This window comes from Paenibacillus sp. MAHUQ-45 (assembly GCF_058133325.1).
On sequence record NZ_JBYUPV010000012.1, the window covers coordinates 1 to 115,343 of the forward strand.

General features: G+C 46.0%; 97 protein-coding genes, 1 rRNA gene, 2 pseudogenes and 1 riboswitch (1 of these 101 running past the window's edge). Of the genes and pseudogenes, 69 read left to right on the top strand and 31 right to left on the bottom strand.

Going from position 1 to position 115,343, the window contains the following annotated elements; translation table 11 throughout:
• The 16 genes from rrf to purF all read left to right on the top strand — a co-directional run.
• Positions 1 to 95, top strand: a 5S ribosomal RNA gene (gene rrf / locus AC3Y23_RS22405); the annotation flags it as partial.
• A gap of 260 nt (positions 96 to 355) precedes the next feature.
• Complete coding sequence (locus tag AC3Y23_RS22410) at positions 356 to 1,102, top strand: acyl-[acyl-carrier-protein] thioesterase (protein WP_379203211.1); 747 nt, start codon at positions 356 to 358, stop codon at positions 1,100 to 1,102.
• Positions 1,103 to 1,270: 168 nt separating this feature from the next.
• Positions 1,271 to 3,409, top strand: a complete 2,139-nt coding sequence (locus AC3Y23_RS22415; protein WP_379203213.1) for a DNA topoisomerase III — start codon at positions 1,271 to 1,273, stop codon at positions 3,407 to 3,409.
• A gap of 625 nt (positions 3,410 to 4,034) precedes the next feature.
• Positions 4,035 to 4,454 carry a MerR family transcriptional regulator gene (locus AC3Y23_RS22420; protein WP_379203215.1) on the top strand — a complete coding sequence of 140 codons (420 nt, stop codon included), beginning with the start codon at positions 4,035 to 4,037 and terminating at the stop codon, positions 4,452 to 4,454.
• Between the two features lie 305 nt (positions 4,455 to 4,759).
• Positions 4,760 to 5,962: an MFS transporter gene (locus tag AC3Y23_RS22425; RefSeq protein WP_379203217.1), complete on the top strand. Its 1,203-nt coding sequence runs from the start codon at positions 4,760 to 4,762 to the stop codon at positions 5,960 to 5,962.
• 113 nt (positions 5,963 to 6,075) lie between these two features.
• Positions 6,076 to 7,323, top strand: a complete 1,248-nt coding sequence (locus AC3Y23_RS22430) for an MFS transporter (RefSeq protein ID WP_379203219.1) — start codon at positions 6,076 to 6,078, stop codon at positions 7,321 to 7,323.
• 163 nt (positions 7,324 to 7,486) lie between these two features.
• Positions 7,487 to 7,750: a DUF1294 domain-containing protein gene (locus AC3Y23_RS22435; protein WP_379203221.1), complete on the top strand. Its 264-nt coding sequence runs from the start codon at positions 7,487 to 7,489 to the stop codon at positions 7,748 to 7,750.
• A gap of 53 nt (positions 7,751 to 7,803) precedes the next feature.
• Positions 7,804 to 8,238, top strand: a complete 435-nt coding sequence (locus AC3Y23_RS22440) for a universal stress protein (protein ID WP_379203223.1) — start codon at positions 7,804 to 7,806, stop codon at positions 8,236 to 8,238.
• 227 nt (positions 8,239 to 8,465) lie between these two features.
• A riboswitch (purine riboswitch) is annotated at positions 8,466 to 8,567 on the top strand.
• A gap of 222 nt (positions 8,568 to 8,789) precedes the next feature.
• On the top strand, positions 8,790 to 9,275 hold the full coding sequence (gene purE, locus AC3Y23_RS22445; protein WP_379203225.1) for a 5-(carboxyamino)imidazole ribonucleotide mutase: 486 nt from the start codon (positions 8,790 to 8,792) through the stop codon (positions 9,273 to 9,275).
• A gap of 266 nt (positions 9,276 to 9,541) precedes the next feature.
• Positions 9,542 to 10,684: a 5-(carboxyamino)imidazole ribonucleotide synthase gene (gene purK, locus AC3Y23_RS22450; RefSeq protein WP_379203535.1), complete on the top strand. Its 1,143-nt coding sequence runs from the start codon at positions 9,542 to 9,544 to the stop codon at positions 10,682 to 10,684.
• 6 nt (positions 10,685 to 10,690) lie between these two features.
• On the top strand, positions 10,691 to 11,986 hold the full coding sequence (gene purB, locus AC3Y23_RS22455; RefSeq protein ID WP_379203227.1) for an adenylosuccinate lyase: 1,296 nt from the start codon (positions 10,691 to 10,693) through the stop codon (positions 11,984 to 11,986).
• 612 nt (positions 11,987 to 12,598) lie between these two features.
• Positions 12,599 to 13,489, top strand: coding sequence for a phosphoribosylaminoimidazolesuccinocarboxamide synthase (locus tag AC3Y23_RS22460; RefSeq protein WP_379203229.1), 891 nt, complete (start codon positions 12,599 to 12,601; stop codon positions 13,487 to 13,489).
• A gap of 46 nt (positions 13,490 to 13,535) precedes the next feature.
• Positions 13,536 to 13,781 (top strand): phosphoribosylformylglycinamidine synthase subunit PurS, encoded by a 246-nt coding sequence (purS, locus tag AC3Y23_RS22465; protein ID WP_066379412.1) that lies wholly within the window; start codon positions 13,536 to 13,538, stop codon positions 13,779 to 13,781.
• Between the two features lie 5 nt (positions 13,782 to 13,786).
• Entirely contained in the window at positions 13,787 to 14,476 is a 690-nt protein-coding gene (gene purQ, locus AC3Y23_RS22470) for a phosphoribosylformylglycinamidine synthase subunit PurQ (protein WP_379203231.1), read from the top strand.
• A complete protein-coding gene (gene purL, locus AC3Y23_RS22475) occupies positions 14,454 to 16,700 on the top strand; it encodes a phosphoribosylformylglycinamidine synthase subunit PurL (RefSeq protein WP_379203233.1) in 2,247 nt (748 codons plus the stop codon). The genes purQ and purL overlap by 23 nt, the downstream gene beginning before the upstream one ends.
• Positions 16,685 to 18,181: an amidophosphoribosyltransferase gene (gene purF / locus AC3Y23_RS22480; RefSeq protein ID WP_379203235.1), complete on the top strand. Its 1,497-nt coding sequence runs from the start codon at positions 16,685 to 16,687 to the stop codon at positions 18,179 to 18,181. Before purL ends, purF begins: the two co-directional genes overlap by 16 nt.
• A gap of 28 nt (positions 18,182 to 18,209) precedes the next feature.
• Here purF and AC3Y23_RS22485 read toward each other — a convergent pair whose 3' ends face one another.
• A complete protein-coding gene (locus AC3Y23_RS22485; protein WP_379203237.1) occupies positions 18,210 to 18,416 on the bottom strand; it encodes a hypothetical protein in 207 nt (68 codons plus the stop codon).
• A gap of 20 nt (positions 18,417 to 18,436) precedes the next feature.
• Positions 18,437 to 18,580: a hypothetical protein gene (locus AC3Y23_RS22490; RefSeq protein WP_379203239.1), complete on the bottom strand. Its 144-nt coding sequence runs from the start codon at positions 18,578 to 18,580 to the stop codon at positions 18,437 to 18,439.
• A 200-nt stretch (positions 18,581 to 18,780) separates the two neighbouring features.
• On the opposite strand from AC3Y23_RS22490, the gene purM reads away from it, so the two are divergent.
• From purM to ilvA, 6 genes are all read left to right on the top strand, one after another.
• Positions 18,781 to 19,821: a phosphoribosylformylglycinamidine cyclo-ligase gene (gene purM / locus AC3Y23_RS22495; RefSeq protein WP_379203241.1), complete on the top strand. Its 1,041-nt coding sequence runs from the start codon at positions 18,781 to 18,783 to the stop codon at positions 19,819 to 19,821.
• Entirely contained in the window at positions 19,821 to 20,438 is a 618-nt protein-coding gene (gene purN / locus AC3Y23_RS22500) for a phosphoribosylglycinamide formyltransferase (protein ID WP_379203243.1), read from the top strand. The genes purM and purN overlap by 1 nt, the downstream gene beginning before the upstream one ends.
• Before the next feature lie 661 nt (positions 20,439 to 21,099).
• Positions 21,100 to 22,647: a bifunctional phosphoribosylaminoimidazolecarboxamide formyltransferase/IMP cyclohydrolase gene (gene purH, locus AC3Y23_RS22505; protein ID WP_379203245.1), complete on the top strand. Its 1,548-nt coding sequence runs from the start codon at positions 21,100 to 21,102 to the stop codon at positions 22,645 to 22,647.
• A gap of 26 nt (positions 22,648 to 22,673) precedes the next feature.
• On the top strand, positions 22,674 to 23,939 hold the full coding sequence (gene purD / locus AC3Y23_RS22510; RefSeq protein ID WP_379203247.1) for a phosphoribosylamine--glycine ligase: 1,266 nt from the start codon (positions 22,674 to 22,676) through the stop codon (positions 23,937 to 23,939).
• A 323-nt stretch (positions 23,940 to 24,262) separates the two neighbouring features.
• Positions 24,263 to 25,579, top strand: coding sequence for an SEC-C metal-binding domain-containing protein (locus tag AC3Y23_RS22515; RefSeq protein ID WP_379203249.1), 1,317 nt, complete (start codon positions 24,263 to 24,265; stop codon positions 25,577 to 25,579).
• A gap of 202 nt (positions 25,580 to 25,781) precedes the next feature.
• Positions 25,782 to 27,044 carry a threonine ammonia-lyase IlvA gene (gene ilvA, locus AC3Y23_RS22520; protein WP_379203251.1) on the top strand — a complete coding sequence of 421 codons (1,263 nt, stop codon included), beginning with the start codon at positions 25,782 to 25,784 and terminating at the stop codon, positions 27,042 to 27,044.
• Between the two features lie 171 nt (positions 27,045 to 27,215).
• Here the strand turns inward: ilvA and AC3Y23_RS22525 are convergent, their stop codons facing one another.
• Positions 27,216 to 28,166, bottom strand: coding sequence for a hypothetical protein (locus AC3Y23_RS22525; protein ID WP_379203253.1), 951 nt, complete (start codon positions 28,164 to 28,166; stop codon positions 27,216 to 27,218).
• A gap of 39 nt (positions 28,167 to 28,205) precedes the next feature.
• Positions 28,206 to 28,868 (bottom strand): DUF1129 family protein, encoded by a 663-nt coding sequence (locus AC3Y23_RS22530; protein WP_379203255.1) that lies wholly within the window; start codon positions 28,866 to 28,868, stop codon positions 28,206 to 28,208.
• 182 nt (positions 28,869 to 29,050) lie between these two features.
• On the opposite strand from AC3Y23_RS22530, the gene AC3Y23_RS22535 reads away from it, so the two are divergent.
• The 7 genes from AC3Y23_RS22535 to corA all read left to right on the top strand — a co-directional run bounded on the left by AC3Y23_RS22535 (position 29,051) and on the right by corA (position 35,411).
• Positions 29,051 to 29,254 (top strand): hypothetical protein, encoded by a 204-nt coding sequence (locus AC3Y23_RS22535; RefSeq protein ID WP_379203257.1) that lies wholly within the window; start codon positions 29,051 to 29,053, stop codon positions 29,252 to 29,254.
• Between the two features lie 176 nt (positions 29,255 to 29,430).
• Positions 29,431 to 30,264, top strand: coding sequence for an alpha/beta hydrolase family protein (locus AC3Y23_RS22540; protein WP_379203259.1), 834 nt, complete (start codon positions 29,431 to 29,433; stop codon positions 30,262 to 30,264).
• An 85-nt stretch (positions 30,265 to 30,349) separates the two neighbouring features.
• Positions 30,350 to 31,126, top strand: a complete 777-nt coding sequence (locus AC3Y23_RS22545) for a DODA-type extradiol aromatic ring-opening family dioxygenase (protein ID WP_379203261.1) — start codon at positions 30,350 to 30,352, stop codon at positions 31,124 to 31,126.
• A 160-nt stretch (positions 31,127 to 31,286) separates the two neighbouring features.
• A complete protein-coding gene (locus tag AC3Y23_RS22550; RefSeq protein ID WP_379203263.1) occupies positions 31,287 to 32,381 on the top strand; it encodes a DUF3048 domain-containing protein in 1,095 nt (364 codons plus the stop codon).
• Between the two features lie 308 nt (positions 32,382 to 32,689).
• Positions 32,690 to 33,307 (top strand): DUF47 domain-containing protein, encoded by a 618-nt coding sequence (locus AC3Y23_RS22555; protein WP_379203265.1) that lies wholly within the window; start codon positions 32,690 to 32,692, stop codon positions 33,305 to 33,307.
• Positions 33,308 to 33,325: 18 nt separating this feature from the next.
• Positions 33,326 to 34,315: an inorganic phosphate transporter gene (locus tag AC3Y23_RS22560; protein ID WP_379203267.1), complete on the top strand. Its 990-nt coding sequence runs from the start codon at positions 33,326 to 33,328 to the stop codon at positions 34,313 to 34,315.
• 136 nt (positions 34,316 to 34,451) lie between these two features.
• Positions 34,452 to 35,411, top strand: a complete 960-nt coding sequence (gene corA, locus AC3Y23_RS22565; RefSeq protein WP_379203269.1) for a magnesium/cobalt transporter CorA — start codon at positions 34,452 to 34,454, stop codon at positions 35,409 to 35,411.
• A gap of 441 nt (positions 35,412 to 35,852) precedes the next feature.
• Here the strand turns inward: corA and AC3Y23_RS22570 are convergent, their stop codons facing one another.
• Complete coding sequence (locus AC3Y23_RS22570; protein WP_379203271.1) at positions 35,853 to 36,413, bottom strand: tyrosine protein kinase; 561 nt, start codon at positions 36,411 to 36,413, stop codon at positions 35,853 to 35,855.
• Between the two features lie 360 nt (positions 36,414 to 36,773).
• Between AC3Y23_RS22570 and AC3Y23_RS22575 the strand changes: the two genes are divergently transcribed.
• From AC3Y23_RS22575 to rlmD, 4 genes are all read left to right on the top strand, one after another.
• Entirely contained in the window at positions 36,774 to 37,064 is a 291-nt protein-coding gene (locus tag AC3Y23_RS22575) for a YerC/YecD family TrpR-related protein (protein WP_066379478.1), read from the top strand.
• Positions 37,065 to 37,085: 21 nt separating this feature from the next.
• The gene (locus AC3Y23_RS22580; RefSeq protein WP_379203537.1) at positions 37,086 to 37,853 is read left to right on the top strand and encodes a sirohydrochlorin chelatase; all 768 of its coding nucleotides are present in this window, start codon (positions 37,086 to 37,088) and stop codon (positions 37,851 to 37,853) included.
• Between the two features lie 543 nt (positions 37,854 to 38,396).
• Positions 38,397 to 39,287, top strand: a complete 891-nt coding sequence (locus AC3Y23_RS22585; RefSeq protein ID WP_379203274.1) for a diacylglycerol kinase — start codon at positions 38,397 to 38,399, stop codon at positions 39,285 to 39,287.
• 439 nt (positions 39,288 to 39,726) lie between these two features.
• Positions 39,727 to 41,274, top strand: a complete 1,548-nt coding sequence (gene rlmD / locus AC3Y23_RS22590; protein WP_379203276.1) for a 23S rRNA (uracil(1939)-C(5))-methyltransferase RlmD — start codon at positions 39,727 to 39,729, stop codon at positions 41,272 to 41,274.
• Between the two features lie 575 nt (positions 41,275 to 41,849).
• On the opposite strand, the gene AC3Y23_RS22595 is transcribed toward rlmD, so the two are convergent.
• On the bottom strand, positions 41,850 to 42,761 hold the full coding sequence (locus AC3Y23_RS22595) for a helix-turn-helix transcriptional regulator (RefSeq protein WP_379203278.1): 912 nt from the start codon (positions 42,759 to 42,761) through the stop codon (positions 41,850 to 41,852).
• A gap of 98 nt (positions 42,762 to 42,859) precedes the next feature.
• Here AC3Y23_RS22595 and AC3Y23_RS22600 point away from each other — a divergent pair, with 98 nt between their 5' ends.
• From AC3Y23_RS22600 to AC3Y23_RS22610, 3 genes are all read left to right on the top strand, one after another.
• Positions 42,860 to 43,801 carry an alpha/beta fold hydrolase gene (locus tag AC3Y23_RS22600; protein ID WP_379203280.1) on the top strand — a complete coding sequence of 314 codons (942 nt, stop codon included), beginning with the start codon at positions 42,860 to 42,862 and terminating at the stop codon, positions 43,799 to 43,801.
• A complete protein-coding gene (locus AC3Y23_RS22605; RefSeq protein WP_379203282.1) occupies positions 43,777 to 44,376 on the top strand; it encodes a YdeI/OmpD-associated family protein in 600 nt (199 codons plus the stop codon). The genes AC3Y23_RS22600 and AC3Y23_RS22605 overlap by 25 nt, the downstream gene beginning before the upstream one ends.
• 105 nt (positions 44,377 to 44,481) lie before the next feature.
• Positions 44,482 to 44,670 (top strand): alpha/beta fold hydrolase, encoded by a 189-nt coding sequence (locus AC3Y23_RS22610; RefSeq protein ID WP_379203284.1) that lies wholly within the window; start codon positions 44,482 to 44,484, stop codon positions 44,668 to 44,670.
• A 217-nt stretch (positions 44,671 to 44,887) separates the two neighbouring features.
• Here the strand turns inward: AC3Y23_RS22610 and AC3Y23_RS22615 are convergent.
• Positions 44,888 to 45,491 (bottom strand): annotated as a pseudogene (locus AC3Y23_RS22615) (IS110 family transposase); the annotation flags it as partial.
• Between the two features lie 469 nt (positions 45,492 to 45,960).
• Here AC3Y23_RS22615 and AC3Y23_RS22620 point away from each other — a divergent pair.
• Entirely contained in the window at positions 45,961 to 46,536 is a 576-nt protein-coding gene (locus AC3Y23_RS22620; protein WP_379203287.1) for a sce7726 family protein, read from the top strand.
• Here AC3Y23_RS22620 and AC3Y23_RS22625 read toward each other — a convergent pair.
• The gene (locus tag AC3Y23_RS22625) at positions 46,505 to 47,581 is read right to left on the bottom strand and encodes a beta family protein (protein ID WP_379203289.1); all 1,077 of its coding nucleotides are present in this window, start codon (positions 47,579 to 47,581) and stop codon (positions 46,505 to 46,507) included. The two genes, AC3Y23_RS22620 and AC3Y23_RS22625, sit on opposite strands and share 32 nt — an antisense overlap.
• Before the next feature lie 571 nt (positions 47,582 to 48,152).
• Between AC3Y23_RS22625 and AC3Y23_RS22630 the strand changes: the two genes are divergently transcribed.
• Together AC3Y23_RS22630 and AC3Y23_RS22635 are read left to right on the top strand one after the other, a co-directional pair.
• On the top strand, positions 48,153 to 49,916 hold the full coding sequence (locus tag AC3Y23_RS22630) for a hypothetical protein (RefSeq protein WP_379203290.1): 1,764 nt from the start codon (positions 48,153 to 48,155) through the stop codon (positions 49,914 to 49,916).
• 1,172 nt (positions 49,917 to 51,088) lie between these two features.
• The gene (locus AC3Y23_RS22635) at positions 51,089 to 53,176 is read left to right on the top strand and encodes a P-loop NTPase family protein (protein WP_379203293.1); all 2,088 of its coding nucleotides are present in this window, start codon (positions 51,089 to 51,091) and stop codon (positions 53,174 to 53,176) included.
• 1,097 nt (positions 53,177 to 54,273) lie between these two features.
• On the opposite strand, the gene AC3Y23_RS22640 is transcribed toward AC3Y23_RS22635, so the two are convergent.
• A complete protein-coding gene (locus tag AC3Y23_RS22640; RefSeq protein WP_379203295.1) occupies positions 54,274 to 54,648 on the bottom strand; it encodes a hypothetical protein in 375 nt (124 codons plus the stop codon).
• 693 nt (positions 54,649 to 55,341) lie between these two features.
• Between AC3Y23_RS22640 and AC3Y23_RS22645 the strand changes: the two genes are divergently transcribed.
• The 5 genes from AC3Y23_RS22645 (at position 55,342) to AC3Y23_RS22665 (ending at position 61,116) form a co-directional block, all read left to right on the top strand.
• Positions 55,342 to 56,982, top strand: coding sequence for a TQXA domain-containing protein (locus tag AC3Y23_RS22645; protein ID WP_379203297.1), 1,641 nt, complete (start codon positions 55,342 to 55,344; stop codon positions 56,980 to 56,982).
• Positions 56,983 to 57,715: 733 nt separating this feature from the next.
• Positions 57,716 to 58,432, top strand: a complete 717-nt coding sequence (locus AC3Y23_RS22650; protein WP_379203299.1) for an MBL fold metallo-hydrolase — start codon at positions 57,716 to 57,718, stop codon at positions 58,430 to 58,432.
• Between the two features lie 77 nt (positions 58,433 to 58,509).
• Positions 58,510 to 59,058: a hypothetical protein gene (locus AC3Y23_RS22655; RefSeq protein ID WP_379203301.1), complete on the top strand. Its 549-nt coding sequence runs from the start codon at positions 58,510 to 58,512 to the stop codon at positions 59,056 to 59,058.
• 370 nt (positions 59,059 to 59,428) lie between these two features.
• Positions 59,429 to 60,418: a tRNA dihydrouridine synthase gene (locus AC3Y23_RS22660; RefSeq protein WP_379203539.1), complete on the top strand. Its 990-nt coding sequence runs from the start codon at positions 59,429 to 59,431 to the stop codon at positions 60,416 to 60,418.
• A gap of 128 nt (positions 60,419 to 60,546) precedes the next feature.
• Positions 60,547 to 61,116, top strand: a complete 570-nt coding sequence (locus AC3Y23_RS22665; RefSeq protein WP_379203303.1) for an SF0329 family protein — start codon at positions 60,547 to 60,549, stop codon at positions 61,114 to 61,116.
• A gap of 240 nt (positions 61,117 to 61,356) precedes the next feature.
• Here the strand turns inward: AC3Y23_RS22665 and AC3Y23_RS22670 are convergent, their stop codons facing one another.
• A complete protein-coding gene (locus tag AC3Y23_RS22670) occupies positions 61,357 to 62,259 on the bottom strand; it encodes a DUF8370 family protein (RefSeq protein ID WP_379203306.1) in 903 nt (300 codons plus the stop codon).
• A gap of 153 nt (positions 62,260 to 62,412) precedes the next feature.
• Positions 62,413 to 62,757, bottom strand: a complete 345-nt coding sequence (locus AC3Y23_RS22675) for a helix-turn-helix domain-containing protein (RefSeq protein WP_379203308.1) — start codon at positions 62,755 to 62,757, stop codon at positions 62,413 to 62,415.
• A 986-nt stretch (positions 62,758 to 63,743) separates the two neighbouring features.
• Between AC3Y23_RS22675 and AC3Y23_RS22680 the strand changes: the two genes are divergently transcribed.
• The 5 genes from AC3Y23_RS22680 to AC3Y23_RS22700 all read left to right on the top strand — a co-directional run bounded on the left by AC3Y23_RS22680 (position 63,744) and on the right by AC3Y23_RS22700 (position 71,459).
• Entirely contained in the window at positions 63,744 to 64,076 is a 333-nt protein-coding gene (locus AC3Y23_RS22680; protein ID WP_379203310.1) for a nucleotide pyrophosphohydrolase, read from the top strand.
• A 10-nt stretch (positions 64,077 to 64,086) separates the two neighbouring features.
• The gene (locus AC3Y23_RS22685; protein ID WP_379203313.1) at positions 64,087 to 65,952 is read left to right on the top strand and encodes a DNA/RNA helicase domain-containing protein; all 1,866 of its coding nucleotides are present in this window, start codon (positions 64,087 to 64,089) and stop codon (positions 65,950 to 65,952) included.
• Between the two features lie 35 nt (positions 65,953 to 65,987).
• A complete protein-coding gene (locus AC3Y23_RS22690) occupies positions 65,988 to 66,704 on the top strand; it encodes a restriction endonuclease (protein WP_379203315.1) in 717 nt (238 codons plus the stop codon).
• Positions 66,705 to 66,832: 128 nt separating this feature from the next.
• Positions 66,833 to 69,073, top strand: a complete 2,241-nt coding sequence (locus tag AC3Y23_RS22695; protein WP_379203317.1) for an MrcB family domain-containing protein — start codon at positions 66,833 to 66,835, stop codon at positions 69,071 to 69,073.
• Positions 69,045 to 71,459 carry a DUF2357 domain-containing protein gene (locus AC3Y23_RS22700; RefSeq protein WP_379203321.1) on the top strand — a complete coding sequence of 805 codons (2,415 nt, stop codon included), beginning with the start codon at positions 69,045 to 69,047 and terminating at the stop codon, positions 71,457 to 71,459. The genes AC3Y23_RS22695 and AC3Y23_RS22700 overlap by 29 nt, the downstream gene beginning before the upstream one ends.
• A 331-nt stretch (positions 71,460 to 71,790) precedes the next feature.
• Here the strand turns inward: AC3Y23_RS22700 and AC3Y23_RS22705 are convergent.
• Positions 71,791 to 71,880 (bottom strand): annotated as a pseudogene (locus AC3Y23_RS22705) (IS3 family transposase); the annotation flags it as partial.
• A gap of 215 nt (positions 71,881 to 72,095) precedes the next feature.
• Positions 72,096 to 72,461, bottom strand: a complete 366-nt coding sequence (locus tag AC3Y23_RS22710; protein WP_379203324.1) for a hypothetical protein — start codon at positions 72,459 to 72,461, stop codon at positions 72,096 to 72,098.
• 171 nt (positions 72,462 to 72,632) lie between these two features.
• Between AC3Y23_RS22710 and AC3Y23_RS22715 the strand changes: the two genes are divergently transcribed.
• Positions 72,633 to 73,325 carry a helix-turn-helix domain-containing protein gene (locus tag AC3Y23_RS22715; protein WP_379203326.1) on the top strand — a complete coding sequence of 231 codons (693 nt, stop codon included), beginning with the start codon at positions 72,633 to 72,635 and terminating at the stop codon, positions 73,323 to 73,325.
• 375 nt (positions 73,326 to 73,700) lie between these two features.
• Here AC3Y23_RS22715 and AC3Y23_RS22720 read toward each other — a convergent pair whose 3' ends face one another.
• The gene (locus AC3Y23_RS22720) at positions 73,701 to 74,237 is read right to left on the bottom strand and encodes a TetR/AcrR family transcriptional regulator C-terminal domain-containing protein (protein ID WP_379203328.1); all 537 of its coding nucleotides are present in this window, start codon (positions 74,235 to 74,237) and stop codon (positions 73,701 to 73,703) included.
• 209 nt (positions 74,238 to 74,446) lie between these two features.
• On the opposite strand from AC3Y23_RS22720, the gene AC3Y23_RS22725 reads away from it, so the two are divergent.
• Positions 74,447 to 76,366 carry an oxidoreductase gene (locus AC3Y23_RS22725; RefSeq protein WP_379203330.1) on the top strand — a complete coding sequence of 640 codons (1,920 nt, stop codon included), beginning with the start codon at positions 74,447 to 74,449 and terminating at the stop codon, positions 76,364 to 76,366.
• A 305-nt stretch (positions 76,367 to 76,671) separates the two neighbouring features.
• Positions 76,672 to 77,004, top strand: coding sequence for a hypothetical protein (locus AC3Y23_RS22730; protein ID WP_379203332.1), 333 nt, complete (start codon positions 76,672 to 76,674; stop codon positions 77,002 to 77,004).
• Between the two features lie 211 nt (positions 77,005 to 77,215).
• Here the strand turns inward: AC3Y23_RS22730 and AC3Y23_RS22735 are convergent, their stop codons facing one another.
• Positions 77,216 to 78,628: a PQQ-dependent sugar dehydrogenase gene (locus AC3Y23_RS22735; protein WP_379203334.1), complete on the bottom strand. Its 1,413-nt coding sequence runs from the start codon at positions 78,626 to 78,628 to the stop codon at positions 77,216 to 77,218.
• A gap of 587 nt (positions 78,629 to 79,215) precedes the next feature.
• On the opposite strand from AC3Y23_RS22735, the gene flgL reads away from it, so the two are divergent.
• Positions 79,216 to 80,448: a flagellar hook-associated protein FlgL gene (gene flgL / locus AC3Y23_RS22740; RefSeq protein WP_379203336.1), complete on the top strand. Its 1,233-nt coding sequence runs from the start codon at positions 79,216 to 79,218 to the stop codon at positions 80,446 to 80,448.
• 1,086 nt (positions 80,449 to 81,534) lie between these two features.
• Positions 81,535 to 82,650: a slipin family protein gene (locus AC3Y23_RS22745; RefSeq protein WP_379203338.1), complete on the top strand. Its 1,116-nt coding sequence runs from the start codon at positions 81,535 to 81,537 to the stop codon at positions 82,648 to 82,650.
• A gap of 358 nt (positions 82,651 to 83,008) precedes the next feature.
• Here the strand turns inward: AC3Y23_RS22745 and AC3Y23_RS22750 are convergent, their stop codons facing one another.
• From AC3Y23_RS22750 to AC3Y23_RS22760, 3 genes are read right to left on the bottom strand one after another with little or no spacing between them, the layout of a single operon-like run.
• Positions 83,009 to 83,479 carry a hypothetical protein gene (locus AC3Y23_RS22750; protein ID WP_379203340.1) on the bottom strand — a complete coding sequence of 157 codons (471 nt, stop codon included), beginning with the start codon at positions 83,477 to 83,479 and terminating at the stop codon, positions 83,009 to 83,011.
• Between the two features lie 29 nt (positions 83,480 to 83,508).
• Positions 83,509 to 85,317, bottom strand: coding sequence for a DUF2201 family putative metallopeptidase (locus tag AC3Y23_RS22755; RefSeq protein ID WP_379203342.1), 1,809 nt, complete (start codon positions 85,315 to 85,317; stop codon positions 83,509 to 83,511).
• A 2-nt stretch (positions 85,318 to 85,319) separates the two neighbouring features.
• Complete coding sequence (locus tag AC3Y23_RS22760; protein ID WP_379203344.1) at positions 85,320 to 86,381, bottom strand: AAA family ATPase; 1,062 nt, start codon at positions 86,379 to 86,381, stop codon at positions 85,320 to 85,322.
• A 233-nt stretch (positions 86,382 to 86,614) separates the two neighbouring features.
• Here AC3Y23_RS22760 and AC3Y23_RS22765 point away from each other — a divergent pair, with 233 nt between their 5' ends.
• Positions 86,615 to 87,193, top strand: coding sequence for an RNA 2'-phosphotransferase (locus AC3Y23_RS22765; protein WP_379203346.1), 579 nt, complete (start codon positions 86,615 to 86,617; stop codon positions 87,191 to 87,193).
• Between the two features lie 129 nt (positions 87,194 to 87,322).
• Here AC3Y23_RS22765 and AC3Y23_RS22770 read toward each other — a convergent pair whose 3' ends face one another.
• The 4 genes from AC3Y23_RS22770 to AC3Y23_RS22785 form a co-directional block, all read right to left on the bottom strand.
• On the bottom strand, positions 87,323 to 88,507 hold the full coding sequence (locus AC3Y23_RS22770) for an MFS transporter (RefSeq protein WP_379203348.1): 1,185 nt from the start codon (positions 88,505 to 88,507) through the stop codon (positions 87,323 to 87,325).
• Between the two features lie 6 nt (positions 88,508 to 88,513).
• Entirely contained in the window at positions 88,514 to 89,410 is an 897-nt protein-coding gene (locus AC3Y23_RS22775) for an SDR family oxidoreductase (RefSeq protein WP_379203350.1), read from the bottom strand.
• 145 nt (positions 89,411 to 89,555) lie between these two features.
• A complete protein-coding gene (locus tag AC3Y23_RS22780; RefSeq protein ID WP_379203352.1) occupies positions 89,556 to 90,518 on the bottom strand; it encodes an AraC family transcriptional regulator in 963 nt (320 codons plus the stop codon).
• 204 nt (positions 90,519 to 90,722) lie between these two features.
• Entirely contained in the window at positions 90,723 to 91,187 is a 465-nt protein-coding gene (locus AC3Y23_RS22785; protein ID WP_379203354.1) for a nuclear transport factor 2 family protein, read from the bottom strand.
• Positions 91,188 to 91,456: 269 nt separating this feature from the next.
• On the opposite strand from AC3Y23_RS22785, the gene AC3Y23_RS22790 reads away from it, so the two are divergent.
• From AC3Y23_RS22790 to AC3Y23_RS22810, 5 genes are all read left to right on the top strand, one after another.
• The gene (locus AC3Y23_RS22790; RefSeq protein ID WP_379203356.1) at positions 91,457 to 92,353 is read left to right on the top strand and encodes a helix-turn-helix domain-containing protein; all 897 of its coding nucleotides are present in this window, start codon (positions 91,457 to 91,459) and stop codon (positions 92,351 to 92,353) included.
• Between the two features lie 289 nt (positions 92,354 to 92,642).
• Positions 92,643 to 93,425 (top strand): SDR family NAD(P)-dependent oxidoreductase, encoded by a 783-nt coding sequence (locus tag AC3Y23_RS22795; RefSeq protein ID WP_379203358.1) that lies wholly within the window; start codon positions 92,643 to 92,645, stop codon positions 93,423 to 93,425.
• Between the two features lie 40 nt (positions 93,426 to 93,465).
• Positions 93,466 to 94,326, top strand: coding sequence for an AraC family transcriptional regulator ligand-binding domain-containing protein (locus AC3Y23_RS22800; RefSeq protein WP_379203360.1), 861 nt, complete (start codon positions 93,466 to 93,468; stop codon positions 94,324 to 94,326).
• An 11-nt stretch (positions 94,327 to 94,337) separates the two neighbouring features.
• Entirely contained in the window at positions 94,338 to 94,448 is a 111-nt protein-coding gene (locus AC3Y23_RS22805) for a helix-turn-helix domain-containing protein (protein ID WP_379203541.1), read from the top strand.
• Between the two features lie 236 nt (positions 94,449 to 94,684).
• Positions 94,685 to 95,083: a hypothetical protein gene (locus tag AC3Y23_RS22810; RefSeq protein ID WP_379203362.1), complete on the top strand. Its 399-nt coding sequence runs from the start codon at positions 94,685 to 94,687 to the stop codon at positions 95,081 to 95,083.
• A 147-nt stretch (positions 95,084 to 95,230) separates the two neighbouring features.
• Here AC3Y23_RS22810 and AC3Y23_RS22815 read toward each other — a convergent pair whose 3' ends face one another.
• The gene (locus AC3Y23_RS22815) at positions 95,231 to 95,839 is read right to left on the bottom strand and encodes a nitroreductase family protein (RefSeq protein ID WP_379203364.1); all 609 of its coding nucleotides are present in this window, start codon (positions 95,837 to 95,839) and stop codon (positions 95,231 to 95,233) included.
• A 388-nt stretch (positions 95,840 to 96,227) separates the two neighbouring features.
• Between AC3Y23_RS22815 and AC3Y23_RS22820 the strand changes: the two genes are divergently transcribed.
• Positions 96,228 to 97,394: a DUF4317 domain-containing protein gene (locus AC3Y23_RS22820; protein WP_379203366.1), complete on the top strand. Its 1,167-nt coding sequence runs from the start codon at positions 96,228 to 96,230 to the stop codon at positions 97,392 to 97,394.
• A 164-nt stretch (positions 97,395 to 97,558) separates the two neighbouring features.
• Here AC3Y23_RS22820 and AC3Y23_RS22825 read toward each other — a convergent pair whose 3' ends face one another.
• The 6 genes from AC3Y23_RS22825 to AC3Y23_RS22850 form a co-directional block, all read right to left on the bottom strand.
• The gene (locus AC3Y23_RS22825; protein WP_379203368.1) at positions 97,559 to 99,070 is read right to left on the bottom strand and encodes a sodium:solute symporter family protein; all 1,512 of its coding nucleotides are present in this window, start codon (positions 99,068 to 99,070) and stop codon (positions 97,559 to 97,561) included.
• 44 nt (positions 99,071 to 99,114) lie between these two features.
• The gene (locus AC3Y23_RS22830) at positions 99,115 to 99,867 is read right to left on the bottom strand and encodes an SDR family NAD(P)-dependent oxidoreductase (protein WP_379203370.1); all 753 of its coding nucleotides are present in this window, start codon (positions 99,865 to 99,867) and stop codon (positions 99,115 to 99,117) included.
• A 26-nt stretch (positions 99,868 to 99,893) separates the two neighbouring features.
• Positions 99,894 to 101,621 carry a methyl-accepting chemotaxis protein gene (locus AC3Y23_RS22835; protein WP_379203373.1) on the bottom strand — a complete coding sequence of 576 codons (1,728 nt, stop codon included), beginning with the start codon at positions 101,619 to 101,621 and terminating at the stop codon, positions 99,894 to 99,896.
• Positions 101,622 to 102,033: 412 nt separating this feature from the next.
• Entirely contained in the window at positions 102,034 to 103,809 is a 1,776-nt protein-coding gene (locus tag AC3Y23_RS22840; RefSeq protein WP_379203375.1) for an ABC transporter ATP-binding protein, read from the bottom strand.
• On the bottom strand, positions 103,796 to 105,571 hold the full coding sequence (locus AC3Y23_RS22845; protein ID WP_379203378.1) for an ABC transporter ATP-binding protein: 1,776 nt from the start codon (positions 105,569 to 105,571) through the stop codon (positions 103,796 to 103,798). Before AC3Y23_RS22845 ends, AC3Y23_RS22840 begins: the two co-directional genes overlap by 14 nt.
• Positions 105,572 to 105,695: 124 nt before the next feature.
• Complete coding sequence (locus tag AC3Y23_RS22850; RefSeq protein WP_379203380.1) at positions 105,696 to 106,685, bottom strand: DUF4003 family protein; 990 nt, start codon at positions 106,683 to 106,685, stop codon at positions 105,696 to 105,698.
• Positions 106,686 to 106,915: 230 nt separating this feature from the next.
• Here AC3Y23_RS22850 and AC3Y23_RS22855 point away from each other — a divergent pair, with 230 nt between their 5' ends.
• Entirely contained in the window at positions 106,916 to 108,292 is a 1,377-nt protein-coding gene (locus AC3Y23_RS22855) for a hypothetical protein (RefSeq protein WP_379203382.1), read from the top strand.
• Between the two features lie 360 nt (positions 108,293 to 108,652).
• Here the strand turns inward: AC3Y23_RS22855 and AC3Y23_RS22860 are convergent, their stop codons facing one another.
• Positions 108,653 to 109,849, bottom strand: coding sequence for a DUF5780 domain-containing protein (locus tag AC3Y23_RS22860; protein WP_379203384.1), 1,197 nt, complete (start codon positions 109,847 to 109,849; stop codon positions 108,653 to 108,655).
• Positions 109,850 to 110,242: 393 nt separating this feature from the next.
• Here AC3Y23_RS22860 and AC3Y23_RS22865 point away from each other — a divergent pair, with 393 nt between their 5' ends.
• Together AC3Y23_RS22865 and bshB2 are read left to right on the top strand one after the other, a co-directional pair.
• Positions 110,243 to 110,587: a YojF family protein gene (locus tag AC3Y23_RS22865; RefSeq protein ID WP_379203386.1), complete on the top strand. Its 345-nt coding sequence runs from the start codon at positions 110,243 to 110,245 to the stop codon at positions 110,585 to 110,587.
• A 23-nt stretch (positions 110,588 to 110,610) separates the two neighbouring features.
• Positions 110,611 to 111,282, top strand: a complete 672-nt coding sequence (gene bshB2 / locus AC3Y23_RS22870; protein ID WP_379203543.1) for a bacillithiol biosynthesis deacetylase BshB2 — start codon at positions 110,611 to 110,613, stop codon at positions 111,280 to 111,282.
• Between the two features lie 96 nt (positions 111,283 to 111,378).
• Here bshB2 and AC3Y23_RS22875 read toward each other — a convergent pair whose 3' ends face one another.
• Positions 111,379 to 111,801: an Lrp/AsnC family transcriptional regulator gene (locus tag AC3Y23_RS22875; RefSeq protein WP_379203388.1), complete on the bottom strand. Its 423-nt coding sequence runs from the start codon at positions 111,799 to 111,801 to the stop codon at positions 111,379 to 111,381.
• Between the two features lie 215 nt (positions 111,802 to 112,016).
• On the opposite strand from AC3Y23_RS22875, the gene AC3Y23_RS22880 reads away from it, so the two are divergent.
• The 5 genes from AC3Y23_RS22880 to AC3Y23_RS22900 form a co-directional block, all read left to right on the top strand.
• Positions 112,017 to 112,649, top strand: coding sequence for an ABC transporter permease (locus tag AC3Y23_RS22880; protein ID WP_379203390.1), 633 nt, complete (start codon positions 112,017 to 112,019; stop codon positions 112,647 to 112,649).
• A gap of 20 nt (positions 112,650 to 112,669) precedes the next feature.
• Positions 112,670 to 113,578: a glycine betaine ABC transporter substrate-binding protein gene (locus tag AC3Y23_RS22885; RefSeq protein WP_379203392.1), complete on the top strand. Its 909-nt coding sequence runs from the start codon at positions 112,670 to 112,672 to the stop codon at positions 113,576 to 113,578.
• Positions 113,579 to 113,589: 11 nt separating this feature from the next.
• A complete protein-coding gene (locus AC3Y23_RS22890; RefSeq protein ID WP_379203394.1) occupies positions 113,590 to 114,552 on the top strand; it encodes an ABC transporter ATP-binding protein in 963 nt (320 codons plus the stop codon).
• Between the two features lie 24 nt (positions 114,553 to 114,576).
• On the top strand, positions 114,577 to 115,212 hold the full coding sequence (locus AC3Y23_RS22895; RefSeq protein WP_379203396.1) for an ABC transporter permease: 636 nt from the start codon (positions 114,577 to 114,579) through the stop codon (positions 115,210 to 115,212).
• A 73-nt stretch (positions 115,213 to 115,285) separates the two neighbouring features.
• Positions 115,286 to 115,343, top strand: the 5' portion of a protein-coding gene (locus AC3Y23_RS22900; RefSeq protein WP_379203398.1) for an LLM class flavin-dependent oxidoreductase. It continues 1,277 nt past the right edge of the window; only the first 58 of its 1,335 coding nucleotides appear in the window; it begins with the start codon at positions 115,286 to 115,288; the stop codon falls past the right edge of the window.

Genomic DNA, 115,343 nt, shown 5'->3' on the forward strand with positions numbered 1-115,343 from the left:
TTCCACGCGTACCCATCCCGAACACGACCGTTAAGCCCTCCAGCGCCGATGGTACTTGGACCGAAGGGTCCTGGGAGAGTAGGACGCCGCCAAGCACATGAGTCCTTGTTGAGTAATCAACAAGGACTTTTTTGTTGTCTAAAGTTTTAATTTACAGAAAAATTCACAGATGAGTTTGTGGGTAAATACAGGAAAAGTGTAAACTATTTAAAGTTACCCACATGTGGATAAGGGCTTTTAAGTGTTTTTAAGTACTTTTTAGGTGAGTACTCCCCAGATTATGTGGATAGGCAGTGGGATATGTGGATACCGCCTACAAAACTGATAGATATTTTTACATGAAAGAAGGATACCTATGGATAACTCTAATAAACTTGTGTGGATAGAGAAGCAGGTTGTACATGCTAGCGATACAGATTATCGTTCCAATGCTAAATTGTCCTTTATTCTGGATATGATGCAGCGTGCAGCGGATTCTGCGGTAGGTGGGCTAGGAGTTAGTCTGGAGAAATTGTTAGAGGTAGGAATGGCATGGATGCTAATTACTCTGGACATTGATTTTCAATCCACGCCACGGCCGAATGACACGCTATCTATTCGAACTTGGAGTAAGGGAACCAAAGGCGCTTTGTGGCAGCGGGATTACCGAATTTTTGATAGTAGTGACAATGAGATTGCGAGCGCGCGCTCTATTTGGGCTCTGGTTGATATCGAAAAACGTAAAATTCTCCGGCCTTCGGCACTACCAGTTCCAGTGCAGCACTATGTAGCCGACTCAGTAGGAGAGATGCCGAGCAAAGTGGAGATTCCTGAGGGGTTACTTATGCAGGAAGCTTATCGCTATCAAGTAAGATACAGCGGACTGGACAATAACGGGCACTTGAACAATGCCAAGTACGGTGATTTATGTTGTGATGCGCTGTCTTTGGATGAATGGGATGGAAAAAAGCTGAAACGGTTTAATATCACTTATTCACAAGAGGCGACCTTTGGACAGGAGATAACAATTTCCCGGTCTTCGTTGTCAACTGAAGGAGCGTATGTGCAGGGGATTTCCGGCGATACGATCTTATTCACTGCTTGTTTGATATTTGAAAGATAAGAAAATTGTATATAGTACTCTTTTTTATTAAACGGAGAGATCTAATCTGATATAGACAAGGTCCTTTGTTTTTAGGAAAGATGTATGCCCTTACAGTAAATCAGTCCTGACGTTATTTGCTGTCTTTCATTTAATGCTATAATAATTCCGTATGGAAAGGAGAGAGTTATGAAGGTACTCGTATTGGCGGAAAAGCCGTCTGTGGCGCGGGAGATTGCGCGGGTTATGGGATGTAAGGAGAAGCAGAAGAGTTATATTGAAGGACCTAAATATATAGTCACCTGGGCTTTGGGGCATTTGGTTGGCCTGGCGGAGCCTGAGGATTACAACAATAAATTTGCAACCTGGGCTTTGGAGGATCTGCCGATTCTGCCGGAGAAAGCGAAGCTGAAGGTGCTGCGGGAGACGAGCCAACAGTACAAGGCGGTACAGCATCTGATGAAACGGCAGGATGTCGGAGAGCTGATTGTGGCTACCGATGCTGCGCGTGAGGGTGAGCTGTTGGCGCGTTGGATCATGAACATGGCCGGTTGGAAAAAGCCGTTCCGGCGCCTTTGGATCTCTTCGCAGACAGATAAGGCGATCAAGGAGGGGTTTGCTGCACTGCGGCCGGGCAAGGATTTTGACCGGTTGTATGAATCAGCACGCTGCCGGGCAGAGGCCGACTGGATGATTGGGCTGAACGTAACGCGGGCATTGACCTGCAAGTTCGGCGCACCGCTATCGGCGGGCCGGGTGCAGACACCATCGCTGGGAATGATCATGGATCGGGAAAATGAAATTACCAGCTTCCGCTCGCAGGATTTTGAGACCTTGTCTGCTGATTTTGGGCATTTTCAGGCTAGCTGGCGGGCCAATGGTGGAGATGGACGGATTTTTGATAAAGAGAAGACAAAAACTTTAAGCGAGAAGCTGACCGGACGGAACGGACGGATTACGAAGGTACAAAAAAGTGAAAAGAGTGAGCCGCATCCACTCGCTTATGACCTGACGGAGCTGCAACGCGATGCTAACCGCAAGTTCGGCTTCTCTGCGAAGCAGACATCCAGTGTATTGCAGCGTCTTTATGAACAACATAAGCTGGTGACTTATCCGCGTACGGATAGCCGTTATTTGTCCTCTGATATGACGGGAACACTGAAGGAGCGTCTGGATAGTGTGGCTGTCGGGCCTTACGCGACGTTAGCCCGTCCTCTGCTGCGCAAACCGCTGCCGATCACGAAGCGGATTGTAGATGACAGCAAGGTGAGCGATCACCATGCGATCATTCCTACGGAGCAGACGGTGCTGCTGAATGGCTTAAGCACGGAGGAACGGAAGCTGTACGACCTGATCGTACGGCGCTTCATTAGCTTGTTCTATCCACCGGCTCGCTACGATGCTGTAGCGGTGACTGTACAGGTGGAGGGCGAGAGCTTCCACGTCAAAGGCACCACGGTAAAAGATGCCGGATGGCGTGAGGTTTACGGCGGCGATATGAGTAACGACGACGAGGATGAGCAAGCGGCGGATGAACCAGCCGCGAGCGGTGTAAAGCTCCCCGAGCTGCGCGAGGGCGAGACGGTTACGGTCCGGCGCTGCCTAGTCAAAGCCGGACGGACTCAGCCGCCGAAACGGTATACGGAGGCGTCGCTGCTGACGCAAATGGAGAAGCACGGGCTGGGCACCCCAGCCACACGCGCCGACATTATCGAGAAGCTGGTTAGCTCGGATACGATCGAGCGTCAAGGGAATTCGCTGCATCCGACGGGCAAAGGAAAGCAGCTTATCGGTCTGGTATCACCACAGCTGCGCACACCGGACCTCACTGCTCGCTGGGAAGCAGAGCTGGAGAAGATCGCTCGCGGTCAAGGCCGTCCTGAGCCATTCCTGCAGGGTATCCGCAGCATGGCACAGGAGCTTGTATCTGGCGTAAAGACCAGCTCGGCGGAATACAAGCCGCATAATGTTTCGAACAGTCATTGCCCGGAATGTGGAACAAGACTCTTGGAGAAGAAGAGCAAGCGGGGTAAGATGCTCATCTGCCCGGCAGATAGCTGTGGCTACACCCGTTCGGGAGAGAAGCGCTTATCCAACCGCCGCTGTCCACAGTGCCATAAGAAAATGGAACTGAAAGAAGGCAAGGCAGGACTGTACGTACAATGCCTCGGTTGCGGTATTACAGAGACGATGGATAAAGACCACAAGCATGTCAACAAGCGTGAGCAGCAGAAGCTCGTGCAGCAGTACAGTAAGCAGGAGAGCATCGGCTCCAACCTGGGTGAGCTGTTAAAGGCTGCAATGGAAGGCAAGAAAGGAAACGAGTAGCGAGTAGGGCCGCGTATCTTCAAAAAAAAGGAGCAACGGGGTCAGTAATAGTAGCAAGTAGGGAATTCGCTTGTTTAAAATCTCAGGAGTAGCTAAAGGCCTCACTATAGAGGGCGAGCTGAAGCTTCAGACGTTATAAATATAACGATATGGATCTAACCTTATGAATCGGTAAATCCCTGTTGGGGTATGGTATCAGTCGGTTGACGCTTATTAATTCTTAAGTTCAGCTTATAATAGAAAAAAAGACATTACGAACAAAGCTGATTAGATTAGATCAGAGCAGAAGGAAGAAGAGGCTGGCAATCACTACAAGTAAGAGCTCCTCGCCTCCAATCTTGAAGTACGTTGAAATTCACGCTATTAAGTAAATGTGTTGGGGTCAGAAACACAGCCTAATTTTCATCGAAAAGATAAGAGAAAGATTAGCTGGCTTGGCTCTAAAAATATGAAAGGACTCGGTGTTGGTTGCCGAGTCTTTTTTTGTATCGTGCCGCCATAAGGTACTTATAATAAGGATGAACAAGGCATAAATTTGACGTTAACGTTAACATTATATATAATATAAGAGTAGTCAAAAATAATCATAAAGTAATGACCTAATAGATTGGAGCAGGAGGCTGTTATGAGCTGGTTAAAGATTGAACAGGTCGCGCAGGAGACTGGGCTAACCAAACGAACCATCCGCTATTACGAAGAGATGGGGCTGCTGGCCTCACCGCAGCGGAGCGAAAAGGGAACGCGGCTATACACCGAGGAGGACATTGAGAGTCTCCGTAGGATTATGGATGCGAAGGAAGTACTGGGCATCTCACTGGTGGATTTGCAACAGTTTGTAGCTTTTCATGATTTGCTGGAAAGCTATCGCAGCCATTACAAAGGGAGAGACGAAGTGCCAGGACGGAAGGAAAAGCTGATTGAATTGGAGCAAAAGCTGGGTGAACAGTTAGAAGCTCTGGACCGGAAGCTGGAAAAAATGACATCATTCCGTGCAGAGCTGGAGGATATGAGGAAGCGATCCAGAGATGTTCTGGATCAACTGTAGTCACAGGAGAGTTGAGTCCATACTAGGACAAGATGACATCATTCCGAGCGGAGCTGGAGGATATGAGAAAGCGATCCAGGGATGTTTTGGAGCAACTGTAGTCACAGGAGAGTTGAGTCCATACTAGCTGGAAAAGATGACATCATTCCGAGCGGAGCTGGAGGATATGAGGAAACGATCCTGGGATGTTCTGGAGCAACTGTAGTCACAGGAGAGTTAAGTCCATACTAGCTGGAACAACGATCGATGAGGTCTGGGGATAGTTAGTCTGGACAGCTTGAGATCTAAATTTGGAGGGAAAGAAAATGGGAATAGACTCGGAAGGTTTGCAACGCAATGCCGGACGATTGACTCAGCCACGGGCGGTTTGGGCCGTGGCTTTTGCTTGCGTAATTTCTTTTATGGGACTTGGATTGGTGGACCCGATTTTGCCGGCTATCGGTAAGCAATTGCATGCTACGCCGAGTCAGGTATCACTGCTGTTCTCCAGTTATAATCTGGTGACTGGGATCGCGATGTTGGTTACAGGTTTCATTTCTAGCCGGATCGGGATGAAATGGACGATGATGACGGGAACGGCATTAATAGTCATATTCGCTCTGCTGGGCGGAATGTCGAGCAGCATTGGACAGCTTGTTGGTTTCAGAGCTGGCTGGGGTCTCGGCAATGCGCTGTTCATTGCCACAGCCCTCTCGGCGATTGTAGGCCTGTCGGTGCGCGGTTCAGCTAAGGCGGTTATTTTATATGAAGCGGCTCTGGGGCTAGGGATTTCGGTCGGACCGCTGCTAGGCGGTGAACTCGGTTCAATTTCGTGGCGCGGGCCGTTCTTCGGTGTAGGCGCACTGATGGCAATAGCTTTTATATCCATAGGGCTGCTAATGCCGAAGATTCCAAAACAGAAAAGCCGGGCTTCACTGGCTGATCCTTTTAAGGCGCTTAGACATCCGGGCTTGCTGGTGCTGGCCATTACCGCGTTCTTATACAACTTTGGATTCTTCACACTGATGGCGTACACGCCGTTTGTAATGAATCTGGATGAGCATGGTTTAGGTTATGTGTTCTTCGGCTGGGGCTTGCTGCTGGCCTTCACTTCTGTCTTTGTCGCCCCGCGTCTGCAAAAAAGGTTCGGGTCGATCCGCTCCATGTCTGCTGCTCTACTGCTCTTTGCCCTTACGCTACTGGTCATGGGAATCTGGACCTCTTCACAAATTACGATGATTCTGGCAGTAATCATTGCCGGAGCTTTCCTCGGAACCAATAACACGCTTATTACAACGGCTGTTATGGAGGCGGCACCTGTAGAGCGGTCCACGGCATCGGCTGCGTACAGTTTTGTACGCTTTATCGGCGGTGCATTGGCACCTTGGCTGGCCGGCAAGTTGGCGGAATGGTACAACCCGCATGTTCCTTTTTACATTGGTGCATTATTCGTTGTGGTTGCTATCGGCATAGTTTTGTTGGGACGCAAGTATCTGACACATGTGGATAAGGCTTCTGCCGGACACTGAGAGATTTGTTGTCGATAGAGGTTGACTCGCTCCATCATCTTCCAAACCCGTGAGGGATGTGTTTTACTTAAAGGGCCGAAGACGAACCCTGTGAAATACCAAGCCTTCGGACTATGAAGGATGGAGCAGGTGATGGTATGTCCGATCTGCGACAGGCAGATCAACTTGCATCGGCAGGAACCTCACATCGGGGTCGGAACAGCCGATTTTTCTTTTTGATCATTGTTTATTTCTATTGGTTCTCTTCTTATATCTATGTTCCAATACTTTCACCTTACGTAGAGCATTTGGGTGCTTCCTACATGATGGTTGGCATGGTGCTTGGTGTGTACGGGCTGATGCAGATTTTGTTCCGTCTACCAATGGGCATCGGTTCGGACTATATGAACCGCAGACGACCGTTTATTTATTTGGGACTTATTGCAACAGCGGTGAGCTGTTTGCTGTTCATGTGGGGTGCAGCGCCTGGTTGGGCGCTTGCAGCCCGGGCTGTGTCCGGCATTTCTGCATCGGCATGGGTTGTGTACACGGTGATGTTCACGGGATATTTTTCTAAGGATGAAGCCGGAAAAGCAATGGGCATGCTGCAGTTTACTACAGTGATCGCCCAGCTCACAAGCATGATGATCAGTGGCTATATTGTTGATCACTGGGGCTGGAGTACACCGTTTCTGATCGGTAGCATTGTTGCTATCTTGGCCCTGTTGTTGGCTCTCCGCTTGCCGGAGCAAAGGCTCGAGCGAAGCGAAGGGAGGATGCAGGTCAAGGATTTGGCACTCGTTATTAAGGAGCCGCTGCTAGTCAGGGTATCACTATTGTCGGCTTTGGCCCACTGCGTGCTGTTCATTACGATGTTTGGTTATACGCCGAATCAGGCGTTGAGTATCGGGGCGAGTAAAGAAAGTTTGGGTTGGCTGACACTGGCCTTCATGGTCCCGCATGCGGTAGCCACTCTCTATGGTTCTCGTATGTTCGGAAAGCTACTGGGTGACCGAGGGACATTGTTACTGGGTTTTGTCGGAACTGCTTTGTGTACCTTATTCATCCCATTCATGCCGACGCTTGCCGCCCTATGCATCACTCAAGTGGGCAATGGCTTTATGCAGGGCCTCATTTTTCCGCTGCTGCTAGGTAAGTCGGTCTCGGGTGTTGACCCGGCTAAACGGGCTACGGCTATGGGGTTTTACCAAGCGGTGTATGCTGCAGGAATGTCGGCTGGACCGTTCGTGGCTGGCTGGATGAGCTCGGCGTATGGTCTTGCGGGGGGATTTTGGCTAGGAGCAATTGCTGCTGCCTTGGCGGCGGTGTTGTCCCTGGTATGGATCGAGGGAAAAGTGCCTGCGAAGAAGGTTTTGCGCTGAGAGTGTCAGGCCGGTAGAATGTTAAGAATCTCGAATGCCCAGTTGAACAGTCAGAACAAGATAGCCCGGCCTCGCGGAACATCGGGGGACTATTATTGGTTTTTTGTGAAAAGGGTAATATAATAAGAAGTAGATAGGTTGCAAGGAGGAGGGGCCGGAAAGAATGGTCAAATTGGTCATGCTGTGGTTTGTGGCGATTAATATTATTGGGTACGTGGTCATGTCAGAGGACAAGAACAAAGCCCGGAAAAGACGGGATCGGGTACCTGAAAAGACCCTGTTTCTGCTGGCGGCCATGGGCGGAGCATTAGGTGTGCTGATCGCAATGTACCGCAAGCGCCACAAGACGCGACATATGTCCTTTAGGATCGGAATTCCGCTGCTGCTGCTTCTGAATGCCTTGCTCTACAGCTATTTTCTAAGATGATAGCATTATGAATTTCATGATGGCTATACAAAACAGAAAAAGAGGTGGCGTACATGTTATTCTCTAAAATTTTGCTCGCCTATGACGGTTCTAAGGCTTCCAATCAAGCGTTGGAGCGCGCAATTGAACTGGCCAAGGTCACACCAGGTTCATCCCTGCATGTCGTACACGCATTTGATTTCCCGCGCTTTTTCATCGGGGAAGCTCTTGCGCCTCTGCCAGCTTCGGTGAACAAGGAATATTATGATCTCGCGGTGCAGACGACAGAAGAAGTGAAGGGACGTCTTGAGGCGGAAGGGTTGAATGCAAAGGTAGAGCTGCTGCAGGGTTCGCCTGCGGAGGTCATTCTGAATTATGCCAAGGAGAACGGTGTGGATGTGATTGTCATCGGTAGCCGTGGGCTTGGTGGGATCCGTGAATTCGTTCTGGGAAGTGTCAGCCATAATGTCGTGCAAAGTGCACGCATTCCAGTGCTGGTTGTCAAATAAATCGATTATAGGGGAGGCCGCTAGCGGCATTCCCCTTTTTTGCGTACAAGTAGGTACAGGTTGTCAGGTCCCTAATCCTGAAGGTGGAAGCCTTTGTAAGAAAATAAATCTGTTTTGCAGAACATTAGCCCTTTATTACGAAAGAAAAGATACTCAAAAGCGAACGTTTAAACTTTTGTATTTTACAATGTTCGTGTTTAAGTTGACATGATGTGTAGGGCGTTGTTAAACTAAAGCTATGAACAGCTCGTATAAAGCCGGGGATATGGCCCGGAAGTTTCTACCCGGGAACCGTAAATTACCGGACTACGAGGAGATGTGATGAAGGATAGCCGCAGCAGCACCGGGCCCGTATAACTGGCCGAAGCTGTATGTGCTTTTCCCGCACCGGATGAAATGTCATTCAGGGACAGCGGGACCCGCCCTCATGTATTTCCTTGGCAGTCCGATCCTCCCGCAGCAAAATGCGTCTGGAAATCGGGCTTTTTTTTTCGGAATTATGGGAAACTAATGTGTATCCATCTTATTTTTACGGAAGGCAGGGTCAAATCATGTCTGTGCAAGTCGGTGTCATCATGGGCAGTACATCGGATTGGGAAACGATGGAGCACGCCTGTGCAGTGCTTGAGGAACTGGAAATATCCTATGAGAAAAAGGTAGTGTCCGCGCATCGTACGCCGGACCTGATGTTCCAATATGCTGAGGAAGCGGTGGGGCGTGGCCTCCGCGTCATTATTGCAGGCGCAGGCGGAGCAGCGCATCTGCCAGGGATGGTGGCAGCGAAAACGATACTGCCAGTCATTGGTGTGCCCGTACAATCCAAGGCCTTGAACGGCCTGGATTCGCTGCTCTCGATCGTGCAGATGCCAGGCGGGATTCCGGTGGCGACTGTAGCGATCGGCCGTGCTGGAGCCGTGAATGCGGGCCTCCTGGCCGCGCAAATCATCGGCGCATTCGATCCGCAGGTGCAGGATCGAGTGCAGCTCCGGCGGGATGCTATTACCGCCGGAGTGCTGGAAAGCAGCGACAGCTTATGAGGCCGGAGGCACAGAAGCTGTTGGCTGCGGATGTGGCAGGCGGCGCGGGTAATGGCGCCGCTGCTGCCCATGGGGCGCTGGATACGACAGCGGCCGGTGGGGCTGGTTCGGGGACGGACGGTGGAACAGGGCCGTCCGGATCGACAGCGGCCGGTAGAGATGGTTCGGTAACGGACGCCGGAACGGGGACGTCCGGGGCGGCAACGGCCCGGACACTGCTGCCGGGCTCGACCATCGGCGTGCTCGGCGGCGGCCAGCTTGGCCGCATGCTGGCGCTGGCTGGCAGCGCCATGGGCTACCGCTTTGTGGCGCTAGACCCTGCGCCGGATGCGCCCTGCGGGCAAGTAACGCCGCAGATTACGGCGGCGTACAACGACCGGGACGCGGCGCGTGAGCTGGCGCGCCGCTCCGATGTGATCACGTACGAGTTCGAGAACGTCGACGCAGGCGTAGCCGCGCTGCTGACGGAGGAATCGTACGTGCCACAGGGCAGTGCGCTGCTGTATACGACACAGCACCGACTGCGTGAAAAAGCTGCGATCGAGGCTGCCGGCGTGCCGGTCGCCCCGTACCGCAAGGTGGGCAGCCTGGCCGAGCTTGAGGCCGCGGCTGCCGCACTGGGCCTGCCCTGTGTGCTGAAGACAGCCACAGGGGGCTATGACGGCAAGGGGCAAGCCGTCATCCGCGAGGTGGCCGAGCTCGAAGCGGCGTTCCGGCAGGTAGCGCCGGGAGCCGCAGTGGCTGGAGCGCCCGCCGGTGAAGCGGGCAAATCAACCGAAGCAGCCGTGCCGGAGCTGGTCCTGGAGAAATTCGTTGCTTTTCAGTGCGAAATCTCCGTAGTTGCCGCCCGCAGCGCGTCTGGCGAGGTGAAAAGCTTCCCGCCTGCGGAGAATATCCACGTGAACAACATTCTGCATCTCTCTATTGTGCCTGCAAGGGTATCGGAAGAGATTCAGCGCAGAGCCTGCGAGCTGGCGGAGAGACTGATCACCGGATTGAACGCTGTCGGCCTGCTGGCCGTGGAAATGTTCGTTACGGAGGATGGTGAGCTGTTCGTCAATGAGCTGGCGCCAAGACCGCATAATTCTGGGCATTATACTATGGACGCTTGTGCGACCTCGCAGTTCGAGCAGCATGTGCGGGCGATTACCAATCTGCCGCTGGGAGACACGACGCTACTGACCCCGGTGGTGATGGTCAATGTGCTTGGACAGCACTTGGAAGGTGCGGTAAGTAAGGTTAGCGCTTATGATGAAATAGCCGGCAAGCTGGGGGTTATCCCTAAGCTTCATATATATGGCAAGACAGAGAGCAAAAATGGTCGTAAAATGGGCCATATCAACCTGCTCTGCAAGGACACCGGAGACGGGCTGTCCTGGGTAGAGCAATCTAACCTTTGGAGGAACTGAAAAAATATGATCGAACGTTACAGCAGACCGGAAATGCGGGCCATTTGGACCGAAGAGAATAAATTCGCAGCATGGCTGGAAGTAGAATTGTGCGCATGTGAAGCATGGGCCGAGCTTGGCGTAATCCCACATGAAGATGCGGCGAAGCTGCGTAAGGATGCCAAATTCGATATCGACCGCATTAATGAGATTGAGCTGGAAACCCGCCATGATGTGATTGCTTTTACCCGTGCCGTATCCGAGAGCCTTGGTGCGGAACGCAAATGGGTGCATTACGGCCTGACTTCTACGGATGTCGTTGATACTGCGCTGGGATATCTTTTGCGCCAGGCGAACGAGATACTGGAGAAGGACATTATTAACTTTATTGAAATTCTGAAAGACAAGGCGATTGCCTATAAAGATACACCGATGATGGGCCGTACACATGGTGTTCATGCTGAGCCGACTACTTTTGGTCTCAAAATGGCGCTTTGGTATGAAGAAATGAAACGGAACCTGGAGCGTTTCCGCCGTGCAGCTGATGGTGTGCAGTTTGGTAAAATCTCCGGTGCGGTTGGCACGTATGCCAACATCGACCCGTTTGTAGAAGAGTTCGTCTGTCGCAAGCTGGGCACTAGCCCGGCGCCAATCTCCACACAGACCCTGCAGCGTGATCGTCATGCAGAGTACATGGCTGCGTTGGCATTGGTTGCAACTTCACTCGACAAATTCGCTACTGAAATCCGCGCCCTGCAAAAGAGCGAAATCCGCGAGGTGGAAGAAGCTTTTGCCAAGGGACAAAAAGGCTCGTCGGCAATGCCGCACAAACGCAACCCAATCGGCTGCGAAAATATCTCCGGCCTGTCCCGCGTGATTCGTGGTCATATGGTTACTGCTTACGAGAACGTGCCGCTGTGGCATGAGCGAGATATCTCCCACTCTTCCGTAGAGCGGATCATCCTGCCGGATGCGACGATGTTGCTGAACTACATGCTGAATCGTTTCGGGAACATCGTGAAGAACCTGACTGTCTTCCCAGAAAACATGAAGCGCAACATGAACCGCACCTTTGGCGTACCGTTCTCCGGCCGCATTCTGACGAAGCTGATCGACAAAGGCCTCAGCCGCGAGCAAGCGTACGATACTGTACAACCGCGCGCGATGCAGGCTTGGGAAGAACAGACGCAGTTCCGCGATATCGTGGAAGCTACACCTGAGATCACCAGCGTGCTCAGCCCGGAAGAAATTGAAGATGCCTTCAACCCTTCGTGGCACCTGAAGCATGTAGACACCATTTTCCGCAAGCTGGAGCTGATTTAGTAGATAGAGTGCTACAAGCTTCCATAACGGAGTAGCGGCGGGATGGATGCAGGAATGCATGGTTTATCTGCCAAGTAGTGGTGGCACGGAGAAGTACTATATGGTTTTGCTTGCTAACTAGTGCTGAACAGACGTGGTGCTATATGGTTTTGTCTGCTAAGTAGTCGTAGGACGGCCACCGTGCTACGTGCTTTTAACGGCCACGTAGCACTGGAGCGGCCGCAGCGATTGTGAAGGACGTTAGTATTAGTGCGATTTGCAATTAACGGCAATATTGCACCTTATATCCTGTGTTTAAGGCTAAAAAGGGGAAATAAGAGCATTTTTGTACCTTATTTTTAGGGAAAAGGCCCCTTAGAGGGCAATTTGAAAGATTTAAGGTGCAATAATGCCTTTAATCTGAGGTTGCCCCGGGGTTGGCACTAATTAAGGTACAAAAATGCCGTTATTTACGCGTAGAACCTGCTTTGATTACCGATATGATATAGGCCGTAAATGGTGAATACCGTAAACACCGCTCTCAAGAAGCAACGTAGCAGGAGATACTCTTTTCGCAAAAGTTACAGGTTTCGCAAGTTATAGAAGATCATTCGTTCATAGGGAGGAAAGATCATGACATCACCGGCCATATCCACAGCTGTGGAACTCATTGATGCGCCGCTGCTCTATAAAGGGAAGGTTCGTGAGCTGTACGATTTGGGGGATAACGTATTGATCGTCGTCACAGATCGCATCTCCGCGTTCGACTATGTGCTCGATCCGGCGGTGCCGGAGAAAGGCAATGTGCTTAACCGGCTGAGTGCTTTCTGGTTCGGCCAGACGAAGAACTTGATCGAGAATCATGTGGTGCATATCGATGTGGATCAGCTTGGCGGGATCGTCAAGGATCGGGAAGCTTTGCGCAACCGTGTTATGGTGGCCCGCAAGGCGGAGCGTATCGACATCGAATGCGTCGTTCGGGGCTGCATCACCGGCGGTGGCTGGAGGCAGTATCAGGAGACCGGCAAGGTCAATGGTATTGAGCTTCCTACAGGCCTGCGCAAGAATGCGCTGCTGGCGGAGCCGATTTTTACCCCGGCGGCTAAAAACGATGTCGGTCACGACGAGGATATTCCCTTCGAGAAGATGCAAGAATTGATTGGAGCGGAGCTGGCGCTTGAGCTGAAGGAGAAAAGCCTGAAGCTGTTCGCTTTTGCCAGAGAATACTGCGCCGAACGGGGCATCATTCTCGCAGATTGCAAATTCGAGTTCGGTCTGCTGGACGGCAAGGTGATTCTGATCGACGAGATTTTCACACCGGATGCTTCACGCTTCTGGGCTAAGGACAATTACGCACTTGATATTGAGATTGATAGCATGGATAAGGAGCCGGTACGGTCGTACCTCGCTGCCTCTTCCTGGGATAAGAATAGCAAGCCTGATCCGCTTCCAAATGAAGTGGTGGAGGAAACCACCCGCCGTTATCTGGATATTTATCATCGTCTTACCGGCAAGTCTCTATAGATGCTCTACGGTATGCCCACAAACTTTTAGGAGGAACTACAAGCGTATGTTAAAAGCAACGGTCTATGTCACCATCAAGAAAAGTGTGCTCGATCCCCAAGGGGTAGCAGTTCAGGGTGCACTGCACTCAGTTGGCTTTCAGGAAGTAGAAAGTTTGCGTATCGGTAAATATATGGAGCTGACCTTGGATACGAATGACCGCGCTGAAGCGGAAGTACGCCTTAAAGATATGTGTGAAAAGCTGCTGGCCAACACGGTGATCGAGGATTACCGCTACGAATTGGAGGACTAAAAGTCATGAAATTTGCGGTACTTGTCTTTCCGGGCTCCAATTGTGATATCGACTGCTATAAAGCGGTAGAAGAAGGCCTCGGCGAACCAGTTGATTATGTGTGGCATACGGCGACAGACTTGTCGGCCTATGATTGTATTCTCGTTCCAGGCGGCTTCTCCTATGGAGATTATCTGCGCTGCGGCGCTATTTCCAGATTTGCTCCTGTAATGGCTGAAGTGGCCAAAGCAGCAGAGCAAGGCAAATTCGTCCTAGGTATCTGCAATGGATTCCAGATTCTTACTGAAGCTGGACTATTGCCGGGCGCACTGCTTCGCAACGAGTCGATGAAGTTCCGCTGTCATGATACGGTGCTTAAGGTGGTTAACAATGGGACACCATTTACCGTGGATTATGCCGAAGGCGAAGAGATCGTTGTTCCTATCGCGCATGGCGAAGGCAACTATTACTGTGACGAAGAGACACTTGAGCAATTGAAAGCTAATGATCAGATCGTATTCACATACAGCGACAATCCTAACGGTTCCGTGGCTGATATTGCAGGTGTTAGCAATATAGCAGGCAACGTGGTTGGCATGATGCCTCACCCTGAGCGTGCAGTCAACAGCCTGCTTGGCTCGGAAGACGGTAAACGGATGTTCACATCAATCTTGAAGACCTGGAGGGATCGTCATGGCGCAGCAAGTATCCGCTAAGGAACCGACCGCAGAACAGATCAAAGAGCAGAAAATTTACAGTCAATTCGGCGTGTCGGACAGCGAGTATGAGCTGATTACGTCCTTCATGGGCCGTTTGCCGAACTACACAGAAATCGGTGTATTCAGCGTAATGTGGTCCGAGCACTGTGCGTACAAGAACTCCAAACCGCTGCTCCGTCGTTTTCCGGTGACTGGACCACGTGTCCTGATGGGACCGGGCGAAGGCGCGGGTATCGTGGATATCGGTGACAATCAAGCGGTTGTTTTCAAAATCGAAAGTCACAACCACCCTTCGGCAGTAGAACCTTACCAAGGCGCGGCAACAGGTGTGGGTGGTATCATTCGTGATATTTTCTCGATGGGTGCAAGACCGGTGGCGCTAATGAACTCCCTGCGTTTCGGGAAGCTTGAAAGTGACCGGGTAAAGTATTTGTTCGAGCATGTAGTATCCGGAATTGCAGGCTATGGTAACTGTATCGGCATTCCGACTGTCGGCGGCGAAATTATGTTCGACGACAGCTACGATGGCAATCCACTCGTCAATGCGATGTGTGTGGGCTTGATCGATCATGATAAAATCCAGCGCGGTGTCGCTAAAGGTGTGGGCAACCCTGTCTTTTATGTAGGTCCTCCTACAGGTCGGGATGGCATTCATGGTGCAACCTTCGCTTCCGTCGAACTGAGTGAGGAATCCGAAGCTAAACGTACAGCCGTACAAGTAGGCGATCCGTTCATGGAGAAGCTGGTTATGGAATCCTGTCTGGAGCTGATCGACAGCGGCATTGTGCTCGGTATTCAGGATATGGGTGCGGCCGGTCTGACCTGCTCTAGTGCGGAAATGGCAAGTAAAGCGGGCAATGGACTGGAATTGTACTTGGATCAGGTGCCACAGCGCGAGGAAGGCATGACGCCTTATGAAATGATGCTGTCCGAATCCCAAGAGCGGATGCTGTTTGTAGTTGAACCTAAGGATGAGGCGCAGGCCCAGGAGATTTTTGACCGTTGGGGCGTAATCTGCCGCAAAGTAGGTAAGGTTACGGATGATGGACGACTGAAGCTGTTCCATCACGGCGAAGTGGTTGGCGATATGCCGGTAACGGCGCTAGTAGATGAGTGCCCGGTGTATGACAAGCCGTCTGCAGTTCCTGCTTATTATGAAGAGAATGCTTCTGTAGATACATTGCGTTATGAAGAAGTGACTGATCTTGGTGGTGCACTGCGCAAGGTGCTGGGATCGCCAACTGTAGCAAGCAAAGCTTGGGTTTACAACCAATACGACTACATGGTACGGACTAGCACTGCGGTTCGTCCGGGTTCGGATGCGGCAGTAGTTACGATTCAAGGAACACGCAAAGGTCTGGCGATGACAACGGACTGTAACGGTCGTTATGTCTATCTGGATCCTGAAGTAGGCGGACGGATTGCTGTCAGCGAAGCAGCACGTAACATTGTCTGCTCTGGGGCGGAGCCGCTGGCGATTACAGACAACTTGAACTTTGGTAGTCCCGAGAAACCGGATATTTTCTGGCAAATGGAACGTGCGGTTGATGGTATGGCTGAAGCTTGCCGTGTGCTGGATACGCCAGTTATCGGCGGAAACGTCAGCTTGTACAACGAAAATGCTTCCGGTGCGATCTATCCGACACCTGTTGTTGGTATGGTGGGTCTCGTTAGCGATACTGACCATATTACGACTCAAGCGTTCAAGCAGGAAGGCGATGCGATCTTGCTGCTCGGTACGACCAAAGCAGAGCTTGGCGGTAGTGAGTTCCAATATGCGGTGCACGGTGTAACTGAAGGCCGTCCGCCGGAGCTGGATCTTGCGGTTGAGCGGAAACTGCTTGATGGTGTACTTGGCGCTATTCGCGGCGGGTTAGTACGTTCAGCGCATGACCTATCCGAAGGTGGCTTGGCTGCGGCGCTGGCTGAGAGCTGTATCAGCGGTGGCATCGGTGCCAACGTGAACCTGTCTGCGAATGGACTTCGCCGTGATGTGGCGTTGTTCAGTGAGAGCCAATCGCGGATTATTTTGACAGCAGCACCGGATCGGGCCGAAGAACTGAAAGCTGCGATTGCTGCGGCTGGAGTTCCTGTGGAAGTTATCGGAACCGTTGGCGGAGACAGATTGCGTGTGAACTTGGACGACGCAGCCGCGCTTGATGAGCAGGTATCTGCGCTGAAGTCCGTTTGGGAGGATGCCATTCCATGTCTTATGAAATAAAGACCGGGAAAGAGCAGACGGAACCTATTCTGTGGACCGGCGACTTTTACAATGAAGGAACGGGCTCGGGAGATATTTTTGATACGTTAAAAGAAGAATGCGGTGTGTTCGGGGTCTTCGGACACCCGGAAGCCGCATCCATGTCCTATTACGGTCTGCATGCCTTGCAGCACCGTGGGGAAGAGAGCGCAGGTATCTGCGTGGCAGATGGACGCGATTTTAACTACCACCGCGGCATGGGGCTGGTTAAGGAAGTATTTGATAAGGACAGAATTGCCTCACTGGTCGGCGACATGTCCATCGGGCATGTCCGTTATTCCACCAGCGGCGACAGCCGATTGACCAACGCGCAGCCGCTTGTGTTCAAGTACCGTGATGGTGATCTGGCGATTGCTACGAACGGTAACATTGTGAATGAGCCATTAATTCGGCGTCAGTTGGAGCAAAGCGGCTCGATCTTCCAGACCACAAGCGATACAGAAGTGCTAGCACATTTGATTGCGCGTTCGCCGAAGGATTTTGTCGAAGCGGCTAAGGATGCTTTGGAGCAACTTGTCGGTGGGTTTGCTTTTCTACTGATGACCAATGACAAGCTCTTGGTGGCTTCCGATTCGCACGGCTTGCGTCCGCTGGTCATGGGACGTGTTGGTGAAGCTTATGTGTTCGCTTCTGAATCCTGTGCCCTGGAAACCATTGGTGCAGAGTTCGTACGTGATATTGAGCCGGGAGAACTGCTCGTACTTGATAAAGACGGTCTCCGCGAAGATCGCTTCACTGAGCCGAAGCGTAAGGCATTGTGCGCGATGGAGTACATTTACTTTGCGCGCCCAGATAGCGATCTGAACGGCTCGAACCTGCACGCCGCCCGTAAGCGGATGGGCAGTCGGATGGCGCTGGAAGCTTTCGTCGATGCGGATATCGTCACCGGCGTGCCGGATTCCAGTATCTCAGCAGCTATTGGCTATGCCGAGCAGACGGGGATCCCGTATGAACTTGGACTGATCAAGAACAAGTATACTGGCCGCACGTTCATCCAGCCGAGTCAGGAATTGCGTGAGCAAGGCGTCAAGATGAAGCTAAGCGCCGTACGCCGTGTCGTAGAAGGCCAGAGAGTCGTCATGATCGACGATTCCATCGTGCGCGGTACGACCTCGCGCCGTATCGTCAATCTGCTGCGCGAAGCCGGAGCGGTTGAAGTACACGTGCGGATTACTTCGCCGCCATTCAAGAATCCTTGCTTCTACGGCATTGATACGCCTGACCGCCGAGAGCTCATCGCGTCGTATAAGACGATTGAGGAAATGTGTGAGGAGATTAACGCGGATTCCCTCGCGTTCCTCTCACCAGAAGGGCTGATCAGTTCTATCGGCGGATATAACAGTAATGACTATAAAGGCGGGCTTTGCCTGTCTTGCTTCGATAATGATTACCCAACGCAGGTGGATTTCGGTGGGGAAGAGAAGGATGGGTGCTCCTGCTAGGGTTGTCCATCCCCCTAAATCCCCCTTGCTAAGGGGGACCCCGGAGGGCGCTGCCCTCCGGCCACCCGAAAGCTTGGCGGTAGGTGTTTGGTTTTAACTTGCTAAGGGTGCTGGGGTGCGGCTGCCCGCATTGTCCCTGTTTGCCTCCGGCAAATACGGGACAAGCTCTACGGCGTTCCGCCCCCTGGCGGCATGCTGCACGCCGGGCAACGGCTGGCGCTTGGCTTCGTTCCAAGCGCCGACTGGCGAGAAAAGCTAGCCCCTGTTTGCTGCGCAAATGCGGCTTGCGCTTTTCTCGCCTAGTGAGGTGCTTGGCTTGGCCAAAGCACCGAACCCTTGCTGCTGTGCAAGGTGCGTACTGCGGCTTGCGGCAGGGTTGTATGGTGGTTTGGAAGTCATGGAGAGGAATTTTGGAGCTGTAGAAGCGTAGCGTTCGCCTTTATGATTGGATTTCTACCGAGGATAGCGGTTTAAATCAGGAAATCCAATCATAACAGCGATCGGAAGTCCAAACATTCATCGTAATGACGTCTGAAAACCACCTCCTTCCCTGCCGCCCCGCAAACGCACACTAAACTATAAAGATGAGGTGTCCAATAGTGTCGGAAGCTTACAAGAACGCCGGAGTGGATATTGCGGCTGGCAATGAAGCGGTAGAACGCATGAAAAAGCACGTAAAACGCACGTTCCGTCCCGAGGTCATGACTGAGCTGGGCGGATTTGGCGCGCTTTTCGGCCTCAATAAGGATAAATATGAGGAGCCTGTGCTGGTCTCGGGAACAGATGGCGTAGGCACGAAGCTGAAAATCGCGTTCGCGGCGGATCGCCATGACACCATTGGCATTGATGCAGTGGCCATGTGTGTGAACGATATTGTGGTACAAGGCGCAGAGCCACTGTTCTTCCTCGATTATCTAGCCTGCGACAAAGTAGTGCCGGAGAAGATTGAAGCTATCGTGGCAGGTATCGCAGAGGGCTGTCATCAAGCAGGCTGTGCCCTGATTGGCGGCGAGACAGCGGAAATGCCAGGCATGTACTCGGCTGGCGAGTACGATATCGCAGGCTTTACAGTTGGTATTGCCGACAAAGCCAAACTGGTTACCGGAGCAACCATTGCACCAGGGGATACAGTTATTGGACTAGCTTCGAGCGGAGTGCACAGCAACGGCTTTTCACTCGTACGCAAGCTTTTGTTGGAAGAAGACGGATATGCTCTGAATGAGACAGTTGATGAGCTGGGAGCACCGCTTGTAGATGTGTTGCTGGCACCGACCAAAATCTATGTGAAGCCTTTGTTGTCGCTGCTCGAGCAGCTTCCAGTGAAAGGGATGGCGCATATTACTGGCGGTGGATTCATCGAGAACATTCCGCGTGTGCTGCCGGACGGTGTGAATGTGGAGATCAACTACGGTTCGTGGCCGATTCTGCCAATCTTTAACCTGCTGCAAAGCAAAGGCGACGTAACCAATCGCGATATGTTCACCACATTTAACATGGGCATTGGTCTGGTTCTGGTCGTTGACTCTGCGAATGGCGAGCGGGCACTTGAGTTGCTCAAAGCAAGCGGCGAAGAGGCTTATATTATCGGTACTGTGACCGAAGGTGAGCGCATCGTTACCTTTACGGGGGCTGAAGTATAATGCAATTGAACCGGATCGCCGTGTTTGCTTCAGGTCAGGGCAGCAACTTTGCTGCGCTGGCTGAAGCACAAAAGGCAGGCAAACTGGGGGCAGGGAGTATTGAACTGCTTGTCTCCGACAAGCCGGAATCAGGGGCGGCACAGCGGGCAGAGGAGGCGGGTATTCCGACACTGCTGCTTCGTCCGAAGGATTTTGCCAGCCGGGAGCTATATGAAGCAGAAATTGTGGCCGAACTTCAGCGCCGGGATATCGGGCTGATTGTGCTGGCCGGATATATGCGGCTTATTACACCCGTTCTGCTTACGCCATACGCAGAGCGGATTATCAATATTCATCCTTCGCTGTTGCCGTCATTTGCCGGAATAAATGCGATTGGTCAGGCACTGGATTATGGTGTAAAGCTGACAGGTGTGACGGTGCATTTTGTCGATGGTGGCATGGATACAGGCCCGGTTATTGCCCAGCGAACGGTCGCTGTGGAGGATAACGATACGGCCGAGACGCTCGCTGAGCGGATTCATCAGGTAGAACACGGATTGTATGCCGATGTGGTCGGTGCTTTTGCCGATGGTCGAATTGAACTGTTGGGCAGAAAAGTAACGGTCCGCGAAAAGTGAGTTGCTTAGGCATGTAGTAGTTGCTACTTAGGTTGAACTGGAAAGTAACATAGTGGAAAAAGGGTTGGCGAGTAGCGACATAATTGATAGGAATTTGGAGACAACAGTGAAGAAATGGGAACATTCCCGCACCGCCGATTACTCCATTATGCAAACCCTTAGCTCAACCTGAAATTACGACACCAAGCAACATATCGAGCTTACACCGGCATTGTATGATATTTCTCGGGAAATATTGCACAAACTGCGAGTGATGTCGCATGGTGAGGGATGTAGGCCGATGGTTTAACAGGAATTTCTCCCGTTAATGTGCCTCATTTCCGTGCTTTGGACGATTTAAATGGAAAAACTCCAGTTAATCGGCCTGTTTGGACAGGTTTTGATGAAATCGGACGAAATAACAGGATATTTTCCCGATAAATTGTTCAAAAAGGTGTGAATGGCTAAATTAACAGGAAGAAATCCTGTTAATTGGCAGGGGGCAGATTCTAGTGGGCCGCTAGTGCAGCAATAAACCGGCAGCTTAACATTTTCCATCAAGACAGCTATTCTCAGGTATTCAGATTCACTTCGTTTAGATTGAGGTCCCTTATTTTTTAGTTTATCTTGGCTATTACGGCTTTATAAATTGCACGGAACATCCGGAGGAGGACTATTCAAAGTGAGTATCAAAAGAGCGCTGGTTAGCGTATCGGATAAACAGGGTATCGTGGATTTTTGCCGCGAGTTGTCTGCATTGGGCGTAGAAATCATCTCCACAGGTGGAACTAGCACACTTCTGGCTAAAGAAGGTGTGCCGGTCATCGGCATCTCCGATGTGACAGGGTTCCCCGAAATTATGGACGGACGTGTCAAAACACTTCATCCAGCTGTACACAGCGGCTTGCTAGCTGTTCGTGACAATGAAGAGCACACACGGCAAATGCGTGAGCTTGGTCTGGATTACATCGACCTCGTCGTGGTCAATCTGTATCCGTTCGCGGAGACGATTGCCAAGCCGGATGTTACTTATGAAGATGCAATCGAGAACATTGATATCGGCGGACCAACGATGCTGCGTTCTGCGGCGAAGAACCATGCTTTTGTGAGTGTGGTTGTGGATGCCAGTGACTACGCAGCCGTGCTTGAAGAGGTTCGTGCAGGTGGAGATACGACGCTCGAGACTCGCAAACGTCTTGCGGCAAAAGTGTTCCGTCATACGGCGGCTTATGATGCCCTGATTTCCGATTATTTGTCAAATGTAACCGGTGATCCGCTGCCGGAGCGCTACACGGTAACTTACGAGAAGATCCAGGATCTGCGTTATGGCGAGAATCCGCATCAGAAGGCTGCTTTCTACCGCAAGCCATTGGCTCCGCTGGATACGCTGACAGCGGCCGAGCAACTGCACGGCAAAGAGCTGTCCTACAATAACATCAACGATGCCAACGCTGCCCTGCAAATCGTCAAGGAATTTGAAGAGCCGGCTGTCGTGGCGGTTAAGCATATGAACCCTTGCGGAGTGGGCGTAGGGGAGAGCGTATATGAGGCTTATCAAAAAGCCTACAACGCTGATCCGACCTCCATTTTTGGCGGGATTGTTGCTGCTAACCGGATCATTGATGCGGATACAGCGAATCTGCTGAAGGATATCTTCCTGGAGATTATTTTGGCGCCGGGCTTCACGGATGAAGCGCTCGAAATTCTGACCAAGAAGAAGAATATCCGCCTGCTTAAAATCGGCAATCTCAGTGCGGCAGCTGCGCGCAAGAGCAGCTTTGTGGTGACCTCCATTGACGGTGGTATGGTGGTTCAAGAGAGCGACGTGCACTCCATTAACCCGGATGATCTGCAAATCGTTACGGATCGCAAGCCTACAGAAGAAGAACTGAAGCAATTGCTGTTCGGCTGGAAAGTCGTTAAGCATGTGAAATCCAACGCCATCGTGCTGGCGGCTGATGATATGACGGTCGGCGTAGGCGCAGGTCAAATGAACCGTGTTGGCGCAGCGAAGATCGCGATTGAGCAAGCTGGAGAGAAAGCCAAAGGCGCTATTTTGGCTTCCGATGCCTTTTTCCCAATGGGAGATACCCTGGAAATCGCAGCAAAAGCAGGAATTACGGCGGTTATTCAGCCGGGCGGCTCCATCAAGGACGAAGAGTCCATCAAGGTTGCCAATGAGTATGGCATCGCTATGGTCTTCACCGGCGTACGTCACTTCAAACACTAGAGCTGGCTTGGGAGGATTTCATTGTTATGGATATTTTAGTGGTTGGCGGCGGCGGCCGTGAGCATGCGATTATATGGAGCCTGTCCAAGAGCCCGCGCGTCGGAAAAATCTACTGTGCACCCGGCAACGCCGGGATTGCGCAGTTGGCGGAATGCGTGCCGATCGGTGTATTTGAGTTCGACCAGCTGACGGCTTTTGCGAAGGAGCGGGAGATCGGTCTGGTTGTCATCGGACCGGATGATCCGCTGGCTGGCGGGATTGTCGACGCTTTTGAAGCAGAAGGCATCCCAGTCTTCGGTCCGCGCCGTAATGCGGCGGAAATTGAAGGCAGCAAAACCTTCATGAAGGATCTGCTGCAAAAGTACAATATTCCGACAGCGGCTTATGCAAAATTTGATAATTATGAAGCAGCTTCTGCTTATCTGCAAGAGCAGCCACTGCCGATTGTTATCAAGGCGGACGGTCTGGCAGCGGGCAAAGGTGTGACTGTAGCCTACTCCAGAGAAGAAGCGGATAAGGCGCTGGCAGATATTATGGTCAGCAAAGTATTTGGCGAAGCGGGAGCACAGGTTGTCATCGAGGAATTCCTGGCTGGGCAAGAGATGTCAATTCTGGCCTTTGTGGATGGAGAGACGGTGCGGCCAATGGCTGCGGCTCAGGACCACAAGCCAGTATTCGACGGTGACAAAGGTCCTAATACGGGTGGTATGGGGACCTATTCCCCGCTGCCGCATATTGACGAAGCCATTATCCGCGAAGCTGTGGAGACAATCATTGAGCCTACGGCCAAAGCCATGGTAGCGGAAGGGCGTTCCTTCACTGGGGTGCTGTTCGCAGGGCTGATGATTTCGCCGGATGGCAAGCCGAAGACGATTGAGTTCAATGCTCGTTTTGGCGATCCAGAGACCCAGGTGGTTCTGCCAAGACTAAAGAGTGATTTGCTCGAAATCTTTTTGGCCGTGGTGGAAGGCCGTCTGGCAGACATAGAGATTGAGTGGAGCGAGGAAGCGGCTGTGTGCGTAGTGCTGGCTTCAGGTGGCTACCCGGGCTCTTATCCGAAGGGCGAAGTGATCTCTGGTTTGGAAGAGGACGGGAAAGGGCTGGTCTTCCATGCCGGAACGGCTCGTGGCGAGGATGGAAGCTGGTTGACGAATGGCGGACGTGTCCTGGGCGTCGTAGGACTGGGAGCGGATATTCGCGAGGCCCGTGAAGCGGCTTATGCCCGTGCCGAAGCGATACATTTTCCCGGAAAGCAAAATCGCAGCGACATTGCGATGAAGGCGCTCCTCTAAGGAAATAGGACTGTATCTAGCATTTTTTACGCTATAAGTCCTAAAAAAGGACTGACAAGTGATAGAAGAAGTGCTATAATACAACACGTACGGGGGAAAATGTGCGGATATATACAGATAAAGGCCTTTCCGATCATGGAAAGGCCTTTTTAAACATCAGAGCATGCGGACTTATTACCTGGCTTAAGGCCAATGACTTGAAATCGTATCTTTCAGAACATATGATAAGAAATGGTTCATACCGGGGAAAGATAGGTATCAGAGCATGCCGAAGTTACGCTGAATGGCGTATATTCAGTCACAGATTTAAGGGGGAATTAGTTTTGAGTAAGGTTGGAAGAAATGACTTGTGCCCGTGCGGCAGCGGGAAAAAATATAAGAAGTGCTGTCTCAACAAAGAGACGTCTGCGGTTGAATCCATACTGCGGCTGGTAACAACGGAAGAAGCTGCGGCACATGAAGCAGCAACCGTCGCCCCGGAAATGGATCAAGAGGCAACAGTACAACCCGCCAAGCGCCCGGAGAACAAGCTTACCCTGGCCAAGCTTAGAAAAATGGTATCCCGTGACCTAAAGTGGGAACATCCGTCCCATGAGCAATTGGGGTTGCATCTCATAGAGAGCATGAGAAATGAATTCGACAAGGAGCTTATTCAAGAGGCGCTTGTCCTGTGGAACGGCTATTCTCGTCAGACCAAGCCTGCGGTCAAGAAGATGGGTTCCTTCTGTGCAGCGATAGAATATCTGCTGTCTGAAGAGTACGGCTTCCTTCTCACCCAAGCGGAATTGGCGATTAAATATGAGGTTACTGCGGCAACGATCTCACGTAAAGTGAAGGAAATGCTGAATTATATCGAAGAGTTCGGTATGGGCGAAGCGCCTGACACATTGGCTGAACTGAACAGCCTGGGGAGTCCGAAAGAGAAGGAACATGCACTGCTGCAAAAAGTGATGGAAACCCCATCGGCCAAACGCCGGATTCAGCTTGCGCGTACGATTCTGGAAATTTACCCTGACAGTGCTGACGCTTATCTTGTTCTCGCTGAGGAATCCGAGGATGAGGAAGAGGCGCGTGCTTTTCTAAAAGCCGGGATGGATGCCGGAGCACGCGAACTGGGCGAAGACTTCTTCAAGGAGAATAAAGGTTATTTCTGGGGTCTTGTAGAGACCCGGCCTTATATCCGTATCTGTAAGAGCTACGCGGATTCTTCTTGGTTCGGCGGAAACACTGAAGAAGCGATTAACACGCTGGAGCACGTGCTGGAGCTGAACCCGGACGACAACACCGGCGCCCGTTATTTGCTGGTAGCAGCCTATCTCTACAACAACAAGCTGGGTAAGGCGGATCAGCTTCTTAAGCAATATGGTAAAAATGATGCCGCTGCTTCCTATGCCTATGGCCGTATGTTGCTGGAGTACAAGAAGAACGGACTGACTGCCCAGCTAAAAATGCTGTATCGTGTTGCCCGCAATGTGAACAAGCATGTGCCTGAATATCTGCTTGGCACCAAGCGGCTGCCTCATAATCTCCCGGACTATGTTGGGAGAGGCGATGCCAATGAGGCGATTGAGTATGTCATCGTGAATTCACGCCTTTGGACAAGCGTGCCAGAGCTGCTGAAGTGGATGTTGAAGCAATAATGGAAGAGTGATGTCTGAGATGCCCCTGCTGGCGTCCAGCAACGAATAACAAGAGGTGTCACGAAAGTCATGAAAGGATGACTGCGGGACACCTCTTATTGTATTTTCTACCTAAGAAAAACTGGCCTTGAAAAAAGTCTGAGGGAATAGTATGTTACAAGAAGCAAAACGATTAGACAGAGACAGTGAGGCGAGGAGAGTCATGAGAGAAGACGAAGACCGGATCTTGGGGATGGAAGATATTGTACGAGCACACCACGTGCTGCGGGAGGTCATTGTTCGTACGCCGTTGCAGCGTGATGCGGTACTGTCTGCCAAATATGAATGCGAAGTGTACTTGAAGCGGGAGGATCTGCAAATTGTCCGCTCTTTCAAAATACGCGGGGCTTATAATATGATTCGCAGTTTGTCCCCAGAGGACAGAGAGAAAGGGATTGTCTGCGCCAGTGCAGGCAACCATGCCCAAGGTGTGGCTTATTCCTGCAAAGCGCTTGGAATCAAGGGCAAGGTCTATATGCCGAGCACTACACCAAGCCAGAAGGTGAAGCAGGTTCGTCGCTTTGGTGGGGAGTTCGTAGAGGTCATTCTGAAGGGAGATACCTTTGATGATGCCTATGATGAAGCGTTGCAGGCCTGCATTGATTACGGTATGACGCTGATTCATCCGTTTGACGAGCCGAGAATTATTGCCGGCAACGGAACAATTGGCATGGAGGTTATGGAAAGCTTGGACAACCCTGCCGACTTTATTTTCGTGACCATTGGCGGCGGTGGCTTGGCTGCAGGCGTCTCAACCTATGTCAAAACGGTTAGCCCTGCTACGAAAGTCATTGGCGTTGAGCCACTTGGCGCGGCTTCCATGAGTGAAGCCTTTAAACAGGGCAAAGTGGTGACCTTGGATCACATTAACAAGTTCGTGGATGGTGCGGCTGTTAAACGTGTAGGTGGATTGACGTACGATATCTGTGCACGTTCTCTGGATGATGTCGTTATGGTGCCTGAAGGTAAGGCTTGTACGACTATTCTGGAGTTATATAATGAAAATGCTATTGTTGTGGAACCAGCAGGCTCCCTGCCTATCGCGGCGCTTGATCAGTATCGGGATCAAATCCGCGGCAAGACGGTGGTCTGTATCGTCAGTGGCGGCAATAATGATATTGATCGGATGCAGGAGATCAAGGAACGCTCGCTGATCCATGAAGGTCTGAAGCATTATTTCATGGTGAATTTCCCGCAGCGTGCCGGTGCACTTCGCGAATTCCTGGCAGAGGTGCTGGGTCCGGAAGATGATATCACTCGTTTTGAGTACACCAAGAAGCATGACAAGGAGAACGGCCCTGCACTGGTTGGCATCGAGCTGTCCAGTAAGGAATCGTATGCCCCGCTGATCGAACGGATGCAGCAGAAGGGCATGGATTACACAGAAATCAATAAGGATATGAATTTGTTCAATATGTTAATTTAATTGGATACGGCAGAGAGCTGTATGATCATAAAAAAGGCCCGTCCCACTGTGTTCAATAGTGGGACGGGCCTTACTGTTTAGCTGTCGTGTTGCATAGCTGTCTGAAGGTCTGCATTGCATGATCCCAGGCTACGGAAGTCATTAATGACTCTCTGCGTAACAGTTATATGGCTAAGTCAGCGGGACTTCCTTGGATCTGTACTGCTCTACCTTGTCGTCGAGCAGATAGCCGTTCTCTTTCAGCAGCTTCATGAAGCCTTCGAGCTTCTGCAAGAAGGGGCTGTTATCCGTGTTCTTGGCTGATAACAGACTAGCATAGGCCTTCTGTGCCTCCAAATCCATTTCGAGATTATCGTAATGGAATAGGGGGGTGTTATTCAGGCCGTAGAATGTGCTGGCTGTGTACTTCGTGTACAACTGCTTGGCCGCCGTAATCCGGTTCGACTTCGGATAGCTTCGGGTAAACTGCTCGGCTGCCAGGGCACGGGCAGCGACCTCGGTCCAAGCGATGACCAGCCCGTTATCCTTGGCGGAAGGCAGATCCGATTCAGCAGCCATCATCGTGATGTAATCACTGATGTCCTTCATGACATATATTTTGTATTTACGGTAGGCTCCATAATCAATTACAGGGAAGTAAGTCCCTTCTGCCGTCTCAAGTTTATAGCCGCTCTCTCCAGCGGTCTCCAGCAACGTTCGCAGGGCAGGGTCCTTAACACTCTCTGCCAGTTTGACCATACTGACCTGAGGTTTGTATACGGCAGCCAGCTGGCGTTGCACATCACTTCTGCTAAATTTGTTCTCCCATGCCCCAAGAGCGGCCTTGTGCAGGTTCTCAAGCTGCAAAGTCATCATCGTGGCCCGGTAAGAAGTCACTGCATACAAGTTGCTGTTCAAATATTTAATCGCCTGGGGAAGCTTGGACGACGACGAGAGCAGAGGCTGGGCAGCCTTATATATTGCTTCCGAATGACTGTTGTCTGCGCCTGTTGTGGAAGTCTTGCTGGTATTTTCTTGAGTGCTTGATCCACTCCCTGCTGCATATGTAGATTCGGCAGGTACAGCTTGTACACCGATGGTAATCGCAAGAACGGCTGCTAATAAGTAGGGCTTCTTGTTCATATGTGCTTCCTCCTGTCTGTTTGGAATGGAGTAAGAGACTTATTTTTTCAAGAACAGCACTTTCAGGCCGATCGCCCCGACAGCGAAAATAATCAGACTAACCCAAGGGGAGATCGTGAAGACGGGCAGCAGCGTATCCAGGTACATTCCAACAAATATCACTATAGCTGCTATAGCAATATAAATACCCAGTCCCTTGAGGTCAAAACCCTTTGCCTGCGGAGTGTCGCTGTCAGACAAGGCAGACATCCACTTCAGAAACAATTCAATGACGACAATGGAGCCAATGCCCACGGCAATGAGGGTGAAGAGGCTGATCTGGCTGAATATACCTGCTGAGCCGGTAGTCCATTGAAACAACAGACCGAATGCGCCTAATACACCGAAAAGGGAGGTCAGGGCCGCCCATGGAATCATCAGGTAGTAACTCAGCTTGCTTCTGGCAGGAGCCTCAGGTACACTTTCCACGATTTCTCTGAAATAGTCTTCCGGATGCTCTCCGAAAACTTGTTTAGCGTTCTTCCCCTTGCCTTGTTCCTGAAGCAGCAGCTTGGCCGCTTCCAGGAGTAGTTCCTCCGTACGAAGAGCATCAACCCGGCTGGCCCGCATCGCGAGAATCATATCCTCAAAATACGAGCGGTTGAACGGTGTCATCTGCTCGCGAAGTGCGTTGTTTTCCTTAATCATATCTTTGACTTTCATGGGTTGGATATTACCTCCAGTATCGTAAATCATGAGTACCTTAGCCTAAAGTATACGTTTGACGAGCCGGTAAGTGCAAGGAAATGCATTTCAGCCCGTGATGCATAATCCTTATCAAAGCGTGAACACTGATAAGGTAATGGCTTGAACAAATACAGCACTTGGAAGGGCAGGCGAAGGTTATGGGACATGGTGATCAGAAGGAGCAGAATAGATTCATGGGCGATGGCTTTGAGCCTGAACCGACTCATAGCATGGTTGATTGGGGCGGCTCCGATGGCTTCAGTCTCTGGGATGCTGCCACCGATACGTCCGAGGAGAACTGGATGAAGGATTGGGAAGGCAGACAAGAAACACATGACATGTTCCACAACAGCTATGAATGACGGGCCCTTTTAAGCCACTGTGGCCTCTTTTGTTCCCGGTGAACAAAAGAGGTCTTTTCCTTTTCTATTGACAATAATTATGGATACCGTATAATAAGAATATAATTCATACTAATTCAATCGGAATTACAAAATATATCAAATGCAGGTATAGATTTTAGAAGGAGGACATGGCAATGGAACGCGCAATTGTAATCCGGCATAACGGGGAGGAACTGACCGCTAGCATTCATTATCCAACAAAAGAAAAAGGGACTACCACCGGGCGCTGCAAGGATCGGGTTCCTCTGGCAGTGATTTGCCATGGATTTGTAGGCAACCGGATTGGGGTGGACCGGATTTTTGTAAAAGCTGCTCGTGAGCTGGCTCAGGATGGTTACTTGGTCATTCGTTTTGACTATGCAGGCTGCGGTGAGAGCAGTGGGAATTACGGCAGCGAGGATATGGAATCCATGATCGCCCAGACCCGTGCGGTATTGGATTATGGTATCAGCTCCTGCGATGTAGATCCGCAGCGGGTGACGCTGATTGGACATAGTCTTGGCGGAGCCGTTGCGCTGCTGACCGGGATTCGTGATCGTCGGGTGAAGAATTTGGTCTTGTGGGCGGCAGTGGGTTATCCATTCAATGATATCGTGAAGATTGTCGGCCGGGATGCCTATGATCAGGCGGTCAAGAAGGGTTCAGCGGATCATGCTGGATATTCGTTCACCCCTGTGTATTTTAACTCTTTGGCTGCTTTCCAACCGTTCCAGGAGGCTGGAAAATTTAGCGGTGATGTGTTGGTCGTTCACGGGACCTCAGATGATGTTATTCCGGTGGACTACGCCTTTCTTTACCAAAAGCTGTTCTGGACTCGGCCGGAAGGCCGCTGCGATAAAGAAATTATTTTTCAGGGAGATCATACCTTCTCCTCCGGTCCGGCGCAGGAGCAATTGCTTAAGCGGACACGGGAGTGGATGAACGAGCAGGAGCATCTGCAGGAGGAATGGCAGAACTGGATGATATAGAAAGCTGTCCTCTACTCGCCAAATAGGGGAAGAAGGGGTAAAATAAAGATGCAGGCCATATACTGGGTTAGGAGGTTGGCATCCTATGAAATTACCCGCATTTTTTATCGCGCATGGTTCCCCGTTGCTTGCCCAGGAGGATAACGAATATACCCGGTTTCTGGAGCGACTCGGCCGTGATTTAGAAAAACCCCGTGCTATTGTAGTCTTCTCAGCGCACTGGGATAGTCCGGAGCAGCTCTTGACTGTGGACGTTCAACATGAGGCGAAACACGACTTCTACGGATTTCCTGAGGAGATGTACTCGCTGACCTATCCGGCTCCGGGCGATCCTGAGCTGAGCCGTGAGATTTCGGAGCTGTTCAAGGCAGAGAACCTGCCGCATCAGCCGGTGCTTGGCCGTGGACTGGATCATGGCGTATGGGTGATCCTGAAGAAGCTATTCCCGCAGGCAGACGTACCTGTTGTTGCGTTATCGGTAGACTCTTTGCGCTCCCCTAAGGAGCAATACAACATTGGGCGCATGCTGGCCCCGCTGCGAGAACAGGGCGTGCTCATTATCGGCAGTGGCGGATTGGTGCATAACCTGAGACTGCTGAGAGAAGATGATCAGCCCGAAGCATGGGCACAGGAATTTGACGCTTGGGTTGGTAAAGGCCTTCAGTCCTGGAATCTTCCTGAGCTGTTCGCCTATGAGAAGAAAGCACCGCATGCCCGAGAAGCTGTTCCCACTTATGGAAAAGAGCATTTTGTGCCTCTCTTCTATGTTATGGGCGCCGCGGATGAGGGCAGACAGGCACAGCTAATGATCCAGGCTTATCAATACGGGACCCTTAGCCTGAATTGCTGGATGCTGGACTAGAACTGAATATGAGACCTTGAGGATAATGAATATAGGGTGCAGCCGGATTTTACCGGGTGCACCCTTTTTGAATATTTTTTAAATCCAAGCGAAACCAAGACAAAATGGACTAGCTGTGATTAAATGGAAGAAACGCTTGAAAGAGAGGAATTTCCCGCTTATGATATTGAACCGTGCTTCTTCCCGTTTGCTGTGCAGCCTTCTTCTTGCCGGGGGGCTGTTGTCTGCTTGTGGAACCGAGACTGCACTGAATCAGCCGGTAGCAACCAATGAGTCGGTCCCCGAGCCGACGGTGTCCATTGAGCCTTCGCCATCCCCGGTGCCTGCCGGTGGGCCTATATCCGGCTTGACGGGACTACAAGTCCCGGAGGAAACCGTGCTGCCGCGGCCTTTATCCATAATGATCAACAATGCGCCAGCCGCCCGTCCACAATCGGGGGTAAGCGAAGCGGATATTTTATATGAAGTGCTGGCTGAGGGGGGGATTACCCGCTTGATTGGTGTGTTTCAGAGTCATACTGGTGTTGTCAAAATCGGTCCGATTCGCAGCATCCGCCCTTATCTTATTGATATCGGCGAAAGCCACGGGGGAGTGACCGTGCATGCGGGAGGTAGCCCAGACGCTTATGCCATTCTGCAGAGACAGAAGAAGGAAGATCTCGATGAGATCGGCCGGGCCGGGGCCTATTTCTGGCGGGACAAGGAGCGCAAAGCGCCGCATAACCTGTACAGCAACACAGCAAAGCTTAGGGAAGGGTCGGAGAAGCTAGGATATGCGCAGGATACGCCAGTACCCGGTTATCTTTTCAACAATCCTGATGCCGTACCAACCGGAGGGAAAGCCGCACCTGAATTCAGCGTGAATTTTCTATTGAAGAGCTATGATGTCGGGTATAAATATAATACTGAGCGTGGGACCTACCAAAGATCGGTGAACGGTAAGCCACATTTGGATCTCAATAATGATCAACCAGTGGAAGCCGCGAATATTGTCGTAATGGGAAGTGACCATAAGGTGCTGGATGATGTCGGCAGGCTCCATGTTGATGTGGAGCTCGGAGGAGAGGCGCTGCTGTTCCAGCGCGGAGAAGTCATTCAAGGACGCTGGACGCGGAGGCCCGGTGATATTATTCGTTTTGTGAAGGATGGAAAAGAAGCAGGGATGTATCCGGGTGTCACGCATATTTTGATTGTGCCCAATGCACCGTCATTCAGCAGTCACATTGTTTATCCGGGGGCGGAAAAAACAACCTAGGGAATAAGTTGAATCATACAGGCGAACAGTAAGGGTATGCCCCAGTTATTAGGCAGGAAAGTGTTGGCAGCTGGTAAAACGCTTAAAATGGCAGTTTTCCAATCCAGTATGTCCCATTATTTCCGCGAATGTAGAAATATTATATCTATTCGTCGAATTTGTTATCATACTGTAAAAAAGTTGTCGACTTTTACTTCTATCCCTTCCACCGTTATGTTAAGATAACAGAGTTGTCATTCATTTTCATGCTCTTTCATTTGGATGACTTCGCGTTTAGACCGTTATTTTATGTAAAGGGGTTTAAAATGATGAAGTTGAGAAAAAAGGACATATTCTTTGAGACGCTGGAAAATATGGCGGATACCATTGTCCAAGCTGCGGATTATTTTGCTCAAAATATTGCTAATCTTCAGAATAACGTGGAGAGCTTTGCCGCAGAGATGAAGAAATACGAATCCCAGTGTGATACTTACACGCACACCGTTATCAAAGAATTGAACAAAACGTTCATTACGCCTCTAGAACGCGACGACATTATGGACCTGATCACGAGCATGGACGATGTCATTGACGGCCTGGAAGCTTCAGCCTCACGTTTCTATATGTATAACCTGCTTGACCCGGACGAATACATTATTCAATTTGCAGAGATTCTCCGTCAGAGCGCTTATGAAATTCAAAAAGCGGTTCACCTTCTGTCCCAGAAGAAATTGCTGGCAATCCGTGAATATACCATTCGTCTGAACGATCTCGAGAATCAGGGTGATGAAGTGCTGCGTACTTGCACAAAAGTCCTGTTCGAAAAAGTGAAGGACCCGATTGAGCTGATCAAGCGCAAAGAGCTGTACGAACGGCTGGAGACGACGACCGATAAATGCGAGGACGTCGCCAACAAGCTGGAATCGATCATCATGCGTAACTCATAATAAGGGGCCTTCAAATATATGGATACATCATTATTGGTGCTTGGCATCGTTGTATTTCTCGCGCTTGCGTTCGACTTTATCAACGGTTTCCATGATACGGCCAACGCAATCGCTACCTCTGTATCAACACGGGCGCTCCCGCCGCGTACAGCGATCATTTTGGCAGCTTCTATGAACTTCATCGGCGCACTGATGTTTACCGGTGTCGCTAAGAAGATTGGCGGAAGTATAACGGACCCTACCCTGCTGGATAACGGAATTCAGGTCGTTATTGCCACACTTATCGCCGCGATTATCTGGAACTTGGTAACCTGGTGGTTCGGAATTCCGTCCTCCTCGTCCCATGCGCTGATCGGTGCTTTGGCTGGGGCAGTGTACATTGGAGCCGGTTCGGATCATATCAAATGGAACGGTTTTATCGAAATCGTGGAAGGCCTTATCTTCTCGCCACTGATTGCTTTTGTGATCGGTTATATTGTAATGACGATCCTCAAGTGGATCTTCGCGAAACGCAGTCCGCATACCGTCAACAAAGGCTTCCGGACGATGCAGATTATTACGGCCGCGCTGCAGTCCTTTACCCACGGTACGAATGATGCGCAGAAGGCGATGGGAATTATTACTTTTGCCCTAGTGACCTCAGGTCATCTGGACTCCATGGAAGTGCCACTCTGGGTTAAAATCGCTGCAGCAACTGCGATGGCGCTCGGAACCTCTGTGGGCGGCTGGAAGATTATCAAGACGATGGGCTCGAAGATTTTCAAAATCGAACCGATTAACGGCTTCGCGGCTGATATCTCGGCAGCTTCGGTTATTTTCTCGGCAACATTGCTGCATTTGCCTGTAAGTACGACTCACGCCATTACCTCGGCAATTCTCGGGGTTGGATCGGCTAAGCGCTTCTCTGCTGTAAAATGGGGCGTAGCCGGACGGATCGTCATTACCTGGTTTATTACGATTCCAATCAGCGCAGTGCTGGCGGGACTGATCTTCAAACTCTTTTTCTAAAATAATAGGTAAGAGTTCATATAAGAGTCTGATCGACATTAGTCGATTGGGCTCTTTTTTTTGTAGTTGGGAGGAAGGGGATGAATGCGGTACAATGAGAGCAGAGGCCCGAGGACAGAACGGAGGATTTCATCATATGATACGTACGATGGCGGTAACCCATCAGGGCGAAGTGCTGACAGGGCTGCTGCTTCCAGAGATCCAAATAGCGGATTACGCTTGGATCTGGGTTGATTTTGCAGCGCCTACAGCAGAGGAGACGGCACTTCTGGATAGCTATTTTCACTTTCATCCCCTGGCGATTGAAGATTGCATGCATGTGCTTCAGCGCCCGAAGCTGGACTATTACGAGAATGTACAGTTCTTCGTGCTGCATGCGCTGAATGAACGCACATTGGAAGCGGAAGAGGTTGACCTATTCCTCAGCAAGAACTTTCTGGTCTCCTATCATCATCAGGAGAAGACGGAGATGAATGAAGCGTGGGAGCAGGTGAAGCAGGACATTCATAGCCGTAAAGGCTGGTCGGGCGGACCGATGGCTGCCGCGTATTCAGTGATGGACAAGCTGGTGGACAAATATTTTCCAAGTTTATATAGTATCGAGGATGAGCTGGCGGATCTGGAGAGTATGGGCAGCAAGGAATCCGTGGAGGAGTTAATGAGCCAAGTGTTTGATGTCCGTGGGCGTCTATTGAAGCTGCGCCGGACCATTGTGCCCATGCGTGATCTGATGTACCGGATTGTCAATTCACAGCATGTGCAGAGCAATGGGGAGGAACGGATTTATTTTGGCGATATCTATGACCATCTGTTGAAGCTGACCGATATGATCGAGGTGGATCGTGAAATGACCGCCGATCTCCGGGATAGCTATATCTCGCTGAACTCCAACCGGATGAACTCTATTATGAAAACACTAACGGTCATCACCACCATCTTCATGCCGTTGACGCTGATCGCCGGAATCTATGGGATGAACTTCAAGATCATGCCCGAGCTTAATTGGAACTTCGGCTATTTTGGCGTCTTGCTGCTCATGGTAGTTCTCACTGTTGGGATGATCGCTTGGTTCAAGCGGAGTGGCTGGTTTAAATAGGCTAGGTGGAACAAATATATGAGGCAGCAGCACAAATGTCCTGGGACATTTACGCTGCTGCCTCTTTTTGATAAAGTGTCGAAAATTGACGAGACGAGAAGTGCACAATAGACAGGAGCCGAAGCGGCAGGGCTGCGCAGTGATAGCGCAGAGAATCGTAGAGACTAGAGGCTGTAGAGGCCAGAGACGACAGAGACCAGAGACCAGAGAGACTGCAGACCATAAGACGCAGAAACCGTAGAGACCGCAGAAATCACATAAGACGCAGAAACCGTAGAGATCGTAGAAACTAAGACGCAGAAACCATAGAGACAGTAGAAATTGCAGAGATACAGCAGAGACAGTAAAACCGTAGAGATATCGCAGAGATACTGTAGAGATCCGCCGTGGTCAAAGCTGTTCGGCGAGCTGCCAGATCCGGTCAACGACCTTTAGTATCTGCTATTTACGACGACGTTGGCGGGAGGGTGAGGAAGTGGTGCGTTTGCCGCTGGAACGGGAAGATGATTTGCGTCGTCCGGAGGAAGGCGATCTTTTCTTACGGCGCTTGGGTCTGTACAGAGCGGCATCCTCTTCAGCGGCCAGTGCTCCGGAGGACCCTTTTCCCTTGCCAAAGGACCCCATGACCAGCTTTACCATCGGGGCCATCTGCTGAAAGCTCGACACCATCTTCTGGACCTTGCCCATCGAACTCACGATTCCGTCAATGCCACCCATCCGGTCGACAAAGCCTTTGATCTGCTCCATGTTGGCCAGATTTCCCAAATTCCCCAGATTCCCAAGTCCACCGAGAAGCCCGCCTGCTTTGGTAGTGACCTCCTCGGCTACTGGGGCCAGTGCCGTATCTGCTACTTCCGCTGCACCCAAACTGGGTAACAATTCGCTGTTTCCCAGCTCTGGAGTTTGTACGTAGGGACTGATTCCAGGGTAGGGTGATGTATTCAACGGATTAGCCAGTGAACGGTGGCTCCGGCGGGAATGATTATAGTAATGCTCAGGCATAATATCACATTCCTTCGTTTGAGGTTTGCTATAATGTATGTCATGGGCGAACATAAGGTATAGACAAACGCCCGGGTTTACGGGATAGGAGCGGAAAAGGGCGTATGCCCATATCGGGCTGTGGAAATGAAAAAAGCGTGTCTGCGCTTGATTTTCGACGCTTTTGTAGTACTATAGGGAAGGCGGTTTAACATCAGGGATGAAAAGGAGAGAGGGCGAATTACAAAAAAACATGTACACCTGGGGTGGACAAATGTCCGTCGATTTCGTTCTTTACAGCGTGAAACCGTTAATGCTTGAAAAAAGCGCTCCAGTACAATATAGTTAGAGGCAGAAGTCACAATAGGGGATGATTAATTAATGCAGCTGAAGAAGCTAAACGATAAAAGTGTGGATCAATTATTCGAAGCTATTTTAACATTGAAAAATATGGAAGAGTGCTACATATTCTTTGACGATCTGTGCACGGTGAACGAGATTCAATCGCTGTCGCAACGTCTTGAAGTCGCCCGCATGCTGGGCAAAGGCTCTACCTACAACCAGATTGAAGCAGAGACAGGAGCGAGCACGGCGACCATTTCGCGTGTCAAACGTTGCCTGAACTACGGCAATGATGGATATAAAATGACATTGGAACGTTTGGGACGCTAATTCGTGAGACCGGGCGTACTGATGATCAGTCACGGTTCACGCGACGATGCTTGGGTATCTATCGTGGATGAAGCCGTAAACGGCATATCGCTGCGGGAAGACCTTCCCGTGGCGGTTTCTTTTTTGGAGCTGGTGGAAGGCCGATTAATCCAGGACGGCATTCATGCCTTGGAGGCGGCGGGAGTCACGGATATTCTGGTGGTTCCGCTGTTCGTGTCGTCCGGAAGTACGCATGTCGATGAGATAGCATATGCGCTCGGCGTGAAGGCGGAGCCTGAACTGGAGACGGATTTACAGCCTTTTGCGGTTACCGCTAACGTGCATTATGGTGATCCCATTGATGATGATTCAGATATTGCGGTCATTCTCTGGGATAAGCTGCGTGAGCTGTCGGTTCATCCAGAGCGGGAGACGATTCTGCTTGTGGGGCATGGTAGTAGGTACGACGGCTTTCGCCAGCGCTGGGAGCGGGGGATTGCTTCACTGGCGCAGCGCGTAGGACAGGTTAGTGGCGTTGCTGCGGCTGATTACGCCTTGCTGAATCCCGACAGCGTTCGAAGCAAGGCCGAGTATTGGCAGCAACAAGGTCATGAGGTACTGGTAGCTCCGCTTTTCTTGAGTGAGGGGTACTTTACCAAGCGCGTGATTCCACAGCGGCTTGAGGGCGTAGGCTATCAATACTCTGGACGCACACTGCTCCCACACCCCCTTTTTCCAAAATGGATTGAACGGCAGGTGGAGACCTTGCTCACGTCTGTCTTGTCCAAAGCTGGGCATACTGGGGATTGAGCGCTGAGCACGATGTACGATGGGAAATGATGAATATCCGGAATTAGAGATTGGTTGTTTGACTATGTGGTGAAAAGCAGCCTGGCTGCATACACATATTTAGATAGGTTATTTTGGATTAATAATTGCTATAAGATATGATTTCAGTGAGCTAACCTGTCGTTTTAAGATGTGCAGGGGTCTCACTTTTTGCTTTGATCTTAGAAGTCATATGATCGAAGGTTGCCTGGAGTTTTGTATGGGGAGAGGACTTCCCTTGTGGTGACGTAAGGTATGGAGTAAGATTCGTAAGAGCGCTAACGGCCTGTTTCTTTACCCTGAATGCTGCACCTGTGCCGCTGCTGAACGCTGGAATATGGTTGCTGTATGGTCTGGTAACACCTTCAGTTTCATTTAGATCTTATGGAGGTTAAGGTTATATTGCTGCGACTTCTGGGCGTTGTAAAATCCCATTCCTACGGGTCCCAGACATTGATTGTAGGGTATTGAATTGGGTATAATCAGTAAGGCTATTTAATTATACAAACAGGTGGCGTTTCGGTAATGAAAACTGCGAGATTAATATATAATCCCACTTCTGGACGGGAAGAAATGAAGAAGCGGCTCGCCGATATCCTCCACCGGCTTGATTTAGGAGGTATTGAGGCTTCTTGCCATGCGACGACAGGTGAGGGTGATGCTACGGCGGCAGCAGCGGATGCGGTTGCGCGCGGTTATGATCTGATCATCGCAGCAGGCGGGGACGGCACGCTCAATGAAGTGATCAACGGGATGGCGGAAAAGCCAAACCTTCCTCCACTTGGCGTTTTGCCGCTGGGAACAACCAATGATTTTGCCCGCGCGATGGGCATTCCGAAGAACTGGGAAGATTCAGTGGATCTGATCATCCGTCAAGAGTCACGACTAATTGATCTAGGCAAAGCCAATGATCGTTATTTCATTAATATTGCCGGCGGCGGCAGACTGACCGAGCTGACATATGAAGTACCCAGCAGGCTGAAGACGATGATGGGCCAGCTTGCTTACTATTTAAAAGGTATTGAGAAGATGGCCAGCCTGTCTCCACAGGAGCTGATCATCCGCGCCAACGGTCAAGAGCTCATCCATGACGAGTTCATGCTGTTCCTGATCGCCAATACAAATTCGGTAGGCGGCTTCGAGAAGCTCGCCCCGGATGCCCGAATCGACGACGGTCTGTTCGACGTTATTGCAGTTAAAAAGTGTAACCTGGCTGAGTTCATCCGCTTGGTCAGCCTCACCATTCGTGGCGAGCATCTGCAAGATAAGCGGGTCGTCTACTTCCGCACAGATGCTATGGAGGTTACCTCTCCGGGCCATGTCCAGCTCAATCTGGACGGCGAACTGGGTGGTTCGCTGCCAGGGCATTTCCGTATATTGCCGCAGCATCTGCGGATTTTTGCGCAGAATAGCTGAGGTGGATGAGTGGAAGTGTGTTAATGGATAAATAGTATGGTGACTAAACAAAAGACGATAATGATCAAATGTTTGGTCGAACCAAACTAACATCTGAACATCTGCGTGCTTCACACGTGTAGAGTAGGTGAATAACGGGATTTATTCCCGTTAAAACTCTGCAAATAGCTGTTTTCTGAGAAATAACTGGAATAACTCCAGTTATTTCTGTACACATACCCGATTCCACAAGTTATACTCAATAATAACTGGAGCTTTTCCTGTTGTTATCTTCTCATATAAAGTTTAACGGAGCATTAACTGGAGGAATTCCAGTTAAAATTAATTTTACATGGCTGCGTTTAACCCCATCATAGGGGCCAATGCTCTAATCCATTTTTTATAACAGATATTTAGCATCATTAATAATGAAGAACATGAAAGAAGTGAATGTGAACTAATGAGTAGACACCGCAGCGGCCGTAATACAAGCCGCCGGGACGGCACGGCCCAAGTGGCCGGACTGCCTGTGAACAAGAATGACGAGGTTATGCTCGATATCATCGGCATGACCCATGAAGGTGAAGGGGTAGGCCGCGTAGAGGGCTTTACCCTTTTTGTGCAGGGCGCTTTGCCCGGGGAGAAAATTCGGGCAAAGGTGCTCAAAACCAAGAAGCAGTATGGCTACGCCAAGCTGCTGAAGATTGAACAAGCGAGCGGCGATCGCATCGCCCCGCCGTGCGAGATCTATGACATGTGCGGCGGCTGCCAGCTGCAGCACATGGATTATGCAGCCCAGTTGGCATGGAAGCGCCAACTGGTGGTGGACAACCTGGAGCGGATTGGCAAGCTGCGGGTGGCTGGCGGACGGAGCGCAGCCGGGAGCAGCGTAGATAGCGGAGCTGGCGAGGTGCCTAATGTAAGCAATGGTAATGACTCTGCGGATGGAACTGCTGCACTTCATACCAGCGGTATTATCGTTCGTCCTACTTTGGGAATGGACGAGCCTTGGCGCTACCGCAACAAAGCCCAGGTCCCGGTTGGCGACTCTGAGGGCGGCCTAGTTGGCGGCTTTTACGCACGCGGCAGTCACCGGATTATCGACATGGAGACTTGTCTGATTCAGCATGAAGAGAATGACAATGTCGTCCGCCAGGTCAAAGAAATCGGTCGGCGACTCGGGATTACAGCCTATGATGAAGAGACTGGCAAAGGTCTGCTTCGTCATGTGGTCGTAAGAGTAGCCTTCGTTACTGGCGAAATGATGGTCGTTCTGGTTACTAACGGCGATCGCATTCCGCGCAAGGACGAATGGATTGCAGAAATTCGCCGCGAGCTGCCAGCAGTTACGAGCATCTGCCAGAACGTAAATACCCGGCAGACTAATGTGATTTTCGGAGACGTAACCCGCACCCTATGGGGCAGTGACGTCATTTATGATTATATCGGGGATGTGAAGTTCGCCATCTCCGCGCGTTCTTTTTACCAAGTGAATCCGGCACAGACCGAGGTATTATACGGCAAAACTGTCGAATACGCCGGACTTACCGGCAATGAGACTGTCATCGACGCCTATTGCGGCATCGGCACCATCTCCCTGTTCCTGGCGCAGCATGCCAAGCAGGTCTACGGTGTAGAGATTGTTCCCGAAGCCATCGAGGATGCGCGGGCTAACGCTCGCCTGAACGACATGAACAATGTAGTGTTCGAGGTAGGTGCATCGGAGGATGTCATTCCGAACTGGAAAGAGCAGGGCATCACCCCCGACGTCATCGTCGTCGATCCGCCGCGTAAAGGCTGCGACGCTCGGCTGCTGGAAACTATCCTTGCGATGAAGCCAGAGAAAGTGGTTTATGTTTCGTGTAACCCTTCCACTTTGGCACGTGATCTCCGCGTGTTGGAGGATGGCGGGTATCGTACGGTGGAAGTGCAGCCGGTGGATATGTTCCCGCATACGGTGCATGTGGAGTGTGTGGCGGTATTGGTGAAGAGTGAAACAGTGGAATAAAACCTTTTATTTACTTGAGTTTTTCAATATGGTACAGATTGAAAAGATTGATGGAACAGATAGCGGAGATCAGACTTGATGTAAAACTGATGTGAAATTCCACCCGATTTCAGCCTATATGAAAAGAAGACACCGGGGAATTGAAGTGCCCCCTGTCAAGTAGACAAATACAAAGTAATGTTAAGCAGCCTGAGTTCCGTATTTATAGGGACTCAGGCTGCTTAGTTTCGTTTGGAAACGTGTATGGTTGTAAAAGCGGATGTATAGATAATAAAAGTATTGAATTGAGATCCAAAGTAGAAAAGTACGAATAGCTTGTCCTATTTTATTCTTTGCCCCCCATCCCTAAGCATAAAGAATAAGCCCGCTGGATGGCAGAGTCTTTGCCGTCCAGCGGGCTATTAGTGTTAAGAACTTAGTGACCGGGTCATTGACCTCTTATTCCTTCGTTGCACCTGTCCAAGGAGGGGCCGGTCTTACTAACAGGGAGGATAGTGAAGATTAATTAAGGGGAACCGTACCATAAGTGACGGCGAAAAGTTGAGTTGAAGGTTGAAGCTTTAATGCTAAATCTATCAGGAATAGTTCTCCATCATTTGATATAAATAATTTCGAAAGTCTTCAACATAGGTTTTGGGCTCTACAACTTTTAGATGAGTGCCGAAGCTTGCTAAAAGTTGAAATCCCATACGATTTTGTGGGACATAAATGGTTGCTAATAAAAATCCAGAACTATGGTCTTCAATACTTCTTCGACCATACCTTTCGATGATTTGATCTTTTATGCTAGGCGATATCCATGCCTTAATCGTGACGAATTGCGGTAGATAACTTGCTTCGTGTCCTTGCTCTGACCAATCGTCTCTAAGATGAAACGGGCGTTCATCCATAGTAATATGATCGATCCGAGATAACTTGAAAGTTCGATATCCCTGTCGATGTAAACAGAATCCTTTCAAGTACCAACTCGATTCGCTAAAATGCAGCTCATAGGGCTCGACCATTCTATTCGTTACAGCCCCGTCCTTATCTGTATAATCAAACGAAACCAGCCTTTTCTTTAAAATGGATGTTTGACATGTCTTTAAGGTTTCAAGAATCTCGGACCGACCTTCCCATTCATAAAACGACAGTTGAATGGAACGATTTAGAGACAATGGACTAACCATTGCCTCTATTTTTTTTATCGTTCTTTCAACTTCTTCAGTACGGAGGATTTGTTCCAATCCGCCGAGCGCAGTTAATATATTCTGTAAATCGGAGCTGCTTAAAAGGCGTTTATCAACCTTGTATTCATCCATTATGCCGTAGCCCCCTTTGACCCCATTGACAGAGTAGATCGGGATGTTCGATAAGCTCAATGTTTCCATATCGCGAAGGATCGTTCTTTTGGAGACATTGAATAGTTGTGAGAATTCCGTTGTAGAAACAACCTCTTTTTTCAGCAATATCATGATAATCGAAATGAGTCTCTCCACTTTGTCCATAATTGCCCTCTGTTTTTCTACATGATTTCAAAAAGGTGACACTTAGATGTCACCTTTTGTTCATTATACTACATGTATCACAAGAAGGAGGAATTGCAATGTTTAATCCAACCGATTTTCCCAAGCCCACCCTTATTTCAGTCAACGGTGTGGAACTCGAAGTCTTTGAAGCAGGCCGACAAAATTTAGGAAAACCTATTGTACTCTGTCATGGCTGGCCAGAGCATGCCTTTTCTTGGCGCCATCAGATGGACGCACTTGCCGCAGCGGGCTACCATGTCATCGTCCCCAACCAGCGGGGTTACGGCAACTCATCCCGTCCGACCGAAGTAACAGACTATGACATTGAACACTTGTCGGGTGATCTCATCGCGCTTCTCGATCACTATGGATACGAGGACGCTACCTTTGTCGGTCATGACTGGGGTGCATTCGTCGTTTGGGGACTGACCTTGTTGCATCCAAACCGCGTCAATAAAGTGATAAATCTGAGCTTGCCTTACCAAGAGCGCGGAGAAAAACCCTGGATCGAGTTCATGGAAGAAATACTTGGCGGCGATTTCTATTTCGTCCACTTCAATCGACAGCCAGGCGTCGCGGACGCCGTATTCGAAGACAATACATACAGGTTCCTTCGCAACCTGTACCGGAAGAACGAGCCTCTCAGAGCACCTGAGCCAGGTATGGCGTTGATCAATCTCGCCAGGGCAGAAACACCGCTCGGTGAGCCCGTAATGAGCGAAAGCGAGCTGGCCGTTTACGTCTCCGCTTTTGAAACATCAGGGTTCACGGGCAGCATAAATTGGTACAGGAACCTTGACCGTAACTGGCGCTTATTGGCGAAAGTGAACCCAATCATCCAGCAGCCGACCCTCATGATCTACGGCGACCGGGATGTGGTTGCGAAGTCTGAAAACCTGACAAAGTTCGTGCCCAATGTGGAAGTGGTCAATCTGAATTGCGGTCATTGGATCCAGGAAGAAAAGCCGGAAGAAACAAACCAAGCGATTTTAAAATGGCTGGAACAATGGGAGATGTAGTTTTTTTCAACAACCAAGAAGAGTTTAACGATTGGTTAGAAGAACATCATGCTGAAGCTAGTGAAATTTGGGTAGGCTATTTTGGGATAAGTACAGGGCGTGCAAGCCTTACTTGGTCTGCATCAGTAGATGCCGCTCTTTGTTTTGGGTGGATTGACGGTATACGAAAAACCATTGATAAACAAAGCTATAAGATTCGCTTTACTCCGCGCAAAGTAAATAGTGTATGGAGTGCTGTGAACGTAAAGAAGGTAAAAGCACTAATACAGCTTGGAAAGATGAGACCAGAAGGAATGCACGTCTTTAACAACAGAACCGATGCACAAGGCTATTCCTCTGAACAAAGAAACGTGGAACTTGCCAAAGAATATGAAGAACAAATCAAGGCAAATCAATCAGCCTGGCTATTCTTCACTAATTTATCACCATCCTATAAAAGAGATTCTATCTGGTGGGTAATGAGCGCCAAGAAAGAAGAAACACGATTAAGAAGGCTTGGAATATTGATCGCTTCATCTGAAGAAGGGTTAAAATTTCAACATTTCAAGAAAATATTGAAGAATAAGGAAATATAAATAACAAAAGAATCGTTAAAAGGATTTTTGGTACTGCATAAATCAAATCGCTAAATGAAGAAGGGATGAAACAGTTCATCCAAAATCGCAACCCCCTTCATTTTTATGGTACAGCCGACCCTCATGATCTATGGTGACCGGGATACGGTCCAGAGGTCTGAAAACCTGACAAAGTTCGTGCCTAATGCAGAAGTGGTCAATCTGGATTGCGGTCATTGGATCCAGCAAGAAAAGCCGGAAGAAACAAACCAAGTGATTTTGAGATGGCTGGAAGAGCAGAATGATGCTGAATAGAGTCGCTTAGCAAGCAAAACTTAGAAAAACAATAAGGACACCCAAACAGGCAATGTTATTAAGTTAGGCTCAAAGGTAAGAACGGGAATAAAAATGGAATTCAAAACGGCATGGGAAAGCTCCGTGCCGTTTGTTTTTTACTTCACGCAAGGAAAAGGCGTATAACTAACAAAGCAGAAATACTGCAATAATTGAACAGGCGGAGAGAAAAGCATCGCTCTATGTTCTGTTCCAATCCAGTAAGATGCTCTTGGTACTGAAGAATGAGGGTAATAAGGACTTTCAAATTGATTAAGTGGCTTGCATACATGGTTTGCTGAAATAGGTTTTGTTTTGCCGCATCTAGCGGCCGTTGCACCCGTTGGTTAATCCAGTCCTCTGAACGCCCCCGTTTTGAAGAAAGCAGTTCTTTCATCTTAGATTTGAGTGTGTCTTCATCCGTCTGCAATACTGAATAGGAGGTTGCAAATTCACTTAAAAACCGTAATGAAATACCGGAATACATAGCTCCAAAGACACCTTTGTATGCAGGGGAAACCTGATCTAAAACAGCTTGGAATTGTAGTTTAGTCTGTACACACATCTTTGAAAGAGATTCATATTGTCTTGTAAGATAGCGCAGATTGAGAAGTTGCACACCTCTTTTTTTATAAGGTTCAAATTCTTCTTTGTAGTACAGCTCTCCCAATAGGTAAGCGTCAGCAGCATCCGTCTTTACTTTACGAAGTTGAGACTTCCTAAGCCGATGGCTTTCCGCGCTCTAGAAAGGCTTGTCCATGGCTTTCTTCTTTAGAAATATCTAGACCGATAACTGGATTCATTTCATCTCCCCATCTAAGTGTAGATTCACCGGCATCCCCTAAGGTTGATCTTCTTGTCGCTTCATAGCATCGCTTGTTATACGGGATCTTACGTCCCAACCAGCCTCAATCATGGTCATGACAAGTAGGGGTGAACATTATAGCTCTCGGGATCAAGTCCCACGGGCAGGTACGTTCGACCAGGCTACTTTAATCCTCTATGCAAATGAAAAAGGATCAACCAGAAAGAACTGGTTGATCTCATAATACGAACGGGCAGGAGAGTTGAAGATCAAACGCGGTGAACCGTATCATAAGTAGGGCGAATTTTTGGCTGAGTATGCTTGGTTAAGCACTAAAATTAGGTTCATTGAGAGAAGTATTTCCAATTATTCTGCTGTTCAAAAATTAGTACCATGTGCTAAAATAGTGGTGTGTGTTTAGTTGTTTGAAATGTAAAAAATGTATTTATTTGAGGAGTTGAGGGACGATGAAGACTCGGGATATTGATATACGCGCCTCTCTTCATTCGGTTCTTCGAGAAGAGCACAAAAATGAGCCCGATACTTTGATTCTTGATGAACTTGGCTTATGCCAAGGTGATGCAAGGATCGATGTCGCTGTTGTAAATGGAGCAATCAATGGTTATGAAATCAAAAGTGAGAGCGACACTTTGGAACGATTACCCAGACAAACCGATGCATATAATAGAGTTTTTGATACAGTTACTATTTTGACTGCTTCTCGTTTTATCGAAGGAATTGAGGATATTATTCCTAAATGGTGGGGGATAATCAAGGCGGAAATGGATGCTGATGGAATAGTCTACTTCTTACCATACCGAACGCCTCATCAAAATCCAAGTATTGATCCCATTGCGCTTGCACAGTTGCTTTGGAGAGAAGAAGCACTTTCTGTGTTAAAAGAAAGAGGCTTGCAAAAGGGGTTACTTAGCAAGCCTCGACAAGTATTATGGGGTGCACTTGCGGAGCAACTCGAGCTTAGGGATCTTCAAGACGAGGTGCGGAAGAGACTTAAGGCAAGGTCACGGTGGAGAGTTCATTAGCGATGTACATTAAATGGTGATTGGTCCCGGCTTTGCGCCAGCTTGTGGCGTTCCCGGGGCCATCATTATTTTGGGCTACATCGTCTATATACAGATCACCTGCTGAAAAATTGCGACCCGAATACTCAGGATGACTTACAACTTGGCTGGCAAGCTGATGATACTGAGCGCTTCCGTATCTTCTAGTAATCTGACCTTTGAATATAATGAATTTATCATCAGCAGTGTATCGGATATTCGCACTCATGTTAATGAAGCGGGGGTCACCCTCAAATGGCTCAGGGTTGGAGATACCGTAATCCCCGAAAATTGGATCGCGGTTTACGGTGCCTGCTCGCAAAATCCTCTTCCATATTATCCATTCTGCACGGTCAATTTGATCGACAGAGTTTGCGCTCACATCGGATAAGTTCTTAGGGAATCCTGTTCCGCACAAAATGACATTCCTCCATGCATGCAAATATGGGAGATTGTCAATTAATCCGGTAAGGAATAGTGTGGTTCTCGTTAAAAGTGCAGGCTCAACATAGCCGTAGTCGACAACGAGATCAATTTGCTCTGGGCTCATTTGTAAAGCTCCCAGAAGCGAATCAATGGTTGGTTGAAGAGAATCAAAATCTCTTTCGGTTATTCTGATTGCGGCACCTAAGTGATCTATTTGGTTCGAAGCCACTACCTCTGCATTATAATCCGCATCACGTTCGGAGCTTGTAACAGGGACGAGAGGATTATGACGCGCTCGTGCTTCTTGTAAAATATACGCCAGAGGATGTAAACCGGACGTCATTCTCTCAGATGGATGAAGGTATAGAAGGTCGATGAAGGCTTTGTGAGGCCAAGAGCGTACCAGAGTTTCTCCGAAATTGACGAGGTGCTCGTCCACCGTTTTCTTTGGCATCTCATTTTCAAAGTCCCAGTCGATGGGAGCGATCTCAATAAGAGGTGTAATTCTTTCTTTCGAGGTGGGAGTGAGGACTTCTAGAGCCCTCTGCTCTCCTTGTTTCCATTTTACAACGGGTACATAATGTCTTCTTTCAAACGTCATGAACATTTCCCCTCCTAGTCATAGGTAATTAGTACCCATCGGTTGGGTGAAGGTCTCAGTTCTTCCAGTCTATATAATATTACATCAAAAGTCCTGGTTTGGCGATTTTTATCGTTTTTTGAGGGATAAAGGAAAAGCCCTTTCCGCCATATTGTCTGCGGAAGGGGCTACGCTTAAAAAATGCTTTTTGGTCTCTGAATTGAAGCTGAGTTCTACATCCTTGACCTTGGCTTGCCATCCAGGTTCATCTTCTTGACGATCAAGTGCAAGAACGTTTTACGTTGCTCGAATGGGGACTTGTGGAGCAGATCGTCGAACGCTCCATTAGGGAATGTACAAGCTCGTAGGGTCCAGGTTCAGCTTCGTCATCTCGCAGTTCCAGCTCTATTATGAGGTTTACGGAGTCCAACTATTCATCGGATAATCGCAATTAATTCGAGGATTTCTTGGAAATAAGTTATCCTACATTTCGATTTTTTTTGGACAAGAAAGATGAAAAGAAGTAATATATAGGTAAATAGTTCTATTTATTAGAAATGACAATAAGGAGTGGATGAGTTTTATCTTTTAAATGATAGGACCAACATTATGGATGAGTTTAATAATCCAAAGAAATGGGGAATTAATTTTGATTCGTTTTCTAGTTGTGAAACCAAAGCAAGCAATAGAAGATTCCTACATAACTAATTTAATAGATATCTTAAATGAACCTACCAATTCTATTGAATGTGTAATATATGATAATAAAGAAGCTGATTGGAAAGTGAAAATAGAAGGTGCCAATAATAGTGGTACTTTCTTCGCAAATTTCTCTTTAAACACATATGATGGGATTGCGCAGCTTATAGTTTTTATAGAACCTCAACGAGTTGAGTCCAATTTTAACAATGAATTACATCGTATTAAGGTATTAATAAAGGATACTTTGCTAAAACAATGGGAAAAATGTGTTTGGTTGTTTGATGAACAATCTATTTATTTTGCTGAAATACTTTATGGAAGAATGTATCGAGTAGAAAATCTTTTACGAAGTGTTATAAGTAACATAATGGTCACGCATATTGGTATTGAATGGTGGGAAAAGTTGGCTCCCCTCCAACTTAAAGAAACATATCAAAAGAGAGTCCGTGGCTATAAAACTCTGACTAAAGACTTTAAAAATGTAGATGATTATCTGTTGGCAATTGATACAGATCATCTAAAAAATATAATGACACATACCACAAAAGAGTGGACTCCTTCCTATGACTCCGAGATTGAATCATTACTTGAAAGAGATAATCAAGCAGATTATGGGAGAATAATGGGTTTGCTGAAAAAGCAATTGAAAAACAAACAAAATCTTTGGGATACTCTTTTTAGAAATTATTTTAAAGGAAATCCTGATTTTGAAGAAAGTATTTCTGATACTATTGATTTTCTTGAAGCATGGGATGAATACTGTAAGTATAGAAATCATATCGCTCACAATAAGCTTTTGGATTTTCATGCATTTGAATTAATTGAAAACAATGTAAGTTTAGTTGAAAGTCTCATCATAGAAGCGGATAAGCGTTTCCAATCTTCGAAGGTTTCCGACGAGCAGATGCGTGAGGCTCACGAACTAGTAATGGAATTTGAACTTGAGCAAAGGATGTATGATGCAGCAGGAGTCAAGGTTTATTCTGAAGATCGAATTCAGCAGATAATGCAAAACTTATTCCTTCAATTCGCTTTGAATATAGAAGAAGAAATAAACAGATTGGATCTTGAAGCAACTGTAGAGGTTGAACCTATTTTTATTCCTGAAAAATTCAGCTCCATTCTAGAAATTGAGAGTAAAATTGATGAAACAAAAATAATAGTCCAAGTGAAGACTGAAAAGTTATCAGAAGATGCGGGAGAAACTAGTGTCTTTTTAGTTCAACTGGTTAATTCTGAAGGCGAGATTATTGAAGATTGTAAGGTTGAATGGAGAAATGGAAATGCTGAATGGAGCGCAGAGGATGGTTTTTATAAACCAACAGTAAAAGAATATTTAGATGATGCAGAGCTTAATCTATTGAAAGACAATATACTCAAAAATTTAGATGAATATTTTACTAATTATATCGACGAACTCGATTCTGGAAAATATGCAAGCGTAAAAGACGGTGACAAATATCCAATTTGTAATGATGCATGTGAAAATTGTGGGGAATTAACTGTAAGTATTGATGACAGCATATTATCATATGGTAAATGTGCAACCTGTGGTTATGAGAATGATATATCAACATGTATGAGATGTGATGAGGAATTCATTGGTACTTCTGATTTATGCGAATCATGTCAAGACTATATTGATGCTGAATGAGTTTAATTTGAAAGAGCCTTGAATAAAGGCTCTTTTTTGTGAGACAAAAGATTATCTGCTTATGATAAGAATGGGCGATTTTTGTTCGTTTTAATTCAAGAGATTTCGCCCTATTTATGATACGGTGACCTTAAACAAGGCAAGCCTGAAGAGATACTATGAATTGTTAGCGGTACCATACTGATCGGATTGATTTCGGGACTCTTAGAGCCCTACTAAAGTGAGGAAAAATAAGAGAATCCTTGGAGTAAGGAAAGAAATTAAGGGTTTCGAGCAAAAATGGACAATTTTACCGGTATATGCTGATTTACTCCTGTTTCTTTACGTTGAATAAATTTTCTGGAACGTCTATAATAAATTATAATTTCAAATGCGCATTATGCAATAGCATGCACCAGAACATCGCGAACTTCGAAAACGCGAGGATATGTTCTGTAAGTTTGTTTCGTACAAACTTTGATGGCCGGTTACTCAACCACAAGGAAGAGGCATGGTCTATTCAGACTATGTCTCTTTTATTGTTTCAAGAGCTAGACAAGCCGTTGTGATTTGTGGTTTGAAAAATCCAGATTGCAGGAGGAAAGAAATTGGGCAATTCAAAATCCACAAAATCGAAGACTAGGGGGCAGAGGGAGTTTCAACTCACGAATATCGCTTCGACGATCGCAGTATCAGGCCCCTCGGGTTCTGGTAAGTCGTATCTGTTATCGTTAGTTCTCCCTGAGACCAGCAATAACCTGTTGGTCTGGAACGTGTGGTTGAAAAAAGCCGCATTGATTGAAACGAAGTGTTTTATATGAGCAAATGGACTGTTAATGTATTACTCTTGATTTTTGCACTTGGAGTGCTACTTTTAGCCTGGCATTATGGAGTTATTACCATAAATGTTTTTGTAACTAAAGTGCAACTCTGGGCGGCTCTGGAATGGTTCCTAGGCATTTTAGCTTCTGGTCTCCTATGTTACTACATAGGTACAAGGAAAGGTGGTCCTAAACCAAATGGGTGAGGATCCTCTTCCCCTGTTTTAGGGTTTCTATCAAAAACCATTAGTAGAACAAGAGTTAGCAAATACCGGTCTATGTAACTTGTAACTCTCCCGGCTAGAAGGGGATGTTGTTGTTCACCGCAGGCGAATTGTAAAAGAAATTATTTCGTAGGAGGAAGTTCCATAAATGGATAATATTAATTCGAAGGACAAGATGAAACAGAAACGCTCTCGGTTTCGTATGCAAGAAAATGCTCCGACAATCACAGTATCAGGCCCCTCGGGGTCTGGTAAGTCGTATCTGTTAACGGTAGTTCTCCCTGAGACCAGCAATAAACTTTTGGCCCGAAACGTGGGGATGAAACAAACCACCTTGATTAATACAAAATTGATGCTCGATGGTACAATGAACAAGGATGAAGCAGTCATTCGCGTTAAAATAAGGCCTTTTGACACCATGTTAATCAAACCAATTATACACGAGATGATACTGGACGTCATATTTGAGAACAGGGATGAGCTAGAGGAACTGGAATTAGACGAGGATGTGGTGTACAACGTGCTCAATCCTCGAAATCGGGCCTATCACTTTGCTGAATTTGTCCAAACACATAGTGGTGAACAAGGGTGTCCAGATCAGGAAATTCTCCGGAAATTGCTACAGCGTTTCTTTGACGGCTTGATTCCAGAAATAAAAGAGGCAGTTAAGGAGAAAGAGAAGGAGACCAAAACCGTCTATCCTAAGCCTAAGAAGAAGGAAATTTACGAAATGGTCATTCAAGAGCGCTTGGGAGAAGGTGAAGTTCAAAGTCTGGAGAATGAAGTCTATACCTGGTTCATGCAACTCTACAGTTTTGTTAAAGGTGAGATACTAAAAACGTGCGAATTTCTTGATTCAGAGCAGGTGTACGCGGTTGTTGAGGACCGTGTAGAAAGCGACTCGATCAAGAATCTTATTCAGGACACCTACGATGTGGATAGCCCATACTCGCTTGTTATTGAGGAACTGTCTTACTGCGTGCAGCCATCCACACCCTTTGTGGTGGCTTTTGAGGAAGCCTATCGTGAGGAGGCAAAGCTTGGGAAGGTACTTAGACTCAATATTCTCGATACGCCTGGTTTAACTCAAACGGGAGAGACGAAGGAAGAAATGCAGGAAGTTCTGCAACAGGTAATGGGGCATCAATCTGACGCATACCTATTCCTTTGCAGTACGGATGAACGCCCGGTGGTATATGAAAACATGAAGGAACTTCTTATTAAGAGAAGGGAGAAATTTCAGGAATTACCGATTAAACTTCTTCGGACCAAGGTGGATTTGAACCTGTATGAATTGATGAAGCAGGATCACCTTATGGATGTAGGCCGTCCTGAGTTTACGGATACTGAGGCACTCTTTTATGCCGAAAAAGCTTACGAAAAATTCACACAAGCTATCGAAGCAGAAAACGTCGAATTGAGCGAAAGTTTGGGTGTCTATAATCCGCTTGATTTCATTTCATTAGACTTTACGCGCCTGCGCAGCTTGGCCTGGTCTTTCTTCGAAAATAAACCGACAATAGAAAAGGAAAAACTGTTCCATATTTTATTCGACCTTTCCCGTAAAGTACATGATGCTCATATGCCGTCATATGCAGGACGCCGCTACCTGCAAGTGAAAGAATTGGATGAACCAGCACTTTTGGTTAAGATGAATAAGGAAATGGAACAACTACTGGAAGACTTTGCTGCACACATGAAATTGATGAACTCACGCGAGTATCAAGGGAACTACTACCAATTTGAGTCGAAAAAGAAACTGTATCATGGTCGTTCAGTATATACCGGCCTGAGGAAGGCTCGGATCGGAGAAGGGCATGAGACACGTGCAACGGTGTACGAAAACTTTAACATCCATGTCCGAAGCATGATCCAAAAGTGGACGACAGCATTTATCCAGAACCGTTCAGTTGTATTTGATGTCTCATTTGAGAATATTAGGGATTCCGAAACCAAAAGATTAGCGGAGATTGAGGCACCGCAAGTTTTGAGGGACATCTTCCGGCAACAATTGTCTCAAATTCTTTACCGCATTGGTAAAGCGTTGAGTTACGACGGGATGAAGATAGAAATTGAGGATATCTACGCCAAACACGCACCAGACCAGGCCTTCCGAAATAATATGCGCCTTTTTTACGCCAAATTCAGTGACGAAATGTATTGGAAGGAGGGACTCTCACGATTCTTACAGCAGGAACTGAATCAATTGCTTAGTAGGATGTACTTTTACGAATAGGCAAAAAATATGCTGAATATGAGACCTTTGATTGGATATTGCCATGACATATTCCATTCTCAGTTTGTCATTTTATAATTGTGGAAGAGAACTCTTGTATAATGCTTTAAAACTTAGTAGAGAGTATAATATTAACTCGTGGATTTCAGGTTTAGTTATTTTCTTTGGTTTAATTATTGGATTAACAAATTTATATTTCTTAGTGTACTGCTTTATTTTATTTGCTACCGTAACAGGGCGAGGGGGTGCTGATTGGTCCACTTCCCCAAATATCATGAGCATCACGCGGCGTCGAATTGTGGATTTATACAGCCACGACTCACCGTGTCGAACCCTTATCCCAAACCATCAAAGGCACCCAATCGGGTGCCTTTAGATTTCGCTCTATAACTGATACGGTGAACCTTATCATAAGTAGAGCGAAATTTTTGTTGTAATGACAAGACGAGAATATTATTTCAAAACGAATTGGTTCCTATTTTCGTTATAATCTCTTTCAAGAACTTTATATAGATCTTTATATAGATCTTTAGGGTCTTGAACACAACGTTTTGTACTTTTGTTTTTTTCTCAAACTGTGACTTAACTATAGGTTACAAGCAAGTCAATGTCTTTGGATATAGATATGGAAACGGGCATTATCTTAAGCATGTCCGCAAGGGTATGCCTACTGATAATGCCCGGATTGAAGTGCTTATTTTCTATGCTAAAGTTTGAAAACATGCCTTTGAACGTCACTGTTTACTATTATCTCAATCGGATGATCTTGTCTTACATATGGGGAGGAGATCCCTAAATTTAACTGCTTTTAGTTGGTGATAAGATTAGTTTGTAGGCTACAAAAGTTATGATAGCATACACGATACCATAAAGAACCCAAGCATCTAAATTTACTTTGAGCGTCCTTAAATTATTAGCGATAAATAGGAGCGGGAGAAGGGCAGCAATAATTAAACCTATATAAATTTTCCCCTCGAATCTAGTAAATAACAGACCAATTAGAAAAGCGATAATGGGGCAAACAACAAACAGTCCAATAAGCGGGTTAAGGTTAGGAAACAACAAATAAAGCATTTGAACACCCCACAAAGAATAATTTAATTAATTGTAAAAAATCGAATCATTTCTTTACTTGATTTATACTTTAATGGTATTATTTTATCTTCATTTCCGTTTCCTAGATCATATTTTCTAATCTCTCTTACTCGGTCAATAGGAGCATTTTTTACATAATCATATAAAACAAAAACGGTGTTACCCACATACTGAACTCCCGAGACGATTCCGCGTTCATCCTGTTTTTTTCTCAGAAATGCCTCATGTTGTTTTAGTTTAAGTGTCGTTGGTTCCTCATCGAGATTATTGAAAATAACAACATCTGAATCATCAGAGAAAATATAGATGCAATCGTTATAAATTTGACTGTCATAAAGCGAAAAAGGATTTTTAGATATTGTTATTTCTTTTTCCATTATACCACTTTCTGGATTGATTATTTGCATTATGGGGTGAAATTGTAGGTCGGAAGTGTTTCCATCAAGTAATACAACCAGTTTATCTTTTAATATTTGGAGGGAAGATATGTTTTGTCCTACGGTGCATGTGGAGTCGGTGGCGTTGTTGGTACGGAAGTAGTGTGAACATCTCAAAAAGTTGACCTAAGAATTTTAAAGTCGTGTTAAAGCTTATAAAGTCGTATCAAAAAGCCGAGCGAAACTCAGGTATCCACTCCTGTTTTCACTCCAAAGCGCTTTCTCTAACTCCATTCATTTCCCTTGTTATTCCCCTGCTATTTCAACTCGACTTTATTTGCCCGCATTGAAACAGGGGAGTGGGGTGAGAGGTGTCCAAGCCAAGTGGGACAAGGCTTTGCGGCAATTTGATGGGAGGGCGGCGTGAGAGACTATTTGGAAATTGCACAATAGTAATTTAAAGCACATTTACCTGCAGAACCCAAGCTTTATCAGCTTGGGTTCTTAATATTTGTATCCTTGGTAGTAGTAAGGAAGAGAATTGAACTAAGTGTTGGAGCAGCTATGCTACTAAAGAATCATATCCGATAAAAGCATTTAAAAAACGACATCGATAACCGATACAAGTAAGAACAAAGCACTTTCGAAAAGTGTTCTGTTCTTTACTATGATCATAGAAGGGAGAGACCTCAAATGAATAAAATAAAAGTGAAGCTAGCCATATTTCTGATTATTCTGCTAGGTTCGACCTCATTTCAATCTATCCAAGCAGCTCCTACAGTTGTTGAAAAGTTTGAGGTCGTAGATCATTGGTTTCCCAATGTGCGAATGTACCCTATCATTGTTTTAGCAGAATATAATAACGGAGTTTATGAACGAAGGCCGAACAGAGCAGGTCTACCTGATGGTATTTTAGCTTATTGCTTTGACAGGTCGAGACAATATCCACTTACGAAAGATCTTTTCGGTTATCGTGACGGTGAAGAGTTCTTTTCACCACTTAAAGAAATTAACAACTACTCCATTAAAGGAAAGGTGATTAATGGGGATATGTTAAGAGCGATCCTGCTCAATGGTTTTCCAATGAAGAGTGTTGCAGATTTACAAGCGGCCACTGGTATTACAGGTTTGGATGAAGACATGGCACTTTGGGCTACCCAATATGCTATTTGGCATTACACTAATGGAGCGAGTTTGAATGACTGGCGTGGGCAGCATTATCCGCCAACACCAGCGGGAGAGGATTTGTTTAATTACTACATCAGTTTAGCGCCTATAGGGCCAACGTATACAGAAGCCGATGTGGATGTATATGATCAGCAATTATCATTTGATGCGAATGATAACCTTGTTGTATCAGTATCCTATAAAGCAACAGAAAAGAACTATGATGGAACTGTCATTTTACCATCAGTCCAGCTTGATAATGCTACGGAGGCTAGATATCCAAAAGCGACTGTAGTTGAATCAACATACACCAATCCAAGTCTTAACAGTAAGACGATCACGATTACAATCGCTGATGGCGATTATGATGATACGGCTTCAAATGTAGATATTGGACTCCAATTTATGATGCGTCAATCTGTCAACGATGTGTTCATCACTTCGTCAGTGAAATATATCAATGATATTCAAGATTTTGGTGCGGTCGCAGTCAATGTATTGGATGTGCAAAGAAATGTGCTATTGAACTTTAAACTTCCCGTGTCGCCAACACCAGCACCAACAGCAACATCAACGCCAGCACCAACAGCAACAGCAACACCAACGCCAACACCAGCACCAACAGCAGCACCAACGCCAACAGCAACACCAACACCAACGCCAACAGCAACACCAACACCAACTCCAACAGCGACACCAACAGCAACAGCAACAGCAACACCAACGCCAGCACCAACAGCAATAGCAACACCAACGTCAACAGAAGAACCAGAACGGGGAGTAGAGCCAACGGCAACGCCGACGCTGACTCCAACAGAAGAACCAGGACCGGTAGAAGAGCCAACGGCAACACTAACGCCAACTCCAACAGAAGAACCAGGACGGGTAGAAGAGCCAACGGCAACGCCGACTCTAACAGTAGAATCAGAATGGGTAGAAGAGCCAGCACCGATGCCAACACTAACACCAGCCCCAACGCCAACAGAAAAAACAGAACGGGTAGAAGAACCAACACCAACGCCATTTGAACGGACAAATGTAAATGAAGAAATAAGCGTCCTTCCTAAAACGGGTGAAGAAAGTAAAACTATATTTTATATTATAGGAGCGGTATTTATTGTCGGCGGTTTGTGGCTATTTAGAAGAGATCGCATGGGTAGAGGTTGAGTAAATGATGTACCTTGAAAAAATGGCCGAAAGCTGCTCGAAAGAGGGCTGACCCTCCAGAGACACTCATTCTGCTGATCCACCCTACTATGTCGGCACCGATTATTACGGGGACGGCTTCTCTCTCAAGATCATCGCGACCTTGCTTGCTCGTCTGCTGGCAAATATCAAAAGCAAGGCGATGCTGCTACACAGCAAGGGAGAATGGCGTTCAAGAAGAGAACAGGGTTTGGTGGTCAGGGTGAAAATCGTTGTTTGCCACCTTGCATACTGTGCTCATTGCGGTAAAGGATTGAAATATAAAAATGACCGAGACGGTTGTCAGTTAAGGCGGAGCCAATGAACGTATTATGCAGCAGCGAAGTCAGGGGCTCTGCAGAGTTACAAATTGATGACGAGAAAGCTCTACGAAAAGTGCTTTAGCACTTGATTGAACACATCAAGATTGAGATGGATTATGAAATTATTATCAACTATAAGAAAGTCACGTAATAATAAGTCGGGCTCAGGCGAATGAAGCGCTTGGGCCTTTTTTTTGAACCAGTGCAAAGCTCTAAAGGGGAACGTTGGCGTGTTTTAGTATGAAGCACCATAGCCGGATATCATCCAGCAGTACAAGTGGAGGTGGCTGCCCTGTAATAAAAAACAAATAAAATAATGGACTACTGCTTATGTAAACTTCAGCTATGGTATGCTTGGACAAGGATATGGCTTTAGCAGGAGGGTTTATTTTATGGAATTGAGACAGCTAACAGATCGTGTTTTTTATACTATGTTTAGTAAAGAGTCCGATAGGCCAGTTCTTGGATATATACATGGGCAAAAATGTTCTTTAATGGTGGACTCAGGCAATTCTAAACATCATGTTGAATCGTTTAATGAAGCTGTACGTAATGAAGGATTCAGAAAACCGGAAATCATTGCGATCACGCATTGGCACTGGGATCATACTTTTGGGATGCATGCAGTGGAAGGTGTAACCATTGCCCACGAAAAAACGAATGCTAAATTAGCGGAAATAGCTAAGTGGGAATGGACAGATTCTGAAATGAAACAGAGATTAGCAGAAGGGGTCGAGATTGAATTTGCAGATACTTGTATTCGTACAGAGTACCCTGTGCTATCGGAAATACGAGTAGTGACTTCGGATATCTCCTTCAGCGGATATATGGAAATCGATTTAGGAGGCATTGTTGCAGAATTACATCATGTAGCCTCTCCGCATAGTGACGATTCTGTCTGCATATTTGTACCTCAAGAAAGAGTATTATTTATTGGCGATGCCGTTGGATTGGATTATTATAATAATCTCTACCTAGATAAAGATAAATTGCGTTCTTTAATTACAGCGATTGAAGGATTTGATTTTGATACTTGTGTAGTAGGACATGCTGAACCTGTAAGTAAACAAAAGATTGTTGATATCATGAATTCTCTTCTGGAACGTTAGAAAAAATTCTGCTCAGCCCATAACGATTTCATCACGTTGTATATCTTGAGCAAAGCGAAGGGACGGGGTTAAAAAACATGAAGGAACCATCCGAACAGCTCATTGAAATGCTTGGTCAACCGTATAATCCTAAGAGTGTTCAAACCTTGCTGCAGTCCTTCGGCGTCAAGCGGATGCCAGGTCCAAACAGCTTTTTTAACGACGATATCATCTGGTCTGTAAAATCATCGATACGTATAGATCTTTATCGCGCGCCAAAAATAAATGATCTGACCGGGCTCCAATATACCAATCAAGAGGAATGGATTATGGGTGCCGTACATTTTCTTGCGCCCGGGTCGGATGACAGAATTAAGGCTCCGTTTCCCGGATACCTTCCCTCAGGAATCACGATGAGCTCAACACCAGATGAGTCGATAGAGGCATATGGTCAACCTGGGCTGGATGAAGACTGTGAGTGGCCTGGATTTTCCGGCCGAATCTTGGCATGGCGCAAGCCGGGCATCAATATCGCAATTGAATATGAGGACAGTGAGAATGGTGTCAAGATGAGAAGCTACCAAGCCTGTCTAATTGGCTGTATAGGCGCTTGGCGAAATGATAATCCGGAGGTTTTTGCTCCTTGATCGTAGGTTCCCCTCACAGCTGTGTGGGAAGAATAATGGGTAACTGTTACAGAATGGCTCCTCCCACTGCTAGCCTGGAAGCCAGAAGTTAACCAACATGAAGCTAGAAAACGAAGAGACGCCGGGGATACCCGAGTGTCTCTTTATTATCTGTGGGGTTGTTCTCAGAATGAGAATGGAACAATGTATTAACAGGAGCTTGTACACTCATTAGAAGCAATTGTGATAAGATTAAACCATTAGCGTTAACATATACTGTCGTTTGATCTGCGCTGCTTAAACATGCTATAAGTGAAGAACCAGGGATATGAATAAGTATATATATTTTTGCGGGATAAAGATTTATCTTGGCAGCTAGAGAGGGTTTAATATAATGAATAATTTTTGGCGTGAATTACCACGGCCTTTTTTTATACTGGCGCCGATGGAAGATGTGACGGATGTTGTGTTTCGCCATGTAGTAAGTGAAGCAGCCCGGCCGGATGTTTTTTTTACGGAGTTTGCGAATACAGAGAGCTATTGTCACCCGGAGGGGAACCATGCTGTGCGCGGGCGTTTGACGTTTACAGAGGATGAACAGCCCATTGTAGCTCATATCTGGGGAGATAAGCCGGAATTCTTCCGTCAAATGAGTATCGGGATGGCGAAAGAAGGATTCAAAGGAATTGATATTAACATGGGCTGTCCTGTAGCGAATGTAGCAGAGAACGGGAAGGGAAGCGGTCTGATCTGCCGTCCTGAGATCGCAGCGGAGATTATCCAAGCAGCTAAAGCCGGCGGACTGCCCGTCAGCGTAAAAACAAGGCTCGGTTTCAGTGAAGTAGATGAGTGGCGCGGCTGGTTAACCCATATTTTGCAGCAGGATATTGTGAATCTGTCCATTCATCTGCGCACCAGAGAGGAAATGAGCAAAGTAGATGCGCACTGGGAGCTGATCCCAGAGATTAAAAAGCTTCGTGATGAGGTGGCACCAGATACACTACTGACCATTAACGGGGATATTCCTGACCGTGAGACCGGTCTCAAGCTCGCTGAGCAGTACGGTGTGGATGGGATTATGATTGGGCGCGGTATTTTCCATAATCCGTTTGCTTTTGAGAAGGAGCCGAAGGAGCATAGTAGTGAAGAGTTGCTGGATCTGCTACGGCTGCATCTGGATCTCCATGATCAATATTCGGGACTGGAGTCCCGTTCATTCAGACCTCTTCAACGATTCTTTAAAATCTATGTCCGCGGATTCCGCGGGGCAAGTGAATTAAGAAATACCTTGATGAACACCAGGTCAACCAGTGAAGTGCGTGCGCTACTGAGTGAATTTGCAAGCAAGACGCAGGATGAGGCAGAGGAACAAGAAGATTAAGCTGCCCAAATGGTAGAAACCCGTGTGGAAATAGAAAAAAGACGCAAACAAATGAGGATCGGATGAATGGAGAGGGGGACAACCCGAAGCCATCCAGCCTTTCCTCTGTTTTGTTATGGAGGGATCACATGTCCTGGAGCAAATTGAAGCAACAACTGGAGGGCTTTCTTAGTCCTGCGTTAAACGGAAGGGTAGAGTACCGCGCACCGGGTTACCGTTATCTGCCTGATAAATCAGGGATTTGTTATATTACCGTAGATAAGAAGAACATCCTCAACATGAACGATAAAACGAACCCTATAAGATGGTATCAAACAGAGCTGGAAATTAAGAACGATCCAGACATTCAAATTCCTATCACCAATGAAGAAATAGAAGCCGTCAGAAAAGATACTAAGGGGCCAGTGCCAGAGGACCGCCTAATAGTCATTGCCAGAGGCAGAAAAAGTACAGAACATGCAAAAGAGCTTTTGTCAGCACAGGCTGCATTAAGTAAGTCGAATTTTACTGTTGTGGCTAATAAATTCCTAACTACTCCTATAGAGGAGAGCTTGGAGAGCAGCGAGATTCTATTGAATGTGTTGGCTTTGATGGACAAAAGAGTCGGGAAGAAGCGGATTTTGGGTATGGCTGAGAAGATGGAGTTGAAGCATCCGGTTGTGCGGTGGTTTTATGATTTGCGGCGGGGGACGTTGTGAGGTATGGTACCGGGAATGATTATAGATGGGCAGTTTGTTAGTAATGCTCAATCCACACATGTGGAGAGTTACTTACTGGTAGTGTGAAACGGCCGCATTTTAGAATAAACTATATAAAAATAATGAGGGGCTATTGCCCCTCTTATTGGTCATTGAAATGATCAGAAAGACTACTGTTTCAATTTTATTTGATGTGATAATAGAGTAATTCTTATAAGCACATTTATATAGTATTTCTGACTAATAAATAAACTTGTCTAATTCAGCATCAGTCATTGCTTTATTACTGTATAAAAAAGGGATGGCATCATGGTAGTCTTTTAAAAACGACTGGTCACTTTCTGTTTTCTCATTATTATATTTATATTTCCAATTACGCTCTTCTTTTGATATTGCATTTTTGAGCTCTTTCTTTGTGGTCCGATAACGAGTTTTCCCTTTGGGAGTGGTATATGCGGTTTCTTTTTTAGCTCTTTCTAGAATTACGCGCATTAAAAATTGATTTGCACCAAAAAAGTACTTTTTTCTAACTATATTCTTAGGAGTCAAAAGTATTTTATTATTTTCATAACGATAGCAGGGGAGTGTTTCTTTTTTCCAAGAAGATGAGATCATATCCCAGGTATAAAAGGTGTCTTCAGAGTTGGGGCTTACATTATAAATAGCTAATTGTTCTAATGTAAACTCGTTTAATTGGAGATGTATAATATTGGTCATCATATCTGAAAGTCCATCTTCATTGAATCCTGGTATAGTAACAGGTAAATCCATTGCTTTTGTAATAGATGGTATATTCACTGCTAGTCTTTCGAGATTTTTAAAAGTTTCTATTAGACCTTCTGCTGTATTTCCATGTCCGTTATCTCCATTTCCGTAACCTAACTTTGTATAATTAATTTCCCTTGCACAGGATAATAGCTCTAATTTTTTTTGATCATCATTGTTGCGATACGCTTCATAAAATTCATTAAAAAAGCTATTCAACAGATTTGTTGCCTTATCATACCAAGGCCCTCTTTGAGTTTCTATTAAACAAGGATCAATAAACAGTTTTTGATCCTTTAATACATTAATATCTACAAATTCATAAAGAGAATGTCCAGTTCGAGATTGATTTAGAAGTTCGGAAATATGTTTTTTCATATTAACCCCCCATGCTAGAGTTCAATCGCCATATTTAGTTATAGAACACTTTCTATTTTACAGCATTCTACATTATTTTACAAAAAAATCATCGGTAATAGTTAGGAATAAATAATATTGCTTTATGAAAAAATGTAATTTCACTAAATAACTCTACTTCTCACCTTTGCCTATTCCCATAGCAGCAATCACTTCCCGGGTTACCCGAGTGATTGCTGCTATTTCTTTTACACTTTTGCTGCTAAGCAAAGCCATATGTTCATCTAGAGCCTTGCGGCGTTCTGTCTCATCATCGAAGCGAAAGAATTCTATAGCTGGAATATCAAACGCCGCAATAATTTTCTCCAATGTCTCTAATGAGATGTTTCGATCTCCTCGTTCGACACCGCCTATGTAACTGTAGTGAAGCGAAGCTGCTTCAGCAAGTTGTTCTTGTGTCCATCCTTTTGCTTTTCTAAGCTCACGAATGCGATTGCCGACGCTTTCTGGTAAATTCATGGGATCACCTCTACATTAAGGCTAGAAGAGGAAAGCTAACCCTTACAAACTATTAAGAGCAATTTGATGATCTACGAAAAAGTACTTATAAGTACTTTTTATATTGACCCTCTAGATGAGAAAATAAAAAATGTAGGTATGGATAAAAAAAGGGGGATTCACACATACCTCTCTCTATCCTTAAAGCCTTCAACCCAGACATTTTTGTCCAAATGCTGGAAACTGCTTATTATTACGAACAGTGGGACAAGCTGCTATACACTGCAGATATTTTGCATAGCTATTCCCAGCGTATCTATTAAGAGCGGCTGTGCTGAAAGGTGATGGGGATGACGATCCCATTAGTCAAAATGCAGCGCCCTCTTTTTTATTATTTTGGGTTCAGTCAACAGATGCGAGGAGTTGCATGTAAGCATCTGGGGGATTACGAGCAGGCTAGAGATAGCATCTACAGATACGTAGAACTTGGGTGGTTGGAGGACCTAGGGAAGGAAGAGAAAGGGATTGCTCATGAATTTCGAAACTGGCAAAAGCGAATTTATATGCGGTAGAGATTTTATATGGAAAGACAGAATTATTAGAGGAGTATGTTCGCTTTCTTCAGACTAATCCAAAGGAACAGCCTGATGGGCTGCTTGTAATTGTGCAAACTGCCCTTTGTTATGGAGTGAACGTGGATGAGCAGTTGGGCCACTTTACTGATGATATAAATGAAATCGAGCTAGAGCAGGATAATATTGCGCAGATGAAGTACAGAAGGTTTTATTGTTTATTGAATTTATATAATATGCGGGAAGCTCTAAATATAATATATTAACCACCTTATTTAGTTTGACTATTTTTGGTCTCCATAATATTCTTAATTAAGAAGCATATAACAAAGGCCAAAGCATGGCCATAAGTGACCATTCAGAGGCGTATCCCAGGCAAGGGAGAACTGCCTCTTTTTGCGTTGTTTACTTCCTTATCATGATAGGAGCACACAGATGAATGAAGAGCTTATAAAACAAATCTTGGCCTTTCGAGAGAATAGGAACTGGGAACAGTTCCACAATCCGAAGGATTTGGCGATTTCATTGAGTATTGAAGCGTCTGAATTGCTAGAAAACTTTCAATGGAAGTCCTCGGAGGAGGCAGTTCAGTCGAAAAAGGAACAGATCACCGATGAACTCGCAGATGTGTTAGTGTACGCAGTGTACTTAGCGCAGTCGTTAGAGCTAGACCTTGAGGACATAATCCTCGCAAAGCTTATTAAGAATGAAGCCAAGTATCCGGTTGAAAAGGCATTTGGGAAAAAAGACAAATATACTGACCTATAGGGGAGCCTACATGATAATTTACAGCAGCAGTGCGCTAGCTTTCCGAGAGAAAGTTGATAGTAACCAGTTAACTGTAGAAATTGAGAATGCTTTTATCAGCAAGATGGGTATGCGACCCAGTCCCGGGGAAAGAAGAGCCTGGAACAACTCTATGCAGTTCATGGAACGTGTAGTGCGTAACTCAAAGATCGCTGATGATTGCGGTGTTATGATTGAATATAATATCCCGGCTACTAGTAAGCGGGTAGATTTTATAGTTGCTGGTCAAGACAAGGAAGGTAAAGATAATTTTGTAATCGTAGAATTGAAGCAGTGGGATGCGGCTAGCGAAACAGACCGTGAGGATGTAGTGGTTGCTTATATCGGAGGCAGAGAACGTGAAACTCCACATCCTTCGTATCAGGCATGGTCTTATCGGCAGCAGTTAGAGGATATGAATGAAGCTGTTCATTCCAGTAATCTTACCAGTTACTCTTGCGCATATTTACATAATTATCGAACTCCTCAGCCTGACCCGTTAAAAAGTGAACAATATCAAGGCTATATCCGTAAAGCACCGTTATTCATGGCGGAGGATACACTTAAACTTCAGGAATTTCTGCATAAGCATATTGGCAAAGGAAATGGAGTTAATCTGCTTTATCTGATTGAGAACGGAAAAATTCGTCCATCTAAGAAGCTGATTGATCATGTGGACGGGCTGTTCAAGGGGAACTCCGAATTCATCCTGCTGGATGAGCAAAAGGTCGCTTATGAGACCATAATGAGTTTAGCTAAAGACACGAGCAAGAAACGTACAATCCTTATTAAAGGTGGCCCCGGCACAGGGAAGTCGGTGATCTCTATGAACGCGCTCGGAGGACTGCTGAAGCATAAATTAAATGTGAGATTTATTGCTCCTAATGCATCCTTTAGAACGGTAATGGTAGAGACCTTGGTGAAGCAGCAGGCGAAGAATAAGGCACGGGCACGATCGCTTTTTGCTGGGTCGGGTCAATTCTACGATACACCGGAGAACTTTTATGATGTTATGGTTGTAGATGAAGCTCACAGGCTGAAGGGAAAAGGTGCTTATCAATATCGTGGTGACAATCAGATCGAAGATATTATTAAGGCTTCTAAAGTAAATGTATTTTTTATCGATGATTTTCAACGGATTCGTCCGGATGATATTGGATCAGTAGCGGAGATTAAGCGGATTGCTGATCTACACGATTCAGAAGTTCATGAGTATACTCTTTCTGCGCAGTTTCGCTGTGCGGGTGCAGAGGGATTCATTAATTGGGTAGATCATATTTTTCAGATTCGCCAGACAGGTAATTTTAACGGGTGGGATCAGAGCACTTTTGAGTTTAAACTCATAGATAGTCCCCACAAACTCTATCAAGACATTAAGGATAAAGTGAGCGAAGGTAATAAAGCTCGTATGCTGGCAGGATTTGCTTGGAACTGGACTAAGGATACCGAAGGGAACCGAAATGGTGAGATCGCCGATGTAACGATTGAAGAGCATGACTTTCAAATGCCGTGGAATGGACGGGCAATCTCTAACACTTGGGCAATTCATGAACACGGATTAGAGCAGATTGGTTGTGTGCATACTTCACAGGGCTTGGAATTTGACTATGTGGGAGTCATTATTGGAAATGACTTGAAGTTCGATCCTAAGAGTATGCAGATTTATGCTGAATATAATGAATACAAAGATACCATGGGAAAGCGCGGACTGAAGAACAACAACCAGCAGCTTACAGCGCTTATCAAAAACATTTACAAAGTGTTAATTTCTCGCGGAATGAAAGGATGCTACCTGTATTGCCGAGATCCTGAATTAAGAGAGTACCTAGAGGATCAACTCAAGCGAGTAATGGCATAACATTACAATTATACTAGTATATCTAAGGAGTATTTATGGCATCAATTATTGGATTTATAGTACTTATCATCGCCTTATCCATCTTGTCCGGACTGATTCAAGGTAACAAGAAGAACAAACGGCGCAGTTCAGCCAAACGAAAAACAACTGCTAAGAAAAGCGCTACAACTGGCTTTAATCGTGCCTCTACAACGTGCAGACCGGATGAAGTACTCTTAAAGGCACCTTTAGATCAAATTAACGGTGCTGAGTTTGAAAGACTGCTATCTCTATATTTTCGGGATCAAGGCTATACCGTCAAAGAAGTAGGAGTAGGCGGAAAGGATGGCGGTGTAGACTTGGTTATTATTGATAAGCGCGGCGAAAAAACTGCAGTGCAAGCCAAGTGTTATGCTGAACACAATAAAGTGCAGGTTATGACGGTTCGTGAATTGGTAGGCGCTAAAAGAAATCATGACTGCATCTTATCTCTGTTAATCACCACTTCAGATCTTACAGCGGACGCAAAACGAGAAGCGGAGCAATTTAAAGTTGATTACTGGCATGGAGCTCTGATCGAGAATAAGCTTCGAGCTTGGGGGAAATGGCAGCCTACAAAAGGTAAAGTAAAGCCTAAAAAAACTAGTAGCAACAAAGTTAAAGCCGTTACCTGTGCATGCGGGGCACCAATGGTTCAGCGTAAGAGTAAAGAGGGCACAGCTTTCTGGGGCTGCAGTAATTATCCAAGCTGCCGGAAAACAAAGGCTATGTAATTTTAGAGAAAGACCATCCTTAACGTAGCAGGATGGTCTTTCAAAATTACAGACTCAGCGATTCGCAAACTTCACGTAGAAAAAATCACTACGACTACTAAAAATCGTTAACAAGCCTGGAGGACAACATGCCATTACCGGAGTCAATCACACAGATATTCAAGCGTAAGCAAAAATCATACAAGATGGTCCTGATCCTAGCCCTAATTGAAGAACTGAGATCAACTAATCAGGAGAGGGTTTCGTTCGATCGCGTTAAAGAGAGATTCCTTAATTACTTTATAGCTGAGCAAGAAAGAGGTAGCCGGGTCGATCAGCCACCAGGGCGGGAGCTATGGAGGGATGCATCCAAAAGTCAGCTTAAAGATATCATTAACAGTCCTGTTAGTGCGCTTTCTCAAGTTTTGTTTGTGAATTCAGAAGATAACACCATAGGTTTTCATAGCCAGATTCAAAGACAACTGGGGGAAGAGGAGCTTTCAGAATTGGAGAGGCTTGCCAATGATGAACTGGAAGCCTATAACTCTGCTTTGCAACAATTTTCCTTACAAGGTTACCTTGAAGGGATCATGTCGGAGTATACTTCTGCCAAAAGAGAGACATTTGCGGGGCATTCCCTAGGTACTTTGTTTCGGCAGACTCTTCCTTCTGAGCTTAGAAAGCTACCTTTTTTAGACGATCAATATAAAATTCAAGGATCGGTTGGACAAGGGAATTGGGCAACAGTTCCATGGCTTGCAATACTGGATAAACGGATCACGGAAACGACTCAACGTGGAGAGTATGTTGTGTATCTGTTCGCTGAGGATATGAGTGCCGTCTATCTTACGTTCAACCAAGGGGTGACTGTGCCCATTCAAGAGATGGGACGTAGAGAGGGCTATAATTATCTGCGCAACCGTACGCTAGAGATTCGGGACCTCCTGCCTCTTGCCCATATGAAAAAGGATGAGGATATCCATCTGGTGAGTAGCGGTCTAGGCCAAGACTATCAGGTATCTACTGTCGCTTACATCAAGTATGAAAGAGGAGTCGTTCCGAATGATGCGCAACTGATTCGAGACCTTGAAAATATTATAGAGGATTACCGTCTATACGTGGATACTGTGACCTCTACGAATAATGAAGCCAATAACGAGGAAGTGGAAACATTGCCACAACAAGCCGAGCCTCTAAATGACGGACAGTTAACAAGCATCCTCCACCAAATCCAATCCCACATCCGCCGCAAAGGCTTCTTCTTCCCCGAACACCTCATCGAGAACTTCTACCTTTCCCTGAAGACCAAGCCTTTTGTCATCCTGGCTGGCATATCGGGCACGGGAAAAACGCGGCTGGTGAAGCTGTTTGCTGAGGCACTTGGTGCAACGGGAGATAACAGTCAGTTTACTTTGATCCCGGTACGACCGGATTGGAGCGATCCTGCGGATCTGCTGGGGTACAAGGATCTGTCGGGCTGGTTCAAGCCGGGTCCGCTCACGGAAGTATTGGTAGAGGCGCGGAAGCCGGAGAATGGGCATAAGCCTTATTTTATCTGCCTGGATGAGATGAATTTGGCCCGAGTGGAGCATTACTTCAGTGATCTGTTAAGTGTGCTGGAGACGCAGGATTGGCAGCAGGAAGGGAAGATTCGCACGCAAGATCTTATCTCTTCTACGCTGCTGGATAAGCCTGAGGATCAGGTGAAGTATGGCAGCCTGGGTATCCCGGAGAATGTGTTCCTGATCGGGACGGTGAATATGGACGAGACGACGCATCCTTTTAGCAAAAAGGTACTCGACCGCGCCAACACGCTGGAGTTCAATTATATCAACCTGCAGCAGTATCCAGACATGAAAGAGCAGGAAGACGCGGAAGATCCCGCTAATCTTGCTGAGCTGAACCATTTGTTTCTGCGTTCCGATTATTTGCAGCTAGTGGATGCCTATGATACCAACAAGGAGCTCGTTGTTCGGACGACAGAGAGATTGGTGAAGATCAACGCCTTGCTGGAGGACATTCACGCTCATGTGGGCTTCCGGGTCCGGGATGCGATTTGCTTCTATATGATCTATAACGATCGGTACAACCTGATGGGTGAAGAAGAGGCGTTTGACTGGCAGCTGCTGCAAAAGATTTTGCCGCGTATCCAAGGCAGCCACTCTACGGTGCGCCGGGTCCTGCTGAACTTGATGAAGGTTGCTCTTGGCACCGGATCTGATGTTACAGTAGACATCTCTAAACTTATGGACGACGTTTCCCCGCTCTATATGAAGTGGGCTGCTGGCCAAACTCCGCCTACGGCTGTACATCCACAAAGTGCACGTAAATTGGCTTTTATGCTTAGGAGGCTGGAGGAAGATGGATTCACCTCGTACTGGCTCTCTTAAACAGGCAGTGGAATTGCTTCGTGTGGACACGGAGCTTTTTACGCTTTTCATTCAAGGACGGCCCTATCATCCTACGGTAGAGACATTACAGCTTCATCGGTCTACGGGTCAGGAGTGGGTGAATGCGCAGCTTGGACTTGTGTGCTCCGAACGACTGGGTGATGTCCAGATCAAAGTCTTTTCACCTGAAGCTAACGGGATGGTGGAGTGGAGTTCGGAGGAAGCTACGTTTCCATGTTTCTATGAGACGCAGTCGTATGAGCTGGTGATTCAAAAGAAGACCTCAGGAGACCTATCTTTTTACCATGATAATGTGCTGCTGCGGCAGGCGATCAAGCCTTTAGGGGATTCGCTCCTTGTCGGTGCGCTGAATTTCGGGAATGAAGTCGGCTTGACGGAATGGGAAATCCGGGGTGAGGGGCAGACGTTGCTTCGTGTGGAGATGGAGATTTTCCCCTCGAAGATGGATTACAAGCTGGATTACCAGAACATTCTGAATGAAGTGAATGAGCAGATTTATAATTTGGCCTTTGATTTTTTGCGCAAAACCTACCAATTAACAGGCCTGCGGGAGACGCAGCATCAGAGCCTGACGGAGTTTTTTACGATACTACAGCATGTATTTAAACAGCTCCTGGATGCCGTTGAGCGAATTAACAAGAATCCGAATTACGCGCTGCTCCAGGACCGCCGGCTGGTGGATGCCAATCGGGTCAAAAAGGCCGGAAGAGAGAATATCCGCGAGCTCGCCAAGCATCCGGAACGGCTGAGAGAAGATATGAATCATGGATTCTTAACTATTGATGGCCGGAGCTACACAGCTACACATTTATTGGAGACACGCAGACGCCTCGCCTATGATACGAATGAGAACCGGTTCATCCGCTGGATGCTGGAACGTCTTCATGGGAAGCTGAAGGAGCTTAAGAGTCGCTGGAAGCTGAACAACCGGACCCAAGATCCATTAATCCTTAGAAAAATTGACACGATGCTTACCCAGCTGGAGCGGGTGCTTCAGATGGATTTCTTGCGTGAGGCAGGGAAGCTGAAGCAGATGTCCGTTACGCTGGTGCTGCAGATGGCACCGGGATACCGCGAAGTCTATCGTTTTTACCTCATGCTGCTTAAAGGCCTGTCTATTCAGGGTGATCTATTCCGCTTATCCATGAAGGATGTCGCCCAGCTCTATGAGTATTGGTGCTTCCTCAAGCTGAATCAGCTTCTGGGGCGGAAGTATAAGCTGGTGAAGCAGGATATTATTAAGGTGAACCGGAACGGGATTTTTGTGACGCTGGATCAATCGCGCAGCGCGCAGATGGTATACGAGAATCCGGTGAATGGAGAGCAGTTCATCTTGTATTACAATGCGATACCTGACTCGGATAAGACACCGACGCTTAGTCAGAGACCGGATAATGTTCTAACACTGAAGAAGAAGGATGCTGGCAAAATCAAAGAATATAAGTATGTTTTTGATGCCAAATACCGCTTAAATCCTGCTTATGATGATACTTCTTACCAGAAAAAGTATAGACAACCTGGGCCTGAAGAGGACGACATTAATACGATGCACCGCTATCGGGACGCCATTGTGTATCAAGAGAAAGGCTCGGGGGAATATGAACGAAGCATGTTCGGCGCGTATGTGTTATTTCCGTACCCTGACGAGGAGCGGTATAAGACCCACCATTTCTATAAAAGTATTGAGCTGCTGAATATCGGCGCCTTGCCGTTTCTGCCGAATTCCACAAGCCTGGTGGAGAAATTCCTGGATGAAATTATTCAAGATAGTCCGGAAAAAGCTTACGAACGCTCCACACGTCCACGCGGAACGAAAGAGTATTATGCCAACCAGTTGGCGGGCAAAAATGTGCTTGTCGGCTCTGTCCGGGGACCGGCGCAGGTGGAGGCGGCGAGGAAGCATTCTTTTTACCATGTGCCGTTAAAGAACCTTTCAGACGTCAAAATCCTCACCCAGATCGAGTACGTGGCGATGTGCCAATCGCGTAAAAAGTTCTTTGATCCTGCCAAAACGGGTATTCACTGGGTAGGCAAAGTTACAGATTGGAAGGTGCTACGGCGTAAGGAGATAAAAGAAATTCCTTGCCGTCCGGGGACGGAGGAAGAGCTGTATGTCCGATTTTCGATTAAGGAATGGGAGGAGGTAGCAGCTCCTATTGCACTAGGGGGACAGGGAATCTACACAGTGCTCTATACAAGAAAATATATCCTGGACCGGGCGCTTGAAATTGCGGAGCTTCGCCTGGAGACTGAGGAAGATCTTCGGGAATGGAGGGAGAAGCGCCGCAAGGGCAGGGTAAAGGTGAAGCTGGATCATAAGCAGTATGTGGACTTAGGGAAGGTTGTGGAGGTTCGGAATATTTAAAGTTCTGGATTCACGAGAACATCGCGGAGCTTGGGCTGGATTATAAGAAAAATGGATTTGGTGTTCTGAGTGTCAGGGGTACCTTTATCAGCGGTTCTATACATCCGTTAACGCTAAGGGTCAAATAGCAAGCGAATGCAGGATAAGCTGGTGAAAGATTGACAGGTGAGCTAATGGAACTATCGGATTTTGTTCCGCTATCCCTTGCGTTATGTTCTTGAAATAGCTACACATAAGTGAGGCCTCGAAGCCCCCCCACAAAATCATAATTGATAAATTAAAAGACCGTCTAACATCTGAAGTGACCCATAAAGTTAGACAGGTTATATGATTAGGCGATTCGTTGGGCATGAGTTCGGTACTGTACCGGACTCATGCCTTTTAGTTTTGCCTTGATTCGCTTGTGAGTGTAATAATTCATAGGATCTCAGAATCTCTTATTCCCACAGATTTTAAGCCATATCTACTAATTAACGACAAAAATCTACAACTTTTGACCTAGCTGTCCGATATTTAGCTTAGAGGGTTTGCTAAGGTCTGTAAGTTATGAGTTATGGATATCCGAACTGAATTTGGCAAGCGCCAATGAAAAAAAACCGCCACTAAGGGCGGTTATTCGCTAATGAATATTTTATATTAATTTGTTTCCGGACCATCAAGGTAAGCTTGAGCATCTTCAACAGTATCGAAGAACTTGATGAATCCGCCAAACATCCGTTTCTGTTGCATTCTATAAATTGAGCTAGTTGTGACAGTGGCCCAGCTCTTCTCCGTTGAAAGGCCGTACTTTACGACAAGTTCATTGGAGGAGGATAGTTCTTGCGCTACATCTTGGGCGAGGACTTTGGCTTCGGATAAATCACCAATGGCGGTAAATCCAGGTTTTGCTTTTTTAAGGTTGTCGGTAAGCTCATCGACATATTGTTGAACATTATCCTTGGTAACCGAATAGATTTTGATATATAGCCTATTCTTTTCTTGATCGTAATTGATTGTGAACATTATGTATTCCTCCTGATTGTCTTAAAAATCAACTTAACTAATTATACGGTACGAATGATTAATCATTCCACGGACTATAAGTCACATAGATTGTATTTCTGCAAAAGTATTTCAAGAATGCATATTCAAATCTTTATTTTACATATAGAAGAGGTAGTTGGAGGTTGTTGTATGGATATACTTGCTGAGTTTGGAAACAGGGTTAAGGAACTGCGTGCGCGTAGCGGAATCTCGCAAGAACTGCTGGCGCATCGCTCCGAACTGGATCGAACATATATAAGTGGAGTGGAACGTGGTGTACGTAACATCAGCTTAGTTAACATCGAGAAGATTGCAGCCGGGCTTAACGTCCCAATGAAATACTTGTTTTCAAGTGAGCGGTTTTCAAGCAATCCTGCTTTTTTAAAGAAAGATGTTGAAGTCCCAATTACCGAACGATTCAAGTATCATTTGGACTGTGACCAAAAGCTACTTACTATTCAGATACAAGGATTACTAACCGGAGCAAATGTGGATTATATATCGAAAATATGGAAAGGCATTGTCTCTAACTTTGCGGAGGGAGAATTAAGTGTTCTCGTTGATCACAGAGACATGAAAGCATCGGACGGGGATCCTGTTGTTTTTTCTCCTGAAGTAGTTGAGAAAGCGGTTTTGCTTCAGCAGAGTGTGATAACGTGCAGCAAAAAGGCTATAGTATTATGTAATTCGGAATTCATGGTACATCAATTGAATTATATGACAACCAGAAGTGGGGTAGGGGATAAAACTAATCCCTTGTACGGTAAGGATAAAGAAATGGTAGGTCAGGCTTACGAATTATTAGATGTTCACGGGAATGAATTAATTAAACCTATGAAATAAACTGCCAGTGATTGCTGCGGTTTATTACGAGCCGAGCGAGAAGCGGGGATTCCTTCCTGTTTTCCTCGGCTCTTTCTCTGCTAAAACGTTCTGCGGGATCAGAAAATGCAGGGGAAATTAGATGACGGACAGGGAAAAAGGTTACTGGTTCGGAAATACAAAATAAGTGCTTTGTTTTAAAAGAGACAAAACACTCATTTTGTTTCTTTTAAAGTGTTACATAACAGAATAGACTGGAATTGCTCACGGCAAGACACCCTTAGAAAAGGAGGTAATCGGCGCTTGCGAATATGATGTGCGGAACTAAGTAGCTGCGGCCAGTTATGTGAAAAACATCACAACTATTGAGCAACAGGAACTGAATCAGGTATGTGGTTATGCAGTTGCGTTAAGTCCGATTTTTAGAATATCGGGCATATTATTGCAAAGCAACGCCGCCAATTCCTTCGGCGAGAGCTCCATATCCGAATTTACCCAGCTAATGAATATCTGAACAGTGCCTGCGCAATGATAATCAATTGCGAATTTAAGCTCCGTGGATATTTCTTGAGTTTTGTTTCTTGAAGCATAAATGGCAGTGCAAAAATCCTGGTAATACTTTTGTATGAACTCAATAAATGAGTTTTGTCCTTTGTATTTTATGGCGTTCTGGAAAAAGAGCTTTCGCTCATAAATAAACTCAGCGGATTTGTTGCATATCTGCTCCCAGCTATCTTCGGAGTGAAAGAGTTCCTCTTTTATATAGGAAGCGTAGTACCAGTTCATCAAATCGTATTTATCTTTGAAATAACGATAAAACGTCGCACGTGATATATCGCTTTTTTTCAGAATCATGTCGGTGGAGATTTGATCGATGCGATGCTCTTGCATTAAATCAAATATGGCATTATACAGATGCTTCTTCACATTCATGTTGTTTACCTTCACATTGTATGAAATTTAAGCCGTGCTAGAGTGTCGAATAATGTCACTATTATATTGTGTTGGGTATGCAATGTAAAGCAGAGTACAGCAGCCATGCTCGATGATACTTATTCCAAGGAGTTCGAGATCGGGCTGCAGGTTGAGTGTAGCAAAAGGAAAAATGACACCGTTTTCATATACAAATAGGAGGCATAGTTATGTACGAAAAATTGTTTCAGCCTATTAAAATAGGTCAGGTAGAATTAAAAAACCGTCTAATCGTTCCACCCATGGTGGTGAACTACTGTACCCCGGATGGTATGGTTACTGAGCGGTTTATCCGCTACCACGAGGCCCGTGCCAAGGGCGGCTGGGGCCTGATTACGGTAGAGCAGAGTGTGGTGTGTGTGGAGGGAAAAGGACATCCGGGACAGCCCGGCCTTTGGTCTGACGATCACATAGAGGGTCTATCACGACTGACAGAGCGAGTCCATGCAGCCGGTGCCAAAATCTCCATACAAATCAACCATGCTGGTCGGGCGGCAAGCAGCTCTATCACTGGCTCTCAGCCAGTAGGACCTTCGCCTATTAAGGGGATCAGCAGTCTAGAAACGCCGCGTGAACTGAGTGTCGCGGAAATTCAGGAAATTGTACGTCAATACGGGCAAGCCGCACGACGTGCCAAAGCGGCCGGTTTTGACATGATTACCGAACATGCTCATGCCGGATACCTCATTGCTTCATTCCTTTCCTCTACCAGCAACAAGCGCACGGATGAATATGGCGGCACCCTTGCCAACAGGGCTCGTCTTGCACTGGAGATTCTAAAGGAGATGCGCTCCCAGGTGGGGAGTGAATTCCCCATTTTGTACCGGTTTTCAGCCGAAGAATATGTGGAGGGCGGTCTGACCATACGTGATACCGCTGCTCTGGCAAGGCTGATGGAAGACGCTGGGGTCGATATGATGGATGTTTCAGTAGCCAATGACACCCCGCCTTACACCGTGCAGCCCGCAGCGTTGCCACATGGTTTTGCAGCGGAGTTATCCCGGGAGATCAAAAAAGTGGTATCTGTTCCGGTAGCAGTGGCGGGACGGATTAACGACCCGCTTGTTGCAGAAAGCATTTTGGCATCGGGTGATGCCGATTTAATCTCCATGGGCAGAGCGTCTATAGCTGATCCTGAGTTTCCTAACAAAGTGAGAGAGGGACGGCTGGATGATATTAACTACTGTGTTGCTTGTCTACAGGGCTGTGTAAAAAGCGCCGCCTCCTATTCCCCAGTCTCTTGTTTAGTCAATCCTGTCACAGGACGTGAGGAGGAATTTACCGTAGAGCCGGCTGCGCAGCGCAAAAAAATATTGATTGCCGGCGGAGGTGTGGCGGGCATGGAGGCCGCAATCGTCGCAGCTCAGCGAGGCCATGATGTTCATCTCTATGAGCAGTCTGACAGGCTGGGTGGTCAATGGCTTCTAGCTGCTGTTCCTCCTACCAAAACGGAGCTTAACTATTTTACCATCTGGCAAAAGAACCAGCTTAAAAAGCTGGACGTAAAAATCAGCTACAACACACCTGTGGATCGTAACCTGGTGTTGCAGGAACAGCCGGATACTGTAATTATTGCCACTGGTGCCAAACCAATCGTTCCTCGCATCAAGGGAGCGGACAACCCCAATGTGGTACTGGCTTTTGATGTTTTAGCGGGTAAAGTAGATGTTGGCAATCGAGTGGCTGTGATCGGCGGCGGTTTGGTAGGTACAGAAACAGCTGACCATCTTGCCTTACATGGAAAACAAGTGGTTCTAATGGATATGCAGGACGCTATTGCCAAAGATGGCTTTGTGTTTAATAACCACTATCTGCTTGAAAGTATTGATAAACATCATGTAGAAGTCATCACCTCCGCGAAAGTGCTGGAGATTACTCCTGATGCTGTGATTTATGAAAAGGGTGGCGAACCACTCCGGGTGGAGCAGCTAGATACTATCATTCTTGCATTAGGGGCTGTACCTGTAGATACGTTGAGCCAGGAGTTTAAGGATATGGGAATTGACGTGAAGGTTGTGGGAGACTCCGCAGTGGTTAAACAAGCCATTGATGCGATAAAAGATGGATTTGAAGCCGGATTAGCAGTATAGGTATAGTCGGTACGGATAGATAATGACGAAATTCAGAGGGGTTGCCTATGAGGCAGCCTCTCATTTTTTTTACCGAGATATTAAAGAAACAGGATGGAAATGCTGGGACAATTCTACCATGAAACAGCCGGAACAAAATTACTTCGGATTCAAAATAGAGAAAATATAGGTATTTAGTGCTAAAAAAATGGATGTGAAATGCCGATGTAATATTATGGGTGGTGACAATGTGAGAATAGCGCATAACATTTCGGCGCTAAATTTTAAAATGGATAATAATACATACATAAAATGGAGGGGTCTTTTTGTCGACACAGACAATTTCACAGAAGTCCAAAGTGGTTAAGAAAGAAAAAGATAGACTAGGTTCAGCTATCGTTTCATTAATTACAGGGATTTTTTCAATTCTATTTTTGTTACTTGGCTTTTCAATGGGTGAACCAAGAATGGCTCTTATTGTCATGTCAGGGATTTTATCAATTATTGGTTTGCCCTTAGGTATTAGAGCAAGAAAATCATCTAGTGGTAGAGGTTTGGCGATTGCAGGCATAACATTAACGGTTGTACCCTTTATTATCACTATAGTAGGTGGAATTTTAGTTTTTGTATTCGCGTACTGGACAGCACGTAGAGTGTAGAAAGATAAGTCTGACTGGTTTAGCGAATTACAGGAGAGTTAATAGGGATGTAGGTGGGACTTAGGATCCATGAAGCAAGACGATCAAAGGGAGCTCTTCGAGCATCCAATAAAATTAGAAGCCGGCCCAATCGCATACGCGAGACAGGCTGGCTTTTATAATCCGATCCCTTAACAGCCACGAATTTACCCCCGACTATATTCAAAAAGATTCATGGAACAATCTCAAAAACAGTGCCTTGATTAGCATCGGCCACTTTCATCGAGCTATACACCCCTAAAAATAGCCGGGATTGATTCAGATTTGTTCCTAAACTAACATAATAAGCGGTTTGAGACCCGAAATTATAATCAGTTTCAATAATATTGTAATCACTTGGTTTACAATCTGCTCTTACCTTGGTATAAGCTAAAACTCCCCTAATAGGAGGCGCTGATTGTTTCCGAGCAAGATCGCTAAACACGACGCTCCCCGTTAAATCGGGGATTTCATTCCCGCTATAGGCCTGAACGCCTGTGAGTGCAGTTCCTGCAAACTTACCTGGGCGGGGGTCTTCATGATAATAACTAATTAAAGGCGGAAGGCGAAGCGCTGAAGTAGTCACAGCCTCATCGAAATAGGCAATATTTTTCTCATTCAAAGCTGTATTTCCAGGGCAGCCTCTCGGTACGGCAGTCGGTAAAGCACCTTCCCACCCTCGCCAGCCAAAGTTAATAAATCCTTCTTGGTCAGACGCAGATCCCATCATAGAAGCTTGAACAAGCTGAGTAACTGGTATGGGTTGATAATGAACGAATGAAAAAATCGATTCGACCAGATCCTGTCCGACACTCCCTACGTATTTAATATACTTATTATTAAACCTTTGAAATGAAATGCCCGTTAGATTACGTCCTCCTTTGGCAATGACCGTAAGCATTTCCTGAATAGGTTCGGGCAGCTCATGGAAACGTGTAACAACGGTTGGATTATCAATTAAAGTATGTATGCCTACATCAATTTCAATGACTTTACCGGCGATTTCCATAATGTCCTGGCTTAAATTAAAGGGGTCATAGGCTGATCCGCCATCTCCGGTCGTTAGAACAAGTTTTCCTGTTTCAGGTGAGAAGTTTAAGGTATTAATACCATTATGATTTAAAAAGGGTCTTCTTATATTAAGTAATGAGCGCCGTTTTTGCGGTTGACCATTCGATTGTAGAATCCATTCTTCAACGGTATCGATATGATCATATTTTACGTCTCTATTGTCCCACTTTAGATTTAAAGTGCTGGGATCACACGGGTTAGGCTTAAAAGATTCAGAAAAAGCAACTGGACCTTGGCTTCCAGCTACGGAGTAATGGAGATAGAATAGACCGTTATAGTAAAATTGGGGATGAAAAGCTAAACCGATCAGCCCTCGTTCATCGTATCCACCACCGGAGCTGCCTAGTTTTAAGATTCGCTGGCGAATATCTAAAAAAGTCCCGATCACTCCGTTTCTAATATAAAAGATCTCTCCGACCTGGGTTACAATAAATAAGCTTTCTACGGAGTCACCCGGAAGGATTGCTGTCTTTACAACAGTAGGCATGTTTATCCCACTAACAATAGGCCGTAGACTGACTTTAACTTTTTTCAAAGAAAACCCTCCCGGTTGTTGGCATCTTTTTAAGAATATGATGTGATCTGTTTTATTAGTACCGGGTTGAGGTTAGAGATACCTCGTCACATCTAAGGGAATATAGGGATGATCCTACTATGTAATTAATTGAAATATTATTACTTTCAATTTCTAAATCGAGAAAATATAGGTATTTAGTGCTAATAAAATGGGTGTGGAATGCCGATGTAATATTATGGGTGGTGACAATATGCGAATAGCGCATAACATTTCGCCGCTAAGTTCCTTACATACATAATAACGCCTCGAATTATGGAGTTAATATTACATAGGTGAGGGATCTCGTTGACAACACAGACTGTTTCACAAAAGACAAAAGTAGTTAAGAAAGACAAGGATAGACTAGGTTATTTTTGTTATTTGGCTTTTCAATGGGAGGGGCGGGAACAACATTAACGGTTGTACCATTTATTTTCTCTTTAGTAGGGGGAGTCTTAATTTTGTTTACACGTACTGGACAACACGTAGTGTGTAGAAAGTATAAGTCTAAATAGCATATATTGAATAATTTAAGGGGAAATATTCCATGTTAGCGAGGAATTATCATGATAATAGCTCATAACCCTGTAGCTTTACAGACTAATAATAAATTACAAAAAAATAATGATAATGCCGCCAAAGCAATCAGTAAACTGTCGTCGGGTTTGCGTATTAACCAAGCAGCTGATGATGCGGCCGGACTAGCTATATCAGAAAAAATGAGGGGACAAATTAGAGGTCTGACTCAAGCTAGTCGTAATACTCAGGATGGAATATCGCTGATACAAACGGCTGAAGGTGCGTTAGGAAGTATTGGGGACATTTTGCAGAGGATTAGAGAATTAGCTGTCCAGTCAGCTAATGGAACACTAACAGATGAGGACAGGAGTTTTTTACAATCGGAGGTCGCACAGTTAAAGGATTCAATTCATACCATCGGTAGTACAACTGAATTTAATAGGATAAAGCTGTTAGATGGTTCAATGACCGTTATTCCTGCAACTCCGCCAACTCCAGCAATTCCACCAAGTTCTAGTATTGATGTGTCGACTGGGGGAAACGGTAAGACTATTGCGGACGGGGATATTCCTATTGGTGTTAATGGTGCAGTTGTTCGGTTAAACCCTAATGAACATATAAATACGGAAGAAAATTATTCACTCTCTATTGATTGGTTAAACGGCTCTCCTGTCGGACTTACCATACACAGACAATCAAGTGGCACAGTTGTCACCTTAAATAATCCTAATCTTATTTATAGTGTGAATGGGATTACCTTTGACATAAGTGGCGCATCAAATGCGAACACAGCTCCTGGTAATCAACACCAAGGAGATGTTGTTTTTCATCCGGGCAATAACTCAGCAATTCCCGCCCATCCCGGAGCTCCGGCAATAGACAACAGCTTGGCGTTGCAAGTTGGTGCTAACTCAGGACAGTCGGTTAAAATTGCAATAGATGATTACAGGACAAGCAGTTTAGGCATTAATGGGTTAGCAATTGACTCTAAAGATAAAGCTTTAGAAGCGATTCAGTTAGCTGATTTTGCAATATCCAAAGTATCTGGGGGAAGAGCCAAGTTGGGTGCTACCCAAAATAGATTGGAGCACACAAATTCCAATCTTACCAATATGGCTGAAAATCTTACTTCCGCGGAGTCACGTATAAGAGATGTTGACATGGCTAAGGCAATGATGGAGTTCACCAAGAACAATATACTGACTCAAGCCGCTCAAGCTATGCTGGCTCAAAGCAACCAGCTACCACAATCAGTCCTATCCCTTCTTTCATCTAAATAATTATAGTTTCCTGCCTACAGAGGGCGGCTAAGTTAGCCGTCCTATTTTGTCATTTAGACGTACCCACTACGTAACGGATTAGTATCTACCCTCCTTGCAAGTTTTAGAATGTATAACATATCTGGTCCTCTATTAGATAAAATCTTTAGAAAGTACACCAATCCCGTTATAACAAAAGGGGAAGTGAAAACGTTGGGAAAGATCGTTTCCATTAAAAGAGCCAGAGAACTTCAAAGTATGGCGACTGGTGGCATCGTCGTGACACATTTAATCATGGAGACGAAGTCAAACGAGTCTGGTTCGATTAGATCAGCATGGTTAAGGATGCTTTTAAAAATCTGAGTAGCTTCAGGGTGACTTTCTTGAACTTCTAATTAGCATTAGAATTGGAAAACACCTATTGTTACATTTTTATTAAGGGTATCGGTTATCTGTTCAATCAAAAGCGGATTCTCCAAACTCTCTTTTCTTTACACCAAACACCTCGTCAACAGATTGATCCTCTTCAAACGCAACACTCACTCCCATTGCAGCAGGAGACGAATTTGGTCAAAACGACAAACTTTATCCCCATCGTAATACTTTCACCATGTTCCTCTAGCTCGAAATGAGCGATTATAGAACCTGTAAGACACATTGGCTCTTATTCGGACGGACGTAACGAGGCGGGGATATCGGTTTATCCCGCAGTGCCGTACATGTTATGTTACGGTATCCTGTACGATCCGGATCGGTATGAATCAACTATTCGGGGTTCGATTCCCCAATCGCCTAGGGAGCGATTCTGGTAGAATTCTCGATTTCCATCGAGCAAAAATTGAGCAAAAGAAAGACCAAAGGATAGAATCCCTAGCGGCTATTTTGAGCGCACTGTAGGCTGGCTTTGTAATCTGTGGATACCGCTGGAACGAAACTCCTGGGAATTCGCTTGGACGGAGGAGGAAGAAGGACGACTGAAGTTTGGTTAGGCCTTTTCCCCAATATCCTTGAGGATCACTCGCAGAAAAGTCCAGCTAAAACGAGATTCCGCCAAAGCCACAGTGGGATTCTTCATCCAATGGTCGCAACCATTAAGGGGGAACGAAGATGTTAAACAAGGTAACCATTCAAGCTGACCAGCGCGGTCTGCTCTTTCATAAAGGAAGTTATATGAAGACACTCCTTCCAGGAACTTATAAGTATTTATCGTGGTCACAAAGCACAGTTGTCGTACTGAATATCGCGAAACCGTTCGTTGTAGAGGGCAAAGAGCTGCAATTGTTCCTTCACGATGAAGACCTCGCTCGAGAACTTAATATCGTACGAGTGCAAGACCACGAATATGTTCTGCATTACGAGGACGGGCAATTCGTACATCTGCTTAAGCCTGGTATCTATGCCTTCTGGAACATACTTAAAAAACATACCTTTTTGCATGTAGATACCAGACAGCCTGAGCTGTCTGCTGAGGTAGATCGTTCCATTTTACCGAAGCTCACAGCCCATGTGCACACCTTCGAAATCGGAAGTCACGAATCCGGATTTTTATTTTATGATCATGTTATGCAGCGTGAGGTTTCTCCCGGAAAGTATTACTTCTGGAAAGGCCCGGTGTCGGTTATGGTCAAGAAGATTGATTTAAGACAACAACAAATGGATCTTATCGGCCAAGAGATCATGACAGAAGACAAAGTTACGCTGCGGCTGAACTTCGTTTGCCAATATAAGATCGTAAACCCGCTGCGCGCTTTGGAAATGAAATCGTTCGACGAGCAAATTCATATCCAGCTTCAGCTCGTGCTGCGGGAGTATGTCGGAACGCTTAAATTGGACGATTTGTTGAAACGGAAGGAGGATGCTGCGTCGTTCATCCTGTCTCGTATGAGCGAGAAGGCTGAAGAGTTCGGCGTACAGTTCCTGAGTGCGGGAGTTAAGGATGTCATTTTGCCGGGTGAAATGAAAGAGATCTTAAATACCGTTCTAATGGCGGAAAAGAAAGCTCAGGCCAATCTAATCACTCGCCGGGAAGAGACGGCATCTACTCGCAGCCTGCTGAATACCGCGAAGCTGATGGACGAGAACCAGACATTGTTCCGACTGAAAGAGCTGGAGTTCTTAGAGAAAATCTGCGAGAAAGTCGGAACCATCTCTTTAACAGGTGGTGGGGATCTGCTTGAGCGGTTGAGCTCTCTTATTGGGGAGAGAAAGGTGGGAAGCAATTAGGGGGAATTATTAACCTTTTTAAGGGTCTCCAAAAGAAAGGGAGTATGGGCATTTAGTATTAATAAATCCTGCTTAGTTTGAACACATCGAGCGGCTGATGCAAACGCTCCGGTAGGAGCCACAATCATTGGCTCGATGATTTTTTTCGGTCTTTTTGTTAAATCAAAACACTAAATTATTCCGTCATCATAGTTAGAATCCGATTTAACTCATTAACATGATTAACCCCATGATCTTTCAAAATCTTACGTAGTAGTTCATAGCCAACTTCTGAATCAAAATAGTCATCCATAAAAGCTAGTACGTGTTCGTTCTGACTATCATTAAGCGGTATCCAGGAACCTCTCGTTTTTATAGCTCATATATCATTTAGTTGAGTCCAAAGTAATTCTATTTCTTGCACGGACAACTTCCGTCTGTAGAATAACGATGGCTGGTTCATGATTTTTACTGCAGGTACATTCTCAAGATAAGAAACAAAGCTACTTCTCTCTTCAAGCATTGTGTTTCTTGTAACATTATCATCGTCATTTGCTTTTGTCATAAAACTAACGGCTTCATTTATAACCTGAATGATCATGACTTTTGCCTCTGCAAAAGAGTCAAAGTCTTCGGGTATATATCCTTCCATTTCAGCTAAGATAGCTTCCAAAACAATGTATCTGGGGAATAATTTCTTGGCTTCAAGAGAGAAGTCGATTCCGTCGGGTTCTCGATCCCTTCCTTGATCGATTAACTTATTATACTTTTTGCCCCAATAATCAATTTTTGTTATGCAATATCTCCTTGCCAACGAATGAAAACCTCTTATTAGAGTAGTTTCTTCCATAGGTTCACCTCTGCGGGATTATTTAATATTCAATCCATCCGAAAAACTTTCCCCTTCGGTACAAACGGTAAGCTCTGGCCCTTAGGAATAAGAAATGCATGCTCACGGCGAATGCTCACTCTATCGCAGTAGCCATCTGTGATGATCAATAAGGGACCGTTCTTGGGAAAATCCTCTGCACGCTCTAGCAGATCGATTCCCGGTTGGAGGATGGTGCCTCCTCGGCCTTTGATGGACACGCAATCTGCGATAACCTCTGGGGCGAGATACCCTTGGTCGTAGACGGCAGCGTCGCAGAATACTACACGTACCAGGGGAACATCTCGGGACAGGCTGTAGCTGGCGATGGCACCCAGGGCTTTGCCAAGCAGCTTGGTATCCATGGAACCGGAGGTATCGAGCACAACACCGAATGTACGACCATCTTCGTCCCCGGCGTCCGGTATCCAGCGAGGTCTGGGAATATCGGGGGTGGAGGATTGTCTACGGCTGATTCTGGAATAGCTTCGGACCTTCTCCACTGGCGAGAAGTAGTGGTCGAACCATTTCGCAAGCTCAACATCCCATAGAATAGGGGGCTGAGACAATGCGCGGATTTCTTCTACAAGTCCTGCCGGAAGCAGCCCGCGATGCTGATCATAGTGATAATCAAGGCCTTGGCTGAGACAGTTCCGGTAAAAATCATCAAGTGCAAGTCCATCATTCCGTTCCCACCAATCAGGTTTGCTCGGCGGCAGGATGTCTCCGAGGCCCATTCCCCGAAAGGTAGCAACTTTACGATACAGCCTAAGATCGTTGACGATCCGGTCATAGATCGATTCGGCACACAAACCCTTTAATTCCGGGTCATAGAGCCCACCAATCCTAGGGAAAGCACCTAACCCCATCTCCATCAGCCACTGATTGATGACATAATCACAGGCCACATTCCATAAATAAGGGTCACGTCCGTCAGCGCGGGCATGGTGTCTTAACCCGACATGCAGAAATTCATGTGCCAGCACGAACCGGCATTCCTGCTCGTCGAGGCCTGCTGCGGGGTTCATATAGATTTCTTTGGCCTCAGCATCTACAGCGGCTACAGTGATGGACAATCTATTGCATAGAATGGGGTCCTCAATAATGGTGAAATCGGCAGCCATCGCTCCCATCAGCGGGTAACTGCTAATGAACCAATTACGGGCTTTTAGAGCCAGCGTGAGGACTTCTTTCTGAGCTCCCAGGTATTCTTCGTATCCTGCGGTGACATTGACTGCACTGGTGACAGCCATGGATAATCCCTTTCCCAGACAATCCTGCCAATTTACTTGGCGACTGCTCCAATAGTATCCCGTATTGCGGGGATTCAAGAGCATGTCCTGAAATCCGTGTCCGGCAGAACCGAGATTGTGGAAGGAAGGAGGGAGTCCTCGCTCTACGAAGATGTCATATAACTCTTCTTCACTTTTAGCTGCCAATTCGATTCGTCCGTCCATTGCCGCAGGAGGTCGCCCAAGCTTCATGTCATACAGAAATTTTGCAATAAAAGCATCGCATGCCGCATTCCATAGATCCTGACGTTCCATCGTCCGGAAATGTCCAAACCCAAGATGAAGCAAGGCATGGGCAAGAATGTACACCCATTCCTCTGGCAGCCCTCTTCGCTTAGGATGCACATGAATAAAGCCGTCACTAGTAGTGACAGCCCAGCCGTGCTCCGGACATTGGTTTCCTTCCCGGCGAATAAAATGAGCGTGTAAGGCAAGCGGAGCGAACATGGGATGTTCAGTAATGTATTGAAGACCTTCGTTATAGGCTTTGGTAGCGGGATCAAGTTCTCTGGACTTAGGTTTCGCCATAGTTAGACTTCCTTCTTCTGGACGAGGCGTGGCAAGTCGCGGACAATTTCAACTAGGAACCAATCCGGCAGACTTTCTCCGTTCTCGTTTCGCGCAACCGTGAGTTGAGCGATTTCGAGACTGATGGTGCTTAAGTTCTTAATCAGAGCCTTGGAACGGTGGGCAAGTCGCTTATGATGCTCAGTAAGATTGGACTTGGATTCCGGCAGTTCTTTAATAAGATGTGCGCGGAAGGACTGTGCCATAAAGTACAGCACATCCCGATCCTCTGGTTCATTAGGCCAATGGAGCTCACCTTCCAGAATGGCATTCAGTTTGTATTTATTATTAGTTTGTTTGTAGAAGGCTTTAAATTGCCCGGCATGATGAGGGGATAGACAACCTGTGGCCAAAATATCTAAAATTTCAGGCTGCAAGCCGTCACCGAATTCTTTTAACGCATCACTTAGCATATGCCAGGATCTTGGTGTGGAGAAGGGTTCTTCGTGTTTCGGAGGTTGAACCCAAAGATGGTCTGGACGAGTCTCTATATATTGGATCACTAGCGGGTGGATTTCATTCTCATATGCCCACGCTAACCATTCACGGTGAGATACTCTTAATTGCACATGAAACATGCGGTTGATCAGTGCGGATGACATGGGTTTGACGATAGCGCTATCCTGCGCACGGTTTCCAGCGCCAATGACGATAGAGCCTGCCGGGAGGTGGTATTCCCCGACACGTTTCTCCAGGATCAAGCTATAAAAGGCTTTCTGAACCTCATGAGTACAGGCGTTAAGCTCATCCAAAAACAAGCAATAGGGCTCGTCGCGGGCGATGATGCTTGGCGGACAGAACCTGCTTTTTCCATCTATAATTTGCGGGACGCCAATGAGATCCTCGGGTGCAAGCTGGCTTCCCAGTAGAGAGACACAGGGCAATCCCACCTGATCGGCGAACTGCTGGACTAAGGAGGATTTTCCGATTCCCGGAGGTCCCCAGATGAAAACTGGACGTGCGACGGCGATGTTTAATAATAGATCCATGATCTGTTTAGATGACACTGTTGTAGAGATATTCATTGCTGATTGTTGATTCCTTCCATATTTAAACGTTAAAGTAATGATACCATACGATAATTATGGTGTTGGTGATAAAGAATGGTTATAAATTAAAGATTCATAGGCTAACCTTGCTTAGATACAGGCTGTATTTTTCAGCTTTAATCAAAAATTACCGCTCCCTAAGATGACATCAGAGTATAATGCGGTTAATAGAAGCTGGATTAAAAAAGGAATTTAGGAAGTGAAGGTAGATGTTAAATCAAGCTGCAGAAAAAAGCTTAAGCAAGTTAATGACCAAGATTCTTCGCCATGCTCCCGGAGAGTTTGGCATAGTCTTAGACCCGGTGGACGGATCATGTTCGCTGAGTGCCTTACTGCAAGCCATTCAAGCCCAACATAAGTGGTCAGGGGTTACGTTAGCGGATATTGAGCAGGTGGTTCGTCAATCGGACAAACAGCGTTTTGAAATTAGGGATGACCGAATCAGAGCGAGGTATGGTCATAGTCACGATAAAATTCAGTATGCCCCCGGTGAGCCTCCAGCGTTGCTCTACCATGGTACGAATCAGAAGGCCCTCCCTATAATCCTGCAAGAAGGGCTGAGGCCGATGAGCAGGCAGTATGTTCATTTATCTGAAGGAACTCATTTTGCAACGTTGGCTGGGAGCCGCAGAGGAGCGTTAGCCATCCTTAAAGTGGACACTCAGTGCGCACAGCAATTAGGCATCACCTTCTATTACGCGGGGAATGAGGTCTGGTTGGCTGAGCACGTGCCGCCTGTGTGCTGTTCGGTCTTGAAGTCTGATGAAAAAGGGGAAAGACAATCATGAATCAATCTATCAACTGATATCGGCGTCAGTAAGAGTCCAGTATTAACAAGATGAAGTTTAATAGCACCCGCATGAAAAGCCGCCGATTCCGGCGGCTTTATCTTTTACTCTGCACTCAATTGTACTTCATCAGCTTACTACCTCTTTAGAAACCTCGTTACGAATCAGGCAAGCGGCCCCAAATCCAATGCCCAGCACAAGTGCCAACAGGATAAAGGTTAGCGGGAAGCTGCCCGTTCTCATGCACTGAATTGCAATAATTGGCCCTAGGCTCGTTCCTGCAAACAGGATGAATGTATAAACCGATACTGCAATGCCCTGTAATTGGCCCCCAAGTTGGCCCACAAGCGAGATGAGAACTGGGCCTACAAGTGCTATGCCTGCGATATAGATAACACTCATTACGGCGAGTAACGTTAAGTTAGTGATTAATCCCAATGAGGCTAGTCCAAGCATGGCTAATAGTAACGCACCACGTAATATCCTCAGGTTGCCGAAACGTGCAGCAAGTCGTCCAGCGTAGGGGGAAACCAGCATTCCCAACACGCCAACAGAACGAACATATAAAATTCCTTGTTTGTTAAGTCCGAATGTCGGGCCGCTTAAATAGGTTCCCAGCGCGGTCGACATACTAACGAAAGACATTAAGAGAACAAGCGCTACCGAATAAGCGAGCAGGAGTTTCTTACGGGCAAAGACTTTTCCCATGTTCCGAATCGGTTCCAGAATACTGGAATTGTCATTCTGATAGTTCCCTTTAGGCAGAAATTTTAATACCAGGATGGCAGTAAGCGAATATAAGGCTGCCAGCAAATAAAAGATCGAATACCATCCATAATGTTGGCTCATGATTCCGCTCAGCACTTGACCAACAATTCCGGCAACCATAAACCCGGTGGTTATGAATCCGATCGCAGTCATTCGTTTTTGCGCTGGATACATTTCAACAGCATAAGCTAGTGCAACCGGGGAAAACGTCGCGGCAGCCGCCCCTTGTAATCCCCTTAGTACGATAATCCAAGAAAAGTCCCGGACCGTGCCAATGAACAGAGAAATGAAGGCCAAAGCAATTAAACCGCTAAAAATTACATACTTACGACCATACCTTTCGGATACTGGGCCATAGATAAGACAACCTATAGCGAAACCCAATGAGAAAATACTGCCAGCAGTCGCAGCCTGCGTGGAAGATATTTTAAAGATATCCGAGAACAAAGGAATAAGTGGAATGGTAACGTACAGGCTAGACATGATAACCATGCCTGCCCAGCACAAAATAACTGTCATGGAGGTATAATTTTTTGGATTAGTCATGATAGGTCAATTATTAAAATAGTTCCTATCAAGATCACTCAGAAGACCTGCATGCTCAGGCCTCCACCCAAGCAAATCTTGAGTCAACTTACTCGAAGCCTGAACATTCTGCGAAACGAAATGTGTCAGCCAACCAAAATGAGCAGGAGCTTCTTCAACAGATTTACTAACGACAGGAATATCGAGGCGACGACCTATTACTTTGGCAATCTCCTGAATAGGGACACCTTCCTCGCCGATCGCATGCAGCTTGGAACCTGCAGGAGCGGCTTCAAGTGCTAGTCGGAACAATCTTGCAGCATCCAATCGGTGTATAGCAGACCAGCGGTTTGAACCTTCTCCCACATATGAGGAAACACCGGTCCGCTTAGCGACATTAATCAACGCCGGAACGAAGCCGCCACGATCACCGGCACCGTGTACCGAAGGAGGAAGTCTCAACACGGATACACGCACGCCTTTCTCAACCAAGGAAAGAGCTTCCTCTTCCGAAGCGATTCGGTGCCTCCCAGCAGTACTAACATCAGGGGAGTCTTTCTCTGTTCCAATTCGTCCTGGTGCAAGGTGAGCAATCACGGATGTCACAACCAGAGGGCGTCCCGAGCCGGCAAGTGCTTCACCGAAAGTCTGAACTGCACGGCGGTCTGTTAGTCCGGCATCTGCCATATTCGAAAAATCATGATTGAAAGCAGTATGAATGACACCATCACATGCTTTTGCACCGCTTCTCAGGCTATCCAGATCATCCAAAGAACCACGGTGTACGAGCGCTCCGGATTTAAGTAGAGAGTCGGCAGCTTCATCTGAACGAGCCAGGCCAATCACTTCGTGTCCTGCGTTTAACAATTCGGTTACGACGGCAGAGCCGATAAAACCAGTTGCTCCTGTTACAAAAATACGCATGATGAGACCCTCCATCGAATATAGGATTTACTTGCACTACCGAAACGATCTACTTGCGATCGGAGTTCGGGGTTACAAGGTTATATTCATTTTAGAATCCATCGCGTCTTGATGATTGCCTGTTCTGCTTCGTTTATTGCCTATTTCAATGGAGGTTTGAATCATCCGTTACTTGTTGACGTAACCCCAAAACATCTCTCTTGGGTGGGCTTCCAAAAAAACGGCTGTAATCCCGGCTGAATTGAGAGGGACTAACGTAACCTACTTGATAACATGCTATTGTCGCATCCATTGATTCAGAGAGCATTAACCGTCTTGCTTCATGCAGGCGAAGCGCTTTTTGGTATTGCAATGGACTCATTGAGGTAATAGATTTGAAATGCACTCGAAAAGTAGATTCACTCATATGTACCATCTCACCCAGTTCTGCAACTTTCATTGGATAGGCGTAATTATTACGAAGCCAGGTAATGGCTCTTGTAACCCGGTGTGCTTCCGATCCTGAAAAGCCAAGTTCAGCGATACTAGATCCAATTGGGCTGCGTAGAACTCGTATTAAAATCTCATCCATGGCTAGGGGGCCCAGTAATTCGGCATCACTGGTATTGGTCACACATTCCACCAGTCTTGTTGCAGCACTAATCATACCTAGGTCGGCGTTTAGTACATAACCTGCGCCCCACTTCGTTACGGCAGGTACACCCTTTGGATATACCCTGAGGGCTAATTCGGCAATTTTTTGCGGTTCAAGAACCAGTTTTACGCTTAAATAAGGCTCGATATTGCTAGCTTGTGTGACCTTCAAAGCAATAGGAAGTGCCACAGGAAGCATAAGGATTTGCGATTGATGGAATCGATAGACCTCTTGCCCTACGGTCACTGACTTAGCACCTTGGGCTACAATTAACATAGAGGGCAAGTCAAATGATTTTACAGAGTTCTCGTTTACTTGCGAATATCGACTGACGGATAGGCCGGGGATGCATTTCTCGAAAGTCCCTTCATATGGGGTTTGGGCGCTGATAAGGCCTGCCAAGCGAACAGTTTCAACAGCAAGTGCTTCCTTGTCGCTACTTTTCGAAGTCGAAACCAATGTATGTTTGTTCATGAGTTTTCCCCTGTTCCCTAACCAACTAAAAAGTGGATAGAAGAGTTGTGAGTCTAACAATAAATTTTCGCCGTTACAAACTAAAACACCTGTCAATACTGGGCAATAAGAGTCCGGTATCGACAGGTGTTTTGAGTTGTTATAACAATCTGAGCACACGTACTAGTAAACTAAGACTCAGGGGAAAATAGTCATACAGGCGATTTAGCTATGCTGAGGTTTAGTTTCAACCCATGCAACCTTGAGATCTCTTTTTTTGAAGAACCAGGTATTATTAATTTTGACGAACTCGTCGAAATATCTGATCGTTGCCACCATCAAATTTTGTTTATCGCCATCAACTGTTAAGTGATGAGCAAAACAATAGGTTGTCCCAGTTGCAGTATCACCAGACAAGGTGATCTTACTTTGGCCATTAAAGTGCATGGTGGAGGTATAGGTGTTCAGGTTGTCGAACACAGGGAACAAATCTTGTCTACTGTTAATGATTTGGTCTGGTTCTGCCTGACGCTCATCCATAAATACTCTAAATAGCGTATCTTCAGTGAATAGTGACATTTGACCTTCAGCATCTCTTGTGTCTGCACAAAATGCATAGGCATCAACTAGTTCACGGATCGCATCACGGTCAGCAATTTCTTCAAGGGTTAATTTTTGTACTTCTCTCATTTTTCCCACACCTTTTCTTGTAGTTTGTTTGTATCTGTTCTTTCTGCATATGCTTTGTTTGTTGCATAACTTCTATCCTTATAGTAACCGAGCCGAGGTTGTAAAGCTTTGTCGTGCAGCTCATTTTAGTTGTCAATTCGGCTCATTCGAACCGATAAATTGGAACAGTTGTTACGTGCCGGAGCATGCTTCCGTAAATTTTAGTGCTGTCCCATTGGATTGGCATGGGGGCTTTGTGTTATCTTGTACTCAGATAAGGAGTGAGGCAAATGGGGGCAGTAATTACAAAGGCTGTGAAAATGCCTCAGAGTATAGCCAGTGTTAGCATGCTTAATATGAAAGGACTATCGGTCATGGGGGCATGCGGCTATTCTGACATTCAGACCGGGAGAATGTATCTGCAGGATCATGTTCTATTAGTTGTTTTGGAAGGGGTCTACATCATCAGATATGGTGATCAGGAATATGCGGTGAGAAAAAACGAAATGGTGCTGTTGCATAAAGGCATCGCCGTCGAGTATGAGAAGTATGGGGAAGAGAATTCGAGACATATCTTGGATTACATGATGTTCTTTCTGAAGGATGAATTGCTGCATGAATTTATGAAAATATCCAGTCTTCCTTCTCCCGAAACTACATCGCCTGCTCCAACGGCTGTTCATTCGGTGAATGAGCGCCTGTTAAGCTATATTGCATCACTCAAGCCTTATTTTGACAAGCCAGAGGCCATTCAAGACGAATTAATTAAGCTGAAAATGCTGGAGCTTCTATTTGATATATTGGATGCGGACAAAGGGTTATTGAACCAAATTCTGCAGCTGAGACAGCAACGTCCTACAAGTATTGTCGAGGTGGTGGAGAAGAATCTGCTTAACCCCGTATCGCTTCAGGATCTGGCTTATTTGTCCGGCAGGAGCTTATCGACCTTCAAACGGGAATTTCGGAAGATCTATAATGAGCCTGCAATACAATGGATTCGTAATCGTCGGTTAGAGAAGGCTAAGGAGCTATTAACCCATTCCGGAATATCCATCACGGAAGTCTGTTACGCTACAGGCTTCGAGAATGTCTCGCACTTCTCAAAAGTCTGGAAGAAGAAGTACGGGATCCCCCCATCTGCAATGAGGCATCGTAACGCTGCTGAAATGGCTATTGTTGAGGGTTGAGTGAGGATAGGATTATCCGAAGCTGCCTTACGTTCGGATCATAAGTTTATCTTTCTTAAAGACACGGAAGCACATTTCTGTGTCTTTTTGCTTTTCTATAATGGGTTCCAACTCAGCTGTGCAATTATTAACTCCATGATGCCCAGGTTGGCGCGAATTGAAAGAATAATGGCGTGAAATGTCGTTAAAATCGTGAGATATAGAGAATATAATTCTTAACACAAGGTAAATTGAAACTATAGATGTGGTCATAACGAATTGCATCTGTGGAATAATAGGAGGATTAGACATGAGTAGGAAAGTAGCGCTAATTACAGGAGCATCTAGTGGAACAGGAAGAGAATTTGCTCGAATTCACGCAGCAAAAGGCGGGGATCTTGTTATCATTGCCAGAAGAGAAGATAAGTTAAATGAACTCAAACAAGAATTAGAGAAGAAATATAATATTAAGGTGAAGGTTATTGCGAAGGACTTAAATTTGCCTCAGGCACCTGTTGAGATTTATAACGAGGTCAAAAAGGCAGGCATACAGGTAGATTACCTTATAAATAATGCCGGGTTTGGAGGACGTGGTTATTTCCACGAGCGTCCAATGGAATTAGATTTACAGATGATTCAAGTTAATATCGTAGCGCTGACTAGTTTAACAAGATTGTTTTTGCCTGACTTTGTAAAAAGAAATAGTGGGAAAATAATGAATGTATCGTCAACAGCATCACTTATGGCCGGGCCATTGCAAGCTGTTTATTATGCATCGAAAGCTTATGTTACGTCCTTTAGCAATGCATTAGCGCAAGAATTACATGATAAGGACATAACAGTTACAGCATTATTACCTGGAGGAATGGAAACAGAGTTTGCCCAAGCGGCTGATTTGGTGAATACACCTTTGTTTGCCAAGACAGTAAGTCCATATATTGTCGCAAAAGAAGGATATGATTCAATGTTAGAGGGGAAATTAAATGTCATCTCAGGGGTCTCAGCTTCCCAAAGAGCGATGATCGGAATGACACCATTCATACCTAAGAAGGTAATGTTGAAACAAATATATCAAATGCAGCAAAAAAAATAGTCTTTCATTTAAGCAGGAATGGATAATTAGGGAGGGGTACATGTCTAATAATAGAGTTGTAATGAATAGGAAATTTGCAGACCTAATAGAAAATGCCGGTATATCCATTACAGAGGCACTGAAAAAATCCGACCTGCCTGAAGACTTATTTAATCGTCAAATATCTTCATTAACAGCTGTTGAATATATAAGGTTTATGGAAGCCCTCAAAGAGCTGTCCATTGATGAGTGCACGCCAATAAAGATGGGTACATTAGAAAGTGTAGAAACATTTTCCCCACCTGTTTTTGCAGCTTATTGCAGTAAGAATATGTTAACTTGTATGAAAAGAATAGCAACATATAAAAGGCTTATAGGCCCATTAGTCTTTGTAATTAACGAAAATATGAATGACGTAACCTTAGAGATGAGTTTTGAAAATGAAGAATATGAAGTGCCCGAGTTTTTAATTGGTGCAGAAATGGTGTTTTTAGTACAACTTATGAGAAATGCTACTAAAACTCATGTTGTACCAAAAGAAGTGATGACACAGCATCAGATAGATCATGATCATTATGAAAGTTTTTTTGGAATAAGACCTGCAGCAGGACCAAGAAATATGCTGACGATATCAAAGCAAGATGCACTTCGTCCTTTTATAAGCCAAAATGATGCCATGTGGGAATATTTCGAGCCAGAATTAAGAAGACGGCTTAATGAATTAGATGTAGATGACACTTATGCCGCTAGAGTTAGAAGTGCACTCATAGAGCTTTTACCGGCAGGAGAAGGAACTATAGAGGATGTATCATCAAAATTAGGCTGGAGCAAAAGAACGCTGCAAAGAAAATTAAAGGAAGAAAATACATCATTTCAGAAACAGCTAAACCATACAAGAGAACTACTAGCAAGGCATATTTGAAAAATTCGGATATGATCTCTGATGAAATAGCTTACCTCTTAGGGTATCAAGATCTAAATTCATTTGTGAGAGCATTTCATATATGGACGGGCATGACAATAAGCGAATATAAAAGAAAATAAATAAGGCCAGCCTTTTGGCTTGATTTCTATTTGGATCGTCAGCTCATTCATTTCCATCACGTATAACCGTGCCGCTGGTAAATTAAGCATAAAATCAGTATAATAATTATAATCTGTCATTCCTCGAGTTGGATTGGTTACACAACCATCTTACGGAATGTACAGATATTTTCTATATTCTGGGCCAGTTTCACAATCTATGCTGAATTTAAAGCGCTTGAGGAAGGATGAGGTCTATGTATACATTTGATAATCAATTACCTAAAACAACAACTTATTGGAAAGAAAATGGGATTTTTCATGTTAAACATACAAGCTTTCGTGTAACCATTGAGGAAGCCTATGCAATTGCGGAATTGTTAAAAGCATCTGTTAAGGACCAAGACACGAAGGCGATTATGATAGACAATCGTGAAGCTAGTGGAGTTTGGACCCCAGAAGTGAATAAAGTTTGGGACGATACAACGGTTGGAATTAGTGATGAAAGACCTAAGAAGTTTGTTACATTAACGAATAGTGTTACAGCTGCAATGCAGATTAATAGAATTTCTAGAAGAACTGGTAATGAAAATATGTCTAAAGCATTTTTCAGTGATTTTAATGACGAGGTAAAGGCATTTATAGACGCAGAGTAAAATACCTAACTGGGACGAACTAGTGCAGAGAAGTAAATAAATGGTAGAAAAAAATAAACGGTCTTTATCCATATAAGGATGAAGACCGTTTTTATAGTGGGAAATTATTTTATAAATTGGTGGTAACCGTTTAGCTTAACTGGAGGTTTACTTATAAGTTCCCTCAAAAACTACTTCGCTAAGCAGCTTTCGTCCACTCGGTACCTCTCTCTCCTGAATTGGATCAGGCAAACTACTCTTATCTCCTTGATAGCCAAGGGCAATGACGGCATGAAGATCGTACTGTTCAGGCAAATTCAAGGCCGCTTTGGCTTGCTGGCGGTCGAATCCGCCAATAGCATGAGTTGCCAGTCCTTTCAGCGTTGCTTCAAGTGCCAAGTAGCCCCAAGCAGTCCCTGTATCAAAAGCATGAGCTCCATTGTGATCGCCGTTTTCACGTTTAGTATCAGAAGCGACGAGAACGAGCACTGGGGCTGTAGTCGCCCAAAGCTGGTTGAACTCGCCCAAAAACTGATGAAATACTGCCAGTTGTTCCTCTGTCTTAGCCACCACAAATCTCCATGGCTGATCATTATATGAGGAAGGTGCCCAATGAGCGGCTCCCAAAATCGCATTTAAATCGTCTTCTGATACTTTACGATCGTCGAATGCGCGTGGCGACCAGCGGTTCAGAAACAATGGCGATACACTGTTCTCTTCGTTGCGATAAGGTTGAACCTCTGCGGAAACCTCTTCTAAAATACGAGTTGAGCTCATTTAAAACACACCTTTCCGATAGATATTATAGTATTTTGTTGTATTGTATCATGTTAAGGTGGGTAAGGCAAAAGATTTCTATTTAGGGTCTAATGTTCGATAGAAATGTAAGACGAATAAAAGAAAATAACAAAGAGCAAGAAGGAACGAAGGGGAAGGTTTGGAACAGTAGGAGCGTTAGCGATCGCCTTTGTATCCAGATTTCAACCGCTAAAAGCGGCTTATAAAGAAGAAATCTGGGTACAATAGCGACCGGAAGTCCAAACATTCACCGTAGCGACGACCGAGCCTTACGTTCATATCATAAGCTCGTCTTATATAGCGAAGGTTTTTTATATCATTTATACTGATAAGACCAATTTACTTCTTAGGAGTTGTTTAACGAATCATGATAAAGAAAGAAGTCGCGCATATACGCAAGCAATTTAAGCTGGATCACGATTTGCTGAATATTTACGACATTCTCAACGTGTATATTATGAAGGAAAGCAACGAGATCTATCATTGGGAGCGCCAGCCGTTTGGCCTGGTGGACAGAGAGAAGCAGGAGCTCTATATGGGCAATTTTAAAAAACTACTGACCGGCGAGTTGGATCAGAAGCTGTTCGAGTTGAAGTTTCAAGAGGAAGCAGAGGAACCGACGCAGGTGATGCTGCACCAAGCTTTAGTGACAGGTGATCCGGAAGAGTGGCAGGATTTAATGCTGATGTTGGTGGATAGAATGATGGCAGATACCCATTATGAACGGGATACGGTGGTCACTTTCGTTCGTGGACAGTATTACCGGCCAACCAAAGCAAGAAACGATGAAGCTGAGGAAAGTGAGAAGAACGAAATGTTCGCGCATCCGTTCATTCTATGCAGCGTGAATTCGACGGAGAAGCAACGGAAAGCTCTCTTATTTGATTATGTGGAGAAGGAATATAAATACAATGTCATTGTAGATCCGATCGTCAAGTTAAGTACACCGGAGCAGGGCTTCTTTTACCCGAGCGTGACCGACAATTACTCCGATGTGAACCGCATTCTGTATTGTACGGGAAAATCGAACTTTCCAGATCCGCATTTCATCGAGCAGGTCTTGAATGCCGAAAGATCCGTGACGGCACTGGAAGAGAGAGCGATTTTCGAAGATATCGTGAAGGAAGTGGCGGGCGAACAAGTTGACGCAGCTACCCTCGCACAGGTGTATGAGGAGATCCATCAGGTTATCGAAGATGGCGAAGGCCAGGAAGAACCTCCGAAGCTCGATTATAAAGATTTGGAACGCGTGCTGACGGTAAGCGGCGTGGAGAATGTGACGCAGGAAAAAGTTGAGCGGGCGTTTGAAACGATCGTTGACAATAAGCATTATGAGATGAAGGCGAGCAGCGTGATGCCGAAATTCACTACTAAATCGATAAAGATTGATACCAAAGTAGCTACGATTTCGATCAGTCCACAGGATTTAAAGTATGTGAAACAGGTGAATTATCAAGGGAAACGCTGTATTTTGATTGAGGTTGACGAAGATGCCATGATCGAAGGGTTTACGCTTAGTACAGAAACGCTTTAGTGTCAGTTGACACTGTTGAAGCGATCGCAGATTTTGAGTAAATCTAAGCGAATGCTTCTTGCGTAGCTTATTAGAGTCAGCATAAAAGAAGGGCTGTCACCGGATCTTGAAGATTCGGCAGACAGCCCTTTTTAGCTGGACTAAATTAAGATAACAGGCCTCTATTAAGCCTTTGCGTGAGTACTGAAGCCGGAATTAATGTCATCTGTACCACTCACTTCATCCAGTGAGGCGTCCTTCTGTTTATTGAACATTTCGAGGACAGCAGGCGTAGCTGGGAAGATGAAGCTGAATAATACAATGGTAATGCCGGACAGAATCACACCGGAAATGCCCGGCATCATCCAAAGCTCTGTCACCAGACCAAAGAATCCGGTAGAGTCGGTAGTCCATCCCGGTACCCCGGTGAAGGAAGTAATGATGTAGTAGAGTAGACCGACGGTGATGCTGGCCCACACGGCAATGGTGGAGACTCTACGCCAGAATGGCCCTAGGACAAGCGGCCAGAAGACCGTAACGAAGATGATATCCCAGGCGAGATAAGCCAGATCGATGATCTGCTGGAAGTTAATCGCCAGGATGAAGCCGATAACGGCACTAACCGCAATTCCGATCCGTGAGACACGAAGCAGCTTCTTTGGTTCAGGGTTTGTATTGATGAAATCCAGATAAATGTTCTTAGTGAACACCCCGGAGGAAGCGACGAAGCAGGCGGCTAGTGTCGACATTCCCATGGCAGCCAGCGCAGTCAGGAAGATCGCAGAGACTAGCGGCGGGAAGTAACCTTGGGCGAAGGCCAGCATGAGGTTCTCCGGATTTTGGCTGCCTGGGTAAATGAATTTATAAGCTTCACCAAGCATGCCGGGAATCCAGCTTATTAGAATTACAATGACACCAGAGATAATCATCCCCCGCTGGGCAATCTTCGGATTCTTAGCTCCAGCTACCCGCTGCCCTAAGTCAGCTGCAGGAATATCACCGAAGGCCAGCACTAGATACAAGCTCCAGAAAGTAGCGCCGCCTTTATTGAATAGTGTACTTACGTTCCACCAATCGGGATGGAAGATGTTATCGTGGTACGAGTAAATGACTGCAACGGTAATCCCCAGGATTCCCACGATAGAGAGAAGGCCTTGGATGACTTCCGTATAGGCAACTGCCCATAGTCCGCCAATGATGGAATATAGCGCTGTTAGAAGCACGAACAACAGGGCAGCCGGGATAAAAGGAAGATCGAAGATTGCTTGGATGATATAGGTTCCTCCGACCGTCAAGGCTCCCGCATTAAAGAAGCCGAAAGCGATGGTCATCACAGATCCAGAGTAAGCACCTAGCTTCTTGCTGGCATAGCGCAGGCCGTAATAGTCGGCAATGGTCCATCCCTTCAATCTGCGCAGCGGCCGGGTCCAGATGAAGGCACCCAGCACCATGCATGTGCCAAGCCCGGCCATCGTTGCTGTTCCTTCGAAGCCGCCAGTGGTGTAACCGGACCCGATAGCCGCGAAGAAGAACGGTGCCGCCAGCATGGCGGCCAGGAGACTGCCGGCTACGACGTAGAGCGGCATGCTCCAGCCCGCAACGAGCAGGTCTTCAGCGGTTTTGATTTTTTGATACCCTTTGAAGCCGATGTAATATATAAAAATCAAATAAATGAGAAATACAATTATGGACGTCATGTGATTGCTCCCCCAGTGGTTACCATTAAGATGACTAGAATAAATTAATTCATTACACTGCCGCCATTGGCACCCAGCACTTGTCCTGTGTAGAAATTGGCATCATCGGAAGCCAGGAACAGAACAGACTTAGCGATTTCCTGCGGCTGTGCCAGCCGCTTCAGTGGATATTTCGCCGCTTCTTCTTCTTCGTAGCCTTCGCCGAAGTCAGCGAGGATATCGGTCAATGTTCCTCCTGGAGCTACCGAGTTCACGTTAATGTGTGGGGCAAGTTCCCGTGCCAAAGCTTTGGTGAAAGAAGTAATACCACCTTTGGCTGCCGAATAATGCGTGAATTCTTCACAGCCAAGACTTGCTAAGTCCGAGGAGATGTTAATGATTTTACCAGCCTTATTGTCCCACATACGGCGTGCGGCTTCCCGTGCATTATAGAAAGTTCCATATAAATGTACTTTGATCATGCGGTCCCATTGCTCATCTGTCATTTCACGGACTGTTACGGCCTGGGCAATCCCCGCATTGTTGACGAGTATATGGAGTGTGCCGAATAGGCGGTCGAATGCAGCGAACATCTCACGCACTTGGGTGGAATCACTGACATCGGCGTGGTGAATTTCGGCCTTAACGCCATAGGATTCCGCTTCTTTTTTTACTTCAAGTGCTTCCTGAGCATCGCCAATATAATTGATCATAACGTTCGTTCCCGCCTTGGCGAATTCAAGTGCCACCGCTTTGCCTATTCCTTTGCTTGCGCCTGTAATCAACGCTTGCTTGCCTTTTAGCCCTGTATAGCTCATCTATGATCGCTCCTGTCTATTAAAAATTAAACTTTGAATCGTTGAATTAATTCTTGAAGAGATTGCGAAGTAAGGCTTAAAGATTCGGTAGCTTGGGCTACCTCCTGAATGAATTGCAGCTGAAGCTCGGAGGAGCTGGAGACTTGGTCAGATTTCTTGGCAATCTCGCCGGAGACGTTTCTAAGCTCCGTCATCGAAGCGGTAACCTCTTCAGAGGAGGCGGAAATTTGCTGTGATGAAGCGGAGATTTCTTGCATTTGCATAGATACATTCTTGGTAGATTCGAGAATCTGATTGAAGGACTGAGCCGCTTCTTTCATCAGTTCAAGACCTTTATGAACTTCCTGCTGACCCTCCTGGGCTATGACCTGTGACTGAGCGGTACTCTGTGTAATACTTCCCAGATGCTCAGCAATTGTACTTGCAGAGCGGCCTGTTCTTTCGGCAAGCTTTCTGATTTCGGTTGCAACGACAGCAAATCCCTTACCATGTTCACCCGCACGCGCAGCTTCAATAGAAGCATTGAGCGACAACAGGTTCGTCTGTTCTGCCACATCGGTAATCAGATTGGTCATTGTATTAATCTCGCTAATTTGGGAATTGAGTACTTGAATCACATCGGCAATGCGGGTGACGGATTCTGTAATATTATTCATCTGATTCTGTAGTCTATCTAAGGAGTCATATCCGTTCTGAGCACTCGAGGCCATTTGTTCAGATTCCTCTGAAGCGGAAGATGTGGATTCAGCAATACGTTGGATGCCTATCGCGGTTTCTTCCAGTACAATTACAGTTTCTTCCGTAATCTTTGAATTCATCAGGGTCTTCTCGGCGACTTCGGTCATGTCACTGTTCACTTGTACAGAGTAGGATTCCGTTTCTTGGGAACTAGCGGTGAGCTGCTCAGAGGAGGTAGCTACATGTTCTGAAGACTCTTGGATGTTCAGGATCAGAGTGCGGAGGCTATCTTGCATTTTGACAATCGCTGTATTAAGCTGGCCAATTTCATCGGCAGAATTGTAGCTAAGTGGACTGCTGCTAAGATCTCCTGCGGCGATACGGTTAGATACATCAACAATAGACTTCAGTGGTTTAAGTGTTCTAGTGATAACGGCATAGATTACAAGAGCTATGATGATAATACCGATAATTGTAAGTAATAACTGTTTATTCCTAGCCTGGCTGGATAACTGATTTATGTAGTCAGCTGAATAGTCTATACCGATTACAGCGATTACTTTACCATCCTGCTTAATAGGGGAGATTACGGTTCTCCATGTACCAAACGGATCTTTGAAGACATCAGTGACCTCAGATATTCCGGTGGAGTAAACCTTCTTAGCAGCTTCTAGGTGGATAGGAGCAAGATCCGCGAATAAAGCCCCAGGTTTATAGATTTCGTTCAAATTGGAAGTGTATGCTTGAGTGGTTACTTGATCATCCTTCAAACTCCAAATATAACTCCAACTCATTACACCTTGATCTTTCTGGATTTGATCAAGCTGTTTCTGAAGACTTGTGAAGTCAGGATTTCCTTCTCCGTTGTTGCTAAGTAGCTGATTAACCTGTTCAGGATTAATCTGCATGCTGGTCAAGGTACCTACACTAAGAAGCTCACTCTTTAAGTCATTCGAAAGGTTGGATTTCAGAATGTTTAAGCTGAAATAGGTGACTCCGGCAAAAATTAAGACAACCATGATAATTACAATCATGGATACCTTATACTTTAAAGATAAATTTCTCGCTCTCTCCACAATTCCTTCTCCTTTTCAAATATATTTCTTTTTTGTATGACACTACTCCTATTATTAGTTATCGACATCAACTGCCATAAAAGTAAGATAAATTACCTATCTGAACACAGAAAACTTCTAAATCCTTCTCCAAGGACAGAACTTATAGTGCCAAATATCCAACAGACATGCGCTATTAATTGCGATAAATATATGAATAACTAGGATCAGAGTCTCAATGGATGGGGTTATTTTACTATAGGTACTTTCAAGGAGGTTTGAAGCATACGATAGGGCGGTGCATGGTAGGCAAAAGGACTAATACAGAACAAAATAACGGCTTTTAAGCAAGTAAATATCACGCCAAAACAAAACCGCCCGCGTCCATGGCAATGTCAATCTGCCATAAACGCGGGCGGTTTGTTGTCTAGACTTAAGCTTCCATCTTCTGCGCCGTATAGAGACGGTGATAGAGCCCTCTCTTTGCGATCAGCTCATCATGTGAGCCGCTTTCTGCAATGCCTTTGCCCGACACATACATAATGCGGTCACAGTTTTTCACGGTGGACAGACGATGCGCGATAATGAAAGAGGTACGACCCTTAAGCAGCTCATTTAGCCCCTTTTGGAGCAAGCGCTCAGTCTTTGCATCGATGGAAGAAGTAGCTTCATCCAGAATGAGAATGCGCGGATCTGCCAAGAGGGTTCTTGCGAACGAAATGAGCTGCCGCTGTCCCTGAGACAGCTTGGAGCCGCGCTCGTTGACCTCAGTGAGGTAGCCCTGCTCAAATTCACGGATGAATTCATCGGCGCAAACGGCCTTTGCCGCGGCGATCACTTCTTCTTCGGTGGCATCCAGTTTACCGTAACGGATATTGTCCAGAATAGTACCGGAGAATATGAAGCTGTCCTGCAGCATGATCCCCATTTGGCTACGAAGGGATTTCAGTGTGACCTGCGAGATATCCTGGCCATCAATCAGAATCTTACCACTTGAAACGTTATAAAAGCGTGAGATCAGATTGACGACTGTTGTTTTGCCTGCGCCTGTTGGTCCTACCAGCGCGATGCTTTCACCTGCTTTGGCGTTGAAGGAGATATTCTCCAGAATATTAAGCCCTGGGTCATAGGCGAAGGTTACATCGTCGAAAGTGATATGGCCCTGTACAGCTGGCAGTTTTTTCGCATTCGGAATATCACTGACAGTAACCGGCTCATCCAGCGTTTCGAAGATACGCTCAAGATAGGCAACGGCGTTGATAAAGTTATTGTACAAGTTCGAGAGATTCAGAATGGGCTGCCAGAAGCGGGCAGCGTAGCTGCTCATCGCCAGAATAACGCCAAGTGTCATGTCTTGGGGGCTAAGCGTCAACAGACCCACAAGGAAAATCAATGCTGTAACAATGGTAGACAAGTTATCGACCGCGAATGGAATCAGTATGTTATAACGCAGAGCCTTCATCCACTCCGTGCGAAAATTGCCAGCGAGCCGAGTGAAGATCCCCTCATTGCGTTGTTCGCGGGAAAACATTTGTGTCACACCGATGCCGCTGATGCTTTCCTGCAAATAGGCGTTCAGATTGGAGCTTTTATTGGACACTGCCTGCCACGCCCGGCGCTGCCGGGTTTTAATCAGCATCATGATGCCAAAGAATACAGGTAATCCTGCCAGAATGACGAACGATAGCCGTACATCGACGGCGAACATGAAGGCAGCGATAAAGATCAGGTTCACTATTTCCAGAATAAAGTTGATAATACCGTTGGACAGCACATCTGAAACCGAATTGACGTAATTCACGACCCGTATGAGAATCTTGCCCTGCGGCCGGTCATCGTAGTATTTGAAGGGCAAATCCTGCAGATGCTTGAACAAATCGGTACGGATGTCAAAAATAATATCCTGCCCGACACTGGTCATGATGCGTGAGCGGACGGTAGCCAGATAAACGCTGACTACGATGGTCACCAGCATCAGGGCGGACCAGCCCAGCAGCGCAAGCTTGGCTTTTGCCGGAATAATCACGTCGACGACATGCTGCATGATCAGCGGGGCCGAGAGTGAGATGGCTGCTGAAAGGGCGCTGAGTACAAACGCTACAATCATAGGTGTTTTCTTCCGTTTGATATATACCATCGCACGCCGGAAGTGTTTTATGTTGAACGGCGATTCCAGATTCTCATCGACGTCGAATTTATTCCTTGCCACTTTCGATCACCTGCCTTCCAATCCCCTCGTTCTGCAGTTTGAACACATCGTAATAATAGCCTCGTTTGGCTAGCAGTTCGGCGTGGGTACCTTCTTCAATCAGCTTCCCACCATCCACAATGAGGATACGGTCGGCCTGCGAAGTAGTGGACACCCGCTGCGCGATAATAATCTTCGTACAAGGATAATCAAGCTCTCGTAGACTTTTCTGAATGTGCTCCTCTGTCTCCAGATCGACAGCAGAGGTCGTATCATCCAGAATCAGAATTGGGCGGCGGACCGCTAATGCCCGTGCCAATGCAATACGCTGCTTTTGCCCTCCGGACAATCCAACTCCGCGTTCCCCGACAACGGTATCATAACCTTCAGGCATTTTGGTAATGAAATCGTGTGCGGCTGCGAGTCTGGCATAGCCTATTGCATCCTCTTCCGGAAGATCAGGATCGCCATAAGCGATATTTCCGTCGATGGTATCGGAGAACAAGAGTACATCTTGAGTCGCCATACCGATATTATCGCGTAGTTCATCAAGCTCCAGCTCTCGAACATCGGTGCCGTCTACCAGTACACGTCCTTCGAATACATCGTAGAAGCGAGGGATCAGGTTAACGATTGTTGTTTTGCCTGATCCTGTCGAGCCCATGATCGCAATGGTTTCCCCGGGTTCAACGGTAAAGCTAACATCATCCAGCACGATAGCGCTGTCATATTTGAAGCGAACATGATCGAATACAATGCGGCCTTCGTAACGGCGTTTGTCTGTAGACTTGTGCTCGTTTACAATATTGGGCTTAGCATAATAGACATCGACGATTTTGGACAAGCTCGCAAAAAAGCGCTGAATGTCGTTGATAATAATGCCGATGTTGCGCATAGGGTTGGATACGGCCCATATGAGCGAAGAGAAGGCTGTGAATTCGCCAAAGGTGATTCGGCCTTCCATAAGAAAGTACCCACCGGCTAACATTAGGACTACGTTGAAGCCCTGAGCGAAGGATTCCAGATAAGGAAAATAATCAAGCCAGACGAGGGCGGCTTTTTTGTTCGCCGTGGAAAAGTTGACATTCTTCTCCGTGAATTTTTGGATCTCGAACTCCTCGCGGGCAAAAGCTTTGACTACACGGTTGCCTGAAATATTCTCCTGAGTAGTCGTGTTAAGCTGGGACAGTCGCTCGCGCAGATCGACATACATGGGACGTACGCGTTTTGCGAATATGTAAGCCACGATAAAAATTGGCGGTGACAGGATAAGCATCCACAGCGTCAGCTTTACATCTATTGTGAAAAAATAGATAACGGCAGCGATGAAGATCGTTAACGATTCGATGATCGTCTTGAAAATCCATGCCATAGAGTGACGAACCATGTCCAGATCACCTGTCATCTTGGTCATAAGATCGCCTGTGCGGTTATGGTCGTAATATTCCCTGTCTTGTCCCTGAATCTTGTTGTACAAATAAATACGGATGTTGTACATCATGTTTTGCGAGGACTTTTCATACTGCATGGTCGTAAAATAAGCCAGCCCTGTGCGCAGTAGAGAAAATCCAATCATGCCCAGGCAGAGCATAATCAAAAGTTGCCGTTCTGTAGCAAGGTTCTGCAGGGCATTGTCACCGGCTATAAACGTATCGACAATGCGCTGGCTGATGTACGGGTTCACGATTGTGAGACTTGAGCCCACCACCGAGAGGCAGAGCGCCAGAATGTAACGCGTCCGGTTACCCTTTAAGTTCTGCCATAGCCATTTAAGTTCAAACATCTGATCACCTGTTTCTGATTGTTCTCTCACCCTTGCCTGAAAAGAGTGGATAAATCAAAGTGATTATAACATTATCAAACGCCCAAGTATCGATTACGGAAATATTTTTCTTGTGACAATTAATTTAATCTGAAGAGGAGGATATAGCGACAGCCGATGCAGCCGTAGCCCCGGCAATAGCAGCCTGTTGTGCGATCACAATATTAGTGATGCTGGTGGAGAGCGTTGTAGTTACAATACCGTGTCTAACATCATCTACATATTTGAAGGCTACCAGCGCAGCTGACAGCAGCAGCAATTCCTGCTTGCCGATGGACCAGCTGCCGAGGCCCTTTTGGGTACGTAAAAATTCGTAGGTCTCTGAGACGTCGGTAACAATGTCCTCTTTGTTACAGGGGAGCAAAGACAGCACGCCAAGCGAGGAAAGGGTATATTCCTTGTCCAGACGGATACCCTGTGACCGGAATTCATCGCGTAAAGCAAGCACGCGGGCTGCCGCCTCTGGGGCTTCTCCCCCAAGAATCAGTACCTGTGTCAGGGCTTGCACACTGTTCCCCGATCTAAACTCAGGCTTAAGCGCAGTATAGAGTTGCTCCATGCGATCGATACCTTTTTCAATGTCGATATCGGAAAGGCCGAGCATGGCAGCAAAAATATAATCGTCCTGTCCAGTAAGAAAACGGTGCTTGGCTTTCATACTGTCGTAAAACAGCTTTGCCCGTTCTACCGTACGGGAATATTGATCTGATGTCGTATGAGCGGCGATCTGATAGGCTGATATAACGAGATAATCAGAGGCTCTGAATTTAACTTCCTTCATTAAATCATACACGGTCAGGGTGTTTGCGAGCTGTTGTTCTTGTGCAGCAGAAAGAGAGAGCAGGGCAGCAATGCTGATGACCGAGTTACCCCTAAATGAAGAGAACCGACCAGTGTTCTCCTTTATAAGCTCATAGCTCGCGCGAATCGCTTCCTCATCTGCAATTTTGTTCTCTGCCGTGTATAGTAAGGCCGCCAAACGGTTAACCATTACATTTTGCCAGGCAAATGCCTTTTTCATCTTCAGCGCGTTTTCTGCGAACAATTCAAGCTTTGCTGTGTACTGTTCCTTCATTAGATACACTCCTCACCTGTGCTGTGTTTTATTATTTCATACATACTCCCAAGATTAGTTAATGTATATTCATTTTAACAGATCATTTTACATTTTTATCTTTTGTCTTACGCTATGAAATCGATAGAAATGATTTACAAAAAAAATGCAAGCGACTATTATAATTCTATATGTATTAATTTCCTTTTTTATCTATTGTGCGGGGTCAGAGCAGACAAATGGAGGTTTAAATGAAGAAGTATGACAAAATCATATCCATCATTTTCGTACTGATTATGACGGGTACGGGTATTTTCTGGGCCTATTCAAACCAGACTTGGACAGTGCTGGGCACTATAGCCACAGCGACCTGTTTCGCACTATTCGTGTTATTAGGCCTACGCACGATACCTGTTTTGACAGAGTATATTCTGACCAGTAAGCAACCAGAAGAGATGCAGAGTAATAGAACGGACCGCGGGAGTAGGCGGGCATGGCTGAACATTATTAGCTGGATGGTGCTAAGTCGTGTTCTCCTTCTGATCATTGGTTATGCTTTTCTGATCATACAGAATGGTTATTCTGGTGGTCTCTTCAGTAAAATGATGGAGACATGGCACATATCGGGGATCGATGCTTCTTCTTATCTTGGTATTGCGGAGAACTGGTATGTGACAGAGGGAGATGCTAAATATCACCTTGTGTTCTTCCCCTTTTTACCGAATTTAATTAAAGTAGTTGAGATATTTACGGGTAGTTATGTTGCGGCAGGGTTTGTTGTTTCTATCCTTAGTTCGATCGTTGCGGCTCTGTTCGCTTATGAGCTTGCTAGACTGGATATGTCGCGGAGAAATGCTATGCGAGTGGTGAAGTATATTTTTATATTTCCTGCGGCGTTCTTTTTCCTCCTCCCTATGACGGAATCACTATTTTTGGCACTTTCTCTGATGTGTATCTATTTTGTGCGTAAAAAGAATTGGCTCATAGGATGCTTGTTCGGTGCACTGGCAGCTTATACGCGTTCCCCAGGAATACTTCTGGCTGTACCGGTCGCTATTGAATTTATACGGGAGCTGCGGGACACCTATAAAGGAGTACATAGAAGGACATTTATAAGCAAATTGGTTTATGCCTTTGTTGGCCTTTTCACTATATCGCTGGGGCTGCTGGCCTACCTTTATATTAATTATGATGTTACAGGCAACGCGTTTCAGTATAGTATCTATCAAAAAGAGCATTGGTTCCAAAAGCTCTATTTCTTTTTCGATACTGTAAGATATCAGATGGAGTATGCTGTTGGTACTTTTCTTGAGGGAGATAGCCGTAATTTTCTTGGATTATGGTTACCCAATTTGCTGACGATATTCTCCGCTCTGATCGTTATCTGTATGGCTGCGAAGAAGCTGAATCCTGCATATACAGCATATTTCATCGTGTATTTCGCGTTTGTAGTTGCTCCTACCTGGCTGTTGTCCGCCCCACGTTACTTTATCGTTGTGTTTCCTCTGGCTTTTGCAGCGGTGGCGCTCACAGAAGAGAAGTCTAAGGATGCTGCACTTACCGCAGTATCTGTTATGGGCGGTTTGTTATATCTCGCATTATTTGTGGCGGGTTATCCTATATATTGATAGGTCGCTTTGTGTTTTCTGGGAGCGTTCATTATGCGTGTAAAAAAAAATGCGTTGGCAGCCTCGCCAACGCATTTTTTTTATATAGATTGAACTGGAAAATAAAAGAGGAGAAAGGATTGAAGGGGAAGTTTGGGGCTGTAGGAGCGGTAGCGACCGCCTTTGTCTCCGGATTTCAACCGCGAACAGGGTACAAATAAAAGAAATCTGGAGACAACAGCGGCCGAAAGGCCAAACATTTCCCGTAATGACGTTCTTACTCCGTATAAAGGTCTTAGGATCAATTTATATAGTATGAGTGGGACGTGATTTCTAGGGCAAGTGTTTGCTAGCTTGGAGAGACTTCTATGCAATCCATAGTTATTGTTTTAAGGGCTTTTCCTGATGCTCCTCAAGCCAATACGGATAATACTCGTTCTCCCATGTTGTACCGTCATAGTATTCTACAGTTTTTACACAGGCAAGCACAGTTTTTATACCATGTGAGCTATCGAGGCCCCAGCCTTTTTCTGAACCGAATGTGGCTTTTGGTACAATATTTACATCTTGAGCGATTCCTACAAATTCTAAGGAAGTATCTCCATATTCTCGTTTAATCTTTATAGGAAGCCCGTTATTATCAAAACCCAACATAGATACGTCCATGTTTTTAACAACTTTATCGGTGTTATTACGTGTTATAACTTGAATCATATCAGGATATAGGGATTTGTAAGTATCATCTTGAACGATTATAGCGGCTTTCTCTACAGTTACCTCTTGATTTTTTTTGGCTTGTTCCATTTTCTCTTTGCGTTGGAGAGCTAGTTTTTCTTCATTTTGTTTTTCATAAACTGCTTTTTTAGCCAACAAATCAGAATCAGTAGACATGATGGATAATCCTTCATCAATAACTTTGATAGCTTCATCATATTTGTGATCTGTTGAAAGTTTCTGAGCATCATCCAGAATAGATGTTTTATAGACAGCAAAAGCATTTTTAATTAGGGTTTGGGCATTCGAATAGTTAGCTTGGTCAACCTCGTTGACCTTCTTTAATTCAGTTAGAGCATTTTTCACATCATTATTACTCAGGAGTTCTGCTCCGGTCTTAAAGGCAGTTCTTGAATCATTCAATTTATCTATATCCGATTGAGCTATTCTCACTTCCGAATCCAAAAGGCTAGTTTTCTTAATTATTTCTAGTTGGTTTGAAGCAGTGCTATGATCGATCGTTTCGTCAGTGTATTCTTTTTTAATTTGTTCTAAGCTGGTTTGAAGATATGTTTTGATTTCTGATTCCTTTTCTAAATCGCCTTTGATTTTGTTCTCATAAATTTCTATGGCATTTCCAAATTTATTATCTTTAATAGCATTTTTGAATGCATGTACGGGTCGGTTATTTAGGATTAAAAATATCGAGGTAATTACGATTATGACTCCGATAATACTACTGATTAGAATCCAATTTTTTTTGTTTTTTTTCCTTTCAGAAACCCTACTCGTAGTCTGAGTTCCACAATTTTCGCAGAATAGGCTATCCTGGGGCAATTCAGTGTTACACGTTCTACAAAGCATGTTCATTCCCCTTTTATTGTACTTACCTGCTTAATTACCTATTCAATATTTTAGTGAATGATGTCGGATTAGGTCTTAAGTTGTAGGCATATGATACCATTATACTTAAATAAGCAAATTCCTCCAATTTATTTTTAAAGAATTCTATTAAAAAATAAGACACATATTGTCACGCTTTTGGTAGAAACCTAGTTAAAAGATTTATTGAAAACAGATATTGAATACCTATCCCTACTACTCAGAAACATCCATTGAATTACAAAGCATCGCAAGTTATACTTTGATGAGAAATAAGTCACACTTATATCATGTAGGTCCGTTCTGCAAAGATATGGATCTTATTTCTTATATGTACATTCAGCTATACATTCAGTCAGAGATGGAGGCGCAACATTGCAGCTAATCAATCAGTCAGAAATACAAAAACGAATCGACCGGCTTAAAGATCAGGATCTGTATATCCATCTTGAGATGACAATGGGGGCATATGCAGCTCACCTGGATAGCTCTAAGCATTCGGCGTCTACTTTTATCACCAATGCTGTCATTCAATATTCTCATGGGTCGATTTCAGGAGAAGGACCTTATCGGATAGGTCTGAAAATGTCGCAAGGTTGGGTGTACTCAGAAGGTTTAACTCACTACGAAGAGAGTGAGACGGATAGATTGATCATGGCAGGGCACGACAGTCAAGGCAAGCTTATCGTATCCTTACAATTAAGCCGGGAGCCTTTCTAATGCATGAGGAGATGAAGAATTCAGTGGAAAGACATATTCTTGTTATATTGCCACACCCGGACGACGAGGCCTTCGGTGTATCAGGTACCCTGGCGAAACATATACAGAGTGGAACTCAGGTAACATACGCGTGCCTGACACTAGGCGAAATGGGGCGGAATATGGGGATCCCACCGTTCGCCAATCGGGTGACCCTTCCAGAAATACGTAAGAAAGAACTCGAAGCTTCTTGTCAGGCCATTGGGATACAGGATCTAAGAATGCTTGGTTTCCATGACAAAATGATTGAATTTGAGGATCAAGCCTTGTTGGATAGTCAAATTGATGACCTTTTGAAAGAGCTGAACCCTTCGTTAATCATTACGTTCTACCCGGGTTACAGCGTTCATCCTGATCATGATGCCACAGGAGCCGCAGTAATCCGTACGGTTGAAAGACTACCTAAGGCAGAGAGACCTCCTGTACACTGTGTGGCCTTTTCCCGGAACGCGAAGCAAGCTATTGGCCAACCTAATGTAATAGTTGATGTTAAAGATTTTCTGAAGCCTAAAATGGCCTCCATTCAAGCGCATAAATCTCAATTCCAAGCCGCAGAGTTAGTAGGCAGCAAAGAATTGAATGATGAAGAGATTCAGCAGCGTTTTGGCACAGAGTACTTCTGGATTTATCCATTTGAAGGACCATTGTCATCATAAAAAAAAGTCCGAGCATACGAGCTCGGACTTTTTCTTATAGAGAGGCCTGGCAGAAATATCGCTGGGGCTCTTTTTTATAACTTCATTACGTTCCGCTCAGAAATTAAGATTGTGTTCAATTCTGGAGGAAAGAACGACCATGACTTGAAAATAGCCGAATTTATTGCAGCTGGCGGTGAAGGCCTCCAGTTTCTCAATGGATTCAGTCATGATTTTGACCAAATAATTATATTCGCCGCTTATGCGGTGCAGATCGACGACATCGGGCTGTGTCGCGCAATGCTCCGAGAATGCTTTACAATGCTGAGTCTGGACAAGCACATAGGATTGGGTCTTTTTCCCTAATTTATTAGGATTTAAATGTGCCCGGTAGCCGGAGATTGTCCCCTGTTCCTCGAGTTTACGTACTCGCCCCGTCACGGCCGGCTGTGTTAGCCCAACCTGCTTTCCCAGCTCAGTCATGGAGTATCGCGCATTTTCCTGCAGCAGCTTCAATATTTTAATATCTGTGTCGTCCATCGTCGATTCTCCCTTTCCATTCAATAAAGTCTGGGTTGCTTTGTTGTTAATTTATGCCACTGAATGAAGTGTTCAAATCAAATTATTTATAATACCTAAGTAAAATAGTAGAAATACTTTGTTTTTCATATGTGAATTTTAAACTCTATCACCTATAATGTCAATAAAAGTTGCCCTGACAGCGATGTGAAGCTTATGGAGGTGATGATCAGGAGATGATACATGAGATTATCCGCTACATTTCGGAGAATCAGGAACGTTTTTGGGAGGAGACGAAAGTTCATTTGGAACTAAGCTTCTCGGCATTTTTAATTGGAGTTGTGCTTTGTGTGCCCCTTGGAATCCTTTGTGCGAAGAAGGCCAGCTTTGCCGCTCCAATTATGAATCTTTTTAACACCCTGCGGGTCATTCCGAGCTTAGTGGTTCTGATCGTCATCATGCCTATTCTCGGTACCGGCTTCATGCCGTCGCTAGTTGCGCTGACTCTGCTGGCATGTCCGCCGATTCTAATTCATACCTATCTCGGTTTTCAAAATATAGAAGGCTCCATTCTTGAAGCGGCTTCAGGAATGGGAATGGGCCAGACGCGGATCATGAGGCGGATTGAGCTTCCTCTGGCACTGCCTTTGATCATTACGGGTGCAAAAACCTCGGCTGTGCAGGTTACCGCCAGTGCAACGTTGGCTGCATTTATCGGCGGAGGGGGTCTGGGGACTTTTATTGTTAACGGATTAGGTATTAATGATTTTGCAATCGTTCTGACGGGTGCCATTCCAATTACTATCTTGGCAGTTGGAATTGAAATTCTGTTATCTGCTGTGGAGAAATGGTCCTCATGGCAAAAATAATCAACGGAGGTTCTACTATAATGAAAAAACATTCTATCGTCATGCTAAGCCTTATCCTGCTATTGTCCCTGGTTGTGTCTGCATGCGGAAAGGCTAGCTCCGGTGCGGCCAGCAAAGGAACAATTAATGTCGGCTCTAAAAATTTCACGGAAGCCTTTATTTTATCGGAAGCTTATTCTCTTGCATTGGAGAACGCCGGCTATACCGTCAATCGCAAATTCAAGCTTGCCGGACTTCTTGCACATGAGACAATTGTGAAAGGCGATATTGATGTCTATCCAGAATATACGGGAACAGCGTTGCTTTCCATTTTGAAGCTGCCTAAGCAATCCGATCCGAAGGAAGTATACGATACTGTCTCCAAAAACTATAAAGAGAAGTTCAATCTCGTCTGGTTGGCCTCGACCCAAGCGAACAATTCTCAGGGACTGGTGGTCACGAAGGAAGTGTCCGACAAATACGGCCTCAAGACGCTATCTCAATTGGCAGAGCTGGCGCCGGAGCTAAGACTTGCTGCGGTAACTGGTTTTGAAGATCGCGAAGACGGCTTGAAGGGCCTGAAGCAGGCTTACGGCGGTTTTAAATTTAAATCCGTAAAGCTGTTCGACGCTGGGGTGAAATATCGGGCTCTGCATGATAATGAGGCGGATGTAACGGTAGCTTTTACAACAGATGCTGAGCTTACTAAGCCGAATCTGGTTCTGCTTCAGGATGATAAACAGTTCTGGCCTCCGTATTATGTAGCACCGGTTATTAAAGCGGATGTGCTGGAGAAAAACAAAGGCATCGACGACATTTTAAATGAAGTCTCAGCCAAGCTGGACACCGCGACGCTGCAAAAGCTTAACGCCGAAGTGGATATTAACAAACAGGAATATACAGATGTGGCGAAACAATTTTTACAACAAGCGGGTATCTTGAAAAAATAGGATGAGTACACATGAGCCGAGATGCAATTGTATTTGATCAGGTGACGAAAAGCTTTCCCAAGGCAGCCAAACCGGCGATCTATGAGACTAACGTGCGAATCGAGGAAGGGAGCTTTGTAACAATTCTAGGTGCATCGGGCTGCGGGAAAACGACGCTGCTCAAAATGATCAACCGAATTCACGAGCCATCCTCCGGAAAGGTTTTTGTAAAAGGGCAGGACATTACGAAGATACCCTTGAACGATCTCCGCATCCAAATCGGATATGTGATTCAGCAGATCGGATTATTCCCTCATATGACTATTGAGGAGAACATTGCGACCGTGCCGAAGATTTTAAAATGGTCTCCGAGGAAAATTCAGGAGCGTATTGATTATCTATTGGACCTGGTGCATTTACCCCAGTCTTTTAAGAAAAGATACCCGGCCCAATTATCCGGGGGACAGCAGCAGAGAGTCGGTCTTGCCCGCGCGATGGCGGGGGACCCGGTGATCATGCTGATGGATGAGCCCTTTGGTGCTATTGATGCAATTACCCGGGAGTCACTGCAGGATGAAATCATTCGAATTCAGAAGAAGCTGAATAAGACGATTTTATTCGTTACTCATGACGTACAAGAAGCGTTGAAGCTGGGAGACCGGGTTATGATTATGAACGATGGCGTCATTCAGCAATTTGATACGCCAATTGAAGTGTTGGTCCATCCGGCCAACGAGTTTGTCCAGAAGCTGGTCAAATCCGATAACCAATTCAATCAATTGGATTTGATCCTGGCTGCAGATGCCATGGTTTCTCTGGATACTTATCCCGATAAGAGCGACGCTGCGGCAGTAGAAAGGGTTCAAAGAGATTCCTCGCTCAAAGAAGTTCTGCTGCTGCTGCTGAAACCGAATGTGAACGCTGTCTGGGTAGTTAATGAACAGGAGACTCCAATGGGGCTGATTACTTGGGAGCAATTAAAGCTAAAAGCTTAAGAGACAAGGAAAGGGGGCTTTGACATGGATTATGCGATCAAGCATTACGATCAACTGCTGCTGCTAACATTACAGCATATTTATCTCACATTGGCCACACTAGCCATCGCGTTGCTGATCGCTCTTCCCGTCAGTATGCTGCTCGTGCGGGTTCAAGCCTTTACGATCCCGGTACTGGCTGCACTTGGCCTTGTCTATGTCATCCCAAGCATGGCGATGTTCGCTTTTCTTGTTCCGCTCTTTGGAGTTGGAATTACGCCTGCCCTGATCGCGTTAATCGCCTACAGTCAGCTGTTTCTTGTCCGTAATTTGCTTGCTGGCTTTAAGTCGATCAACCCCAGCATTATTGAAGCTGCAAAGGGGATGGGGCTCGGATCACTAGCTCGGTTCTGGCGCATTGAGCTGCCTCTCGCATTGCCCATTATTATCGGGGGGATCCGGCTGGCGATTACTACCACAATCGGGATTGCAACGATTGCTTCCTGGATCAATGCAGGCGGGCTAGGTGTCCTGTTGTTTGATGGTCTGTATCAGAATAATCCTGCAAAGATTATCTGGGGAGCATTGCTCGTATCCGGAATGGCTATTTCGAGCAATCAGCTGTTATTCCGTCTGGAACGAAAAGCGTTGTTACGGGCCAGAGGGGAATTCCCCCTCTAGCATCAATCATCCTGGGCATTCATAAGGGAAGCTACGCGATATATGACGTGGTGCACAATAAGGAGAATAAAGAATGAATAAACGGAGAGAACATCTGGCATTGGGCGTATTTCTGTTAGGTGCCGGCCATC

Bases quoted from the DNA above. Each gene is read 5' to 3' on its own strand.
- AC3Y23_RS22410 (WP_379203211.1), top strand. From the start codon at position 356: ATGGATAACTCTAATAAACTTGTGTGGATAGAGAAGCAGGTTGTACAT.
- AC3Y23_RS22415 (WP_379203213.1), top strand. From the start codon at position 1,271: ATGAAGGTACTCGTATTGGCGGAAAAGCCGTCTGTGGCGCGGGAGATT.
- AC3Y23_RS22420 (WP_379203215.1), top strand. From the start codon at position 4,035: ATGAGCTGGTTAAAGATTGAACAGGTCGCGCAGGAGACTGGGCTAACC.
- AC3Y23_RS22425 (WP_379203217.1), top strand. From the start codon at position 4,760: ATGGGAATAGACTCGGAAGGTTTGCAACGCAATGCCGGACGATTGACT.
- AC3Y23_RS22430 (WP_379203219.1), top strand. From the start codon at position 6,076: ATGAAGGATGGAGCAGGTGATGGTATGTCCGATCTGCGACAGGCAGAT.
- AC3Y23_RS22435 (WP_379203221.1), top strand. From the start codon at position 7,487: ATGGTCAAATTGGTCATGCTGTGGTTTGTGGCGATTAATATTATTGGG.
- AC3Y23_RS22440 (WP_379203223.1), top strand. From the start codon at position 7,804: ATGTTATTCTCTAAAATTTTGCTCGCCTATGACGGTTCTAAGGCTTCC.
- purE (WP_379203225.1), top strand. From the start codon at position 8,790: ATGTCTGTGCAAGTCGGTGTCATCATGGGCAGTACATCGGATTGGGAA.
- purK (WP_379203535.1), top strand. From the start codon at position 9,542: ATGCTGGCGCTGGCTGGCAGCGCCATGGGCTACCGCTTTGTGGCGCTA.
- purB (WP_379203227.1), top strand. From the start codon at position 10,691: ATGATCGAACGTTACAGCAGACCGGAAATGCGGGCCATTTGGACCGAA.
- AC3Y23_RS22460 (WP_379203229.1), top strand. From the start codon at position 12,599: ATGACATCACCGGCCATATCCACAGCTGTGGAACTCATTGATGCGCCG.
- purS (WP_066379412.1), top strand. From the start codon at position 13,536: ATGTTAAAAGCAACGGTCTATGTCACCATCAAGAAAAGTGTGCTCGAT.
- purQ (WP_379203231.1), top strand. From the start codon at position 13,787: ATGAAATTTGCGGTACTTGTCTTTCCGGGCTCCAATTGTGATATCGAC.
- purL (WP_379203233.1), top strand. From the start codon at position 14,454: ATGGCGCAGCAAGTATCCGCTAAGGAACCGACCGCAGAACAGATCAAA.
- purF (WP_379203235.1), top strand. From the start codon at position 16,685: ATGTCTTATGAAATAAAGACCGGGAAAGAGCAGACGGAACCTATTCTG.
- AC3Y23_RS22490 (WP_379203239.1), bottom strand. From the start codon at position 18,580: ATGACTTCCAAACCACCATACAACCCTGCCGCAAGCCGCAGTACGCAC.
- purN (WP_379203243.1), top strand. From the start codon at position 19,821: ATGCAATTGAACCGGATCGCCGTGTTTGCTTCAGGTCAGGGCAGCAAC.
- purD (WP_379203247.1), top strand. From the start codon at position 22,674: ATGGATATTTTAGTGGTTGGCGGCGGCGGCCGTGAGCATGCGATTATA.
- ilvA (WP_379203251.1), top strand. From the start codon at position 25,782: ATGAGAGAAGACGAAGACCGGATCTTGGGGATGGAAGATATTGTACGA.
- AC3Y23_RS22525 (WP_379203253.1), bottom strand. From the start codon at position 28,166: ATGAACAAGAAGCCCTACTTATTAGCAGCCGTTCTTGCGATTACCATC.
- AC3Y23_RS22530 (WP_379203255.1), bottom strand. From the start codon at position 28,868: ATGAAAGTCAAAGATATGATTAAGGAAAACAACGCACTTCGCGAGCAG.
- AC3Y23_RS22535 (WP_379203257.1), top strand. From the start codon at position 29,051: ATGGGACATGGTGATCAGAAGGAGCAGAATAGATTCATGGGCGATGGC.
- AC3Y23_RS22540 (WP_379203259.1), top strand. From the start codon at position 29,431: ATGGAACGCGCAATTGTAATCCGGCATAACGGGGAGGAACTGACCGCT.
- AC3Y23_RS22545 (WP_379203261.1), top strand. From the start codon at position 30,350: ATGAAATTACCCGCATTTTTTATCGCGCATGGTTCCCCGTTGCTTGCC.
- AC3Y23_RS22550 (WP_379203263.1), top strand. From the start codon at position 31,287: ATGATATTGAACCGTGCTTCTTCCCGTTTGCTGTGCAGCCTTCTTCTT.
- AC3Y23_RS22555 (WP_379203265.1), top strand. From the start codon at position 32,690: ATGAAGTTGAGAAAAAAGGACATATTCTTTGAGACGCTGGAAAATATG.
- AC3Y23_RS22560 (WP_379203267.1), top strand. From the start codon at position 33,326: ATGGATACATCATTATTGGTGCTTGGCATCGTTGTATTTCTCGCGCTT.
- corA (WP_379203269.1), top strand. From the start codon at position 34,452: ATGATACGTACGATGGCGGTAACCCATCAGGGCGAAGTGCTGACAGGG.
- AC3Y23_RS22570 (WP_379203271.1), bottom strand. From the start codon at position 36,413: ATGCCTGAGCATTACTATAATCATTCCCGCCGGAGCCACCGTTCACTG.
- AC3Y23_RS22575 (WP_066379478.1), top strand. From the start codon at position 36,774: ATGCAGCTGAAGAAGCTAAACGATAAAAGTGTGGATCAATTATTCGAA.
- AC3Y23_RS22580 (WP_379203537.1), top strand. From the start codon at position 37,086: ATGATCAGTCACGGTTCACGCGACGATGCTTGGGTATCTATCGTGGAT.
- AC3Y23_RS22585 (WP_379203274.1), top strand. From the start codon at position 38,397: ATGAAAACTGCGAGATTAATATATAATCCCACTTCTGGACGGGAAGAA.
- rlmD (WP_379203276.1), top strand. From the start codon at position 39,727: ATGAGTAGACACCGCAGCGGCCGTAATACAAGCCGCCGGGACGGCACG.
- AC3Y23_RS22595 (WP_379203278.1), bottom strand. From the start codon at position 42,761: ATGGACAAAGTGGAGAGACTCATTTCGATTATCATGATATTGCTGAAA.
- AC3Y23_RS22600 (WP_379203280.1), top strand. From the start codon at position 42,860: ATGTTTAATCCAACCGATTTTCCCAAGCCCACCCTTATTTCAGTCAAC.
- AC3Y23_RS22605 (WP_379203282.1), top strand. From the start codon at position 43,777: ATGGCTGGAACAATGGGAGATGTAGTTTTTTTCAACAACCAAGAAGAG.
- AC3Y23_RS22610 (WP_379203284.1), top strand. From the start codon at position 44,482: ATGGTACAGCCGACCCTCATGATCTATGGTGACCGGGATACGGTCCAG.
- AC3Y23_RS22620 (WP_379203287.1), top strand. From the start codon at position 45,961: ATGAAGACTCGGGATATTGATATACGCGCCTCTCTTCATTCGGTTCTT.
- AC3Y23_RS22625 (WP_379203289.1), bottom strand. From the start codon at position 47,581: ATGACGTTTGAAAGAAGACATTATGTACCCGTTGTAAAATGGAAACAA.
- AC3Y23_RS22630 (WP_379203290.1), top strand. From the start codon at position 48,153: ATGATAGGACCAACATTATGGATGAGTTTAATAATCCAAAGAAATGGG.
- AC3Y23_RS22635 (WP_379203293.1), top strand. From the start codon at position 51,089: ATGGATAATATTAATTCGAAGGACAAGATGAAACAGAAACGCTCTCGG.
- AC3Y23_RS22640 (WP_379203295.1), bottom strand. From the start codon at position 54,648: ATGGAAAAAGAAATAACAATATCTAAAAATCCTTTTTCGCTTTATGAC.
- AC3Y23_RS22645 (WP_379203297.1), top strand. From the start codon at position 55,342: ATGAATAAAATAAAAGTGAAGCTAGCCATATTTCTGATTATTCTGCTA.
- AC3Y23_RS22650 (WP_379203299.1), top strand. From the start codon at position 57,716: ATGGAATTGAGACAGCTAACAGATCGTGTTTTTTATACTATGTTTAGT.
- AC3Y23_RS22655 (WP_379203301.1), top strand. From the start codon at position 58,510: ATGAAGGAACCATCCGAACAGCTCATTGAAATGCTTGGTCAACCGTAT.
- AC3Y23_RS22665 (WP_379203303.1), top strand. From the start codon at position 60,547: ATGTCCTGGAGCAAATTGAAGCAACAACTGGAGGGCTTTCTTAGTCCT.
- AC3Y23_RS22670 (WP_379203306.1), bottom strand. From the start codon at position 62,259: ATGAAAAAACATATTTCCGAACTTCTAAATCAATCTCGAACTGGACAT.
- AC3Y23_RS22675 (WP_379203308.1), bottom strand. From the start codon at position 62,757: ATGAATTTACCAGAAAGCGTCGGCAATCGCATTCGTGAGCTTAGAAAA.
- AC3Y23_RS22680 (WP_379203310.1), top strand. From the start codon at position 63,744: ATGAATGAAGAGCTTATAAAACAAATCTTGGCCTTTCGAGAGAATAGG.
- AC3Y23_RS22685 (WP_379203313.1), top strand. From the start codon at position 64,087: ATGATAATTTACAGCAGCAGTGCGCTAGCTTTCCGAGAGAAAGTTGAT.
- AC3Y23_RS22690 (WP_379203315.1), top strand. From the start codon at position 65,988: ATGGCATCAATTATTGGATTTATAGTACTTATCATCGCCTTATCCATC.
- AC3Y23_RS22695 (WP_379203317.1), top strand. From the start codon at position 66,833: ATGCCATTACCGGAGTCAATCACACAGATATTCAAGCGTAAGCAAAAA.
- AC3Y23_RS22700 (WP_379203321.1), top strand. From the start codon at position 69,045: ATGGATTCACCTCGTACTGGCTCTCTTAAACAGGCAGTGGAATTGCTT.
- AC3Y23_RS22710 (WP_379203324.1), bottom strand. From the start codon at position 72,461: ATGTTCACAATCAATTACGATCAAGAAAAGAATAGGCTATATATCAAA.
- AC3Y23_RS22715 (WP_379203326.1), top strand. From the start codon at position 72,633: ATGGATATACTTGCTGAGTTTGGAAACAGGGTTAAGGAACTGCGTGCG.
- AC3Y23_RS22720 (WP_379203328.1), bottom strand. From the start codon at position 74,237: ATGAATGTGAAGAAGCATCTGTATAATGCCATATTTGATTTAATGCAA.
- AC3Y23_RS22725 (WP_379203330.1), top strand. From the start codon at position 74,447: ATGTACGAAAAATTGTTTCAGCCTATTAAAATAGGTCAGGTAGAATTA.
- flgL (WP_379203336.1), top strand. From the start codon at position 79,216: ATGATAATAGCTCATAACCCTGTAGCTTTACAGACTAATAATAAATTA.
- AC3Y23_RS22745 (WP_379203338.1), top strand. From the start codon at position 81,535: ATGTTAAACAAGGTAACCATTCAAGCTGACCAGCGCGGTCTGCTCTTT.
- AC3Y23_RS22750 (WP_379203340.1), bottom strand. From the start codon at position 83,479: ATGGAAGAAACTACTCTAATAAGAGGTTTTCATTCGTTGGCAAGGAGA.
- AC3Y23_RS22755 (WP_379203342.1), bottom strand. From the start codon at position 85,317: ATGGCGAAACCTAAGTCCAGAGAACTTGATCCCGCTACCAAAGCCTAT.
- AC3Y23_RS22760 (WP_379203344.1), bottom strand. From the start codon at position 86,381: ATGAATATCTCTACAACAGTGTCATCTAAACAGATCATGGATCTATTA.
- AC3Y23_RS22765 (WP_379203346.1), top strand. From the start codon at position 86,615: ATGTTAAATCAAGCTGCAGAAAAAAGCTTAAGCAAGTTAATGACCAAG.
- AC3Y23_RS22770 (WP_379203348.1), bottom strand. From the start codon at position 88,507: ATGACTAATCCAAAAAATTATACCTCCATGACAGTTATTTTGTGCTGG.
- AC3Y23_RS22775 (WP_379203350.1), bottom strand. From the start codon at position 89,410: ATGCGTATTTTTGTAACAGGAGCAACTGGTTTTATCGGCTCTGCCGTC.
- AC3Y23_RS22780 (WP_379203352.1), bottom strand. From the start codon at position 90,518: ATGAACAAACATACATTGGTTTCGACTTCGAAAAGTAGCGACAAGGAA.
- AC3Y23_RS22785 (WP_379203354.1), bottom strand. From the start codon at position 91,187: ATGAGAGAAGTACAAAAATTAACCCTTGAAGAAATTGCTGACCGTGAT.
- AC3Y23_RS22790 (WP_379203356.1), top strand. From the start codon at position 91,457: ATGGGGGCAGTAATTACAAAGGCTGTGAAAATGCCTCAGAGTATAGCC.
- AC3Y23_RS22795 (WP_379203358.1), top strand. From the start codon at position 92,643: ATGAGTAGGAAAGTAGCGCTAATTACAGGAGCATCTAGTGGAACAGGA.
- AC3Y23_RS22800 (WP_379203360.1), top strand. From the start codon at position 93,466: ATGTCTAATAATAGAGTTGTAATGAATAGGAAATTTGCAGACCTAATA.
- AC3Y23_RS22805 (WP_379203541.1), top strand. From the start codon at position 94,338: ATGATCTCTGATGAAATAGCTTACCTCTTAGGGTATCAAGATCTAAAT.
- AC3Y23_RS22810 (WP_379203362.1), top strand. From the start codon at position 94,685: ATGTATACATTTGATAATCAATTACCTAAAACAACAACTTATTGGAAA.
- AC3Y23_RS22815 (WP_379203364.1), bottom strand. From the start codon at position 95,839: ATGAGCTCAACTCGTATTTTAGAAGAGGTTTCCGCAGAGGTTCAACCT.
- AC3Y23_RS22820 (WP_379203366.1), top strand. From the start codon at position 96,228: ATGATAAAGAAAGAAGTCGCGCATATACGCAAGCAATTTAAGCTGGAT.
- AC3Y23_RS22825 (WP_379203368.1), bottom strand. From the start codon at position 99,070: ATGACGTCCATAATTGTATTTCTCATTTATTTGATTTTTATATATTAC.
- AC3Y23_RS22830 (WP_379203370.1), bottom strand. From the start codon at position 99,867: ATGAGCTATACAGGGCTAAAAGGCAAGCAAGCGTTGATTACAGGCGCA.
- AC3Y23_RS22845 (WP_379203378.1), bottom strand. From the start codon at position 105,571: ATGTTTGAACTTAAATGGCTATGGCAGAACTTAAAGGGTAACCGGACG.
- AC3Y23_RS22850 (WP_379203380.1), bottom strand. From the start codon at position 106,685: ATGAAGGAACAGTACACAGCAAAGCTTGAATTGTTCGCAGAAAACGCG.
- AC3Y23_RS22855 (WP_379203382.1), top strand. From the start codon at position 106,916: ATGAAGAAGTATGACAAAATCATATCCATCATTTTCGTACTGATTATG.
- AC3Y23_RS22860 (WP_379203384.1), bottom strand. From the start codon at position 109,849: ATGCTTTGTAGAACGTGTAACACTGAATTGCCCCAGGATAGCCTATTC.
- AC3Y23_RS22875 (WP_379203388.1), bottom strand. From the start codon at position 111,801: ATGGACGACACAGATATTAAAATATTGAAGCTGCTGCAGGAAAATGCG.
- AC3Y23_RS22880 (WP_379203390.1), top strand. From the start codon at position 112,017: ATGATACATGAGATTATCCGCTACATTTCGGAGAATCAGGAACGTTTT.
- AC3Y23_RS22885 (WP_379203392.1), top strand. From the start codon at position 112,670: ATGAAAAAACATTCTATCGTCATGCTAAGCCTTATCCTGCTATTGTCC.
- AC3Y23_RS22890 (WP_379203394.1), top strand. From the start codon at position 113,590: ATGAGCCGAGATGCAATTGTATTTGATCAGGTGACGAAAAGCTTTCCC.
- AC3Y23_RS22895 (WP_379203396.1), top strand. From the start codon at position 114,577: ATGGATTATGCGATCAAGCATTACGATCAACTGCTGCTGCTAACATTA.